Genomic DNA, 115,343 nt, shown 5'->3' with positions numbered 1-115,343 from the left:
ATAAAAGTTCTACCGTCAGAAGACTATGCAACAGCTGAACTTCCACTCAAAAACGGGCTTTCCATATTTATTGGTTTTATCAAAGTATATCCTGCGCTGGATAAATATATATCAGAACAGGGTAAAAAGAAGGGTTCGGTCACCGAGATTTATGATATTCCAAATAGAAAAATTATTTATAGGCAAGCCCTGTTGAAATGCGATCAATAAGTGATGGCAGACCACAGAAAAATCTTTGGCAGACCACCAAAGAATAGGAATATCTCTTCTCAAAATAATTAGATAGAAGTAGTTTTACTAAATCTGCTATTCATATTTGCAGAGAGCTGATATCTAAAGAGCTTGTTGAATGTCATCCGATTTATAGGCATACAGATAAAAACAATTATAAAATAACATTTTATCAAAGAATCCATTTTTAGTAATATGAAGAAATTACTCTGTCCCCAGTGCAAAATCGCTGGTATGTACGTAAAAAACAGCCAAGGAGAGCGGTTATTAGTATACATCACCCAAAATGGAACAGTAGTCCCCAAATATCCGGAAGCCTCAACTGAGGGATTCGACTTTACGGAAGTATATTGCTTGGGGTGTTCCTGGCATGGCTCACCCAAGCAATTAACAAAGATTTAAAAAAGCAACATTTACAGACAATGTCGCCACCTCCTTTCCGGGGAGATGGCGACCGACTGAAACACTTCACTTCTCATCTGAATAAGGTATATAAAGGCTACACATATCCGTATTGTAACAGAGATTTCGCATAACTGTTTCCGTATTAATTAGATGTTTCAATTGTCCCACTGCCCGAAATCAATCCAAACCATCTTCGACATTTTGAGATCCGTTTTAGCCGAATCGTGTCCATAGCGAATACCACAGTTATAATGCACATAAGTCTTTTGCAAATTGATAGCATCGGTAATGGCAACAGAAACAACTCCGGGTTGCGCATCAGCTTCCAGAGAATAAATACACTGCTGCCGATGGAGCTTCATACTATTGTTGATGTGAGCCAGATAATTCTGGCGAAGAGTCCAGCCCCCCCATGTTACATAATTGGGAGTCATTGCCTGCGCAGCATCAATCCACCGCAACCCCTCGCTCGTTTCGTAAACAAAGGCTTCTGCTCTATCATAAAACTCTCCGGGAATAAACTGCCAGAGTTTACTGTATAGCCCATTGCCATATTGTCCTTTACAAGAGTAATCCATCGACAATGTTTTATAAGATATTTCAGTAGACGATTCCTTGCCAAACGATACTTTGAAAGCCTTCCAAGGTTTTTCTTCCAGTTCAGCAGGTGATACGGATACAGATACTTTCCAAAAAGAATTCTCTGTATAGTTGGTTCCATGATTCACCGTTTGCGGCTGATAACTGATTTCCCGGAAAATACCCCCATCCGAATGGACAGTGATCTCACTGGAGGCTTCCCGCATCAGGTTCCAGATGTAAGCATAGACATTGGCTCCTTTGGGCGTTGTATAGTCTTTGATATTAGCAGTGAAACCATTTCCCGCGTCGTTCGTTATACTCAATATACAATTGTTGTTCTTACTGTATATCTGGAAGTTATAGGCATCTATCGCCCAGGAGTTATCTATAATCACATCGGGTGCTGCCCCCTCTTTCATCTTATAAGGAACCGCCTGCATGGAATAGTTCATATCCCCCTGAGCATAACCGTAGATACGGTTATAAATTTCTATCCGCTTCAAAGCCTCCTTATCTGCCATTTGTGCATTATATGCAGGATCCGGATCGGTACCTTTGGGCAAAATATCCGCAGAACGGGTCAACAGTTGCTGGTTGAAAGAGGCCGCTCCCTTACCAATCATATTGTTTTTGGCATATGGATCGGCAGAAGGAAAGATTCGGTAATGCTGCACATTATCATAATTAATGGCATAATAACCCGGCTCCATATAAACTCCTATTAATGAAAGCATTTCGTTCTTTTGTTCCGGAGTATCCTGAGTGGCAATAACATAGAAATCTCTCTTATAGAACTTCAGCATACGGAACAGAGAGACCGGATATTTACCGGAAACAACATCTTTGATATTCAGGATAACCGTCACATAGATATCCGGATTCTTGATATCGGCATCGAGTTCTGTCTCAGGATTTGTCATCTTATCATAGTCCACAATTGTCTTTTTCCCTATTTCCCAGGAAGTGGGAATGTTGTTGAACAAACGGGAAGTAATATCTTTCACTTCCGCATCATCAGTTCCCATGCGTACCAAGACTACATCTTTCTTATCGATCTCATTATCTTCATCAGGCACCGGAACATCATCGATAATATCCCTAACACATGCCCCTAAAAGAATGCTCGAGAACAGAAGTAGCATATATATCATTTTTGTTTTCATAATAATCTTTTTTTAATGGTTCGTTTTACCAGTTATTATAGTCAATCCACACCGTAGTTGTTTTATGCACATCTACTGTGGCATCATAAGCAGTGCCGGCACTACTTGGCAAAGGATGAATCACTGCGGCTCCCCAACTCGTGAACCAGGCTCCTCCACGCTGTAACACCATTCCGTCAGTTATTTCAATGGCTACAACACCTGCCGACGCACCGGTTGTACGGGCAGTAATAGCACACTCCTGATTGTAATTGAGCAAATTCTGGTTAAACTGCAAGTCATTGTTATAATCGCAAAAAACATTATCCGTGCCCGGAGTTCCCGCCACATGGTTGTAGAGAATATCATACCATGCGGGCGAAATCATGGCAACCCCATCGATCATACCATCTGCTTTCATTGCTTTATTCCCCTTGAAAAGGATTTCAGGATACCATTTCCAGCAATAATCCATCTCAGCATCGGTAATCGTACGGGTCACTTCACGGGTCATTTCCGCCAGCTGATAGATGATAGACTTTCCCCAACGATACTCACCCTTTAAAACAGGACTCGCTCCCAAATCAAACCCTACACTCTTTTCATACGCATGTTCAATGGTACTCTCGGTTTGCGGCAGTCCTGGTGCAAAATCAACCAATTTGAGATCTAATTGAGACTGTTCGTCGTCACGGATATTAATCTTTGTATAAGCATTATTCCGTAATCCCCATATCAGTGCCCAGAGTTCATACATGGGTGGATTATTCAAAGATACCAATGAATTATCGAGCCTGTTAGAAAATCCGTTGCCACCCGAACTGTAAACAGCAAGCATATTATCTCCATTGGTTGGCGCATAAATACGTAAATTATAAGCGTCAATAGTCCATTCTCTGTCAACCATCCCATCATACCTTTTATCTTCCCTTGGAGCATAATTCCTTGTTTCAGCAGTATAAGGTAACAGCGTTTCATATCCAGTCATATGATACTTGTAATCACTGGTATAAACATAGAACCGGTTACTGATATAAATTTTCTTCATAGCATGCAAAGCCCGTTCGGTAACTTCAGGGGCAGAAGGATCATCCGTTGGGCCGGGAGAAGAAAGCATACTACGGGTATGGGGGTTAAGACCATTCGTGCCACAGAGTTTCTTCAAAGCGTCCGGATCATTTGTGTCATAATAAGCATAACGCTGCTCGCGCGGGAAGCTAACTTTATAATACCCTTTATCTACATAAAGTCCGAAAAGTTTCAGCATCTGTTCCTTCAAATCTTCCTCCTTACCATCTTTGGCAATTAAAATCACTCCCTGACGATTGTGACGGATATCCTGTATCATTTCAAAATTATAAGTACCTGCTAAAAAGTCAGCGACATTGCCTACAATTGTCAGGTCGTTCAATGTATCTTTTGCCATAGATTCCAACGTTGCCAGCTTATCTGTACCGGGTAGATCATTAAAAGATATCATCTTGTCGTAATGGTTCACGGTTTGCAGTCGAACTGCAACTTTCTTTGTTTCCGCACTCGTTCCATTGAGCCAGATTAAGTAGTTTCCCGGACGGGAAGCTACATCGACATCATCCATATTCATAACGGTTGCAGCCGATAAATCCTCTGCACTGATCGGTTCGTCCGTATCGCAGGAGTAGAATGCAAGCAAAACAAATAGAAAAATGAATAAAGTTTTCATATCCATATGTGTTTAATAGTGAGACAATATGCCACATTTACCGGCTGAAATGTGACGGGTTCAATTACTTCGTCTATAAAAAGAGAACGTACAGCAAAAAGAATAGGTTCAAATCAACAGTAATTAAGGTTAATATACAGTCTATCAAAAAGAAGTAATCTATGCATGAAAGTACTGTAAATAGTACAATGTGGAAAGTTATTAGAACTTTCTAATTAGGTCATTTTAATTATTCCGGACAAGAAAAATATTCTATTTTAATAATGACAAGACATAAAACAGCATATAGAGTAATCAAAATCATCAGACAGAAGGGCACTCCATATTTAGTAAAGTTTTTTAGAATACAAACGCAGTATTTCCCGGTTAACGAAGTTTATCATCCCGGTAAGTAAACCAATACCTTCCCTCACGGGTTATACCACCAGTATTCACCCATTCACGATGTATCATGGATAAAAGTATTTTAATCAATAACGTTCAAATATTCGATGGCAGCCACGAGCAGACTATCCGGGGAAATGTACTGATAGAAAACAGCTGGATTAAAGCCATTTCAGAAACTCCGATCCCTACAGACGGAATTAGTAATCCCACTATCATAGACGGAAAGGGAAAATTCCTGATGCCCGGACTAATCGATGCACACTGGCATGCTTATATGTCATGCAATACAATGATGGATCTGCTGACTGCTGACACCGCTTATACACAATTCAAAGCCGGACAGGAAGCAGAGGCCACGCTACTACGCGGATTTACGACCATCAGGGATGCCGGTGGTCCGGTCTTCGGACTAAAACGGGCCATTGATGAAGGTATTCTTTCCGGACCACGTATCTATCCAAGCGGTTCCCTTATCTCTCAGACAGGAGGACATGGAGATTTCAGAGCGGTGTATGACGAACCGCGTCCATTCGATTGTTGCGGATTAACGCATACGGAAGAGATAGGTGCTGCCATTATTGCCGATGGAGTGGATGCCGTAACTGTTGCCGCACGCAACAATCTCCGCTTGGGAGCCAGCCAGATCAAGTTGATGACAGGCGGCGGAGTTGCTTCTCTATACGATCGGTTGGAAGACACACAGTTTTTTGAAGAAGAAATTCATGCTGCTGTCAAAGCGGCAGAAGATGCGGGAACCTATGTAATGGTGCATGTCTATGTGCCCAGAGCTATTCAACGAGCTATCCATGCGGGAGTAAAAAGTATTGAGCACGGACATCTGATTGATGAGGCGACTATGGAACTGATTGCGGAAAAAGAGATATGGCTCAGTATGCAGCCTTTCACTTTGGGAGATAATCAGTTCCCTACGAAAGAACAGCAGGAGAAACATGCTTTAGTAGTTCAGGGTACAGACCAGACATATCAACTGGCAAAGAAATATAAGATCAAGTTGGCATGGGGAACAGATTTACTATTCAATCCGGCCAATACGAAAAACCAGAACCAAGGTATCCTCAAATTACAGAAATGGTTCAGCAATTTTGAAATTCTTAAAATGGTGACACATGATAATGCGGAGTTACTGGCCTTATCCGGTGCAAGAAACCCCTATCCAGGAAAGTTAGGCAGTATAGAAGAAGGAGCCTGGGCCGATTTAATCCTGGTGGATGGAGATGTACTGAAAGACATTACACTACTGGGCGATCCGGAAAGAAATTTCGCAATGATTATGAAGGGAGGAACAATATACAAGAATAAAATTTAATCTCACGTAGAAAAGCCCGACTCCCCTCCAAATAAAATTCCGGTTAACGCAGAATCAGCGATAACCGGAATTATATCCATTTAAACGGAAAGAATTAAGAATCCGCATATTACACAGATCGTTTTTCTCCCGTTACTGTAATTGAGTAAATCCCGACATTTCCGGATTTATACTTTCGGATCGTGTCTTCATCCAGATGTTCATATAACACTTCATCAGGAATAAGAACCGTTTTAGTCCTCGCAATACGAATATCCACAAAGTCGGCCTTTTCTATCTCCTGCAAATAATCTTCCTTTTGAATAGCACTTGCGATGCACCCTGCATACATCGCCGCATTATCAGTAAACTTTTTGGGGAATGTTCCATTAAGTACAACATCGGATATACAGAAATGTCCGCCAGGCTTCAGCACACGATAAATCTCTTTGAAAATAATATTCTTTTCAGGAAGCAGATTAAGTACACAGTTGCTCACAACGACGTCTGCCGTATTATCCAGTAAAGGCATATTCTCTATATCACCTTCTAAGAACTCCACATTGGCATATCCCCGTTTAAGTGCGTTGTTACGTGCTTTTGTTATCATTTGAGGGGAAAAGTCAATACCAATGACCTTACCGCTTTCACCTACTTCCGCACGGGCAATAAAGCAATCATTCCCTGCTCCCGAACCTAAATCAACCACTGTATCACCTTCACTGATATTGGCATATTGTGTAGGTAATCCGCAGCCGACCCCTAAATCCGCATCAGGTTCATAACCTTTCAAATTTGTATAGTCCTCACTCATTATGGTAAATACTTTTTTTGAAGCAGCCAAGGGGTTTCTACCGCAACAGCAACCTTTCAGCTCTTCTGCATTCAGAGCGAGCTCACTATAACGTTGTTTCACTAACTCCTTTAAATCTTGATTGTTTTTTATCTGATTCTTTTCCATCTTGTTCTCATTTTTAATCATACTATAATCTTCCGTATCCGATACTCTTCATTAAAATCGTATTGCAAGAATATCTGTTCGTAAATACACGAACAGATTTCATAAAAAAAAATCCCTTTACCCACAACATGATGTCCCGGTACAGGTGCAATCGTTTAAAAACTCTACGAATAACAACCGGGCAAACTCCCAGTTCTCACGGTTGATGCAATACCGAACTTTAGGCGCTTCTATTTCTCCCTGAATCAATCCTGCATCTTTCAGTTCTTTTAAATGCTGTGAGACGGTTGCCTTGGCAATAGGCAACTCTTCATGGATATCCCCGAAATAACAACTATCCTGTTTCGCTAAGAAACTAAGGATAGCAATCCTCGCCGGATGTCCCATAGCCTTGGCAAAGCGGGCAAGCTGCTCCTGCTTTTCTGTGTACTGCTTTGTTTTCACTTTATCATTCTCCCATTATTTATTGTTCGCAAAACTACGAACAGATTCTGAATTGACAAAACGAAGCAAGTTCTTTTTAGGAATGATTAAGAATATCTTATACCGGTCTCCAAAAGCTAACTATATCTATTTCAATGAAAGATAACAATACACATAAAAAGAGCTCTGAAATAAAAACTTCCAGAGCCCCTACCTCTTAAATACCTGTTTGTTACTCAACCACCATGATGCGGTCATTTAATCCCACTTTCGTATTTTCTTCCACAAAAATCTCTTTCACCACCCCATCAGCCACCGAACGAATTTCATTCTCCATCTTCATGGCGACCAACACACATAGCGGATCACCCTTCTTCACTTCGTCTCCTTTCTTCACATAAGTTTTCAGGATAACACCCGGCATAGGAGCCACAACCACCTGACGTCCTACGACATCTGCTCCGTTACGGGCATTATGAATCTTTTCCAACTCCCCTTTCAGTTCAATCTGATAAAGTTCCCCCTTATTCATAATGGTATAGGAGGAATGGGAAGTCGGAGATATCTGTACTCCGTGCGAATGATGATTGATGATGATGGAATAGATAGAATCACCTCCTACATTATAGTCCACATCATATACTTTTCCGTTGACCGCCACTTTCTTCACAGGCCCGTCTTCCAGTATCTCCACTTTATATTCACTGTCGGGCACATCCTGTATCTTGGCATAATAGGTTGCTAATATTGTTGTCATAATCATTCTGAGTTTAATAGTTATTGGCAGTCATCTGCAACTTGCCGTAATATTTCCAAAGCGAATCTCCTACTACCGGAAGCGTAGTGGCGCGTGAAGCAGCCTCTTTTTCTTCTTCATAGTGCTTCAGCGCAGCAGCAATCACCGCTACAGTCGGATCGGTATTCTGCCTGCGCTTCAGGTCTTCCTTGTCGAAACGGGTGTCGATGAAAGTAGTATCGTATTCTCCTTTCAGGAAAGCCGCATTCTTCAACACACGCTGGTGGAAAGGAATCGTAGTCTTGATACCTAAAATCTTGTATTCTCGCAGTGCACGGGCCATATTCGAAATGGCAGAATCACGGTTACGCCCCCAACAACAAAGTTTGGCAATCATCGGGTCGTAATGTAGAGAAACCTCAAAGCCGGCGTAGGCAGCACTGTCCAAACGAACATTACGCCCTTCGGGAGCCTCACGGACAGTAATCACCCCGGGTGAAGGCATAAAGTTATTTTCAGGATCTTCGGCATAGATGCGGCATTCGATGGCAGCACCCCGAAATTCGACATCTTCCTGCCGGTAAGGGAGGCGGTTGCCCGCAGCCACCAAAATCATGTCTCGCACTAAATCCACTCCCGTACATTCTTCCGTCACCGGATGCTCTACCTGCAGACGGGTGTTCATCTCCAGAAAATAAAAGTTCTGGTCTTTGTCCATCATGAACTCCAGCGTACCGGCACTGTAATAGTTGATTCGTTTGCAAGCTTCCACTGCCACCTTCAGCATTTTGGCACGTGTTTCGGGCTTCACAAAAGGAGAAGGCGACTCTTCGATCACTTTCTGGTTACGCCGTTGAATGGAACATTCACGTTCGTACAGATGAATCACATTGCCATATTTATCGCCCAGTATCTGCACCTCAATATGATGCGGATTCTCGATATATTTTTCAATATAAACGGCATCGTTGCCAAATGAAGTTCCGGCTTCGGATTGCGAAAGGCGAAGTGCGGTTTCCATCTCCTCTTCACTGCGTACCAGACGCATACCTTTCCCACCACCTCCGGCAAGTGCTTTCAGCATGATGGGATAGCCTACTTCGGCAGCCACCTTTTTGGCTTCGGCAATGCCTTTCACCGGATCTTCCGTGCCCGGTACGATCGGTAAACCGGCTTCACGCATAATCCGGCGGGCCTCAGTCTTGATACCCATTCGGGCAATAATATCGGCACTCGGACCAATAAAGATAACCCCTTCTTCCTCACAACGACGGGCGAAGTCCGCATTCTCAGACAGAAAGCCATATCCCGGATGAATGGCAGCTCCCGTCTTTTTAGCAATCTGCAGAATCTTCTCCGGCTTCAGATAAGAGGTATCTTCCGGCGAATCGGAGATACAATAAGCCTCTTCGGCATAACGTACATGTAAGGCACCACGGTCTACGCGGGTATAAATAGCCACCGTAGCAATATTCATCACCCGACAGGTACGGAAAATACGCATGGCAATCTCGCCACGGTTCGCAACTAATATCTTTTTTATCATACGATGTTCTCCTCTGCTTTAAAGTGGAAGGTTTGAATGTTTCTTCGGTGGATTGGACTGCCGCTTATTAGCGAGCATCTCAAAACTGCGTATCAGGCGCATACGTGTAATGGCAGGGTCGATAACCTCGTCTACATAGCCCAATTCGGCAGCTCGGTACGGATTGGCAAATTTACTGCGATAATCATCCTGTAGCTCTTTTCTTTTCGCCTCGGCATCTGCAGCTTTGTCAATCTCTTTGCGGAACAGAATATTCACCGCACCGTCCGGCCCCATTACGGCAATCTCGGCAGTAGGGTATGCCAGATTCACATCTCCCCTGATATGCTTGGAACTCATTACGTCATAAGCACCGCCATAAGCTTTACGGGTAATGACAGTCACTTTAGGTACAGTGGCTTCGCAATAAGCATAGAGCAGTTTAGCACCGTTACGGATAATGCCGCCATACTCCTGATCCACACCCGGAAGGAACCCCGGCACATCGACCAGCGTGAGCAACGGAATATTGAACGCATCGCAGAAACGCACAAAGCGTGCCGCTTTGATAGAAGCATTGATATCGAGTGTTCCGGCCAGTGCCAACGGCTGATTGGCCACCACTCCTATCGTTTTCCCGTTCAGGCGGATATAGCCGATAACGATGTTACGGGCAAATTCTTCCTGCAATTCAAAGAAACTATTATCATCCGCCACGGCACGGATCATCTCTTTTATATCGTATGGCTGATTGGGGTTGGTAGGCACGAGTTCCGATAGTTCGGGCGTAAGCCGCGTCGGAGAATCGGTGGTAGCCACAAACGGAGGTTCCTCCATATTATTGCCGGGCAGATAAGAAATCAGTTCACGGATGTAATTGATACATTCAATATCATTTTCGGCAGAAAGATGCGCCACCCCCGACTTCATAGTATGGACATCCGCCCCTCCCAGATCTTCTTTGCTGACCTCCTCCTGCGTAACACTTTTTACCACATCGGGACCGGTAATAAACATATAACCGGAGTTTTTGACCATCAGGATAAAATCGGTCAATGCAGGCGAATAGACTGCCCCGCCCGCACACGGACCCATGATGGCACTGATCTGCGGAATGACACCCGAGGCTAAAGAATTGCGTAGGAATATCTCCGCATAACCGGCCAACGAACGGACTCCTTCCTGAATGCGGGCTCCTCCGGAATCGTTCAGTCCGATGATGGGTGCCCCCATCTGCATAGCCATATCCATCACTTTACAAATCTTCTTGGCATACGTTTCGGACAGTGCACCGCCAAAAACGGTAAAATCCTGGGCAAAAACATAGACAAGCCGTTTGCCGATCATTCCGTATCCGGTCACAACCCCGTCACCGGAAATCTTCTGTTTCTCCATACCGAAATCGGTACAACGGTGGGTTACCAGTTTATCGAGTTCAATAAATGACCCTTTCTCCAGAAGCAGGTCGATGCGTTCACGTGCCGTCAGTTTTCCGACAGAATGCTGTTTCTCGATACGGGCGTCTCCGCCACCTTTTTCAGCTTGCCTGTTCAGTTCTTCCAGGCGATTGATAAGCTCTTTCATAGGCTATTATTTTAAAGTATATGTAAAGTTAGCATGTAAAAAAGAGAATAGATGTAATCCAAATTACAATTGCTTGTTTATTTTCATCCTCTTTCCCGGAGAAAATGAAAAGTTTGGAATCCCAACTTTATTAGGATAACAATTATTTGCTTAAAAATGTTAGCGTGCATGTCCTATAACATTATTTTGAGTATGAGTCAACAAACTTCCCCTCTCAGACGTTTAATCTCGCAAATAGTTTATGTAAAAACCTAGACCAAAATGAAAATGAGAACAATCAAACTTTTTTTAGCAGCATGCTTCCTGCTTGTGTTTGCCACAGGCATACATGCACAAGAGCAGGGAACAAAAACTTATCTGCCCAAGTTTGCCATCAAAACCAACGCCCTCTACTGGGCTACCAGTACTCCGAACCTGGGATTTGAAGTGGCTTTGGCGAAAAAACTTACTCTTGACGTATCGGGCAACTACAACCCCTGGAAATTCTCCAAAAACAGACAAATCAAGCACTGGCTGGTACAACCCGAACTCCGTTACTGGCTTTGCGAACGTTTCAACGGTAGCTTTTTCGGCCTGCACGGCCATTACGCCGATGTCAACATGAGCAATCTCGACATCTTCGGATTGGGCAACTACCGCTATGACGGTAAGATATACGGTGCAGGTATCTCTTACGGTTACCACTGGATACTCAAGAATCGCTGGAGTATGGAAGCTACCATCGGTGCAGGATATGCCCGCCTGAACTACGATAAATATGCGTGTGGCAAATGTGGTGAGAAGCTGGGACATAACAACAAGAACTATTTCGGTCCGACGAAAATAGGACTCAGCATTATTTATACTATCAAGTAAATCCCCCCACACATTCTCCGGAACCAATTATAAAAAACTAAATCAATAGTAACAATGAAAAGAAAAATCATATATTTCCTCTTGGCCCTCGCAGTTGTTATGCCGGCCAGTGCCCAGAAATTCTTTAAAGATGCCATCAGTCTATCCGATGTTTCGCTGTGGCAACAAGGCAATTCGCTTTATGTAGACATGCAGGTCGATATGAAGAATCTAACGGTCAGTCCCGAACGTATGCTCACACTTACTCCGCTCCTGACAGACGGACAGCACAACGTAGCGCTGGAAGAGATCATCATTAACGGTAAACGCCGTCAGAAAGCTTACTTACGCGGATTAGCCATCAGCCGCGAACTGCCTGCCGGTATCGTGGTGCCTTATAATAAAAGAGAAGTACTCAATTATGCCCAAGTGATCCCTTATGAACCCTGGATGGCAAATGCCTCACTGAATCTGGTTGAAAACCTCTGCGGATGCGGCAATAACGAAGAGATGCTCGCACAGGAACTGATCACCAACGATGTCTCTACCGAAGCCAAACGCCTGAGCGCCATGGTACCGGTGGTTGCTTATATTCAGCCTACCGTAGAAGTTGTGAAAAACCGTAGCGAGCAATATGAGGCCCACCTCGATTTCCCTGTAAGCAAAGCTGTTATCCAGCCGGAATTCATGAATAACCACAAAGAACTGATGAACATTCATGCTATGTTCGACAAGATTCAGAATGACAAGAACCTGACAGTAACAGAAATCAGTATCGAAGGATTCGCTTCACCGGAGGGTCCGTTGAAATTCAACGAACAACTGTCGCAGAAACGTGCCGAAGCTCTGAAGAATTATCTGACTACCAACGAAAAAGTTCCCGGCAAACTTTACAAAGTAACTTTTGGTGGTGAAAACTGGGACGGATTGGTACAAGCATTGGAAAAATCGTCAATGAAGGATAAAGATAAATTTATCGGTATCATCAAGAATACGACTGACGATGCACGCCGCAAACAGGAAATCATGCGCGTGGACGGAGGCGTACCCTACCGTACGATGTTGAAAGAGATTTATCCCGGACTCCGCAAAGTGAACTGCAAGATAGACTACACCGTAGCCAACTTCGATGTAGAGCAAGGACGGGTGGTGATAAAAGTCAACCCGAAATACTTGAGTCTGAATGAGATGTATCAGGTGGCCAACAGCTATCCAAAAGGAAGCAACGACTTCGTGAATGTATTCGACATCGCTGTACGTATGTATCCGAACGATGAAGTAGCCAACCTGAATGCCGCCGCCGTATCACTGACCAAGAAAGATCTGGAAAACGCAATCAAGTATATGGATAAAGCCAACCATCAAACAGCAGAATTCATCAACAACGTAGGTGTATACAACTTCCTCAATGGAGATGTACAACGTGCTGTCGCTGCCTTCAACCAAGCTGCCCAGATGGGTAACGAGGCCGCTAAAGCCAACCTGCAGCAGCTGCAACAGATCTTGAATATGAAGAAAAAATAAATCCCCGGCATTGGGGTGTAGCCATCCGATGAAAAGGGTGTAGCTATCCGGACCAAAAGGTGTAGCCTTTCCATGCGGAGGGCTACACCTTTTTTTTATTTAACGTGAGTTCGATATAACTTAAAACATAGAAAACTATCTGTCTTTGAAAAAATTAACATCAACTGCAGACTTCTTTTTAAAGAAACAGTAAGCCGCAATGGCAGAGTGAATTAGCAATAAAGTTATTATCACCCCATGGAACATTTTCCACGTTCGGCATGCCCTCTAAAAGTTTCATGAATCAGTATGCGTTGATTACAACACACACGAAGTGGGGTGGAATCCACGAAACGCCTGCAAGATATACGGTTTTGGAAAAAATGTACCAGATGTTTGCAAACATATTCCTTGTAATAATGCCTAAAACAACGGAAACCTCCCGAGTGGAATAAGATAAGGATGACCGTGATTTCATCATCATTCATACGATTAGGTTTATTCCGGTTCATAAGTACCGGAATAAACCTAATCGTATATTTTTCTTGCTATAATGCAAATTTATGGAGGAAATCGCCAGCCAAACAATATATTTATGTAACTTTAGCCTCTGAAAATATAGCAGTAATTGTTTTTAATGTTATAATTTAGCACTATAAATTTAATACTTTTATCGCTACGTTACTATTATTCAGAGAAATAATTTAATACTTATATCGAACTCACGTCAAACTTAGGATAATGAAAAACACTTTGCTTGTATTATTATATCTTACATTGAGTTTAAATAATGTTTTTTCAAAAGAGATTCAACTCAAAGGTCAAACCGTAGATAGCTTAACGCTTGCTCCTGTTACGATGACGCTTGTAAGCGTTATCGACAACAACAATAAGATGCTGTTTACCGGTATGGTTGAATCGGAAGATGCCTCTTTTGCATTCGATAAGATCAAAATAGATAAAGGCGGTTGTCAGGTTGTAATAAGCAATAACGGATATTTTACTAAAAATATTGTTCTTGATGAACAAGCGATTGAACGGGAAATTGATTTGGGCGTCATCCCTCTGAAAGCGATAGAGCTCAGCATGGAGATGGATCAAGTAACCGTATTGGGTAATTACAGAACCCGGGTATCTGTAGACAAAACTTCCTATATTATCGACAGCCTCAGGTTAAAGAATGTATATACATCTACTGATCTTATGCGTAAGATACCGGAAATTGCTGTAGATGAACTAAGCCGGAAAATAAGAATTATGGGTAAAGAGAATACCCTTGTATTGCTTAATGGCGTGAATACCGGAACTTCGGTAGATATGCGCTCAATCAACTTCAGGGATGTGGAAAAAGTAGAGGTGATTACTTCGCCGTCAAGTGGCACGGAAGTGGAGTATGACGGTATTATTAATATCATACTCAAACCTAAGGCTCAAAAAGGCATTTCGGTTGATGTTGAAGAAACGCTGAAATTAGATTTACGCTCTAACGACACTTATGTGGGAGTAACGTGGGGATCGGACAAAGTGAGACTAAAAATGTCTTATGATAACTATTACCGTGCCAATCCATTCGATATCCAACAACAACGTACCGACCAATTAACGGACGAACTATATGGAAAAATTGGATATTCGGCTAAACCTTTTGAAATGACACATGACATCGGTCTTAATCTCGACTACCAAATAACCCCACGTGACTTTTTCAATATCACCACCAGCACTAAGCAGGTTCGTACTCGTAAAGAGATTGATTATTCAGCCTTCAATATCATTGACGGGAAGCAGTACGATCTTTCGCCGTTTAACACTCGTTTTGCCAATAGGTACTGGATGGGTAACTATACGTTATATTATCGCCATTCGATGAAAAATAAGGCGAAGGATTACTTTTCTATTAATGCCAATTTCGGCTTTATGGATGCGATTGAAGATGTTGATACTAAATATCAGGATGGAACTCAGCCTTTTATGAATCGTGAATTGGGAAATAAATTTTCGACTACGTTACGAGTAGAGTACAATAACGTTTTAAGTGACGTTTTTCATCTCAACACAGGCGTGCAAGGCTATTTTCAGGATTTTAAAGGTTCGCTCAACAATGAGCCGAACGAAAATAACCTGAAGAACTATCGTTGTAACCTATTTGCCGATCTAAACGCCTCTGTTGGCAAGTTTCAATTTAGAGTCGGTGCAAAAGGCGAAGTAAATGCAAACGAGTTTAAGGACAAAGCTTATGGCTCCAGTTCACAGTTTACACTTATGCCAATGGCTGCTGCTATAATGAAAATAAATAATGAAAACACTCTGAAAGCTGAATTCAAATACCTTACAAACTATCCATCAGCATGGATGATGGCACCGTATGAAATAAAAGATGACGAAAAGACCATATCACGAGGCAACCCCAATCTCAAACTCCAACAATACAAAGTGTTTGAACTAACATACACTTATAGAACGGATGCCATAACCATCAACACTATACCATACTATCATAAAAGTAATAATCTGATAGTAAACCAAATTTTACACGACAATGAGCTAAACACAATAAGCACATTTACAAATGGAGGTAAGCTTGAGAGAGCGGGTCTGAGAATCAATGGTTCACTCAACTTCCTTGGTGGAGCGATTAGCATTGACCCTGAGCTTAGTGCGGCTTATGAGACTATGGGCTACAATGGCGTTAAGCGAAGTAATTTTCTGTATAAACTCGGCGGAACTGTCATGCTTGCTTTTCCAATGGGATTCGGTTGTGGCACTTACGGATCATATAATAGTAAGACTCTTACTACTACAGGATATATAGCTCCACTTCGTTCAATTAACGCCATCTTCATAATGAAGAATTTTGACAAATTAAATCTCAACGTTTTTGCAGGCTATCAATCCATAGTGGAATCAGCAGAGGTGGTGCATACTATTAGTGATACTTATTCACAAAGAGACTATTTTAAGCGTAATTCAAAAGGTTTCATGCTCCGGATCAATTACTATTTCACGGCAGGTAAATCAAAACGGATGGAGAAGGTAAACACTTATTTCGATAATGATCGTAAATGAGTAAATGTAAAAAGTTTAAGTTTTATTCTCAATATAATGCGATGGATTGTGGCATAGCCTGCCTGGCTATGATCTCGTATTATTATGGCCATAATCTGACACGCGATAAAATTGCCGAATTATGGAATGGCGTATCTATGCTATCGCGCAATCTTTAATATAGTCGCAAGTCGACAATCCAAGAACTCACAGAAATTCAATTACTCCTTGCATTCTTCATTCAAATAAAAATCACTTTGTAATTCTTCAAAAATCACACAAAACGAAACAATAGATCTGAGTATCTATTTCACATAGCTGCCATTGCGGCTTACTGTTTCTTTGAAAAGAAGCCTGCCATTGATGTTAATATTATCAAGGACAGGCAGCTTGCCATGTTTTAGATTATATCGAACTCACGTTATTTACCGCTATACAGCAAAAAAATAATTATTTCATCCGTCAAAACAGGTTCCGGTTTTGTTATATCAATATCTTAACTTAAACATCAACTATTAAAAACAGACAATTATGACACTGATCCTTGCTATCGTTCCGGTATTGCTCTTGATTGTATTAATGGCATTTTTTAAAATGCCGGGTGACAAAAGTAGCGTCATCTCCCTCATAGTAACTATGCTGATAGCTCTTTTCGGATTCCATTATGCGGTAGACAACTTGGTATTTTCATTCGTATACGGTGCACTGAAAGCGGTTTCTCCCATCCTGATTATCATCCTGATGGCTATCTTCAGCTACAATGTATTGCTGAAAACAGAGAAGATGGAGATTATCAAACAACAATTCTCTTCCATCTCTACCGATAAAAGTATCCAGGTACTGCTCCTTACCTGGGGGTTCGGAGGGTTGCTTGAAGCTATGGCAGGTTTTGGTACAGCTGTTGCCATCCCCGCCGCTATCCTGATCAGTCTGGGATTCAAACCCATTTTTTCAGCTACTGTCAGCCTGATTGCCAATAGTGTGGCTACGGCTTTCGGCGCCATAGGTACACCGGTGCTGGTACTCGCCAAAGAAACCAATCTGGATGTACAGGTGCTGAGTACGAACGTCGTACTGCAACTTTCCGTACTAATGTTCCTGATACCGTTGGTACTGCTCTTCCTGACCGACCCGAAAATAAAATCATTACCCAAAAACCTATTTCTGGCACTGCTGGTAGGCGCTGTATCTTTAGGCAGCCAGTACGTTGCGGCCCGATATATGGGGGCCGAATCACCGGCTATCATCGGCAGCATCTTGTCTATCGTCGTTATCATTATTTATGGCAAACTGACCTCTCCGAAAAAAGAGAAAGAACAGAAAAGCATGTTGAAGGGTAAAGATATCCTAAACGCTTGGAGCATTTATCTGCTGATTTTGTTACTGATCATACTGACCAGTCCGCTTTTCCCGGGACTCCGAAGTACGCTTGAAAATAACTGGGTGACACGCATCAGCCTCCCCATCAATGACTCCAGCGTGAACTATACCATCGCCTGGCTGACACATGCCGGAGTTCTGCTTTTCGTAGGCACGTTTGTAGGCGGTCTGATACAGGGAGCTAAAGTGAAAGAACTGTTTGTCGTTTTATGGAACACGGTAAAACAATTAAAGAAAACGTTCGTCACCGTTATCTGCCTGGTGGGGTTATCTACCATTATGGATACGGCAGGCATGATTTCCGTGATTGCCACTGCACTCGCCACAGCCACCGGAAGCCTCTACCCTCTCTTTGCTCCGGTTATCGGCTGTCTGGGTACCTTCATCACCGGAAGTGATACATCCTCGAACATCCTTTTCGGAAAGCTGCAAGCCAGCGTAGCAGGACATATCAATGTCAGTCCGGACTGGTTATCAGCCGCCAATACGGTAGGTGCGACAGGAGGCAAGATCATCTCTCCTCAAAGTATCGCCATCGCTACATCGGCAGGAAACCAACAAGGGAAAGAAGGAGAAATCCTGAAAGCAGCCATTCCATATGCACTGGCTTATGTAGTCATTACGGGAATCATTGTGTATATATTCAGTTAACCATTAACGGTATTGATAAAAAAGGTGTGTCGCAACTCTTATTCACCGCAGAGTTATGACACACCTTTTATCTATTGTATTAATCTATCTGATTTTTCAGAAACAGGTCATATAAAATCAGTTGACTATGGTTTCTTATTTCAGATTCGTATTTGCATTCGTCTCTTTTTCAGGAATAGAATACAAATAATACTTACTATTGGGCACAAACTTCGTTCCATCGGGGAAGCTGGTGAACCAATGTCCTTCCGGATGATACTTCTTGAAAGTGCCGTTCTGCTGCCAACAATCGTACTCCTTAGCAGCTTCCACATCAGTCAGTGCGACACGTACCACAGGACGTTGCGTACGTAGAACATCAGTAATGCCAAATCCTTCACCCCAAAGTTCACGGCGACGTTCCATCAGAATTTCGTCAATCACCTGTTCCTGTGTTTTTCCGGTAAGATCATAGTCAGTCAGTCCGCGGGCATTCCTTAAAGTGTTAAGCGGTTTTACCGCTTCGCCCAATTGACCTTTACGTGCCAAAGCTTCGGCAGCTATCAAATACATTTCGGCAGAACGCATGATGACAATATCTCCCGTCTGGTCAGAACGGATACGGAACTTGCGGTATCCCAGATAACCTTCACGCATCCACTGGAACAATTCCAGACGGATATCACCTTCGGTAAAAGTATCCTTGAAATGCGGATCGGCCATAAAACTATTATATGAATCGGGTTCCACCACATCCAGATAATAGAAGTTATAGCTGGCATCGGACTGGCTGACAGATTGCGGATGTCCCCAGATCCACTCGGTATTCGATATATCGTTGAAACCCATATAGTTTTTGGCGTCCGTCATCAAAGTATAGCCTTTGGCTGCTTCAAGCGCGGCTTTAGCAGCTTCGTCCCACTGTCCGGTGAGCAGATAAGTACGGGCCAGGAGTCCGTTTACCACATCAGTGTTAGGTTTATATTTCGACTTGTCGTTCGGACGTACATAGCCGTCAAGAAGCCCTTTGGCACGGTTAAGGTCATTAATGATCTGTGTATAAATCTCTTCAAGAGTCGCCTTCCCCTTAGGTTTGGTATTCGGATTGGTGGGTTCGGTATACAACGGCACACAAAGAGCATTCTTATCTTTCAGATAGGTGAACTGATAATGCTGTGCCAAATGAAGATAACAGAAAGCACGTACGGCGAGTGCCTGTCCCTGGGCATGCCGGAATTCCGGTGTATCATCATCCCCGGTAGCTTGGATAGAAATGGCCGTATTACAGTTATCAATGGTCTTATACATCAGATACCAGGCAAAAGTGGTACGCCCGTCGGAAGGCATCACCACGTCGTTGAACTGATAAGAAGAATTAAACCCATACATGGGACGTGAAACTACGTCATCAGCCATCATGTCGTCCTGACACATCAAAGCACGATAGCCGATGTTGGCATAAGTGGTACCATATTCGAACAGATTGTACCACGCACCGTTAAAGATGCGTTCGGCATTCGAAGGCACGGGTACGAGACCGGAATCTACGGCATCTGTCGGCTTATTGTCTAAGAAGTCACTGCTGCAACTCCCCAGAAACAAAAGAAAGAAGAGAAGGAGAAAGGGAACCTTACCTTTAGGGATCTTATCTCCGGAGGCATTACTCACGGAAGTCTCTCTCCTACCCTCTTTCCGAAGAAAAAGAGAAGAGGAGATACGTCTGTTATTGTTAAATCGTATTGTTCTCATATCATCTATTATTTTATACTTTACTATATATGATTTATTCATGATTAAATCGAGCTGAAGCATACTATTGCAACAGCACCTTTTCTGAGGATTAAAACCTTAGAACGAAACATTGATTCCTCCTGAAATGGAACGCATAGCCGGATAACGGTAATATGTCAACCCACTGATATCCTGTTCGGGATCGAGTCCCTGATTCTTCGAAACGGTAAGCAGATTATCGGCCTGTACAAACAATTGTAGGCTGTTCAGGCTGATCTTCTTTATCATCGGTTGCGGGAAGTTATACGATAGTGTGATATTCTTCATCCGCAGGAACGAGTTATTAAACAGGTTACGTGTGGAATTTGCATTCCAACTGTTCGATACGGTTTTTAGTGCCGGTACATCAGTATATCGATTCTCCGGTGTCCAACGGTTCAGGATTTCTGTCGACCAGGCACGTCCGGTAGAACTTCCGTTATGCCATAGCATAGTTACGTCACGGTCCACGATATAATTTCCGATACTATAGGCAAAAATTGTCGATAGTTCAAAACCCTTATACGAGAAAGCGGTATTAAATCCCCCGTACACTTTGGGTAAGGATGATTTGCCGATATAGTAATAATCCGCCTGGGCATAGTCATTGGTAGTCGTACGCCCGGTGATCTTGTTATTGGCATCTTTCACATTTTTGTACCACAACGGATCCCCGTTTTCCGGATCAACTCCCGCCCATTTCTTCATGTAAAAATCATAAACAGAACGTCCCACTGCCAGTTTATGAACTCCGTTCACAGGCATATCTTTCAATGGAAGGTCAGTCACGACATTCTTATAATGTGTCAGGTTAAGCCCCAATCGCCACATAAAGTCCCGGGTATGGATTAAGGTACCTTTCAGATCGATTTCAACACCAGTATTCTTTAGTTCGCCTACATTCTCGTCTACTGAATTATAACCGAGCGAGGGAGCCAGCGGACGGGAATAGAGTAAATCTTTCGAACGCCGACGGAAGAAATCGAACGAACCGGAGAATCGGTTGTTGAACAACGAGAAGTCAATGCCGGCATTGAAATTCAAGTTGGTTTCCCACTTCAGTTTTGGTGTAGCCAGACGATCGGATACCAATGCATTCTCTCCGTTATTGCTCACCACCGAATAAAGTCCGCTGCTGGCATAATACGTTCCCAAATTATCGTTACCCTGCGCACCATAACTAACCTTCAATGTGAGAGCAGAAAGCCAGTCGCTCGTAGCCACCATGAAGTCTTCACGATCGATACGCCAGGAAGCACCGACGGACCAGAAATTACCCCAACGGGTCTCTGGAGCAAAACGGGAAGATCCGTCCCGCCGATAGGAACCTGAAAAGAAATATTTGCTTTGATAGTCATATTGGGCATTTAAAAAGTATCCTACCAACGAGTAATTAACGCGGTATCCTGTCCCTCCGGTTACCAGCGAACCGACAGCCAGTTCGGGAAAATCGGGCAATGCCATATTCGAACGGGATGCCCGCAACACATCGTAACGGTAAGAATAAGCCTCTTGTCCGGTCAACAGGTTGAAATGATGCTCTCCGAGGGTTTTGTCATAAGTCAGGATATTATTCCAGGTCCACGAAAAAGTACGGTCGTTTTCACGACTCGATGAACCTCCGGTATTAACAGCCGGACCTATTTTAGGGTTGGTATAGTCGAGTGAATTATAATTGATCAGGTCGAAGTTGAAACTGGTTTTAAACTTCAATCCTTCGATAAAGGTAACTTCAAGGAAAGTACGTCCCGAAAATTCATCTTTCATACGCTCCGACTTATCATTGGGTAATGTAGCCGGAAGGTTCCAGTTAGCCATCGAACCGGACGGACGGTAAGAACCGAAATCGTATATCCGCTGTCCCTCGGAATCCAGTTTATAGGTTCCGTCTTCGTTCATCTGATAGATGGGATAGAACCCGTTCATCAGACGGCCGGCATTGATGACGTTACTTGTTTTCGTATCCGATGATACAGGATAATTCTGCAAAGAGTGGGCAAAGCTCATGTTCACTCCTCCCCGAAGCCATTTGGTCATCTGGCTTGTCACGTTCGAACGGAGATTAAAGCGTTCATAGCCGGACTCCAAGGCAATACCTTTATCATTCAGATATCCGGCAGAGAAGTAATATTGATTGGTTTTGCCCCCTCCTGAGACATTCAATCCCAATTCCGTGCGAAGTGCCTGCTGCTCTATGGCATCCTGCCAGTCGAAGTTCCAGAGTGGAACGGCCCCGTCCACCAATTTTCCATCCGTGCCTACCGGCTGAGGGTATTTAGCCCCATAAGGATTGGGGCCACTCCCCATCAGTTTTCCTACCAAGTCTTTAGAAGCTTTGATAGCCGCCGTCTGAGGAGTATAATTCTTTGTATCCAGTGCATATTGGTTACGTAAAGCCTCCCAATAAAGTTCGAAGTACTGATCGGTGCCGATCCGGTCGTAATCGCGTACCGCACGATTGGAACCACCGAAGCTGGCTTTCACGTTCACCGTAGTCTTCGAATCGCTTTGTCCCTGCTTGGTGGTGATAATAATTACACCGTTGGCTCCACGCGAACCGTACAAAGCAGCCGAGGCCGCATCTTTCAGAACCGTCATCGATGCGATATCTTCGGGGTTGATAGAGTTCACACTGCCGTCATAGGGCACACCATCCACTACATAAAGAGGTGCGCTGGACGCATTGATGGATCCGATACCGCGGATACGTATGGTTGCATCGGTACCCGGCTGGCCGCTTGCAGCACTTGCCTGCAGACCGGCTACGGTTCCTTCAAGGGCACGTGATACACTCGAGGTTTGTAACTTTGCTATCTCGTCACCTTTAACGGTAGAGGCGGCACCGGTGAAACTATATTTTTTGGCAGTGGCATAGGCTACTACCATCACTTCTTCCAATTGTTTGCTGTCGGGCACCAGTTCGACATTGATCACTGAGCGTCCACCCACTTTATGTTCCACAGATTTCAGCCCGATAAAACTGAATACCAGCGTACCATCGGACGGTACATTAATGGAATACTTACCGTCGATACCCGTAATGGTGCCGACACTGGTTCCTTTCACTAATACCGATACACCGGGCAACGGGTCTCCTTCGGACACAACAGTGCCCGAAACACGTATGTCATTCATTGTCCCGGCATGTAATGCTGCAACCGAAACCACAAAGAGCAACGTAAATAATAGACGTAAATTGGTCTTCATACCTTAAGTTTAGTTATGTTTAAATTAGAATCTTTTGTTTAACACACAATCCGGCAGATTGTTGTTAAAAGCTTTAAAACTGTTGCTTTATTCTTGAAGGTGTGTCAAAAAGCCACCTACATTTTTTAATTAATTTTCACGGATCATTTCCTGCTGCAAAAGTAGAGTATAGTGGTTGTTCCCGAAATCCCTTTTATAGGGGATTCTTGTACCGCATTTATGGTAGGGAAGATATCCTTCATCTGTTCCTTGATTCCGGAGTCGGATAATAATAATCATTTACATTAAATATCATCTTCGATACCTGCCCGTACAATAGGCTTGTCCCTGCCCAACAGTCACCGTGTCTCCGCCCAACAGTCACCGTGTCTCTGCCCAACAGTGACCACGTCTCCGCCCAACAGTGCCCACGTTCGGGAATAATCTGCCCTACAAGTCTTCTGGGAGGTCATGACATCCGGGAAGCAACACGCACGGCAGTCCCGGAAAACATGCGAAGAATATCAACAAGCAGTAATCTTTCCAACAAATATCTACCCGCAAACCGATACGATCCCTTGGTCATTCCGCGGATTCTTTGTAGCTTTGCCCCGTCCGGTAACATGATATTCCCCATATAGCTTATGAAAAAAGAAAGGTATATATCGCATTCGTTCATCCGCTTCCGCCAGTGGAGCCGGAAAGCCTATGCCATATTCGCCACTTTGGGATTGTGTGTCACCATCGGACAATTGAGAAAGAATGTCACGGAATGTGCGTTGTGTAAGCAACAGACTCCACATGCGGAAGGAATTGACCCGCAACGTGAAACAGAAGATTCTGTCCCGGAAGAAGATTGGGAGAGTACCGTACTGTCTCCCACACCCTTACTCTTTCTTTTCATTCCATTTCAATCTTTGAAATATTCTTATTCAGGTGCCGCACAGCAGGCTGTTGCGACATCCGTTTTATACATTTTATATAAAGAGGTTGCCTCCCATCCAAATGGGACCGGCAACCTCTTTTTTAATTCCCCATCCTATGACCATTGAAGAAATCAAAAACCAAGTATTACAGGGAACGGCGATCAGCCGTGAGCAGGCCGAATGGCTGGCACAATTTCCCCGAAAAGAAGAGTTGTACGATGCAGCGCACGAAATCACCCGTTTCTGCGCTTCACAGGAGTTCGACATGTGTTCCATCATCAATGCCCGTTCGGGACGCTGCCCCGAAAACTGCAAATGGTGTGCACAGTCGTCCCACTACAAGACGAAGGCAGATGTATACGATCTGGTGAGTGCGGAAGAGTGTCTGCGTCAAGCCAAATACAACGAGGCGCAAGGAATCAATCGTTTTTCACTGGTGACCAGCGGCCGGAAACCTTCACCTAAAAACATGAAGGAACTTTGTGTAGCCGCACGACGGATGCGACGTCACTCGTCTATCCGGCTATGCGCCTCACTGGGACTATTGGACGAAGAAGAATTACAGGCACTGTACAATGCCGGAGTCACCCGGTATCACTGTAACCTTGAGACTGCTCCTTCACATTTCGACTCACTCTGCACCACACATACACAGGAGCAGAAACTGAAGACCCTGCATGCCGCACGACGGGTGGGAATGGACCTTTGTTGCGGAGGTATCATCGGTATGGGCGAAACCGTGGAACAACGAATAGAGTTTGCCTTCACGCTCCGCGAGCTCGACATCCAGTCCATCCCGATCAACTTGCTGCAACCCATACCGGGCACTCCGCTCGAACATCAGTCACCGCTCAGCGAAGAAGAGGTACTGACAACAGTCGCCCTTTTCCGTTTCATCAACCCTACAGCCTACCTGCGCTTTGCCGGGGGACGTTCGCAGCTCACGCCCGAAGCTGTCCGGAAATCGCTCTATATCGGCATTAACTCCGCCATTGTGGGAGATTTGCTGACTACCCTTGGCTCCAAAGTATCGGATGACAAGGAGATGATTCTCTCGGAAGGCTACCATTTTGCCGACTCACAGTTCGACCGCGAACACTTATGGCACCCGTATACTTCGACTTCCAATCCACTTCCGGTCTATAAAGTGAAACGGGCCGACGGCGTCACCATCACATTAGCAAGCGGACAGACACTGATCGAAGGTATGTCATCGTGGTGGTGTGCAGTCCACGGATACAATCATCCGGCATTGAACCGGGCAGTACAAGAGCAACTCAGCAAGATGTCTCACGTCATGTTCGGCGGCCTTACGCACGATCCGGCTATCGAACTGGGCAAACTGTTGCTGCCGCTGGTTCCGCCTTCCATGCAAAAGATATTCTATGCCGATTCAGGTTCGGTAGCAGTTGAAGTAGCTATGAAAATGGCCGTACAGTATTGGTATGCAGCCGGACAACCGGAAAAAAGTAATTTCGTCACCATCCGCAACGGTTACCACGGAGATACCTGGAATGCCATGTCGGTATGCGATCCGGTAACGGGAATGCACAGTATTTTCGGTTCGGCACTCCCCATCCGCCATTTCCTCCCCGCCCCTACTTCACGGTTCGGAGACGAATGGGATCCGGAAGACATCCGTCCGCTGGAGCAACTGCTGGAAAAGCAGTCCGGAAAACTGGCGGCTTTCATTCTCGAGCCAATTGTACAAGGTGCGGGAGGCATGCGGTTCTATCATCCGGAATACCTACGGCAAGCTGCACGCCTCTGCCGACAGCATGGGGTATTGTTGATCTTTGACGAAATAGCGACCGGATTCGGGCGTACCGGAAAATTCTTCGCCTGGGAACATGCCGGAGTAGAGCCGGACATCATGTGCATCGGAAAAGCCCTGACAGGAGGATACATGACCCTGTCGGCAGTACTGACCACCAACGAAGTAGCAGACTGCATCTCCAACCATTTCCCGGGTGCCTTCATGCACGGGCCTACGTTTATGGGAAATCCTCTGGCATGTGCCGTGGCGTGTGCATCGATACGGCTGCTTCTGGAATCCGGCTGGCAAGAAAATGTAAAACGGATCGAAGCACAACTAAACCGTGAACTGGCTCCGGCGCGTAAGCTTCCTCAAGTAGCGGACGTACGGGTATTGGGTGCCATCGGAGTGATCGAAATGAAAGAACCGGTGAACATGGCACATCTGCAACGCCGTTTTGTAGAAGAAGGGATCTGGCTGCGTCCGTTTGGTAAACTGGTATATGTAATGCCCCCGTTTATCATTACATCCGAACAGTTGACGAAACTGACGGAAGGAATGATAAAATGTATAACCGACGGCTCCACCTGTCTCTAAACTGATGATTCACCACAGAGGACACAGAGGACACAGAGAATATATTTCTCTTAAACATCCTAATAAACAAGAGATTAAAACTCTGTGTCCTCTGTGTCCTCTGTGGTGAAATAAACTCAAAAACATTACAATCATGAACTATAATCAAGAAACGGAAGGCTATGAATCCGTCCGTTTCTTTGAGGAGTTGAAACTTCTCAAAGAACAGAATAATTTCCGTATCCTCCCTACCCTGATTCATCAAGGCAAAGAGGTCATCATTAACGGGCAACGGATGCTAAACCTATCGTCCAACGATTACTTGGGACTGGCCAATGATACTGTCTTACTAAATGCTTTCTGGCAGACAGTAAAACCGGAAGAAGTCAAATTCTCTTCCTCTTCCTCCCGTCTGCTTACCGGTAATTTTGCCGCATACGGTGAACTGGAAGATCTCTTGTCTTCACTTTTCGGAACAGAAGCAGCATTGGTATTCAACTGCGGATATCATGCCAATACAGGTATTCTGCCAGCCATATGCAACACAAAGACACTGATTCTCGCGGACAAACTGGTACATGCCAGCCTGATAGACGGTATCCGATTATCGGAGGCCAAATATATCCGTTATCGGCACAATGAATACAGCCAGTTAGAAAAATTAGTTGAAACCCATCACAAACAATACGAACAGGTGATTATCGTTACCGAAAGCATCTTCAGTATGGATGGAGACGAAGCAGACCTGCCCCGGCTGATCAAGCTCAAACAAAAGTATCCGAACATACTGCTCTACGTGGACGAAGCCCATGCGGTAGGTATCCGGGGAGCAGGCGGACTGGGATGTGCCGAAGCTTACGGATGCATAGCGGATATCGACTTTCTGGTAGGTACTTTCGGAAAAGCGCTGGCTTCTGCCGGAGCCTACGTAGTATGCAGACAAGTAATACGGGATTATCTGATTAATAAGATGCGTCCTTTCATCTTCACCACCGGTCTTCCGCCCGTCACCCTGCAATGGACTTCATTCGTACTCCGCCATTTGGCGGAATATCAAGAAAAGAGAGAACATCTGGCAGCCATCAGTAAGTGTTTGCGAGTTGCGCTCCGGGAGAAAGGTTATTCTTCCACTTCAGTCAGTCAGATCGTGCCTATGGTAGCAGGTGAAAGTGTAACCGCCATACAAATAGCGAAAGAGTTACAACGCAAAGGATTCTACGCATTACCTGTCCGTCCGCCTACAGTACCGGAAGGTACTTCCCGCATCCGCTTTTCACTGACCGCAGACGTGACAGACGAGGAAGTGGAAAAACTCATATCAACAGTAAATGATAATCGATGAACTGTAAACGATGAATGATAAACTGTGAACGATAAACAATAAAGCTATGATACTTAAAAGACTATATCAAACAAAATATTCTCAGAACTCTCCTCTCCCCGGGAGAGAGACCGGGAGTGAAGTCATTCTCTTCTTTACCGGATGGGGAATGGACGAAACTCCCTTCATACATTATCTCCCACAACATAGAGACTTGATTATCTGCTATGATTACCGTTCCCTTGACTTTGACAAGACGTTGCTCTCCACATATACCCAAATACAGGTTGTAGCCTGGTCAATGGGAGTATGGGCTGCTTCACAAGTGCTGCAAGGCAGTAACCTTCCCATAACGCAAAGCATTGCCATCAACGGTACTCCTTTCCCCATCGATGACGCAAGAGGAATCCCTCCCGTCATTTTTGAGGGCACACTCAACAACCTCAGCGAAGCAACGCTACAGAAGTTTCGCAGACGGATGTGCGGTTCGGGAAGTGACTTTAAGGCTTTCTGCGAGATAGCTCCCCAAAGAACGGTTGAGGAACTGAAAGAGGAACTGGCCGCCATCCGCAAGCAATGCAACGAACTGCCCCCATCCGCCTTTGTCTGGAATAAAGCGATTATCGGAGAATCAGACCATATCTTTCCGTCCCGGAATCAGGAACAGGCGTGGGAAGGGCATTGCACTGAAATACAACGATATGAAGGAGCACATTATGACGATAAGATATTGAAAGAGAACCTCTCTCCCATTATTCCCTTTTCCAAACAGCTGATCGCCCAACGCTTCTCAAAAGCAATCGATACCTATCCTCACGAAGCCCGCGTGCAACAGCAGATTGCCCGGAAAATGTGTACCCTGTTACAGCAGCACCTCCCCCGGCAATCTTTCCGCCGCATCGTAGAGTTCGGTTGTGGCACGGGTACTTACTCGCGTCTGTTGCTCCGTTCGTTTCGTCCGGAACGCTTACTGCTGAATGATCTCTGTGAAGAGATGCGCCACAGTTGCGAAGATATCCTGAACGAACAGGTTTCTTTCCTGCCCGGAGATGCCGAAGCACTTGCCTTTCCCCACGGAACGGAACTGATCACCTCGTGTTCCGTCCTGCAATGGTTTGAGCATCCCGACGCTTTTTTCCGCAAATGCGAAAACATCCTGAATGCACAGGGATACATCGCCTTCAGTACATTCGGGAAAGAAAACATGAAGGAGATCCGTCAACTGACCGGACAGGGACTCACCTACCGTTCAAGAGAAGAACTGACTGCTTCGCTCTCGGCACTATACGACATCGTGCATACGGAAGAAGAAGTCATCTCACTGAATTTCAGCAATCCGATGGAAGTACTTTATCACCTGAAACAAACCGGAGTGACGGGTACCTGTAACAGAGCCTGGACCCGGAGCAAACTGAGCCTCTTCTGTCAGGAATATGAGCGTCTGTTCAGCCCTGGTAAAGGCTCTGTTTCACTGACCTATCATCCCATTTATATCATTGCAAAGAAAAGATAATAACGACCTGCGGGTCTCAAACATAAGAAGTATGAAAAAGAATGTGTATTTTATCAGCGGCATCGATACAGATGCAGGAAAGAGTTATGCCACAGGTTATCTGGCACGGGAATTGAACCGGAAAGGCCAACGTACCATTACCCAAAAGTTTATCCAGACCGGAAATACGGGTCATTCGGAAGATATCGACCTGCACCGCCGCATCATGGACATCGCCCTTACCGATGACGACCGGGAAGGATTGACCATGCCTGAAATCTTTTCTTATCCCTGTTCTCCACATCTCGCCTCACACATCGACGGACGGCCTATCGATTTCGACAAGATAGAACGTGCCACAGAAGAGTTGAGCCACCGTTATGACATCGTCCTGCTCGAAGGTGCCGGCGGACTGATGGTTCCACTCTCCGAAGAGTTCCTGACCATCGACTATGTAGCGCAAAAGGGTTATCCGTTACTTTTTGTCACTTCGGGCAAGCTGGGCAGCATCAACCATACTCTACTCAGCCTGGAAGCTATCAAAAGCCGGGGCATCGAACTGGATACGGTGTTATACAACCTCTATCCCACAGTCGAAGACCGAACCATACAAGAGGATACACAGCAATTTATCCAACGGTATCTGCAGAAGCATTTCCCGGAAACTAAATTCAGGACAGTACCGGAATTATAAACGCCACGATACACTATTGCAAAATCTCTTTCACCACAGATTAACGGATTACACAAACAGGCAATTCACGGATAAGCAACTCCGGCTGTTATATCTTTGTGTAATCTCTTAACCTGTGATGATAACAAGTATTTTAATTGCTGTTTACGGAAACTTTATACCGATGATAAATGTTTATTTCATGACATTAGTTTTTAGACACATCAGGTTAAATAGAAGTTTTCAGTATGAGTTTCAACATTGTAAAAAACGACAAGAAGCGTGTCATCATCGTAGGTGGTGGCTTCGGTGGTCTCAAGTTGGCCAACAAGCTAAAGAAATCTGGCTTTCAGGTTGTTTTAGTAGACAAGAACAATTATCATCAGTTTCCTCCCCTGATTTATCAGGTCGCATCCGCCGGACTTGAACCCAGCTCTATCTCCTTCCCTTTCCGGAAGATTTTTCAGAAGCGAAAAGACTTTTACTTCCGCATGGCAGAGGTACGGGCCATTTTCCCCGAGAAAAAGATGATCCAGACTTCCATCGGTAAAGCAGAATATGATTACCTGGTATTGGCAGCCGGCACTACTTCGAACTTCTTCGGCAACGAACACATCGAAGAAGAAGCCATGCCTATGAAAACCGTTTCGGAAGCCATGGGATTGAGAAATGCTCTACTGGCAAACTTTGAACGGTCAATCACCTGCGCCACAGAACGTGAGCGACAGGAGTTGCTTAATGTTGTCGTAGTGGGCGGGGGAGCCACCGGAGTGGAGATAGCCGGAGTACTTTCGGAAATGAAAAAGTTCGTACTCCCCAATGATTATCCGGATATGCCCAGCAGCCTGATGCACGTCTATCTGATTGAAGCAGGAGACAGACTGTTGGCCGGAATGTCCGAAGATTCATCGCGTCATGCCGAACAGTTCCTACGCGAAATGGGAGTCAACATCCTGCTGAACAAGCGGGTGACGGACTACAAAGATCATAAAGTGGTGTTGGAAGACGGGACAGAGATAGCCACACGCACCTTCATCTGGGTGAGTGGTGTGGCAGCCATCACCTTTGGCAATATCAGCGGAGAGTTACTGGGACGGGGAAGAAGAATCAAGGTAGACGAATTTAACCGTGTACAGGGAACTGAGCATATTTTCGCAATCGGCGACCAGTGTATCCAGACCACGGACAAGAACTATCCCAACGGACACCCGCAACTGGCACAAGTAGCCATCCAACAAGGAGAGCTGCTTGCCAAAAACCTGCAAAGACTGGAAAAGGGAAAACCGATGCAACCGTTCCATTACCGCAACCTGGGATCGATGGCAACCGTAGGACGCAACCGTGCCGTAGCAGAGTTCAGCAGTTTCAAAACCGCCGGATGGCTGGCCTGGGTGATGTGGTTGGTTGTTCACTTACGTTCCATCCTGGGAGTGCGAAACAAAGCAAACGTATTGCTCAACTGGATATGGAATTACTTCACTTACGACCAGTCTCTGCGAATGATTGTTTATGCAAAGAAAGCAAAAGAGGTGCGTGACCGTGAAGAACTGGAAGCAAAAACGCATTGGGGTGAAGAGAACCATACACAGCCATAAAGGAATTATCGCTCCGCTCAGGAATCGGAGAAATTAAACCAACTGATTTTGCAATGACTTTTAATCCACTACAGAGTACACAGAGTTTTTAATCTCTGTGTACTCCGTGTACTCTGCGGTGAATTGTATTCGTATCTATTCCGTCAGGTTACTCATATCGTAATGACCGTGCCGGTTTTCCCACTATGATCTTCACTGTCTGGCAGGCTACTGTCACAAACGAAATCAGCAGCATCAACACTACCGGAATTATAAAGAACCATGCTTTCAGGTCCGTGCGGAAAGCATAATGACTCAACCAGGCATTCATGCTGAACCAGGCGACGGGCAGCGCAATGACTACTGCTACCAGGATCAATTGGAAGAAGCCTTTACCCAGTTGATAGAACAGATTCCAACGGGTAGCCCCCAATACTTTCCGGATCCCCATCTCCTTGGTACGCGTCGAGCACGAAAACATTACCAGTACCCACAATCCCAGACAAGAGATGAAAATAGCCAGACCTGTAAAACAGCCGATCATGACACCGAACACCTCGTCCTGCCGATACTGATGATCGAAGAACTGGTCGAGGAAGAAGAAGTCGTAACTGGAATCTTCGAAATAACGATGCCAGATCTCCTCAACCTGTGACACCAGCTCTTTCGGATCGCCGGACTTCATCACAACAGAGATATACCGCTGCGGCAACCAGTCGATTTTATCTTTATGAATCAACATAATCGGCGTATAGTTTTTATTGAGTGCCTGCTGGTGATAATCCTTCACCACGCCGATGATCTGCATCGGAGCATCGGTACACTCCACCTCTATCTCTTCGCCGAGAGCCTCTTCGTTAGAAGCAAGTCCTAAGTTACGGACAGCAGACTCGTTGACCACCAACTTATTCACGTCGTCTCCATAATCCTCGGAGAACCCGCGTCCAGCCACAAGCTGAAGTCCGTAAGCATCGATGTAGTCCGGGTCACACACCAGCATTTCATAGAGCCGGTTTTGCTTCAAAGCGTCGCTTTTCCGGCGATTGGATAAGAAGGTAGCCACCTCTTCACCCGGAACCGCACCGGAAAAAGTGACTTTATCCACCAAAGGCAGACGGGCAATAGCTTTCTTCATGGCTTCGAGTTTGGTATTCATCCCTTCGGTCCGTCCGGGGAATTTCACCACCAGGGTCTGGTCCGTCTTCACTCCCAACGACTGACTGCGCATGAAGTTCAACTGCGCAAACACAATCAATGTACCGCACAACAGAATCATGGAAGCTGTATACTGAACAACCACGAGCACTTTGCGAGTGCCTTCTCCCGACTTACTGTTGAGGAACTTTCCCTTCAGCAACGTAATCGGTTTACGATTCAGCAGTGCCAGCGCAGGATAGTAACCGGAAAGGAAAATACCGCCAACTAACACGAACAACAGTAACAGCCACCAATATCCGGTCAACCAGACAGAGAAGGTAACCGTACGGCTTACCAACTGATTGAAATACGGGAGAACCAGTTCAATCAGCCCCACAGCCAGCACAAAAGCAACCAAGTTCATCACCAAAGCCTCAAATAAGAACTGTGAAATAAGCTGTTTGCGGAAAGCTCCTATCACCCGGCGTACCCCTACTTCCTTGGCACGTTCCATCGAACGGGCTACGGTCAGGTTGATATAATTGATCCAGGCAATTGCCAGAATGGCTATGGCAGCAAAGATCAGGGCAATCATCGCCGTGCGGTTTCCTTTGATCTCGGCCTCGTATCCCACTTGGGGTTTGAGATGGATATCGGCCAATGGAGTCAGTGAAACGCCCCAGATTTTGTTCTTCAAAGCCTCGTCCGTCTTATATTTCTCCGCCATTGCCGGAAACGCTTCTTCTATTTCTGCCTTCCTTTCGGGAGAATCGAGTAATACGTAAGTATAAACCTCGTGCTTATACCAATAATCATGCAAATACTGTCCGAGCGATTTATAGGAAATCAGGAAATTGTAATGGGCATGTGAATTGGAAGGCATCTCTTTCATAACACCGGTCACTTCGCAAACCACCTTGTCATAAGGTCCAGTAAAGATAAGTATCTTACCGATGGGATCTTCATCCTGAAAATATTTACGGGCAATCCGTTCGGTGATGACCACCTGCCGGGGCATGGAGAGGCAAGTGGCCTTATCTCCCTTCACCAACTCAAAGTCGAACAAACGGAAGAAGCCGGGATCGGCATAAGCAATCTGGTTTTCACGTAAAGTAAGTTCACCATACTTCACAATCTGTTCCGGCTGATACAAGGAGACCACCCGCGTATAGTCTTCAATTCCGGCCAGATTCTCTTTCATGGCCGAACCATAACCAAACGAACTGCTGGCCCAATAGTCGGTCTGTACTTCGCCTTCATAGAAAGTGCTTTCCACACGGAAAATGCGTTCGTACTTCTCGTGCATCTTGTCGAAACTGAACTCAAAAGTGACATAAGTCAATATCAGCAAGGCAGATGCCATGCCGACTGCCAATCCGAAAACATTGATGAAACTGAATCCCTTCCGTTTCATCAGGTTACGATAGGCACTATTCCAATAATTCCCTATCATACGCTCTCTGTATTAGTCCCGGAAGTTTCGGCCAGCGGACGGTTGATATTCTCGGCTACGATCTTCCCATCGAGCAGGCGGATAATCCGGTGGGCATAAGTCGCATCACGCTGCGAGTGAGTAACGATGATGATGGTAGTCCCCTGACGGTTCAGTTCCCGTAGTAGCTCCATCACTTCCACACCGTTTACCGAGTCGAGGTTTCCGGTCGGTTCATCGGCAAGCAACAATTTACAGTCCGTCACCACGGCACGGGCTATGGCGACGCGCTGTTGTTGTCCACCGGAAAGCTGTTGTGGAAAATGATTGGCACGGTGCAACAAATTTACTTTCTCAAGTACCTGTTTCACCTTTTCTTTCCGTACGGCAGGTTTCATGCCCAGATATACCAGAGGAAGCTCCACATTCTCGTATACGGTCAGTTCGTCAATCAGGTTGAAACTCTGGAAAATAAATCCCAGATTTCCCTTACGCAGGGCCGTCAGTTGGTTCTCGTTCATCTTGTCCACCTGTTTGCCTTCGAAGAAGTAAGAACCGGAAGTGGGTGAATCGAGTGTACCCAGGATATTCAGCAGAGTAGACTTGCCACACCCGGAAGGACCCATGATAGCTACAAATTCTCCCCGCTCCACTTGCATGGTCACTTCATTCAACGCTTTGGTCTGCACCTCCTCGGTGGTGAAGAGCATAGACAGTTTTTCTGTTTTAATCATAATCGTTATATATTATATTAGTTATTCATATTTTAAAATGCGCATAGGTTTCTGGCGGATGGTACGCCATACCTGTTGGAACACAGTGAGAAAGGCTATCAGTATCAGCAGTACAAAAGTGGCTGCATATATCCACCAGGACAGCGAAATGTGGAAAGCGTACGTTTCCAGCCAAGCATTCATCAGCACTGCCGATACAGGAATACCGATTGCAGATGCCCATACGGTAAGCAACAACAGTTCTTTGGTCAGGACAAAGAACAGGCTGGTTTTATTTGCGCCGAGCACTTTGCGGATACCCACCTCCTTCAAACGTGACAAGGTGGAAAACAGTGTTACAATCCACAATCCAAGGCAAGCAACAAATACAGCAAGCAATGAGGCACTGGCAAATATCCAGCCAAAATTACGATCGGATTTGTATAGGAATTCATTAAAATCATTCAAAAAGAAATAAGAAAATAAAGAAGTCGGGAAGTATTCACGATACATCTGTTCAATTTCCGTCAAGACACCGGCATCCCCCTTTCCTTTCAAACAGACAGAAATATAAGGCGTTGCAATAAAAGGAACACGCTCTTTCAAAAAGAAAATGATAGGCTTGTAAGCCACGGCAAGCGATTGCTGGTGGTAGTTCTCCACCACTCCTATTATCTCAAGCGGGTCACTAACCACTTCCATTTTAAGTTGTTGCCCCAACGCCGCTTCTGCCGATTCGTAGCCCAACAGCCTGACAGCTTCTTCGTTAAGCACCACCCGGTTAAGATCGCCACCATAATCTTCGGAAAAACTTCGTCCGCAAACCATACGGGGCATATAAGCAGACAAATAGTCGTAATCGACAGAAAACATCTGTATCAATTTTACTTGTGAGGGATCGCTTCCATACGGCCGATTGGTAAAATAGTTGGCAACTTCCACACCGGGAACAGCTCCCGAAACTGTCACGTGACTTACATCCGCCCGTTGCTTCAAACGTTTGGTGAAGCTCTCCATGCGCAGCGACAGTCCCTCAGTGAACGAAGGATATTTAATGACCAGAATGCGGGTATTCAGATCCGATTCGGCCTCACGCTGCATGTAACGGACCTGTTGAAACACAGTAAACGTGCCTGCAATCAGAACAAAAGAAGCCAGGAACTGAACAACAATCAACGCCTTTCTGATCCGGTTGCCTCTCTTTCCGTGCAACAGTTTACCGCGCATAATCTCCGACGGACGGATAGTGACCATCAGCCAGGAAGGATAAAGCCCTACAACCAACGTACCGATGATAACCACTCCGGCTACAATCCCCCAAAAAGCGGGTTGCATAAGTATGTCTGTCCCGAAGTTTTGCCCTGCCCAGCGATAGACAAGGGGTAAGAGGAGTTCCAGCCAGCCGAAAGCTATCAACGTAGCCAGCAAGTTCATGAAACCGGACTCAAGAAGTCCCTGGATAATAATCTGACGGCGCGAAGCACCAAAAGCTTTACGGAGCCCGAACTCCCGTCCACGCTCCAAAAAGCGGGCTACGGTCAGGTTCAAGGCATTTGCCCAACCTATCAGCAGCAGAATGGCGGACATTACGAACAAAATAAGAACCGCCGTCCGGCTTCCTTTCACCTCTTTCTCGTATGCTTTTTGAGGAGTAAGGTGAATGTCTTTCAACGGGATCAGTTCTACAGCCCAGGTTTTATGTTTCAGTGCATCAGTCTTGTACTTGTCGGATATGTCACGGAAAGCCTGTTCAATTTCTCCCGGAGTCTTTCCGGGCATCAAGCGGACGTAAGTATATACACCGTGAATGTACCAGATGTCCTGCCGTTCCTTGGGAATCGTATTGTAGGAAAGCAGGAAATCGTAGCGCAGGTGCGAACGGACAGGCATATCGGCAATAATGCCCGTTACTTCAAAGTTTTGCTGTGATGAAGAGGTACTGAAGGTCAGTATCTTGCCTATCGGGTCTTCTTCACCAAAATAGCGGCTTGCAGCGCTTTCAGTCAGTACCACCGTATTAGGGCGTACCAGTTGCCCGGTCTTTTCTCCTTTAACTATGGGGAAGTTGAATATTTCGAAAAAGGCAGGCTCGGTATAGCAGTAATGTTCCTCGGCAAATCTCCTGTCGAAGTAATTCACCACCTGCTCGCGATCCTGAGCCGTAACACGGACGTACTTCTCAATTCCCGCTATTTCCCTGTTCATGGCAGGAGCATGCCCATAAGCCGTAGTAGCCCAATTATCCGTCAGCATCTCGCCCTCATACAGTCTGCTTTCAACACGATACACACGGTCGGTATCATGAAATGAATCATAACTTAACTCCGACCAGACATAAAGCATAATAAGAAGTGCCGCCGCAATGCAGACCGACAACCCTGTTATGTTTATCAGCGTCAGAGACTTTTTAACCCGCTGGCTTCGTATCACTTGCGAAATGTAGTTCATAGTATTCGGTTCTTATTTCAATATAAGTTTCTCGTTATCCCCAAACAATTCATATCCGGATACAATCACCCGGTCACCCGGTTTCAATCCCTCGGTCACTTCATAATATTGCGGGTTCTGCCGTCCGATCCGGATGGGACGGCGCGTGGCAAATTTACCACTTTCGTCAACAACATACATCCAGCGGCCCCCGGTTATTTGAAAGAATCCGCCACGAGGAACAAGAATGGCCTGGGCAGGATCTCCCAACTGAAGATTGATGTGATAAGTCTGTCCGGCACGGATGTTCTCGGGACGTCCGGAAGTAAATTGAAGGTCGGTACGGAACTGGCCCTCCTTTACCTCGGGATAGGGTTTGGTCACCTCGAGTTTATAGTTTCCTCCGTCACGGGTAAAATCAGCCGGAAGTCCGGGAACCACCCGTTCCACATAATGCTCATCGATCTGTGCCTGCACTTTCAAATCGGGTGTAATGATCTGTCCGATATGCTCGCCGGCAGCAATGGACTGGCCGATCTGAGCATCGAGGTTCCCCACCTGTCCGTCTATGGGAGCTTTTACTTTCAGGTTTTCCACCCGTTCACGTACCAGGGCAAGACTGCGCTTCATATTACGGATGTTTTCATCGAGACTATGAACCTGACTCTCCCTGAAAATATTGTCCTGACGGATACGTTCGTCCACAACATCCAGTTGTGCCCGTGCCGCCTCATACTCTTCACGTGCCAGCCGGAAGTCTTCCTGTGCTATCAGTTGCTCTTTGATAAGACGGCTGTACTGGTCGTAACGACGCTTCTTCACAGCCAGTTCCTTACTCAGCCCGATGCGCTCCTGCTTCAGCCGCAAGCGCTCCTGTTCCATACTGATGCGGGTGTTGCGCAACTCGTTTTCCTGATAGGCGAGATCGGCTTCGCTCTGCATGATCCCGATGTTCAGGAGCGGATTGCTGAGACGTAGAATGACGTCGCCTGCTTTGACGATGGCCCCCTCTTCTTTCAGGCGCTCCTCGACACGGCCTCCCTCTACCGCATCCATATAGATGATGCGGTTGGGTATCACTTGTCCGATGACCCGGATGTAATCACTGAACTCTCCGCGGGTAACAGTAGCAATGGTCAGCCGGTCTTTTTCTACACTCATAGAAGAGGAAGTGTCCCTGAAAATAAAATAAAAGATAAGTCCCACCAGTGCCACGGCTCCGGCAATAGCATAATAATGTTTTCGCTTCATTCCGGGCTTCCGTTCGATCATTGTATCCATAGATAGTTATTGTTTTATGTATGATTCACGTTTGTTTATAAGGTTATGCCGTCAGGTCGTAAAGGAACGATGCACCGGTCACATACCCCGTATATCACTTCTCACCGGGCAACGTACAAAAGCTTCCCGTCCGATAATAAGTTTCCATCTTCCGGGTCATATCCACCTGTAAGCGCACCCGGGTCAACTCGGCCTTGGCAGAGATAAAGCGATTGCGGGCTTCCATCAGCTGGAATACGGAGATAAGCCCCTCTTCCCATTTCCGTTCGGATTCTTTCAGTACCAGTTCTTCGGCCCTGAACTGCTGCAATACCTGCCGGAATTCATCATATCCGGAACGAAGAGAAAGAACCGTTTGCTCCACCTCTGTATAGAGTTGTTGTTTTTGAAGTTCTTCCTCGTTCCGGAGACGGAATATATTCAACTTGTGTTTGCGCAGGGTGGTCAGTCGTTCCAACCCGCTCAATAAAGGGATGGAAATGCCGACACCGATATACTTTCCTAAATTGTCGTTCAGCTGTTTGGTAGAAAAACCGTCGAGATAACGGGAGGCCATTGAGAAACGGGCAAAAACCGTCGGCGAGAACTTACCGCCCGCCATGGCATACTCTTTACGGGCGGCCCGCTGCCTGAGTTCCATCATCCGCATCGAAGGCATTGCTACCAGAGATTGCATATAGAGCTCATCTGTCTGGGGCAGCGAACAAGGCGGAAGAGATTCGTAGTTGATTGTATCCTGAAGTACCAACGTATCCCCGGCATGCAGGTTCAACAATTGTTTCAGTTGGAGCAATGCCAGGCGGCAACCGTTCTCACGCACCTGGTAACGGTAAATATCACCCTCGCGACGGGCTTTGACTTCCTGTAAGTCGGAAACCGACTTCAAACCCAGTTCTACAAAAGCTTCGGTTTGTTTGAGATAACGTTCGCTTAGCCGGCTCTGCTCAAAAGCCAGATCGAGCATCCGCTCTTCAAGCAGGAGTTTATAATAGGCATCCGTCACCCGGCAGGCAAGTTCGTTGCGCCGTTCCTTCAAAGCCCATTCACTCCGGCTGCGGTTCATCTTCTCAAAACGTACCCGGTTGATGCGGGTGAAACCTTCGAAAAGGGAAAGCGTCATGTCCAACCCCACGGTTCCTTCATCGAACGTATTATTGGTGTATCCGTTGGTGCTCGGATCGATGGAATGTCCGAAGTTTCGTCCGGCTTCGGCCGATACACTGACGCGGGGAAGGAAACTCCCCACGGCAGAGATATAGTTCATCCGGTTTTCCTTGATATCTATCTCGCTATTCCGCAAAGACGGATTCTGTTTCCATGCGATACGAATACATTCGTCGAGCGATCTCTCTGTCTGTGCAGACAAAAGAGCGGAAAAAAGAAATAAAGTACAAAGTGATATAAGATGTTTCATATAAACCATCTGGGCAAAGAGTGTGCCAAAAAGAATAAACAACTAAAATTCAACCACATAGACTTATCAATAAAAAGATACCGTCCAATATTTGGACGCTACTGCGTACAGATATTGGACGGTTGACGTCAACATTCCCCGGATTTGTCCCCACATCCCCTTCCCATATAAATTCTCAATTCGAAAACGTCTAATTATTGGACACTCTCTTGCAGGGAGTTACAAAAACAAATATCTTTACCACGAACTTAAAAACAGGAAGCGAATCAAAAGGAGATATCATGAACACGGGAACTATTCTGATTGTAGACGATAACAAAGGGGTGTTGGCTTCACTCGAACTTTTGCTTGAAAACTACTTCTGCAAGATACTGACGGCTTCGAACCCGAATCAGATCACTGCCCTGCTGACGACCCACCGCATCGACGTGGTCATCCTGGATATGAACTTCTCGGCAGGCATCAATAATGGCAACGAAGGGCTGTATTGGCTGGGACATATCCGGAAGATGGCTCCTACTCTGCCCGTAGTGATGCTGACTGCTTACGGAGACGTGGAACTTGCCGTAAAAGCACTCAAAAACGGAGCTGCCGACTTCCTCCTGAAGCCATGGGATAATCAGGCCCTGATCGATAAAGTGACGGAAGCCTACCGCAATAACATGAAACCTTCGGAACGGCAGACAAAGGAAAACAAAAAAGAAGGGTTCGAAATGCTGGTTGGACATTCGCCTGCCATGCTGCAACTGATGAAAGTAGTATCTAAAGTGGCACGGACAGATGCCAACATCCTGATAACAGGAGAAAACGGAACCGGTAAAGAGATATTGGCACGGGAGATTCACCGCCTTTCACCTCGCGGTGCACGCCCGATGCTGAACGTAGACATGGGAGCGATCAGCGAATCACTGTTCGAGAGTGAACTGTTCGGGCACGAACGGGGGGCTTTCACCGATGCTTACGAAAGCCGCCGGGGAAAGTTTGAGGCCGCCGACGGAAGTTCACTGTTTATGGACGAAATAGGCAACCTGCCCCTGTCGCTCCAGGCCAAGTTGCTCACGGTACTCCAAAGCCGCAATGTGATGCGGTTGGGAAGCAACAAAGTGATCCCGGTGGATATCCGCCTGATTTCGGCAACAAACAAGGACATACCCGCAATGGTAAAAGAGGGGATGTTTCGTGAAGACTTGTTCTACCGCATCAACACCATCCACCTGGAACTGCCTCCCTTGCGTGAGCGGGGAGACGACATTTTGCTCTTTATCGACGGTTTCTTACGTAAATTCGCTTCCAAATATCAACGTCAGGAAATACGGATGCACGAACAGACTGTTGAAAAACTGCGCGGGTATCACTGGCCGGGCAATATCCGGGAGTTGCAGCATACCATCGAGAAAGCGGTCATCTTGTGTGAGGGCAGCGTGATCCGCCCTAAAGATATCTTGGTGAAACAGACCTGGCAGCCACAGGCAGCAGTCACCGTTCCCAATCTGGAAGAGGTGGAACGGCAAGCCATCGAAACTGCCATCCTGCAAAACAACGGTAACCTGACTGCCGCTGCCGAGCAACTGGGCGTGAGCCGGCAAACGTTGTATAACAAGCTCAAACGATTCAAACTCTGACCCCGATGATATTCAGCCGACGCATCTATTTCATTATACTGCTCCACATCGTACTGATACTCGCTACGGCAGGTGCCGGACTATGGCTGATCTTATCCGGCACCGGATACATCATCGGCAGTATATTGTTGCTATGTTCTCTTTTTCAGATCGGTGCACTGACCCGGCGGCTAAATACATTCAACCGAAAAATCAAATTGTTCTTCGATGCAGTGCAGGATAAAGACAATATGCTCTACTTTCCGGAAGTGAATGTCAGCAAAGAACAGGAACAACTGAACCGTTCGCTCAACCGGCTCAATGACCTGCTTGCCCGTACCAAAGGCGAAAACCAGAAACAGGAGCACTTCTACCGGTCGTTACTTGAAGAAGTGCCCAGCGGCGTGCTTGCCTGGGATGCTTCGGGCCGAATCATCACTGCCAACAGTGCTGCCTTCTCTCTGCTGAAGTGCAACCGTCTTTACACCGAAATGCAACTGGCACAACTGCTGAATGCAACCGGCATTCGCGACAGCCTCAGCATATCCCGAAAAGAGATGATCCTGGAAGGTGAAACCATAACCATCTTATCCATCAAAGATATCGGTGACGAGCTGAGTGATAAGGAGAGTGAATCGTGGAGCAAACTGACACATGTGCTGACCCATGAAATCATGAACACGATTGCACCGATCATTTCACTCTCACAAACCTTATCCGCATATCCGGATATCAACGAAAAGTCAGCCCGCGGACTACGGATTATCCAAACGCAAAGCGAACGGCTGATGGAATTCACGGAATCATTCCGGCATCTGTCCTACCTCCCTCACCCGGAAAAGAAACGTTTCTCACTGACCGATATGTTGCGCAACCTGGAAGAACTGTTGCAAAGTGATTTCCGCGAACGTGGCATTCACTTCGTGTTACAATCCACACCGGATTCGATAGAAACCGACGGCGACGCAAACCAGCTGTCACAAGTATTCCTCAACTTACTGAAGAATGCGATGCAGGCTCTCGAAGGACAGACGGAAGGCAGAATCATCCTCCGCCTGCAACAGGCAGACCGTCTGCTGATAGAAATAGAAGACAATGGTCCCGGCATCCCGGAAGAGATACGTGAGCAGATCTTCATTCCTTTCTTTACCACAAAAGCGGAAGGAAGCGGAATAGGACTCAGTCTCTGCAAGCAGATCATCCGACAACATGACGGACACTTATCGATCCGTAAGAGTCGTCCGGGACAAACAATTTTCAGTATCGACCTGCCTCAGGACTGAAACATTTTAGTAGGTGTAATGTTATAAATAGAGAGGAATCTCTACTCTCCTTTTTATTTATTATGAAAGAAAAATATTGGAAATATTCTTTAATTATCATCATCATCGGACTGGGCATCATCTTGTTCCGGCAAATTACCCCTTTTCTCGGCGGATTATTGGGAGCACTCACCATCTATATCCTGGTCCGGCGACAAATGATGTATCTCGGTGCACGAATGAAACGAAGTTTCGCAGCCCTGCTGATTACAGGTGAAGCCATCCTGTGCTTCCTGGTACCTATTTCTCTGATTGTATGGATGCTGGTCAACAAGTTGCAGGACATCAATCTGGACCCACAGGCCATTATTGCCCCTGTTGAAGAATTGGCAGGGATCATCAAGGCGAAAACAGGATATGACGTACTGGGCAGTGACACACTTTCGTTCATCGTTTCTCTGCTCCCCAAAATAGGACAGGCAGTCATGGGAGGTATCAGCAGCTTTGCAATCAACCTGTTTGTTCTGGTCTTTGTACTTTATTTCATGCTGATAGGAGGAACCAAAATGGAGTCCTACATTGACGACATCCTACCTTTCAATGAGAAAAACACCCGGGAGGTAACACACAATATCAACATGATTGTCCGCTCCAATGCCATCGGCATTCCCTTACTTGCCGTTATTCAGGGAGGAGTCGCACTGATCGGCTACTTTATCTTCGGAGCACCGAATGCCTGGTTAGTGGGTGTTCTGACTTGTTTTGCTACAATCATCCCGATGGTGGGGACTGCTCTCGTCTGGTTTCCGGTGGCTGCCTACCTTGCACTGACCGGTGAATGGGCAAACGCCATCGGACTGGCAGCTTACGGAGGAATTGTCGTTTCGCAATGTGACAACCTGATACGCTTTATCTTACAGAAGAAAATGGCAGACACCCATCCGCTTATTACAATCTTCGGTGTAGTCATCGGATTACCGTTGTTCGGATTCATGGGAGTCATCTTCGGACCGCTTATATTATCGCTGTTCTTGTTATTTGTCGATATGTTCAAAAAGGAATATCTGGACAATAAGAAATAAGAAAGAAACAAATCACCTAATCTCTGAAAAATTATGTACTTTTGTGACGTAAACATCTTGTAAGATTCAATGGAAGCATTCACATTCAATACGGCCGAACTGATACTGCTATCAGCCGCAGGCGTTCTTTTGATCGTTCAACTTATCTACTATCTCGGACTGTATAACCGGATACACACCCACAACCTTGCTGTTGGAAAAGATGAAGTACACTTCGGACGGGAACTTCCCCCGCTGTCTGTAGTCATCTGTGCACGCAACGAATCGGAAAACCTGCGCCGAAACCTACCCGCTATCCTGAAACAGGATTATCCGGACTTTGAAGTAATCGTCATCAACGATGGTTCTACGGACGAAAGCGAAGATCTCCTGTCAGAGCTGGAAGAAGAATACCCGAACCTGTATCACAGTTTCACACCGGACAGCGCGCGGTACATCAGCCGGAAGAAACTGGCACTGACGCTGGGCATTAAAGCCAGTAAATATGACTGGCTGGTATTCACCGAGGCCGACTGCACTCCGGTCAGTGACAAGTGGCTTCGACGGATAGCACGCAATTTCACGCCGAGTACAGACATCGTACTGGGATATAGCGGTTACGAACGGGGAAAAGGATGGCTGCACAAACGGGTATCTTTCGACTCGCTTTTCACCTCGCTTCGCTATCTGGGTTTTGCCCTGGCGGGTAAACCGTACATGGGCATCGGGCGCAACCTGGCCTACCGCAAGGAATTGTTCTTCAAAGTCAAAGGATTTTCTACCCACTTGAACATGCAGCGGGGAGAAGATGACCTGTTTATCAACCAAATTGCCAATGAAAACAATACCCGGGTGGAAACCTCACCGGATTCAGTGATACGGATGCAACCTGTGGAACGCTATAAGGACTGGAAAGAAGAAAAGGTAAGCTATATGGCAACCGCACGCTTCTATAAAGGTTCACAACGCTGGTTACTGGGGTTGGAAACCGCCACGAGGCTATTGTTTTATGTCGCCTGCCTATCGGGAATCGTATTCGGTATCCTCTCTTTTCACTGGCTGGCTGCGGGACTGGCTCTATTGTTATGGATCGTACGTTATTCGGCGCAAGCCTACGTCATCAACAAAACAGCCAATGAGATGGGAGACAACCGCTCTTACTACTTTACACTACCGGTTTTCGACATCATCCGTCCGCTACAATCCCTGAAGTTCAGACTCTACCGTCTCTATCGCAGAAAGGGTGATTTTATGCGAAGATAACTTGACTACTCGTACCGCATAGAACTGGCTGGATTGATCTTGGTAATCAAATAAGAGGGACCGACCAACATTAATACAGAAGCCAATAAGGTGCCGGCATTGATCAGAAGGAAAAGCCAGATGTTCATGGAAACCGGCACCATACTTACATAGTAAGTTTCGGGATCGAGTTTAAAAAGTCCCAACTGTGACTGCAAAACACAGAAAGTAATCCCAATTGCATTTCCCCACAACATCCCTTTCCCAATCAGAAAAACAGAGAACCACAGAAATACTTTACGGATAGTGAAATCATTGGCTCCCAAAGCCTTCAGGATACCAATCATCTGTGTGCGTTCAAGGATGATAATCAATAATCCGGAAATCATCGTGAAGCCGGCTACCCCAATCATCAGGATAAGAATGACCCATACATTCAGGTCGAGCAGATCGAGCCAGGCAAATATCTGAGGATTCATTTGTTCGATGCTCTGTACGTAATAAGTCCCCCCGTAAACATCTTGCTTATTGTCCGTATCAACGGCTATACCATAGGTTATATCTTCCAGTTTGTCATAGTCACGTACCTGCAACTCTGCTCCGCTCACTTGTCCGGGGGCCCAGTTATTCAAACGGTTCACCAAATACAAGTCAGTCAGCAGAAAGAGATTATCATATTCAGAAAAGTTCGTTTGGTAAATACCTTTCACCGTCAATCGGCGGGCACGCACATCTTTCTGGATAAAATAGGCATATATTTTATCTCCCAGTTTCAGTTTCAGCCGGTCAGCTATCGCTTTCGATATGACCACCTGATTGGTGGAAGCCGTATCACTGAAGACCGGTATCTCTCCTTCTACCAGATGGTCGCGGAAAAAGGCAGGATCAAACTCCGGACCGACACCTTTGAGCACCATGCCCTGAAAAGCGTCATCTGTCTTTATCATCCCCGGTTTGGTGGAATATCGCTGCACATGTTTCACTTCCGGACGGGCGGAAAGAGCGATCATCATACTGTCATCCACCACAACCGGATGAGTTTCGTAGGACCCTACCGCATCAAAATTACTGATTTGGATATGGGAGCCGAAGCCGATCACTTTATTACGTACCTCACTCTTAAAACCAATCACTACAGATACGGCAATGATCATCACCGCCAAGCCGATAGCAATGCCAATCATGGCAATCAGGACAGCAGGACGGGAAACTTGTTTCCCCCCGTCCGTATCACGATAAATCCGACGGGCAAGAAAATAGGAAAGCCTCACCTTGCCCTTCTCTTTGGAAAAGGGAACGGAGTTGCTTTGACTATGTGAATGAATGGATGACATCAGGTCTTATTCTGTTCTTCCCGGATAAGCCTCCAATGCTTTTTGCAGAACAAAGAGCGCACGGGTTAAATCTTCCTTTTTCAATACGTAAGCAATACGGACTTCATTCTTTCCGGAGCCCGGAGTAGTATAGAAACCGGAAGCCGGAGCCATAAACACTGTCTGTCCTTCATACTCAAACTCAGACAGACACCAGGCACAGAATTTATCCGAATCATCGACCGGTAACTTGGCTACTGTATAAAAAGCTCCCATCGGAATGGGGGAATAAACACCCGGTATACGGTTCAGACCGTCAATCAGACATTTACGGCGCTCAACGTATTCGTCATAAGTTTCGCGTGAGTACTCTTCGGGAGCATCCAGTGAGGCTTCGGCAGCAATCTGTCCGATCAGCGGAGGACTCAAACGTGCCTGACAGAACTTCATCACTGCATCACGCACTTCTTTATTCTTGGTTATCAAGGCACCGATGCGGATACCACATTCCGAATAACGCTTGGAAACAGAGTCAATCAGTACCACGTTATTCTCAATTCCTTCCAGATGGCAAGCCGAAATATAAGGGGAACCGGTATAGATAAACTCACGGTACACTTCGTCGGAGAAAAGGAAAAGATCATACTTCTTCACCAAGTCACGGATCTGGTTCATCTCACGTCGGGTATACAGATAGCCGGTCGGATTATTCGGATTACAGATCAAGATACCCTTGGTACGTTCGTTGATCAACTCTTCAAATTTCTCTACTTTCGGAAGAGAGAACCCCTCCTCAATTGTCGTAGCAATGGTGCGTATTTTAGCTCCGGCCGAAATGGCAAAAGCCATATAGTTGGCGTAAGCAGGTTCGGGAACAATGATCTCGTCTCCCGGATTAAGGCACGACATGAATGAGAAAAGTACAGCTTCGGAACCTCCGGTAGTAATGATTATATCATCTGCTGTCAGGTTGATATTGAATTTCTCGTAATATCCTACTAATTTCTCGCGATAGCTACGATAACCGGCACTGGGACTATATTCAAGCACCTTGCGGTCGATGTTGCGTATCGCGTCAATCGCGGCCTGAGGAGTGGGCAGGTCCGGCTGTCCGATGTTCAGGTGAAATACATGGATTCCCCGCTGTTTGGCAGCATCTGCCAGGGGAGCCAGCTTTCTGATAGGAGATGCAGGCATCTCTGTTCCGCGAATCGATATGGTTGGCATAATCTTGAATTATAAATGGTCAATTAATAAATATGAGCGGCAAATGTACACAATAAATCGGACACAAAGACATAAAAACTTTAAAAACCTTATCAAGGGTAAAAACGTTGTGGTAATATCAACGGAAAACGATACATTTGTATAACTACAAACCTAAAACGATAACATAATGACCATAAACCTGATCACATTTGCATCGATTCTGCATAAGCAAGCCACTGTACGTAGTTCGCACGAAGCGATTCTCAGTGAACTGGAAAAATATTTCACCGTAAATTTTATTGATTACCGGGACATCAGCCAGTTGCCAAAAGATGAATTCAGCATCATTTTCATTGCTACCGGAGGGGTAGAAAGACTGGTAATGCAATACTTCGAATCGCTCCCCCGCCCTGCCATTATACTGGCCGACGGAATGCAAAACTCCCTGGCTGCAGCACTGGAAATTTCCTCTTGGTTACGTGGGCGGGGTATGAAAAGTGAAATCCTCCATGGAGACTTTATGAGTATCGTTCAACGAATCCAGGTACTTTATACCAATTTCAAGGCACAACGTTCATTAGTAGGGCTTCGCATCGGAGTGATCGGCACCCCTTCTTCATGGCTGATTGCAAGTAATGTGGATTATCTGCTCGCAAAGCGGCGTTGGGGAATTGAGTATCTGGACATTCCGTTGGAACGGATTTATGACGTATACGACCGTATTACAGACAACGAAGTCGGTGCCTCATGCGCCGCGGTTGCTTCGCAAGCTCTGGCATGCCGTGAAGGGACTCCCGAAGATATGATTAAGGCAATGCGCCTTTACCGGGCCGTCAAGCGAATCTGTAAAGAAGAAAAACTAAGCGCCGTCACCCTGAGTTGTTTCAAACTGATAGAGCGCACCGGTACTACCGGTTGCCTGGCTCTTGCCATGCTGAACGACGAAGGGATCATTGCCGGATGTGAAGGGGATCTGCAATCTGTATTTACATTACTCGCCGCCAAAGCACTGACCGGGAAAGTAGGTTTCATGGCAAATCCTTCAATGATTAACGCCCGGAGCAACGAAATAATACTGGCACATTGCACAATCGGAATGAAGCAAACCGAACGTTACATCATCCGCAGCCATTTTGAAACGGAAAGCGGTATCGGTATTCAGGGACTGCTGCCGACCGGAGATGTCACTATCGTGAAATGTGGTGGAGAATGTCTGGACGAATATTACCTTTCTACGGGAACTCTGACCGAAAACACCAATTACATCAATATGTGCCGTACACAAGTACGTATAAAAATGAATGCACCGGCTGATTATTTCTTGAAGAATCCACTCGGGAACCATCACATTTTGTTACAAGGTAATTATGAAGATGCACTGAACGAATTCTTACAGGCAAACTCCTGTAAACGTACGGAGTAAATGCACTCAGGGCTTAACGGAGGTAAATTCAGAACTCACCACAGAGAATACAGAGTGACACGGAGAGAATCTCAGATCATTGGTTACCAACACAGATAATCTGTGTTACCCCGTATTCTCCGTAGTGGAAAGAGTATTGACACATTCCTCCCGTCAAGGCCTAATTTAATACATGCAATGAAAGACACACGATATATGAAAAGAATCTTCCTATCAGTACTGTTTATCTGTACTTTCCTTTCTCATCTTACTGCACAAACAGGCAAAGAAAGCGAACTTATCAAGCAGAATTATATCCGGTCGGTTATCGGACAGGACGAGAGCAAACAAGCTTTCTTACAACTATTATCTAAAATTCCTCCCGAAAAAGAGGTATCCGACCAGAACGTTATCGAACTTCAACAACTTTACCCTATTCGCCGGGAAGAGATACACCGACTGATCAGTACGATACGGGGAGACGGTTCATGGCCGGACATCAATTATGCCGATACCAAACGTTCGGGATGGGAACCGAAACAACACACAGAGCGGATACTGAAACTAACCAAATATTATGCCCGCGAAAAAGAGAATGCTTCCGCACAGGAGATTTCAGCCGTAACCAGCATTATTCACCAAGCCATGAATTACTGGTTCACCGAAAAACTGGTCTGCAAAAACTGGTGGTACAATCAAATAGGTATTCCCCGCACCTTGGGACCGGCTTTCCTCCTTTTCGAAGCAGAAATAACGGAAAAAGAAAAGCAGGAAGCCGTGCGGGTGATGGAACAATCCCATTTTGGCATGACAGGACAGAACAAAGTATGGCTGGCAGGCAATGTACTGATCCGGGGCTTGCTCTTGAATGACTCCCAACTGGTAAAAGAGGCACGGGAAAACATTGGCTCGGAAATCGTACTGGGACAGAAAGAGGGTATTCAGCCGGACTGGAGCTTCCATCAGCATGGTCCCCAACAACAGTTCGGCAATTACGGACTTTCTTTCCTCTGCAACATGAGTTTTTATTCCGAACTGTTTGCCGACACCCCTCTTGCATTCAGCCAGGAACAACAGGATATCCTTGTATCCCTTCTTCTGAAAGGGTATCAGTGGATTGTATGGAAAGGTCATTGGGACGTAAACGGATTGAACCGGCAACTCTTCCACAGCGCCGATCTTCACAAATCATTCAACCTGCTCTTCGCAGCCTGCTCACTGATGAAGGGAAGCAATGAACAGCAGACACAGGAAATAAAGGCATTTATAGCCCGCAACTTTCTACATCCGGATGCAAAAAACGATTTCACAGGAAATAAGTTCTTCAAAGATTCCGACTTGACCATTCACCGTACCTCTGACTGGATGGCATCTTTACGCATGGCATCCAGTCGGGTGATCGGTACGGAACTGGTAAATGAGGATAACCTGAAGGGATATTACATGGCAGACGGAGCTGTCTATACGTATATTCGGGGAGATGAATACCACAATATTTTCCCTTTCTGGAACTGGCGTCGGATACCCGGTATCACAACCTATGAAAGCAATGCTCCCATCCCGACAGATAACGGACCGAATTCACGCAACAAAACCAATTTCACAGGTGGAGTAACAAACGGAAAACAGGGAATCACCGCCATGCACTTGAACCGTAACGGGCTATCCGCGAACAAAGTATGGATATTCACCAATGAATTTATCCTGTGCCTGGGAAGCGATATCCATGCAGACAGCACTGCCACACTTATCACCTCCATCGATCAACGATTCAAAAATGGTGAAATATGGACGGAAGGAAACCGCCGTTATTTCCACGACAACACCGGATATATCCTTCTGCAAGACGAACTTTGCCTGGCACTGGCAGAAAAGAAGAAAGGACAGTGGCACGACTTCATGGGAATGTACGCTCCCCGGATGTTGGAAGATGAAATTTTCTCTATTTACATCAAACATCCGTCAGGTGTCCCTGCCACTTACCGGTATTTGGTGCTCCCGGCTTCCACTCAGGAGAAGACGGCTGCATTCAATATTTCAAAAGTACAGGTATTGCAAAATGACAAAAAGGCACAGGTGGCATTTATCGACAAAATGTACTACGTTGCTGTTTGGCAGGCAACGACTCTCAAGCTGTATAACGGAAAAAAGATACCTATAAAAAAACCGGGAGCCTATCTGTATCGTGCAGACGGTACCCCGGTTTCCCAAGCTGTTTTTCCCAAAGGAGAGATTTAAGAATCTACCTTCCGGCTATCTCATATTTTCAGGTAATTCGTAATATCTCACCCAGTCGACCTCCATCTGTACGGGAAGCTCCGCATCGTCTATCTCTCCGGCCCATCCTCCAAGTATCTGGTTGAGCAGCAGGAAGAACGGAACATCGAAAGGCCACTGCACAGAACCCTCCTCTTTGATGCGGGGATAACTGAAAGTGAGCGAATCATTGATGAACATATCAATCTTATCCGGTGTCCATTCCATCCCAAACACATTAAATTCATGCGGATTGTAGGATGCGGTGGTATAATAGTCCGGATCTGTTTTATGTCCTAACACTTTGATATATTCGGTATGCATGGTATGATAGACGAATGTATCTTTGTTCAATTGTTCCATTATATCGATCTCTCCACATTTGGGCCACACACCATACGTTGTAGAATCAGTCGGCTTGAGCCAGATAGCAGGCCAGGAACCTTTAGCGCTGCCCAGTTTGGCACACACCTCAAAGCGTCCGTACAAGAAATCTTTTTTACCCAAAGTCTCAACACAACCGGCCATGTAGCGGATCGTATCATTCGGATCGCTATTGGGCAAAGCACGCAAAATCAACTTACCGTCTTTTACGAATGTAACAAAGTTATTGTCCCGGCAAAAGGGATGCCAAGGAGAGAACACCCACTTTTCCGGATCGGGTGTACCGTCTTTCTCGAACTCATCTTGCCAAGTGAGCCTCCAGTCTATATCACTTTTATAAAGCTTACGGACAGGAGTATCTTTGCAGGATGACAATGATATGCCGGCAAATGTCCAAAAGACAAACGGCAAGGTTAACAATAAGTTTTTGTGTTTCATGATATATTGGTTTAAAGTGAGACCTCCACCCATTTTCCACCATGCCATTCGGTCACTGTCTCAAACCCGGCCTTCCGTAAAGCATCCAATGCTTCGGGACGTCCGCTGTTGATACGCTCGGGATAATGCGAATCACTGTTCACCTGTATGCGGACACCCAACTCCTTCAACAACGGGAAATAGCGTTCGTTCGGAAAGAAGGTACCCAAGTGATGCAAAGCCTTGGTATTGATCTCTACGATATACCCTTTGGCCGCAACAGCTGAGAAATAATCGTGCATCAAGTCATCATACCAAGGTTCGTCCAACAGGCCGGGACGGTAACAGGCTGCATTGTGATGCATCTTGTCGGCATGTCCTAAGATATCAAACCCTCCCAATTCCACCATCCGCAACAGACGTTCGTAATACAGACGTACCACACGATCGAGATCACCACCGAAATGCTGATCGACAATATCCCTGAATACCTCCGCACACACATCAATATCAACCACTTCTTCCCGGTCGTTATAGAGCAAATGTACCGAGCCGATACGATAATCGAGCGGCAATTCGCGGAAACGCGGCACAGCCGGATTGCTGTCTTCATTCAGGTAGTCTATCTCCAGGCCGATAGCCAGTTCAATCTCCGAAGCATACTTCTCCTTCATCCGGGCAAACTCAGTCAAATAGTCGTCCATACGATCCCACTCCATCGTCCAATGGGTAGGGAACGGTAGCGGAGCATGCGAAGAAATACCATAGGATGTAAATCCCTGGCTGATGGCAAAACGGATAAAATCCTCCATGCCGGCCCGGCCGTCACAATAGAGGGTATGGCTATGATAATTGGTCAGATTCATGATTCTATTTCACTAAGTTCAAGCCAGCGCATGGTTTTCTCGTCTATCAAATCGTTTACCTCCGGCAGCCGCTTTGATTTATCGGTCAGTTCATCCACCGAAAGTGTACCGCTGCAAAGCAGTTCCTCTATCTGTGCTTTCTCGGCTTCCAGCCCGGCTATTTCTTTCTCCAGTTGTTCGAACTCCCGTTTCTCTTTGAAACTCATCTTACGCTTATCGTTCAGACGGACACGGGCTGTCTTTTCCTCCTGCGGTTTCTCAGCTTCCTTCTCCTTTTGGGACTTCGCTTCTTTCCAGTCCCGGTAATCGCTATAGTTACCGGGAAAGTCACGGATATCTCCCTGTCCATTGAATACCAGCAAGTGATCGACCACCTTATCCATAAAATAGCGGTCATGGGAAACGACAATCACGCATCCCTTGAAGTTCTGCAAATACTCTTCCAGCACATTCAGGGTAATGATGTCGAGATCGTTTGTCGGTTCATCAAGTACCAGAAAGTTCGGATTACGCATCAGCACGGTACAGAGATAAAGACGACGGCGCTCTCCACCGCTCAGCTTATAAACATAGCTGTGTTGAGTTTCGGGAGTAAACAGGAAATGTTGCAGGAACTGAGAGGCTGTCAGCTTCTTGCCGTTACCCAGCTCAATCACTTCGGCGATATCCTGCACAACGTCAATCACCTTCATTTGCTCGTCAAACTGCAATCCGTCCTGCGAGTAATATCCGAAACGTACGGTCTCCCCGATATCCAGCGTACCGCTATCGGGCTGCACCTGTCCCATCAATATCTTTATAAAAGTAGACTTACCCGTACCGTTGTTCCCAACAATCCCCATCTTCTCGTAACGGGCAAAGATGTAAGAGAAATCTTCCAATATCTTCAGGTCACCGAAACTCTTATAGAGATGATCGGCTTCAAATATCTTACTGCCAATGTAGGAAGCCTTCACCTCCAGTTTCACATTATCGTTGTTAAACCGTTGTTTGGCTACTTTCTCCAGTTCGTAGAAAGCATCTTCACGATACCGGGCTTTATGTCCGCGGGCTTGCGGCATACGGCGCATCCAATCCAGCTCGGTACGATATAAATTATTGGCACGCTCTATCTCTACCGTCTTCGCCTCAATCCGTTCCTGGCGTTTCTCCAGATAATAGCTGTAATTCCCTTTATACTGATAAACCTGACAGTTGTCTATCTCGATGATTTCAGAACAGACCCGGTCGAGGAAGTAACGGTCATGCGTTACCATCAACAGACTAAGGTTCGTACGACGAAGGTACTCTTCCAGCCATTCGGTCATATCAAGATCGAGGTGGTTGGTGGGCTCATCCAGAATCAGCAAGTCCGGTTCGGTAATCAGGGCATTGGCTAAAGCCACCCGTTTGAGTTGGCCTCCGGAAAGATGTTTCACCTGTTGCTCAAAATTCCGTATCTTGAGTTGAGAAAGAATCTGTTTGGCTTTCTGTTCGTACTCCCAGGCTTTTTCATGGTCCATACGCACCAACAGGTCATCCAGTCCCGGATGTCCTTCGGTTTCCATACAGCGTTCGTATTCCTTAATAAGCTCCACCGTACTGTTGCCATGATGAAAACAGGCTTCCAATACAGTCAGTTCTTCGGGATATTGCGGATCCTGTTCCAGATAGTCTACACGAAGGTCACGGCGGAACACAATATTTCCACTGTCATATCCTTCCTTACCGGAAAGTATATTCAACAGGGTGGTTTTACCTGTACCGTTTTTAGCTATCAAGCCGATACGCTGGCCTTCGGCAATACCGAAGGAAATATTTTCGAAAAGTACCAGATCCCCAAAGGATTTGGTAAGGTTATCTACTTGCAAATAAGGGGTCATAATAATCGTATATGATAAAATGTGGTTAGTGTGCCAGTGCTTTCTTATATGCCTCTGCCACCTCGCATCTTTCTCCGGCTTTCACCCGGCTCCACAACAGTTTCATCGGATCAATCAGATGTTCCGCATCTTTATACCGAAGCACCGGTACTTCCCGGTTACCGTCAACCAGCGTCATCCATTCCATGCCTTCCACTTCATTAGCCAGAATCGTGCAGATGGCAATACCGAATGCCAGCCAGGGCTCTTTCTTTTTGGGCGAAAGGACACCGCTGCCAATCACTTCCTGTATCTTTTCGAGGTCTTCCTCCACACCCTGAAAGTCCTTCTTCAACTGTGTCTTCACCGTATCTGTCACCCACTCATAAGCCTCGTTCACCTGATAGATTTCAGAAAGGCGAATGGGAATTACTTCTGCGGGATACTTCTGTCCGTCTTTACGAATTTCAAGGCTGGATATGATCTTTTCCGCCTCCTCCACACGCTCTCCTTTCGGTACGGTGAACGAACATTCAAAGGCCACATTGTCAATGCCTGTCACCCAAAGATGGCTGGTGTAATAGGTACCTTCTTCCTCAAACATCTCTTTACTATAGGCACACTCCAGTTGCCCCACCTTCACCAAGGAGGCCGAAGGATTTTCCTTGAGTTCCTGACGGATGGAGTCCTTTCCATAATTCATGCCACCTTGAGCAGCAGCATCCGCTTTATAGGCCGAGATACGGAAGTTACCCGTCCAAAGTTCGGGATTATAAAAGAGGAAGGAGCCTTCGCCGTCTTCAAATTCGCTCCAATCTGACGGATATATCATTGAGAACCATGTTCCCGGAGAGATAAATTTCTTACCTTGTATCATATTGCTTACTGAATGTTGATAACCTCACAAAAGTAACAATCCCAACGCTGATATGCAAAAAATAGAATAAAAAAACAGCCGATTCTCACGAACCGGCTGTTCCAATCATCATCTATGAATGAAGACAGCTTTTAGCGTCCTCAATATTTTCTTAACTCCAGACGGGCATAGTCCGACCGGAGAATCAATTTGTTACTGTTCAGTTTCTCTACGGCAAAATCCTGCACCCGGGCATCCATGCCGAAAGTTTTCATCTGTTCCGCCGTAGCGTCAAGTATCTGTATATGCATAGAATCGTTCTCGTAGGTATATGTCCCATAGAACTCACCATACCCCAACTTCTTCAGATTGATAATGTCCATCTGGAAACTGAAATAAGTGTCCAGCGGAGTTTCCGCATTACCATCTTTATATTCTATACGCTGCATCTGCCACATCCCATCCAGATAGCGATGCCCGAACTTCTCTCCACAAGACGTAAAAGCCATCAGGGCGACGAACAATAATAGGATTCCTTTTTTCATTTCTTCTTACCAATTAAACCTGTTTTACGAATGGTGAGCATACCGCCCCAGCTCTCTCCCAACATATTACCTCCATCCACTGCACCGGCCAGTGTGAAGCTCCATCCCGGAATCTGTTCGGGTTTATAAGTCACCTCCAACAATCCGTTCTGGTTTCTCCTGATAGTCCGGTAAGGACTTCCGTAAGTTCCCCAATGCTTAGCTACACTTACCAGAATCCGGTAATCTATCTCCGGAGTCGGACTGCCGTTCAGCCCGATATGGAATCCTTTAACACGGTTACTTTCAAAAGCCAGATTTCCATCCTTATTATATATAGGCGAGGTAACCAGCGGATTGCCGATCCCCTGTCCCCAATGTTCCCAACCGGCATACTGCGAGTTATTGTAATAATTATCAGCCCCGGTAAATGAATGATCAATAGCCGGAGTAGCAAAATAATGGAAAGCGCCTGACTGGTGCTTCGTATACAAAAACTCTCCGACAACCGTCTTCACAAAAGGATTCTCCGGTAAGGTCACCTCCAATCCGGTCAGACAATCACGCCACATACCGTAAGTCAGCGTCATCCCCGAACGGTCTTCGAAAAAGTGTTCCCAATATGCTTTTACTTTCCAGGTCGGGAAATGATACCCCACAGCAGCACTGTAACTGCCTACGTGGTTTCCCAGAATATTGATCTGGTCACTCTCCGATGCGCCACTGTCTCCATTACTCGGAAAGAAAATACGGAAAAAGTCCTTCCAACTGTCCGGTGTGCGCAACACCGTTCCGTCCGGATAATAGCAATCGCCTCCGAACTGGGCCGCCATTTCAATACCCAACTCCACCGAAACCGGTGATTTCTCCAGGTTCTCGACTTTCAGGAAAGCCGCTTTCGAGTGAAACAACGTCTCTTTCGTATATTTAGAACGTCCATCCGTGAAACGCTCCTGAAACTTTTCATCCGTAAACATTCCATAAGCCACGTGTCCCTTTATATGCAACCAATGTTTGGTCCATGGAAAAGGTATATATTCGGGAATTGAAATCCGAACCTGCGGGATGGGACGGGCATTAGTAGAAAAAGTCATGCTACCGGAACTCAACTGGTCATTTTTCATTTCGTTGCCACGCTCCTTACTGCCGACACTGATTTCCATCCCCCGATAACGCAAGTCTACATAGGCCTGTTGAATGAAGAACTTAGACGTGAAGCGACTCGCACCGACCATTTCCAATCCAAAAGCATAAGAGAACTTTTTATCCTTCTCCAAATCCCGAAAGATTCCTGCATCCAAGTAAGCATTGTTTTTACGAATAGACGACAGCCCGTGCTTATTTGCCACGAGCCAGAAAGGCGTATTGTGTCCACCACTTACAGTTGCACTGGTTTCAATCTTATAGTTTAGGCCTTTGTCAAACTGCGCCTGCACAGTGGCAGGGGCTATCAGCATCAAGCAGCTGATAATGAAATAGTTTCTTCGTTTCATTCTAACGTGTGTTTGGAATATATCCAAATATTGAACGGCAAAAATACAACAAAGAGGCGAAACTCATCGATATATCAGAGTTTTATTAGGATTATTTAGCTACGAACCAGACAACGGGAATAGTGATTCACTTCCCTATCGGCTGTATTCTCCTGCGTACATCTTTCGATATTTCAAGGAACATATAGTTCAGTTTACCGGAATGGATACCCTTTTCATTCTCTTTATACTTCTTATTGGCATATTGCTTCGACTTCTCGAAAGTGAGCAGGGACATCTGATTCTGTGATTTGCCTACCATGGTGGAATCTAACTGCTCGTCCGGGAAGAAGTCGTCCAGATCGACATCGCCTATCATGGTTGTTTCCAGGAAATTCATATCCTTATGCGAATTGTCGGTATAATATCCCACGAACATATGGCCGGGAGTACGCACCAGAATCGGTTCGATATTAATGGCACGGAGCAAAGAGGCAAACAAGACACTGCCATCCACACAGTTGATCTGTGACGACTCCAGTGCATCATCAAATGTACGCACACGCTGCGAATAGACCACATTGCTGGAAAGGCTGGTGTTCGACACCGAACTATAGCGGAATTTACGTTTCTGCAAAACGTTCCATAACGCATATACCTGCTTATCCACAGCTCCGGGAGCCGGATTCTGATAGCCCAGAAAGCGGTTGACGATACGGGTATTCAATGCTTCGCGCAGCAGCTGGTCGATCATCGGATTTTCTTCGTTGACATAAGCGGCAAAGAAAATACCCGTATCATGGAATTTCGTACCATTCGTCACATACCCCAGCAGGCACTCGTTGACACTGCGTACAGAGAAGGTACGCACTCGCTGTCCCAGATCTTCCCCATTCATCTCTACCGTAACGGCTACGCTGATGGGTTCTGCCTGGTTGTTATTCTTTAGCGCTTCATAGTTCCAGATGATATCGGGATAAATCGTATACTCGGTACGGGGCTTGTTGAGTACAAACTCCGACACGGAACGGGAAAAGAAAGGGGTTTCGGCTACGTCAATCCGCACACGGCTATAGGCGGAACGGGACTTCACCTTGATGGCAATGCATGATTTGGGATTGCCCAAGTATACGGAGTCACCCGGCTGAATGACCTGGGCATCAGTCGTTGCCACCGAAAGGATGGCCGAAGGAAAAATGTTCCCTCCCAGTTCATCGGTTATCTCAAAACCGGAAGTAGCAGAAGAGAACTTAAACACGGACACGCCTATTGCTATAAAGAACAAAGCGACAACCGTCCAAAGCACTTCACGTTTGCGTTGCCTGAAATCTATCTTAATCATTGTGGCATTTCAATTTATTGACATAACAAAGATACGACTTTTTTGTTGATAAAGTATCTCCGAACCTGCGGATTGTTGGTTTAAAACCAAGATGCCGTTAGTTTAAAACCAAGAGAACTTTGGTTTAAAAGGTAGGCACTGTCGGGTTTAAAACCAACCGCATCAGCCTATAGAGGCTCTCAGACGGGATAAAATGTAATCAAATCGTAATACGTGTTTCACCCCCTCGTAACAAAAAGCCTCCATCTTTGCAAAAGAAAAAGGAATAAAGTTTAACTTTGTAGCATTACATTAACAAAGAATACAATGAACGATTACCGTATTTTAGTGGTCGACGACGAAGAAGACCTCTGTGAGATTCTGAAGTTCAATCTTGAGAACGAAGGGTATGAAGTAGATACAGCCAATTCTGCCGAAGAAGCTCTGAAAATGAATATCAGCAGTTATCACCTGCTGCTATTGGACGTGATGATGGGAGAAATCTCCGGATTCAAGATGGCTAATATCCTGAAGAAAGATAAAAAGACAGCCCAGGTTCCCATCATATTCATTACTGCCAAAGATACGGAAAACGATACTGTCACCGGATTCAATCTGGGGGCAGACGACTATATATCGAAACCTTTCTCACTGCGTGAGGTCATTGCCCGCGTGAAAGCCGTGTTACGTCGTACCGCCACTTCGGATATGGAAAAGGTACCGGAACAGCTCAGTTATCAGTCACTGGTAATCGATATCACTAAAAAGAAAGTAAGCATCGATGGTGAAGAAGTGCCGCTGACCAAAAAGGAATTCGAAATCCTCTTCCTGCTGCTACAGAACAAAGGACGTGTTTTCTCTCGCGAAGACATCCTGAGCCGTATCTGGAGCGACGAAGTCTACGTACTGGACCGCACCATCGACGTCAACATCACCCGACTGAGAAAAAAGATCGGCATTTATGGTAAACGTATCGTCACCCGGTTGGGATACGGTTATTGTTTCGAAACGGAATAGAAATGAATACGATTCACCACAGAGTACACGGAGGACACAGAGTTTTAATCTCTTGTTTATTAAGATGTTTAAGAGAAAGATATTCTCTGTGTCCTCTGTGTCCTCCGTGGTGAATTAAACTCAAAAACAAATGAATAAAGAATCATCTGTTCTTTTGTTCTTATGTCTAAAAAAAACTCCGTGTCCTCTGTGTTACTCTGTGGTGAATCCAACTTAAAAAACAAATTTGTATGAACCTACCTGTCACCCAAAAGCATTTTCTCTCTTTCAGCCGGAAGTTATTTCTTTCGGTCATCTCCCTGTTTCTGGTCTTCGCGGCTTGCTTCATGGCCTATCAGTATCAGCGGGAGAAAGAGTATAAAGTAGAGTTACTGAACATACAATTGCAGGACTGCAACAACCTGCTGTACGAAAAGCTATACGACCACCCTCAGGATATGACTCCAATAATCACCGATTACCTGCGTCATAACGTACTGAAAGACTTACGCATCACCGTAGTCAATCTTGAAGGAAAAGTTCTTTTCGATAGCCAGGAGCAGAACACGGGACAGTTAGGCAACCACATCGGACGCGAAGAGATACAGAAAGCCCTGCATAACGGCATCGGTTTCGATGTTCGCCGTACCTCCGAAACCACCGGAGTCCCCTATTTCTACTCCGCTACCTTATATAAAGATTATATCATCCGCTCGGCTCTGCCCTACAGCGTCAGCCTGATCAATAACCTGAAAGCAGACCCACACTACATCTGGTTCACCGCTATCGTCACTCTGTTGCTAATGGTCATCTTCTATAAGTTCACCAACAAACTGGGCACTTCCATCAATCAACTCCGGGAGTTCGCCATGCGCGCCGACCGTAACGAGCCTATCGAAATGGCGATGCAGTCCGCCTTCCCCCACAACGAACTGGGAGAGATCTCGCAACATATCATCCAGATATACAAACGCCTCCACGAAACGAAGGAAGCACTCTACATAGAAAGAGAGAAGCTGATCACACACCTCCAGATTTCGCACGAGGGACTGGGGGTATTCAGCAAAGACAAGAAAGAGATTCTGGTAAACAACCTGTTTACGCAATACAGCAACCTGATATCGGACTCAAACCTTGAAACGGCAGAAGAGGTATTCAACATCAGCGAACTGAAAGAGATAACGGACTTCATCAACAAAGCTCCCAAACGCCCCGTCGGCAAAGAAGAGAAACGGATGTCCATCACGATCAACAAGAACGGAAAGACCTTCATTGTGGAGTGCATCATCTTCCAGGATATGAGTTTTGAAATCAGTATCAACGATGTCACTCAGGAAGAGGAGCAAATCCGTCTGAAACGGCAACTGACACAAAACATCGCCCACGAGCTGAAGACCCCGGTCAGCAGCATCCAGGGTTATCTGGAAACCATCGTCAACAACGAAAATATCCCAAGGGAAAAGATCAACGTCTTCCTTGAACGCTGCTATGCACAAAGTAACCGCCTGAGCCGGTTGCTGCGCGACATCTCCGTGCTGACCCGCATGGACGAAGCCGCCAACATGATCGACATGGAAAAGGTGGACATCAGCGTACTGGTGACCAACATCGTGAACGAAGTGTCATTGGAGCTGGAAGAGAAGCATATCACGGTTGTCAACTCACTGAAAAAGGAGATTCAGATGCGGGGCAACTACTCATTGCTCTACTCCATCTTCCGCAACCTGATGGACAATGCCATCGCTTATGCCGGAAACAATATCCACATCCACATCAATTGTTTCCGCGAAGACGAGAACTTCTACTACTTCAGCTTTGCCGACACAGGCATAGGCGTATCGCCCGAACATCTGAACCGTCTTTTCGAACGCTTCTACCGGGTGGACAAAGGACGCTCACGCAAGTTGGGAGGTACAGGGCTTGGCCTGGCCATTGTCAAGAATGCGGTCATCATCCACGGTGGAAGCATTTCGGCCAAAAACAGCCAAGGCGGCGGACTGGAGTTTGTATTTACTTTGGCTAAAGAAAAGTAAATCCTGTCACCACACTCTGTCTTTAAACCATTTAGTGTCCAGATTCTCCAATCCGGAGTTTCCGGACAAGTTGTCTATAGCTACCTGCACAGCCTCTTTTTCGGTGGAATGGCGTCCGGACAGAGAATCACTGCTTATCCAGAAAGCCTTGAGGAAGCGGAGCCGTTCAGTCACCTCCTTCTTCCGGGCTTTTCCCGTAAACGGGGCAAGCGGATAGGCACGCACCCAATCTTTGTTCCGGTTATCCATCACCAAGCCTTCCAATTGCTCTACCGTATACTTCCCGACAAGCGCATCGGTGTATTTCCGAAGTCTGCTATATACCCCGGCCGAATCCGTAATGGCCTTGGATGCCGCAAAAACCTTTTCGTAACGTTCGCGCCCCAGCGTATTGTATACCGACCAGAACCATGCCGTATCCAGCACACCCATAGAAATCTCCAAGGCCGAAAGGGTGGTGTAAGGCGTAAATCTCGACTCTTCCATATCCCGATGGTACTCCCTGGTATAAGCATAGAAGAAGTCGGCCGCAGCGGTCAGCCCTTCCCAACCGATAGCCCCTTCCGTCATCCTGAGCCAACGGGGGGAATATACAGCCATCTCGACCATGCGCTTCGGAGTAATGCCGGCACGTTCGGCAAGCATCTTCAACCATTCCGGTGTGTCCGTAGGCAGAGGGGCACAATGAAGCATCAGGTTGCAGAACATGCCGATACGGCTTTCGCTGGTATCATAGTACCACTTGTCCAGTCGTATGAACTTCTCCTTCCTCATCAGGCTCAGCAGGCGGATCATCACTTCGGCACCGAACACCCCGTCCAGTTTCTGGGCCAGCGAAGTAACATCGGTACGGACTTTCCCCCGTTCCAGTTCGATGTCCAGAATGCGTACAGTCACCTTTTCCAGCACTTTCTTAAATCCGCTGAAATCATAATCCCGGCAGTCGGTATATATCCGTCCGTCCTTTCCCTTTTTCTGATAAAAAAAGCCCGCAGCCTCCTCTATCAGCGTAGGCGAAAGCGGGCGATCCATCAGTTCGGTGATCAAGGCATCTTCGGACAGAAGTCCCATCTGGTAGGCCCTGCCGAAATCGACGGCACGAATGGGAAACTCAACCGGATAAGGCTCTACCTTATAAGAAAGGAAATTACACAAGCGGTACAACTCGTAGCGGATCTTGAAATCGGTTATAAACTCATTATCCGTCAGCAAACGTTTCGGATGTTTCAGCCAGCAATCTATCCAATAGCAATGAACCAGTACGACACGATAATCGTGGGAGGAACCATACCATTCGCGGACGCTGTACAGAAAGGTGATATTCCGGGGAGTAAGCATCGGAAGCAAATGAAGCAGGACGTAGTGTGAATACTTCAGATACACCTCCTGGTCGCGGTAATCCCACTCCAATGCCCAGAGAATCTCACTCAGTGCATAGGGATGTTCAAGGCGCTCCAATGCCTGTTCGTATGGCGCCAGAGGGATTTCTCCGTATAATTTATCAAGTAACGTACCGAAACCTTTGCGCCAGACACAAGTCCGCGAATGTGACGCCATAAGGCACATTTCCAACAGAAGTGAGTAATCACGCACTTCTTCTTCATAAAACCGTATCCATACATCGGCAAACGGATAGCACCCTATCGCTGTTGGTGAATCCGAATCATGCTTCGCACTTTCAAACTGTTCTTTGAACAAATGCACCTCCCCCCAGGGATCGCTATAGGTCAATTCACCATGAATTACGATCTGATATTGCAGTTTGTCAAAAAGATCAAATACTTCTCCTGACTGTATTCCTTTAAAGATTGCCTCTGTAGTTGGTTGTCCTTTTTTATTCTTCATGTCTGACTTGTTTGTTGTGTGTATAACGTTTTCATCACTGAGTACAAATATAGAATAAAAATACTATCTTTGTCCCATATCAAAACAAAAGATTATGATAAGCAATGTAAAATACCTTTCATTTGTACTGTTATTGGTGCTTACTGCCTGTAAAAGCGGCCCCGCGGCCAGCCAGGAGCAGAACGGAAAGCAAGATACGGTTAAAGTTTTCAATTTACCCGACATACCCGTAGTGCTGAACACGGTGTCGCAACGGGCAGATTATATGGTAAAGCACTATTGGGATCGCTTTGACTTTACAGACACCACCTACGTCAGTCAGATCGACGTTGCCGAACAGGCTTGGGTGGATTATTGCGATTTGTTGGAACATGTGCCCTTGTCCGACGCGCAAACTGCCATAAAAGAGACGATCGGCCGGGCCGGGAAAAACAAAAAGATGCTGGACTTCTTTGCGGAACTGGCCGATAAATATCTCTACGACCCTAACTCGCCTATGCGTAACGAGGAGCTTTACATCCCCGTGCTGGAAGCTCTGACAGCCTCCCCCATGCTGAATGAAACGGAAAAGATACGTCCGCAGGCGCGGCTGGAACTGGCACAAAAGAACCGGTTGGGCACAAAAGCCCTCAACTTCACCTATACACTGGATTCGGGTGCAAAGGGTACGCTTTATCAGTTCCCGGCGGAATACACGTTACTGTTTATCAACAATCCCGGCTGCCACGCCTGCTCTGAGATGATAGAAGGGCTAAAGAGTTCTCCGGTCATCAACGGGTTCATAGCCGACAAGAAGCTGAAGGTGCTGTCTCTCTATCCGGATGAAGAACTGGATGAATGGAAAAAGCACCGGAGCGATTTCGCGAAAGAATGGACCAACGGATACGATAAGGAGCTGGTCATCAAAAACAAAAACCTGTATGACCTGAGGGCTATTCCCACCCTCTACTTACTGGACAAGAACAAAACCGTATTGTTGAAAGACGCCACCCTGCAAAAGGTAGAGCAATATCTGGCAGAGCGCGGTTAAGAAAAACATACCGGAACGGAGCATTTGCCCCAAAGATGCGAAGAAGGTCGGATTATCATTTTGACAGAATGATAATCCGGCCTCTCTATTTTCCATTCTTTCGGCCCGACGCACGATACGCCTCTCAAAAACGTCTCCAATTCGATTTACCGGTTATCTCTTTGCCCGTAATTTTCCACTTTTGTTTACCGAAAGAAAGAGACGGGAAAGTGTTCCGTCCATAAAGCAGGTTTTAACCTTGAAACCATCTCTTTCCGACACTTCCGGAACGATCATATCGGGTGAGCAACCGGAGCAAAATCCGGAGCTATAAGCCCCGGTTTTCATAACAATATATGTAATGGAGCATAACATATAGAGATATTTGAAAAAGAAGTAAGCATTTTCGGAAAATGCTTACTTCTTTCGGGGTAAATGTAACCGTCTTTTGGAGTGAATGCATACTGCTTTTCCGCAAAACCCCGGCTCTAATCCACCCAAAGCCCGGCTTTCGGAACAGAAAAGGCCGGCTTTCCCCTTGTTTTCCCTCCGGTTCATCCGTTTTAAAGAAAGAGTGTGTCAGTCAAAAGGCTGATTAACCATCATTCTGCCATCATAACCCTCCGGAATCAAGATAAATGGCATCGCCTATCCAAGTCATTCCGATGTGCCGTCTGACACTATCCGGACGACCTGTCCGATGTTGCTCCGTCCGTTCCGCAATGCATAACGAATAATCACAAATTATTATGCTATTTCTAATATTCTTTTTATCTTTGCAGTGCATTGGTTTGTATTCTCCGTGTACCGGGGATGCAATTAAAAGGGAATCAGGTGCAAATCCTGAACAGTCCCGCTGCTGTAAGTTTCACATCAAATTGTTGTAAGCAACCACCACTTGCCACTGGGAAACGTTTTCCTGGGAAGGCGCTTATCAACAGAAACGAGTCAGAAGACCTGCCTGTGCATCTATTTCATTGCTTTCGAGGAAAAAGCGTTGAGTCTAATGAGCCGGAATTATTCCATCCGTCATTTCATTCATCACTCTGATTCAGAGAAAGTAAGTTATGATAATAAACTCTGCCAAGTTTATTTAGTATGTCCGGCCGAAGTGACTTCGTCCGGACATTTTAACAGTAAAAAAACGAAGATGAATATATTTAGATTGCCTAAGCTACTACACGCCTGTGTTGCTTTCTGTTGCTGCCAGGGGCTTACCGTTTCACTTTTCGCCCAACAGCAGAAAGTAGATACCGCCCGTATTTATTCAATCCCCGAAGTAACCGTTGCCGAAGCTTACCACACCCGCGAAGTAAGAGCGATGGCTCCCACCCAAGTGTTCTCTAAAGAAGAACTCAAAAGCCTCAACGTATTGCAAGTATCGGATGCCGTGAAGCACTTTGCCGGAGTTACGGTGAAAGACTACGGCGGCATTGGCGGACTGAAAACCGTTTCATTGCGAAGCCTCGGAGCCGAGCATACCGCCGTGGGATATGACGGAATAACAATCAGTGACTGCCAGACGGGGCAGATCGACATCGGACGCTTCTCACTGGACAATGTAGACCGTCTCTCGCTCAGCAACGGACAGAGTGATAATATCTTTCAGCCCGCAAGGTTTTTCGCTTCCGCCGGGATACTGAACATACAGACGCTGACACCGCAATTCAAAGACAACCGGCGTACCAACCTGAGCGCCTCGTTCAAAACGGGTTCGTGGGGACTGGTCAATCCGTCTCTCCTGATCGAACAGAAACTGAACCGGAAATGGGTACTCTCCGCCAACGGCGAGTGGATGTCGGCTGACGGGCACTACCCTTTCACATTGCATTATGGCGAAAACAATGACCTGAGCTCGCGCGAGAAACGGAAAAACACGGAAGTGAAAAACCTCCGTGCCGAAGCGGGATTGTTCGGCAACTTTTCGGATACGGAACAATGGCGGCTGAAAGCCTACTATTATCAGTCGTCCCGCGGACTGCCCAATGCCACCACTTATTATTACGACTACTCTTCACAGCACCTCTGGGACAAGAATGTCTTCGTGCAAAGCCAATATAAGAAGGAGTTCAACCGCCAATGGGTTTTCCAGACTTCGGCTAAGTGGAACTGGAGCTATCAACGTTACCTCGATCCTGATTATAAAGGTTCGGAAGGCAAAACGGAAAACAGTTATTATCAACAAGAGTATTACCTCTCGGCTTCGGCGCTCTACCGGGTGCTCAGCAACCTCTCATTTTCACTCTCGACGGACGGGAGCATCAACCGGCTGAACGCGAACCTGAAAGATTTCGCGTATCCTACCCGCTATTCGTGGTTGACGGCCTTTGCCGGAAAATACGTCAACGACTGGTTGACCGCTTCGGCCTCGGTACTGGCAACGGTCATCAACGAGGAGGTGCGCCAAGGCAGCGCCGCAGCCAACCGACGGAAACTCTCTCCGTACGTCAGCGCGTCGTTCAAGCCCTTTGCCAGCGAAGAGTTCCGCATCCGCCTGTTCTATAAAGACATCTTCCGGTTGCCCAGCTTCAACGACCTGTACTACGGACAGGTGGGCAACACGAACCTGAAACCGGAAAGCACGACACAATACAACTTAGGACTGACATACAGCCGGTCGATCAATGAACTGATCCCCTATGTATCCGTCACGGCAGATGCTTATTATAATAAGGTGAAAGACAAAATCATAGCCATACCCACCAAGAACCTCTTTATATGGAGTATGGTGAACCTCGGCAAAGTGGACATCAAAGGAATCGACGTTGCCGGAAACATCAGTCTGCAACCCTGGGAGAAACTACGGGTGAACCTTTCGGGGAACTACACTTACCAGCGCGCATTGGATATGACCGAACCGGGAGGAAAAACCTACAAGCAACAAATCGCCTATACTCCCCGTGTATCCGGATCGGGACAAGCCGGTATCGAGACTCCGTGGGTGAACCTCTCCTACTCGTTCCTCTTTTCGGGCAAGCGCTATATGCTGGGGCAGAACCTCCGCGAAAACCGGCTGGACAGTTACAGCGACCATAGTATATCCGTCAGCCGCGATCAGCGCATCCGTAATGTAAACACATCCCTGACAGTGGAAGTGCTGAACCTACTGGACAAGAATTACGAGATAGTAAAAAACTTCCCCATGCCGGGACGCTCAGTGAGAGTGACGATGAAAGTAAGATACTAAAGATACTTCAGACATTGAATCAGTAATTATCAAAAGAAACAGCAATATGAAAATGAACCCATTTAATAACAGCAGAAGCAATACTTCTCCTCGCTTCCGGAGAGGAGCTGGAGGCGGGAGCTTCCTTTTCCTCCTCTTCCTGCTTCTCTTCGCTTCGTGTGACGACCTGGAAGACACGGATACTCCTTCGGGCGGTGGCGACGGTATGCCTGTCGAAACCGGAACAGCCGAACTCTACATTCTCAGCGAAGGGCTCTTCAACCTGAACAACAGTTCGCTCGCTTTGTATTCCTTCAAGAACAATCAGCTGAATACCGACTACTTCCGCAGCATCAACCGACGCGGCCTGGGAGATACCGCCAACGATATGGCCATCTATGGCAGCAAACTCTATATCGTAGTCAATGTATCGAGCCAGATAGAAGTAGTCGACTTGCAAAGCGGAAAGTCTGTCAAACAGATACCGATGTTATCGGAGAACGGCAGTTCCCGGCAACCCCGTAACATCGCCTTCGAGGGAGGAAAAGCATACGTATGCTCCTTTGACGGAACCGTTGCGCGGATAGATACCGCTTCCCTCTCTATTGATGCACTGACCCGGGCAGGCAGGAATCCCGACGGCATTTGTGTGCAGAACGGGAAGTTGTATGTCTCCAACTCCGGAGGCCTGGACTGGGAAGGCATCGGGGTAGACCGTACGGTATCTGTGATCGACATCCCTTCTTTTACCGAAATCAAGAAGATAGAAGTAGGTCCCAATCCGGGAAAGATACAGGCCGGACCGGACGGAAACATCTATGTAGCCACGCACGGCGAGAATATCGAAGCGGGGAACTATCACTTCGTGCAAATAAACGGTCATACCGATCAAGTGGTACGGACCTTCGACGAAAAGGTGTTGAGTTTCACCATCCACGACAACATGGCCTATTTATACAATTATGATTACCGGACTCAGGACTCGCAAATCAAAGTGTTCAACCTGAAAACCGGAAAGACGGAACGGGAAAACTTCATCACGGACGGCACCGCGATACGTACTCCTTACAGCATCAGTGTCAACCCTTACAGCGGAAACATCTACATCACCGACGCTTACGACTACAAGGTGAAAGGCGATGTGCTCTGCTTCAGCCCGCAGGGACAACTTATATTTAAGTTGCCCAATGTGGGAATCAACTCCAATACCGTCCTGTTCCGGAACAAAGCCTCGCAAGGCAATCCCGACGAAAATCCCGCAGACCCGGAAGCAGGTGCCTTCGCTAATAAAGTATTGGAGTACAATCCGGCGCCATCACAATATATGAATACCTCTTATACAGCTTACGAAGAGGGATTCACCGACGTTCAAGTATTGGCACGCGCCACCGAACTGCTACAGGATCGTACCACCTGCCTCTTCACTCTCGGAGGATTCGGGGGCAACATTACCGTGGGATTCGACCATACCATCCCCAACGTCCCCGGTGAATATGACTTCAAGATATACGGCAACGCCTATTATGATATGTATGGCACGCTGCTGGATAAACCCGGAGGAAACTCCGAACCGGGAATCGTACTCGTATCCAAAGACACGAATGGCAACGGACAGCCGGATGATGAGTGGTACGAATTGGCAGGAAGCGAATATAACTCGCCTGCCACCATCCGCAACTATGAAATCACTTACTACCGTCCCACTCCGACAGACGGGGATGTGAAGTGGAAAGACAATCAAGGCAAAGAGGGATATATCTACCGGAACACGTATCACACCCAGGGTTCTTATTATCCGGCATGGATGCCGGACCAAATCACATTCCGGGGAAGCCGCCTGGCGGACAACTCCATCAACGAGCCGCGTCCGGGCATGCCCGAGCACTGGGTAGGCTACTGTTATGCCTGGGGATATGCCGACAACCATCCGAACAATACGGAGTATTCTCAATTCAAGATAGACTGGGCGGTAGATAAAGACGGCAAGCCGGTTCATCTGGACGGTATCGACTTCGTGAAGATTTATACAGCCGTCAACCAGAACTGCGGCTGGCTGGGTGAAGCCTCTACGGAGATACAGGCGGTGGAAGATTTACACTACAAGAAATAAAACCAAGTGGAAAAGAGATAAGAAATGAACATTTACCAATTACTTAATTTAATGACTCAAAAAATGAAAATGAAAAAGTATCTATTGCTATTTGTGACAGCATTAGCGTTAGGATTTGCTTCTTGCTCGGATGACGAAACCATCCCTAATCTGACGGGTATCGCCATCGAAAGTGAAGGCGGAGTGACCGAAGTTATCCAAGGTGGAACACTCGCACTGACCGCCAACTATACAAGCAACGTGAACCCCGAAGTAAGATGGGAAGTCAACGGAGAGGTGAAGTCAACTGATAAGGAGTTCAGCTTTACTGAAGCCGAACCGGGAAAATACTATGTAACTCTGGTGGTATCTACGGAAGTAGGAGAGAAAAGAGTAAACCTTCCGGTCACCGTATACGGCAAATACAAATATGGAACCTTTGTTCTGAATGAAGGCAACTTCGGCAATCCTCCCAGCTCTCTCATCTTCATTTCTCCGGAAAATGAAATGACGGAAGAAGCATACTTCGAAGCAAACGGTACACACTTGGGAGTTGTATCACAAGACCTGTTCATTGCAAACAATAAGATGTATATCATTTCTCAGAATGGCGGCGAAGACGGTATGCTTGTAATTGCCAATGCCGAAACATTGAAAAAAGAGAAAGGATTCAGCAAGGATCAACTGGCCGACCTCAATTGGCCTACCCACGTAGCCGCTCTGGATGATTCACACGTATACATCCGCGACAATAACGGCGTGCACTTGTTCGATCCGACAACAACCTCCCTGAGTTTAATAGAGGGAACAGACGGAGCGATAAAAAACAGAATGGCGGTAACAGCCCAGAAAGTATTTGCAGGAGCCAACAACAGTCTACTGGTGATTAAAGATAACAAAGTGATAAAAACCATCGCTTTGGAAGGCACACCGACAGGAGTTGTAAAAGCTTCGGACGGTAATGTATGGGTTTCTGTCAACAGCACTCCGGCAAAGATTATGAAGGTATCATCTAAGGACTACTCAATCTTGAAAACGAATAAATTAGGAAGTTTCCAGGTATCAGCCGGCTGGGGAGCTACTCCGGCAATCAGCGCCAAAGGTGACAGCATTTATTTTGGTAACAACAGCACTACTATCTATCTCCATGATTTCGCGAAGAATCAGACCAAAGAGCTGACTAAAATCGGTGATTACATACAAAATGCCACAATGACTTACAATAACCTTGCAGTAAATCCGAAAAACAGTGATGTATACGTCACTACAATCAAAGGTTACGGTAACGATTACCTGACCAACAGCATCGGCGTATTTAACTTCACAAGCGGTACTACTAAATTGGTGCAGGATTACAAAAATGCGACTCGCTTCCCCGCGGGAGTATTCTTCACTTACGACTTTGAATAAAAGTAAAAAGGTGTAGTCCCCGGCATACCAGGATATAACCATATTAAAAAGGGGATGTGTCATCATTCACCACAGAGTAACACAGAGTTCCATAGAGCGAACTTAATCTATTGATTTATCTGTGTAGTCTGTGGTGAATACGAATTTCGACACACCCCCTTTTTATTTTTTAATACTGCACCGGTGGTGTACTCCAGCTACCGGACAGCGTCAGGTTATCGGTTCCAAGCAAAGGAAGATTCACCGGAACGGTAACCGTTATATTGCCAATCAATAATTTAACGGTTCCATTCAACACGGGACCGAGTAAGGGGATTCCTCCCAATATACCATCCAGGTTAGCAATATTCTTCAACTGTACAGAGAGTGTCAGCGAATGGTTTCCGTCGTTCTGCTGTGCATACGATTTCAGCCCCAGGCTGACAAACGAATAGTTCGAACGATACCTGTAATTCGTATTGACTGTTGCCTGTATCGGATCTGTGATATTCACAAATACTCCATTCAGCAACAACGGACCGTCAATCACATCGTCCACCAACAATCCGGAGATCAGTCCGGGTTTGGCAACATGAATCTCCCGTACGTCATAAAGGCCATGAAAACCTCTGATCAGAATATCCTTCTCACTATTCGTCGTACCGGGTGTAGGTGTGAATCCATACCGGAAACGATGATTACCCGTATAGAAATCCTTCACATTCAGGTCTAAGTCCACAGTCTTAGGGAAATTGTTTATGGTCACTAAAGCATAAGCAGCATCACTGCCCCTCCAGGGATTCAGTAAATCGCCCAATGCTCCCAATGCACCATTCTGCGTAGCATTACCGGAGAGAGTCAGCCCTATCTGATTGACCAACCCTTGCAAAAGTTGTGCATACAGTACATCCACGACCGGTTCGACCAATGCTGCCACCACCAGATTGACTGCGGCATCGAGTCCGCCAACAACATTATAGACAGCATTACCAACCACTCCCAAGTCCATTGCCGTTTTCAGTAACCCTGGCAAAATGCCTTGTACCGTCGTCCGGATTATATTCCTATATCCTATTTGCGTCACAATATTGTTGGTCAAAGAATTCAAAGCGGTTTGTGCATCCACAAACACTCTTCGCAAATTCAGCATACTGATAATGCGTTGCAACAGTACATAAGGCTGAGCAGAGGTATCCGAGAAAGATACATTGGCCAGATAAAATTCCGAAGTGTCGGTAAACTCCGCACCGGGTAACACGATCCGGGCATTCGCACGTGTTGTCTGGTAATTCGTCAACACATCCGCATAGTTGGTTCCACCGCCCGAAACGGGAATCGGGAACTGTGTTTTCTCTACATTGGCCAGAAATACAGCTGTATACTGTCCTTTCGGAAGCGTATCTTTCAAGGCAGCCATCGGCCAGGAAGGAGCAGCATCCGTAGTCTTCAGCACCACCTTTTCTTTCACAAACTCACCTGTCGACTTATAAATGACGTAACGCAGGTGACGAACCCGTGAATCGGTCCCCGTGACGGGCGTACGGGTATCCGCTCCTCCGTATCCGGCAGAGAAGGTTACTTCAAAATATCCGTCGGGCAAGTCCGAAGGCTTACCTTCCGGAGGAAGTTGCCCGGAGTCTTCACCGGGCACTTCGACCAGCTCTTTCTCACATCCCGTCAGGAAGAGAGAAAGAAAAAGGCTTATCATTATTATCACTTTCGTTTTCATCTCCGGTTCTTTTTGCTTTCAGTTTCTATTGAAGGCCATCCCAGGCATTGTCATCCAAGTTGATGTTTCCTGCCAAAGTGAAACCTATATTGATATTCGCATAACTTCCAGTCACTTTCACCCAATGATTAGGAGTAAAAATAATCCGGTTTCCCGAAACCACACCGGGAGTATCCGGCAGTTTCACCGTATAACGTTCGGTGAAGATTCCATAAGACACATCCAGATAAAACAAGGTCTTTCTACTATCCGGAATAGCCAGTAGAAACTGGTTGAAACTGACTTTCCCCGAGACCGGTGCCTGAGTAGCCAACGTCTTCGTACCGCTGTCACCGGCTGTTTGCCATGTCAGTGCCGCCCCATCCGTTGCACGGGTAGCCGTCACAAGTTGCTCGGCTATCAATGTCATAGAGTTGACATATGCGGGAATATTGGTCACTTCGAGCGTTAAACCACTAACCAGCCTTTTCAGTGTACCTGTCACATAATTGATTTGCGAAGGTTTAAAAACAGGGCCAACCAACGTTGTACCCTGGTAACCGTTTCCGAAACACGAAAAGAACTCCGGAACTACCGTCGAATTGACCGGTTGCAAATACAAATTAGCCAACGTAGCCGGATTACCAGTCGAACCGATATTAAACCGCTTCGTTGCACCTCCGCCACTGGCAAAATCATAATCACTCCGATTATATCCGATCACCAACAACTGATAGGTAGAGGCTGCTGAAAGATTAAGCATCGTGACTACTGCCGGAAACGAATTGACATCCAATTGTCGGGCTGCGCTATATTCCGGAACGAAATTAGCTGCATCGTTTGGCAATGCTTCATCCGTTTTCCGAAACGGCAGAATCAGTATCCTGTTGACAGAGAGAGCTGCATCTCCCGGCGCACGACTCATGACCCCGTCCCGCTTTATTTCAAAACGGACCGGAACCCCTTCTTCCAAGGGGAGTTCGGCAACATCATCTGTTGAGCAGCTGCCCAACAAGAGCGTTGCCAGAAATCCCGTCAGAAGGATAGTTATATAGCCTGCCTTTCTCATAGCCATACCATGATTCTGTTTTTGAGTTACTTTTACTGAATTACCAGGTTATGTATCAATTCCCATGCCGGACTGATAGTGATCACAATATTCTGATCGGTCAGCAAATCTACCGGAGCATCATCATCACCCGGGTTACCCGGTGTTCCGCCATCCACACTACCCGTAGCACCTTTCACACCTAATGCATAAAAATGATTTGCCATCAGATTAAACTGTGTTGCTCCCGAACTATTAGTGTCGCTCACGGTCCACTCTTTTATAGCGGTACCACTCGCATCATAAAGTCCTAAAGTCATGCTCACGCCACTAACCGGCATATAGAACGAACCTCCCAATTGTGAATTAGGCACTTTCACCACTCCCTGTCCGGACAAATCGTTGCCCACATACACGCCGTTGGAAACAGCCTGGCCGGAAAGATCCATATCTATTATATTATAAGGAGTAGCGGCAGTATTGATACCTACACCATTAGTCAGATTCACCTGCTGATTGGAATTGCTGACTTTCAGACGCAAATACTTCACAGTGGTTCCGTTAAGCACTTGAGGAACATTCTTGAAGTATCCCAGTACACCGGCCACCTTACGGGTCATCTCAATGCTGACACGAGTTCCGCCCTGAGCCATTACTTCCGCATCGGCCGAACCTGCAAAGATTTCCGATTCATCGCCCGAATTCATAATAGTAGCAAGCATATCCGTATAATTGGTATTACCGGAAGTCGGCGTAGTCACAGAGAAGCGATCACTTGCGTCACGGCCTACAGCCAAAAACTTATATACCCCTACAGGAAGCTTGTCAGCATCGGGAACGGCAAAACGTTTAAAAGTAGTACCATCGGTCCAGCCGGTGATATCATAGGTCTTTTGATGCAGATAAGTCGAACCGTTCTGCATAAAAGCATAAACACTGACACGAGTGACATGCTGTGTAGCCTCCTGGCTATACACCGGCATTCGGGTTCCAATCCCATCTGTCAGACCATTAACCGCGGACAGTTCAAATGTAATCCCATTATTTTCAGGATTCACTTCAGACGAAGGATCATCTTCGCTGGAACAAGCAGCAAATACAAAGAGGCTTGCTGCCACCAGAAACATTAATTTTTTCATAATAGCAAAGTTTAGTTTAAATAAATAGATAAGGAAAAAGAGATCAGTAGATATCCAGGCGATGTATCGTGAGCCATTCCCCACGGATAAACATTTTGATTTCCCAGATTCCTTCTGATGTATTGTAGTCTATAGAGACAGCGGTTATTTCATTGCGCCGCATGTCCACTTCCATTTCGGGCAATTTCAAATAAGGAGATTCAGAAGCTCTTGTATCGGTGGCATAGAAAGTTAAAGCTAACTTTGAATGTCCATCTACCGAAGAGGGTGCAAGCACTGTCTCCAACATATTGGTAAATGGCACACTTTTGTCAACCTGCGTGCTTCCGCTATAATTGAGATCGGCATCCACCGACTGATAAACGTGGTTTACATGTTGTTCTATCCGACTTATTTCAGCCGGGAAATTGGAACAGAGTAACAACAGCTTTCCCTTGGTACGTTCCAATGTCAATTCTTCTGTCTGATATTCGGGAGAGAAATGCAAGACACGGGTCGCCACATAAATATCCGTATGCTCCTTCCCGTCCTGATGCAAAATGCCGGCGGGGTAATCAGTAGTCAGGTTCCCCCAAACAGCCAATTTATAATCACCATCGGGTATTCCGGCGAAAGAAATAGTATACTCCTTATCTTCACCATTGATTTGAACAATCTCCGACTCTTTTTTCAATGCTCCGGTAGAAGCATCGTACAGAGCATAATAAATAGTTCCCGTATAGGTGCGGAAAGGCTGGTTCTCGTCTACGCTGCCCAGTTGCGGAAACTGCGATATATTCAAATAGTTCTTGTCCTTAACAGATACCCGAACCGAGTAAGGTTGTTCTACCGGACATTCGTCTCCGCAAGAGGAAGCAAGTACTATGCCAACTACCATGCAGAAGATCTGTATTACTCTTCCATTCATAATCTCTAAAGTTTAAATATAAAACAATTCGTTCATTCACTCAGAAATCAGTATCCCAAATCAAGATACTCCCATATGGTAGTTTTGCAGGCGGAGCGCTGTTGCCCCGCATTTGTCCAATATCAACAGAAAGAGTATGCATTTGTTTTGCCACGAATCATTATTATCTGTTAAAATTATGACCGGTATACAATTGTTTAAACGATTCATAAACAGGCAATCGGAGGGAACAAAATATCACCTTCAAATGTTGTAGAATCAAACAATTTTTAAAAGAAAAATGATTATGGCTGAAAATTATGAACTGATAGACAATGAAGAAAAACATCAATATGAATTCCATATTGAAAGTTATACTCCCCGAATAGAATACATCAAATCCTCGAATGGTGAAATCTACCTCACGCACACCGAAGTCCCTGCCGCTTTAGGGGGGCACGGAATAGGTTCTCAGCTCGCAGAAAAAGTCCTTACCGACATTGAGCGGCAAGGTCTGCGCTTGGTTCCTCTTTGTCCGTTCGTTGCGGGATACATACATAAGCATCCGGAATGGAAACGCATTGTACTTCGTGGTGTTCACATTCAATAATATAAAAAACAGTTATGGGAAAACAAATAGAATACAGCAATGGCGAACTGACCATTGTATGGCAGCCGGAGCTTTGCCGGCATCTGCGTGAAGACATTGCCCAATGTGTATCACCCTAAAGAACGTCCGTGGATAAAGATGGAAAATGCTACTACCGAAGAACTGATTGCTCAAATCAAGAAGTGTCCATCGGGGGCTCTAAGTTATAAACTAAAGAAATAAAAAAATCTCCGGGAGCCTTGTTTAAAAGATGTTCCCGGAGATTCTTTTGTTTTTATCCGTAGTCATAGATGATTTACAAAACTTAATTAGCTTTTCTAATCACTCTGAATTCGCATTTATCACTCCCTAAAAGACCTGTTCCATCCACTCCCTCCGCCATGCCAATGAAACCTGTATTGATATCCGAACAATAAAATGAAACGGTGGCTTCTCCTTTCTCATCCGTCACAACCATAGGCGAGCAAAACAATGTATTGCGGGCATCCGGTATAGGCAACTGCATGTCCACTTCATCCGGTTGATAGAATTCGCGAAGAGCATAATATCCTTTCGTACGCCAAAGGTTATTCATGCGGAGCAGTTCTTTTTCAGAATATATGGGGCCGTGATATGTCACAGTCTGCCGGTCTATAACACTGAAGGCATTGCCTCCCAAATGCTTGAACTTCACAATTTCATACTGTTTTCCTTCCACCGGTTTAGTCCTTTTATCAGACGGTTCACCACAAGGTTTCCACCAAGGATGGGCATCATATCCGGGTTTATAATTTTGCAGATAGCTACATCCGCAAACATAAACATTTTCCATGCTCATCTGTGTCATGCTGTCTAACCGCCCCATAAACTTATCTCTAAATGGTCTGCGTGCCTTACGGCTGACTACGACTTCATCCAGCAGGATTATACTGTCACTGCTTACAACCGGCATATCAACGAACTCTTCTTTCACCGCCTGTGTCCGGACTGTAACCGAATGACCGGGATATTTCTTTCTTCTCACACTGTCAATCACCGGAAAGTAATCTACGATCTCCAGTTCAGGCTTAAACTCTTTCGACAACATTGGTTTCAGATAAATATATCCACCACGAAGCTCTTTCATCCGATTCGTATCAATCGTGAAGTGTCCTACCGAGTCTGTCCACAAGAACGCAGAATTACCTTCAGCACCCGTAACCTGAACAAGTTGCTTATCCCCCTGTTTTTCTCGGCTCTTTTTCCTGCCTCCTGTAACCTGAACTCCTGATATATCATCGCTTAAAAACGCTTCTCCCTGATAAACCGGGCCATTAAACTCCCAGATATATCGTCTCCACCCCTGTGTCAATAGCAACAAATCCATTGCCTGCACACGATCTTTGTTCCTTTCATCAAAATAATAAGACGGACGATGAACTGCACCGCGTATCTGCGACGACAGATAGCAATGGGTCAGAATATTCACAGGATCAACCGGATTACTATATGCTTTATCAAAAACGCTAATTCCCAGATTGACTTTTACAGGCCGGTTCTTATCATCCGTAACCTTAATATGTAAGGCCGCTTTTTCACGAAGAGCGTAGCTTTCCTTCTCCGGTACGATACGAATATGCAGTTTCTTTTCGGGATGTACATACACCAGCCTCTCGGCAACCGGCTTCATTGCATTGTCAAAGAGGGTAAACTCGACTATCCCCTGATAAGGAAACTCGGCCAGAGGCATCTTTATCTTCAAACGGTCTTTAAGCATTCCCTTTGCAACACAACACACCATCCCCCGCATCTGACCCACCAAACAGACTTCCTGATCAGGCAAATCTTGTGTTTGAGAGATGATAAACTCCAATTGTTCCTGATCCTGTTTCAATAATCGCAGTGCTACTCCTTGTTTATACACCTCAGGCAAAAGGTAACTATGTCCATCCTTCAGCTCTATCCGGTATTCTTTATCGGCAAACGGAGTAAAAAGTAACTTTCCCATTCCGTCATGGCTGCTTTTGAATGGCATAAGAGGAAGTCCGCCTTCACACAGCACCCCTTCCACATCGACCGGATACCCTTTCGTGTCAGTAGCTTTGAACGCCAGGCAAAACGGCAAACCCGAAACCAGATTTCCGCCTTCGGGGAAGAGTTCGAATCTTAAATCACCTGTCTCCTCTCCCTCTTTTGCCGGAGTATTATAGCTGATGTTCTTTAATACTTTGATTTTACGTACCGGAGATATTCCGACCGTATCTTTATAATAGGAATGACGGGTATAGGCTTCCAACCGATAACTCCCTTCCGGCAGTTTCGTATCCACATATATGTGGCCGTCTGCAATACCGTTTTCTATGGGATACTTCTCTTGCCAGACTACACTGTCTTTATCACTCAACATTTGCAGATAAAGTGTCTTGCTCTGGGTTGACAAACCGAATGATTTCGCATCAAGCTGATATGCTTTAAACCAAAGATCTTCTCCCGTTTCATAAATCTCCTTACTGGTCTGCAAATACACCAGTTCAGAAGGATAACCCGAAAAGCGTTGGCTAACAGATGTAAATAAGGAATCGACACGATTCTGAGCAGCAACTCCCATACTGTAGCCAATGACAAGCACCAGCAATAAGATACGATTTATCATTTTGTTTACTTCATTGAAAATCAATCATTTTTTCCAAACGAAGACCCCACCTGCCAGGTCATCACAAAATCCGGATGCAGCAAATATCGGATATGGAATTTCATCCGGCGTTCCGTACGATATTCCTCGGCAAAAAATTCTCCGCATTCACATACCTGAAACGGTACTATACGGAGATGCTCCCGGAAATCGACCTCATCCGCATCCATACACTTAAACATCACTTCTTTGGCGGACCAATGTAAAAGCAGCGACCAGGTATCGTCTCCCTGATAAACGGACATCGTTTCATCCTCACGCATATATTTATGTGCAACCTTGTGTACCCGTTGTCCATATTGCTCAATGTCAATACCGACTTCGGATACGGCGCTTAAGATAACCGCCACATATCCGCGGGTATGGGAAATACTAATAAAAAAAGAGGAATCCGCCAAACGGGGTTTACCACTGGGAGCATATTCTATTGACTTTTCTTCCCCCAGCAACCGATAAAGCAATACACGCACAGAAAGCCACTCCAACCGGCGGTGGGGTGAAGAGAAACGCTTTAGCTGCCGTTCGTATTTCTCAGGACCAGGGAGCAAAGCCAAAAGTTCTTCGAGAGATTCATCTGTTTTCCAGATACCCCAACGATAACAGTCCGCCTTATGTTCCGACAACAATGCCATAATGAAATCAGGAAGCAACTTCCGTTGTGGAAGGCTCGTTTATGGTAAACTTCACTTTCAGGATGCGGCGGCTGTCCATCGCCAGAACTTCAAATTCATAATGATGATAAAGTACTTTCTCATGCAGCGCGGGAAACTCCCCTTTGATCTCAAGCAACAGTCCGGCCAGCGTATCGGCATCACCGTCCACCTTCTCAAAATCGTCCTCATTTACCTTAGTAATCTTGTAGAAGTCTGTCAGCTGGGTCTTTGCTTCAAAAACCCAGGTATGATCGTTGATCACTGTATAGGTACGCTCTTCATCATCATACTCATCATGGATTTCTCCAACAATTTCTTCTATAATGTCTTCCATTGTCACTATTCCCGATGTACCTCCGAATTCATCAACGACAATGGCAATATGAATTTTATTTGCCTGGAAGTCACGCAGAAGATCGTCGATCATTTTAGTCTCAGGCACAAAATAGGCGGGACGAATCAATGATTGCCAACGAAAATTATCCCCCTTATTCAGATGGGGCAGCAAGTCCTTGATATAAAGCACTCCTTTGATATTATCGCGTGTACCGGAATAAATAGGGATACGGGAGTAGGCATTATCAATTATGCACTGAAGCACGTCTTTAAACGAAGTACGTATATCAAGATCCACTACATCCAAACGGGAAGTCATAACCTCTTTGGCCGTCTCCCCGCCAAAACGGATAATTCCTTCAAGAATATTGTTTTCTTCCGAAAGTTCGGCTTTATCTGTCAGTTCAAGGGCATGGGAAAGTTCATCAACAGATATATTATGATTTTTCTTGGCGAAGTGTTTATTTAAAAAAGCGGTAGAATGTACCAGTACGGCAGATATCGGTGCAAATACCTTGCGCAGGACGTAGATGACCGGAGCGGAAAAACGGCAGAAAGCCAACGTCTTTTGTGCCGAATAGATCTTAGGCATTATCTCTCCGAAAAGCAACAACAGAAAAGTGAGGATGACTGTCAGTATCAAAAACTCTGCGAGAACCGAATGAAAAACAAAAACATTCATAAAAAAGAAGTTACAGAGCATGATGATGGTCACATTCACAAAATTGTTTGTGATAAGAATGGTTGCCAGCAAACGTTCGGAATCTGCAAGCAGATTGCTGATCTTTCCATCAGAAGGGTGATTACCCTCCTCTATATCATTCAGATCGGAAGGTGAGAGTGAGAAGAAAGCAATTTCGGATGCCGAAGCAAAGCCCGAAGCGAGCAGGAGCAAACCGGCCAGTACTATGGCTATTATTGCTGATAATGATGGTGTGTGTACGGATATTCCGTTAAAAATTTCTGCCAACTGGCATAAATAAGCGTCTGGGTCCAAAATATTGGTTTTAAGTTAATAATAAGCAGCCGCGAGTTAAACTCTGGCTACAAGTTGTTAGTCAAGAGTTATGAACTACAAGTTAAGGTAACAGCCGGATGACAACTATCATCCTTAACTTGTAGTCCGCAACCATTAAAACGGCAGATCGTCTGCCGGATTATCTTGTGAAGATGCCGATTGCTGCGGTTGTTGCGGTTGAGGCCGTACGGGAGCAGCAGCCTGCTGCTGTGACGGAGCATACGATCCGGCACCGGCACCTTTCGGAGTCAGCATTTCCATATTATCTACAAATATCTCGGTAACATAGCGTTTTGCCCCACTCTGGTCATCATAAGAACGAGTTCTTATCTTACCTTCCACATAGAGCTTATCACCTTTATGTACATATTTCTCGGCAGTTTCTGCCAGTCCTCGCCAAAGTACAAGATTGTGCCATTCAGTTCGCTCAGGCACTTGTGTACCATTAGACAAAGTATATGCACGGTCGGTTGTAGCCAAAGGAAAACTGGCCACAGCAATACCCGTATCCAAATATCTCACTTCAGGGTCTTTACCGACATTTCCTATCAATATCACTTTATTTACTGACATATTCTCAGAGTTTTATGTTTCTAAATACCGATTTTTGTTGCCAAAATTAAGTAGAATAACAATAGAATGCAAGAATTGTTACAACTTTTATAAAGCTCTATAAGTTTTATTGCGCACTTTCCTTAAAATCGTTTGCAGTTCAAAGAGCTTTGCCGGGTTCTTCTCTGCAAGGTTTTCTTGTTCATAGACTTTAGTCATGTCATACAATTGAGGGATACTCGAATTGCCGGTTTCGATTTTCGGTCCCCACGTAATCATTTTCGGTCCGTCGTTGGGTTCAATGTATTTCCAGTCCTTGGTACGTACCGACAACGTATGGTTAGAAGCCTGTTCAATCACCCAGGGACGGTCAGTAGAATCTGTTCCGATCCAGTTGCCCAAGCGGTTGAAGCTATCTGGAGCAGCCCCTTTAGGCAGACGCGCATTTACGAGAGAAGCCAGAGAAGCCAACCAGTCGATTTGTGAAACCAATACATCCGAAACCTGCGGCTGTCCGATTTGTTTAGGCCAGCGAACAATTGCCGGTATCCGGGTTCCTCCTTCGAAAGCGCTATATTTATTACCACGAAGCGGGCCGGCAGGACTATGACCGTTTAGCAGCTCTTCGGCACGATCCTGATACCCATCGTCTACAACAGGACCATTGTCACTGGAAAGAATAATCAACGTATTCTCAGAAAGACCGAGTTTGTCAAGTGTTTCCAGGATTTGTCCGACACTCCAGTCAAACTGAACAATGGCGTCCCCCCGGAGTCCCATAGGATTCTTACCACGGAAACGTTCGTGAGGGAAACGGGGAACATGTACATCATTGGTAGCAAAATACATAAAGAAAGGCTCATCTTTATGATCACGAATAAAATCGATAGCATGGCTGGTGATGGAGTCAGCTATGTTTTCATCTTTCCACAGAGCTTTACCTCCCCCTTTCATATAGCCAATACGGCCAATACCATTGACGATAGCCATATCATGACCATGACTGTGCTTCTGGTTATACAACAATTCGGGATGATCTTTTCCCAGAGGTTCACCTTCGAAAGGTTTCCGATAACTAACCTCGATAGGAGCACTCGGATCGTAATTCGCAACCTTTCCGTTCTCGATAAAGACACAAGGTACACGGTCGGCAGTAGCAGCCATGATATAAGAATAATCAAATCCCAGATCGCCCAATGCAGCCGGAAGAGGGGCATTCCAATCCTGTTCGCCGGCTTTGTCTCCCAATCCCAGATGCCATTTTCCAATGGCAGCGGTAGCATATCCGGCATTCTTAAACATATCCGCCATGGTATAATCTTCCGGACGAATAATCATTCCGGCATTTCCCGCGGCAACATCAGTACCGGGACGACGCCAGGCATATTCGCCTGTGAGCATAGAGTAACGTGAGGGAGTACTGGTAGCGGCTGTAGCATGTGCATTGGTGAAGCGGATACCTTCGGAAGCCAAGCGGTTCACATTGGGGGTCTGTACATTTTTGGCACCATAGCATTCAAGGTCGCCATAGCCCAAATCGTCGGCATAAATAAACACAACATTGGGCAATTGCCGTTCGTTTACCTTTTGTTTACTCTTGCCTCCTTTTTGTCCGTTTGCAGCCATTATACAGGCTACCGGAGAAAGACAGGCCAATAATAAATAGGATCGTCTCATAATTTTAGATATTTAATTAGTTTAACACAGTGATAATTTTCAATTAGTTAATGTATTTCTCGATAAAGGCATGTACCAGCCTCGACACCGCATACTGCTCCAATTCATCGGCTTTTATTTTCTGATAAGAAGTAAAAGACTGACTGTTCTCCGGAAGATCAACCATATAGAAATTGGCATAAATCACCCGGTGTGAAAGTACATGTTTCACATCCCTGCAAACCAAACGGACTATAGGGGTCTCTCCCTCCGCAAACATGGCTCTGAATTCAGACAGCGCCGGAAATTCCTCTTCCGAGACAGCTTCGGGAGTTTCAATCAGAGGAAACTCAAACAGATTTTTCCAGATGTCATTGCCCGTTCTTTTATTAATCAAAGTATACGCACCCATACGTACATATATATAATTGAAGTAGCGATTGGTCGTTTTCGTTTTGTGCTGTTTTACCGGAAGTTGTGCCACCATTCCCCCGGCTAATGCCGAGCAGCCGCTTGCCAACGGACAAAACATGCAGTTAGGAGACTGAGGCGAACATTGGATAGCTCCAAAATCCATGATAGCCTGATTATAAAGGGCAGGATTCTTTTTATCCAGCAGTTCATCGGCTACGGCAGCAAAGAGTTTTTTCCCTTCAGTAGAATCTATCGGAGTATCAATGCCCAGATAGCGGGAAAGTACCCGGTACACATTCCCATCGACTACCGCATAAGGCATGTTATAGGCAAAAGAACAGATGGCAGCGGCAGTATAGTCACCTACCCCCTTCAAAGCCCTCACTTCCGAATAGGTTTTAGGAAACACCCCGTTCATACTTTTAGCGGCTGCATGCAAATTGCGTGCACGGGAGTAATAGCCCAGCCCCTGCCAATACTTCATCACTTCGTCTTCATCCGCTTGGGCCAATGTAGCGACATCCGGAAACCGTTTCATAAACCGCATGAAGTAGTCATACCCCTGCACGACACGGGTCTGTTGCAGAATGATCTCCGAAATCCATATCACATAAGGATCCGCGGACTCCCTCCATGGAAGTTCCCTTTTATATTCCTGATACCACTTTTCTATTGTATTGCTGAAGTTAGGATTCATATATTTAGCCAGATTCTACTTTTTGTTAACTTTATCCTTGCACAAAAGTAGTTCTTTTCATCTAATTACGAACTAAGAAAGCTTAATGAAGCGACTTTTTTAGAAAATTGTTCGGGATATATTTTTTTGGGAGACTAAAAAGCTATATATTTGCAGTCCAAAAAATTAGAAAGAACATAGTAATAATATTTTTTTTAAGGAAAAATGACTAAAGCAGATATTGTAAACGAAATTGCAAAGAACACTGGTGTTGACAAAGTAACAGTACTTACAACAGTTGAGGCATTTATGGATGCAGTGAAAGATTCTTTGTCTAAGGACGAGAATGTTTACCTCCGTGGATTTGGTAGCTTCGTCGTAAAGAAAAGAGCTCAAAAAACCGCTCGTAATATTTCTAAGAATACGACTATCATCATTCCGGAACACAACATTCCGGCGTTCAAACCAGCTAAGACATTCACCCTTTCGGTAAAGAAATAATAAACAAGAGTATTAACCCATAAAATTTTGAAGCTATGCCAAGCGGAAAGAAGAAAAAAAGACATAAAATGTCTACGCACAAGCGTAAAAAAAGACTAAGAAAGAACAGACATAAAAGCAAAAAGTAATTTTTAGTCTGAATCTGGACAGAAATAAAGAACAAACTTGTGAAGCAAATGTCTTTCGAGTTTGTTCTTTGTTTAAATGCCCGACTGAATGAACAAACGCATAAAGTTATTCGTTCATTTTTTTATAAAATTAAATAATTAGGAAACAGACGTGACAAGCGAATTAGTAGTAGACGTACAGCCCAAAGAAGTCTCCATCGCCTTACTTGAGGACAAGAGTTTGGTGGAACTTCAAAGCGAAGGAAGAAATATCTCCTTTTCGGTGGGCAATATGTATTTGGGCCGCGTCAAGAAATTGATGCCCGGACTGAATGCTTGCTTCGTGGATGTCGGTTACGAGAAAGATGCTTTCCTTCATTATTTAGACCTGGGTCCTCAATTTAACTCACTCGAAAAGTACGTAAAGCAGACTTTAAGCGACAAAAAAAAGCTTAATCCCATTTCGAAAGCAACCCTGCTTCCCGACCTGGACAAGGATGGCACAGTAGCCAATACATTAAAGGTAGGACAAGAAGTAGTGGTGCAAATTGTAAAAGAGCCTATCTCAACCAAGGGACCGCGCCTGACTTCCGAAATCTCGTTTGCAGGAAGATATCTGGTGCTGATTCCTTTCAACGACAAGGTCTCTGTCTCTCAAAAAATTAAATCGAGCGAAGAACGTGCACGCCTGAAACAACTGCTGATGAGCATCAAGCCGAAAAACTTCGGAGTGATTGTACGCACAGTGGCAGAAGGCAAACGTGTTGCCGAACTCGATGGAGAGCTTAAAGTATTGCTGAAGCACTGGGAAGAAAGTATCACCAAAGTACAAAAGGCCACAAAGTTTCCGACACTTATCTACGAGGAAACAAGCCGTGCCGTAGCTTTGCTGCGTGATCTCTTCAATCCTTCTTTCGAGAACATCCATGTGAACAACGAAGCGGTGTTCAACGAAATCAAGGATTATGTGACGCTGATTGCTCCCGAACGGGCAGGCATCGTCAAGTTGTATAAAGGTCAACTTCCCATTTATGACAATTTCGGTATCACCAAACAGATTAAATCGTCTTTTGGTAAAACAGTATCCTACAAGAGTGGTGCCTACTTGATTATTGAGCACACTGAGGCGCTTCACGTAGTAGACGTGAACAGCGGAAACCGCACCAAGAATGCCAACGGGCAGGAAGGTAACGCACTCGAAGTAAACCTGGGGGCTGCCGACGAACTGGCACGCCAACTGAGGCTAAGGGATATGGGTGGTATCATTGTGGTAGATTTCATTGACATGAATGAAGCCGAAAACCGTCAGAAGCTTTACGAACGTATGTGTGCCAACATGCAAAAAGACAGGGCGCGTCACAACATTCTGCCCTTAAGCAAATTCGGACTGATGCAAATTACGCGTCAACGGGTTCGCCCGGCCATGGACGTGAACACTACAGAAACCTGTCCGACTTGCTTTGGTAAAGGCACCATCAAATCGTCCATCCTCTTTACGGACACACTGGAGAGTAAAATTGATTATCTGGTCAATAAACTGAAGATAAAGAAATTCTCGCTACACATCCACCCGTATGTGGCTGCTTATTTGAATCAGGGACTTATGTCGCTGAAACGCAAATGGCAGATGAAATACGGATTTGGTATTAAAATTATTCCGAGTCAGAAACTCGCTTTTCTTGAATACGTATTCTACGATTCACATGGAGAAGAGATCGATATGAAGGAAGAATTTGAGATTAAATAAAAAGAAAGGCGGCTTGAGAAAAAGTCGCCTTTCTTTTTATTGAGCTATCACTTAATCCTTTTCCAATTTTCATGTATAAGCTCCTTATACCTTTCTTTGGTTGTTTCTTGTATAAAAGAAACATCTATAAACTCTTCCCATTTAGACTGAAGGTGATCAAACTTATTAAAAACATTTTCAATAATCTTATCTTCCAAGCCGGTCGAGTTCATTGCAACAACAAAGTCCGACTTCTTTATTTTCTTCTTCTTCCCATTAAGTGTTAATGCCAATTCCTCAGAATCGGCAGGAAGGACTAACTTCGTTGACAGTAAGTCATAAGCGGGTGTCAGAACATAACTAATAGGTTTCGTACTATATAAAGAAAAGTTCTTCAAATGCATATCAGAATTCCCCGTAATCCAAGAGAAGAGTACTATCTCCTATGCAATCCTTACAACAAGCCAGCAGCAAAGCCATTCTATCCCGACTACTTATCTTCCAACTTTGTTCCGCAATATCAAGCAACCATCCTTCAGGAATTAATCCATTAAAAAAAGGAAACAGCACAGAGCTTGTATAAGGGACATGAGTTATCGGAAGCGTCAGACTAACAGGTCGTCGGTTTCCCTTTGAAATATATTCGTCTGTATAAGTGAAAGAAAAGCCATTTTCATCTTCAATCAAAATACCGGCTAACTGATTGCTAACATAAATTTCAGCCTTTTTCATAACTCTTCTTTTCTAATTGACACTACTCCTACCTGACTACCAAATAAGCTAAGTACCTGATTTACTTTATCCAGCCGGAGAGATTCTTTTCCCTGCTCCAGCTCCCGTACAAAACGCAACCCGACACCTGCCTTCTCTGATAAATCCACTTGCGTAAGCCCTGTTTCCCTACGCATCCGCTTCACATACTCTGCTATTGTTTGATTTCCCATATTATACCCGTTTGGGTACAAATATAATAAAAGACTCCCACTTTTATACCATATCGGGTATAAAAGTGGGAGCAAAGCAGGAATCTATACCCGTTAGGGTATATTTTCACTCATTCTATCTGATTACATCTATGACTTTCCTGATATTTTCATTAGAACCTGCTTTCTCCTATCTATTACATTTCTATTCCTTCGTAAACTTCCGATAAGCCTCTTCCAGTTTTTTATCGTACTGATCTTGGGCATATCCGGGGCCATTATACCTCCTGGCAAACCCGGCCCAGTCTTTCTGCTCCAGACAGGACTGTAGCTTAGCAAATTTCACAAACCTCGCAAAAGCTTCCAGTTGCTTATCTTTTCCGACACACATATCTTTCACCATTTCCTCCACACTGCCATACCCGCACATCGCATAGTTAAAGCCCATCACTTGGAACATTCCCCATGAAGTGGAAGCGTCAGCAGCTTCTTTATGTATTTCCCGGGCCTTTTCCAGACGTTCATACTCTCTTATCCCGCCATAATAATGCCCCTTCTCCCATTTAGGATAAAGAATATTTTCATTGCCCGCAATATGCCTCTCCGGATTAAGTCCCCGCTTCTTGAGTTCACGCCAAAAGATGTGACCTTCGAATAAGATCACCGGTCGTCCCGGAGCCACAAAGCCCCCACGCCCACCGGTCTCAACTGCCTGTATGGCTTTTACCACTGCCACTTCAACGCCAAGCAGATCCGCCACACGCTGAAAATCATTCTCTATTAAGTTTCCCATGATTAATTAGATTTATGCAAATAAAAAAATCTCTTCATAAACAGGAGGTACAGCAGGCTCAACACCAATATGCTCCCTGATAAATACCCATATCTATATTCCCGCAATGCCAAATACCCTGCCACAACTACAGCTTGTACCAACATATAGGTCAGTGACACTACCACGTGTGGTATCTTCAGTTCATTAGCCATTATCTGATACAAATGTTTCCGGTGAGGCAAACCAATATTTTCATGCAACATCAATCGATGGACAATAGTCAGCACACTATCTACTCCATATACTGCCAGAAGCACAATCCAACTAAAATCTTCCGTATCGATTATCAGCTTACCGATTAAAAACAGAATAATAAAAGCAATACTGACCGCCCCCACATCACCGGCAAAGCATTTTGCCCTCTTACGGAAATTAAAGAAATTAAAGACCAGCACCGCACACAGCATGGTATAAATCAAACCCGGTTCAACGAACGAAACAACCCAATGATTGATAAACGCCAAAGCTCCAAGTACAACCAGCGAATATCCCCCCGTGATTCCATTAATTCCATCCATAAAATTATAGGCATTGATAATCCCTGTACATACGATCAAAGCCACAACTACAGTCCACCAGGGAAGAGCAAACAACTCCCACTGATAGAACATTAAGCCCATCGCCGTAAAATGAAAAACAAGACGAAGTCCTTGTGACATGGAGCGGATATCATCTACAAAACTGATCACCGTCACCAGAGTGAGAGCCAACATAAACCAAGGATACTCAAACTGATTTGTCAGAAAATAAGCCAATGCACCAAAGTAGAAAATAATTCCTCCACCTCTCAGCGTGATCCGGGTATGCGAACTCCGTTCGTTCGGTTTGTCGATAATATTATATTTATCGGCAATATGGAAATAAAAAAGTTCTACTAAGAATAGCAGAACTAATATTATCAGATAATACATAAGTTATTCGTTCTTTTTAATGAAATAAAACAAGAATTGAAGTCCTAAAAAGGCAAAAAAAATCCCTATTAAAATTCCTATAATCCAAAGAAAAATTTCCATTTAGAGCACCTCCTTATTCTATCCGAAAATTTTTCAGAACATTCATAGGCTTCCATCCAAGCTCCCGCATTGCCTTTTCATTACTAAAAGTCAAAGAGTGCGTGATCTTACGAAGTTTTAAACTGTTTATTGGAGCCTTTTCCCCGAGACAATCACCAAAAACGGCCATACTCTTAGCAAACCAATAAGGAATAGACAAAGGTAACTTCTTATTCAATTGTTTGCATATCACCATCTCCAGTTCACGAAAACTCGGCTGATAACTGTCACAAACATTATATATCCCTCCCTTTTCAATCAATAGAGGAACAAGGTTAGCTATATCCTGAACCATCAGAACACTTTTCCGGGCCTTTCCTCCGGCAATACTCAAATACTTACCACTCTTAATCCCATGGATCATTGCTCCTAAATTTCCCGGAGGGTTAGGACCGGCAATTAAAGAAGGACGAAGTATACTCAATTTCACATTATACATGGCACACCATCCTTCCAAATATTTCTCCGCCTCAATCTTACTCAGAGCATAAGGAGTTGTTCCATTCAAAGGATATTCTTCCGTGATATTCTCACCCGAATCACAACCATAAACAGCAACAGTACTAATAAAAATGAATGACTTCGGAATGCCACTTTGTTCCAAAGCAGTACACAAATTCTTAGTACCTTGAAAGTTCACATCAAAAAAAAGTCGTTTCTCTGCTTCTGTCTTAGACAAAGAGTGTGCTTTTCCTGCAACATGCAATATAACATCATATTTTCCGGTCAACTTAGGAATCTCTGCTGCTAAATTCACTATATAATCATCCTGAGAAGTTAGTCCTATAGTTTCTACTGAATACTTTTTCTTCAATAATGGAAGTACATTATGCCCCAAGAAGCCAGAAGCACCTGTAAAAAGAAGATTCATTCTATCTATCATTGCTTTCTAATATATTGTTGCTTCACTGTTATATTTATTATACTTCTTTCTTTATCAAAGAACCAGCCCCATTTGTTTAAATAATAAATGGCAGCTTTTACATGTATCCACAATAAACGTAAACTTTTATGAGATCCTTTCTCAAAATGATGAGTTATAGTTATTTGAGGATAATACATCGTTTTGTATTTCCGATAAATACGCCTATTCAAATCTGTATCTTCTCCATACATAAAAATACCTTCATCAAACACGCCAATTTCTTCTATCACAGACTTCCGAAGAAACATAAAACAGCCTGATAAATAAGGAATATTCATTTCTCTATCATAATCCGCAAACTTCATTTCAAAATTATAGTCAATTCTGTTTTTGATGCTTTTAATAGGAAGAAACATACGAACTATCCAATCTTTTGGCGTAGGAAGAAGTTTACATAAATATTGCAATTCCCCATTAGGATAAATAATCTTAGGCATTACATTTCCCACATCCGGCTTACCCTCCATGTAATCATATAACTTCTCCAAAGTCCCTTCCTCAAATGATATATCCGGGTTTAGTATTAAATGATATTTTCCCATCTTTTCAGGATCTCTCAATATAACATTGTGTCCGGCTCCAAAGCCATTATTCGAATTCATAAAAATATACTCTACCCGAGGATCATGAGAAATATCCTTTAAATAATTTGTGGGAGAGTTATCAATAATATATAACCGTACTTCTATCTTTGTATTCAAAAAGCTATTGATAGCTTTCAATAAAATAGAATCAGGATTCTTATATGTAACAATAGTAGCTGTAATCTTATCTAGCATATCAATAAAACACTAAGAATTGAGTGAGTGAATATAAAGTTCCAAATATTTATCAGTCATTGAATTAACTGTCAGATTTTTTATATAATAATCATAAATACGATTTGCTAATTCTTCTCTATTTCGGGTAGCAACATGAATAGCAGACACTAATGAATCGATGTTATCTAATTTATAAAAAAGAACTTCCCGTTCAGTCATAATCGATTTAAAAATTGAAATATCAGATAAAATAGATGGAACTCCATATCCAGCAGCTTCAATTAGGGCCAACGGAAAACCCTCAGAGCGAGAACACATCACAAACAAATCAAACAAAGATTGATAAGATGTTGCATCTTCACGATACCCTACCCAATAGCAGCGTTCTGAAACAGATAGTTCTTTCGCCAATATTTTAATGTTTTCAAGTTCACTGCCATCTCCAACCACAACAAATGCATAATTCGGTAACAAAACTAACGCACGTATCATCTGCTCGATCCCTTTCCGTTTTATTATTCGAGATACAGTTCCCACAATAATATACTTTTGCTTCAGTTTCCTTATTTCTTCCAAATCCTTTTCATTAGAGACAGCACTAGGAATTATATCTCTTCCATTATGAATTATATGTAAATGTTCTTTAGAAACTTTAGATAACTGTTGATATGTATCTTCATTCAAAACTACCAATTCATTAAAAGCCCTCAGTGCAAACTTCCATAAAAAAGAACCAATTAGAGAATGGACAAGAGGATAGTCTATTTTTAATGCTCGATATGAAATCGGATTATGCAAAGTCGATATGAAACGAGTTCGATGTTTTTTCCTGGAAAATAACGTATGAAGCCTAATATATAAATCTGGACGAAACATGTGACTATGTATAATATCCCAATTAGAAAAATCAAATCTTTTCATATTTGTAATTCTCTCTATAGAACAAGGCATATCCAATTCAACAATATCATCAAAATAAAAAACTTGGCAAACATGTCCCTTACGAACTAATCCGGTACATAAATCTTTTGCTACAATATTGGGTCCCGTATTCGATAAATTCGGGAGAAACATGGCTATTTTCATTAAAAATAAAATTGATATGGTGATATTTTATCAGGACTAATATTCAACGACAACATGGTATATGTCACAACTATAAGTATTGAAACAAAAAACCATTTCGTTCTTTTAGAAAGTAGTATGGTCAGATAAGAGACTAAAACCGGTTCAACGCAAAGTAACACTCCAGACATACGCCCGCCTATAATAGCAAAATCATTAAAAAGCATCAACCAGCAGACTCCAAGTATATAAGCATACAATAAAGGGGAAAAATAGGGACTAATATTTTTCATTTTATCATGGAAATATAAAAGTATTATACCAACTATTAAGCTTTTAATAGCATTTATATTAGTAAAAATACCTAAAGCGGCAGCATACTCACTATCCCCATAAGCTATATATGCACCAAGACGCGCATCAACACCTACAGCCAATAATTTTATAAATTGTCCTAATGGACAAATAAGACCCACTGCAAAGCATATAAACAAAGTCCGTTTTAATGTTTTCAACGATGGTTGATACTTATACACAAGCCCAACAAGCGCCCAAACAATCACAGAAAAATGTATGGAAAGAGCTAACAACCAAAATAACCAAAAAGACTTATACTTTCGATTAAATAAAAAGCGAATGCTATACAAACAAATTGCACTTGCCAAACCTCCTCTTATCTGTATCATCTCTTTAAGAACATACAGATGAACAAAATAGTAGAGCACACAAATTAAAAAAAATGGCGAATATTTTTTAAAGGAGTTCAGGTTAAATGCGACAGACGTACCTGCTACTACTACGAACATCAATATAGGGCTTTTACTAAAAATGGAAAGAAAAAGACAAATTAAATTAAAGCCAATATCAGCAGAACCTTCTCCGGAACCATTTGCAATATTTTTATAAAAATCAAAATAGGAATTCCAATCCGCATTATTATATCTCAATCCTGCAAATAATGTCAAAAGCAGCCATACACCTGATAATAACAAGCTCCTCTGTTTACGCTTTACAGATTGTGATTCGACCAATGACAAAAAAGCCAAAAAAGTAAATATAGCATAATATGGCAGCATCCAGCTAATATTTTCTATAAATCTTATTATACATTTTGTAAACAAAAGGAACTTTTGCTATCAGCAAGTAAACATAGCGTTTCAATCGAGATGTATTACTCATCCAACTTCCTGCATAATGATGTATAGAATATGTATTGGATGTTATCTTAAGCTTCCCGGTTTCTAACGATTTAGGCGAAAAGAAATCAATTGGATATACTATAAAATCATGGATATTTTGCAATTCACCATTCAGGACTAATCCTTCTGAAACCAATTCTTCTGTCATATAACTGACTACAGTTTTTTCATTTAACAACCCATTTTGATTAATGAAATGACGTTCATGATAACTATTCATCAATTTTTTCATCAAAGAGCATCCTTTTTCCGCTCCCAAAATAAGCCCCGGAGCAACCCTATCCTTTGATTCAAAACCTGAAAAAGAATGATGTTTTAAAAAAGGATTCAATGATTTCAATATTTCTACATCTGTGTCAAGGTAAATTCCTCCATTATGATATAATATATAGAACCGAGCATAATCGCTAACAAATGCCCATTTTCCCTTATCAGCTGCTTCCTTTGTATATGGAATAGAGTTTACTGGAAAATTAGATTCATTCCATTCTATTATTTCATAATCCGGAAGATATTTATTCCATGATTCTAAACATTTAATAGCAAGTGGTGGCAAAGGTTTACCACCAAACCAACAATAATGAATTGTTTTAGGTATCATAACAAGACGAAAAAACTATTTTCTTACAAATCGAACAATAACAATAAATATGTATTGGAAAATATAAGGAGTAAAAGAAATCAACCAATACAAAAAGTTTTCTATTCTTTTTCTTGGCATTTTAAATATTTGTTTTATACTTACAGGATATGACATAAAATGCTGAATGGCATTCCGCGAAGAACCATTTTTACACCTCATAAAGAATTTAGAAAGTATATTCATATCTGCTCCAGGAACATTTAAACAACACACTTCATAAGCATATCTAAAGCTTTCACGCATTACTATACATAATAATGAGGAATGTATATCATCAAAAGCATATTGATTAAGTAAACTTTTCTTCATTTTATCAATCTCAATATACTGTGAAGTTTTCCTTTTTTTTCTTCCGTATAAAAATAAAAGTCAGTAATAGAATTTTCTATTTTATAGTAGTAGTATGTGATTTTAGATACAGAAATACACTTTTGGGTGACTAACATTATTTGAAAAAAAAACCATGCGTCTTCATTTAAATGATTAGGCACACATTTTATTTCATTTTTTCGTAAGAAATCAACTCTATACAATTTATTCCAAGTAGTTATCGGTACAAAATGACCTTTCAACATGCTATCAACCAAACAATACCGTCCATCATACTGATGATCCATACACGAAAAATCAACAGATTCCAATGCTCGTGTCGATACTGCAGAATAAGATCCCACTACCCAATCTACATCTTTATCTAATATTGCATTATATAAAGTTTGTATGCAATGGTCTATTATCTCATCATCACTATCCATAAAAAAAACATACTCTCCTCTTGCTTCTTTAATAGCTGTATTTCTAGTTGCCCCTAAGCCTTGATTTACGCCATGATCTATTATACGTACATATTCTCCCCGCGGATGATTTGCTATTATATTGCTAATAATATCTATGCTTTTATCCGTTCCCTTATCATCTATTACCAGATACTCAATACTCTCAAAAGTCTGATTTAGTGCTGATAACAAAGCCCTCTCTATATACTTTTCAACATTGTAAACAGGCATAGCCAATGTTACTTTACATGGAAAATTCATTCGCCAATCAATCTAATTATTCTATTTTTTATTCTATAGCCTAAATCTGATGTGAAACAAGAAATAGGATTAATCTCTATATCTTCTTTTAATGTATAATTCTGTCTATCACACTGCTTGATATATTGCAATATCACAAAAAAGATATTATACTTATCAAGCACCATTCGTTTTGCTTCTTTTAATATCGGTTTAACTCGATTATACCGATCATTCATTATTGCCTCTTTTATTGCCTTAACAGCATATTCAAGATTATCAAAAGATAGTTCCTCTAAACTACTATCTGGAAAGTATGTTTTTATATTAGGGCATCCAATATAAAAAGGAAAACAATTACTTAAATAACAGTCCGCAATTTTTTCTGTCCAATAATCTGGATAATTTGAATTTTCTATTATTAAAGCATATTTATATTTTGAATAAATCTCATATTTATCTTTTATTGGGATAAAGCCAGTTCCATAAATATCCACTAAATCGGAAAGAAGCTCTTTCAGCTTATATATAAAATCAAGTCTTCTTTGATGTCCTTTTGTAGTTACTTTATTCGATGTAACAACAGCTAATTTATTAATACTATTATTTCCCGTTTCCAGACAGAAATAATTATAATCCAAATAGTTATTTTCATCCCAGACCCAAGGGTTACGACTTAGCATTTGAGCTCCTACAAACCACGGAGACGCTGGTATTGATTTTAATGTTTTTTTCTTTTTCAACAATGACTGTTGACAAGTAAGTACACATCCAAACTGTTTTAGATATTTGGAAGGATACCTAAAAACTGACTCTGGTTCACCCGTTACCAGCACTACATTTTCAGAAGGACATTTAGCAAGTTCTGGCCTTTCCACTCCATGGAGCACAAAGAAGAAGTCACAATCCCGTTCGTTTGTATTTATTAAAAACTCACAATTACCCAATATGGTACTTTTATCTGGTAATTGACGAAGTAAAGGAGGCATATCATGTAAACATGATATTTTCACTTTTATCTTTCTATCGTTCATTGTTCTATTTTACTTAGGACATACATAGCTGTTGCCTTTTCACTCATTACATTCTCATACCACCGTAAAGATTCTTCCGACTTTTTCATTAATAGAGATTCATCTTGTAACAAGTCATTAACTATTTTTCTTATTCCATTCCAATTATCTAATTGAATGATAGGTGAATTATTATACAAATAAGAATCTGACAGTTTTTCTGAAATAACAATGCAACCTTGTTTAAGAGCTTCATAATGTCTGAAACATTCTGTAGAGTGAAATCCTTTGGGACATAAAACTATTTTAGATTGTGATAACATCCAAAGGTATTCTGATATAGGAAATCCTCCCTTAAATCCTTTTGTAAAACGAATCTTGGAGTTTCTAAAACAATCATCCTTATTCGTAAAATAACTTGTCGGCAATTTCAGTAATCCTTTTTTATATAGCCAATAAAAAAGATACTTATTAGTAATCCACCCTCTCGCATTAGTTATATTACGATAAAAATTTACGCGATTCAAATTAAAATTTCCTGAAAAGAAGACATTATAGCATCGATCTTTAATTGGTATATATTCAAGTGAAACATCGTTATTTACATACCCTAAAGGAAATGGGTATATATTATCATAATCTTTTCTGATATATGGTTTAAAAATGCATTTATATCTCTGTTTCAAATGCAAAGGCAACTCTCCCGTTTCATCACTCAAAAAAAGAAGAATATCTTTTCCCGTATTGGGTAAATCAAAACTATTGGGAGGCAAAGTGGGATTTTGGGTTGAATAAATATAAAAGTTGTAACTATTAAAGTTGGTACATTTCAAACGCAATTCTTTAAAAAAGTTAATTAAGAATTGGCATTCATTCAAATCTTCAAAATTCGAGTCTGAATTACGCTCATAATAAATATTATCTACTTCTCTTATATCTAAAAAATACCGCATATCATAGTTTTTTTTTTTTAAATTTGATCCAAGAATCAGGTATGCTCTGAGGATTTAAAAAACAATCAGAAGCTACTACTATTTTATTTTTATTAGTAGCTAACCATGCTCCCCACCAATAGAAAGAACTATTTGAAACAATATGATGTTTACACAAACTGATTAAGTACATATCATTTAAAGCTGAATAATTTCCTTCTTTCGGACTAATCATTATAAAATTAGACTTTTGTCCCAAGTTATTTTTCACCCATTCCTGATCTTCAGAAAATATAAAAAAAGTAGGGTTATCCACCTTCGATTCAATATAATTAATCGCCTTCTGATAAAAGTCCAAATCTGTAACTTTTGTGTTTTGATGAGAATTTAGTTCTTGATATCTTCTTACCCCAATTGCCACAGGAGTTATACTTTTTTTTATAATTTCAGCTTCACTCAATGTTTGCAAATCATTAACCTGACAAAATTGAAAATCTTTCTTTATAATAGAAGCATAGTCTTTAAAATAAGCTTCATTTTGCCAATACCCATCCAAGTATACAGATAGAATATGTTTTTTTAGTAATCCATCGACAAAATCATAAGAAGTGTTTTCGGAAATATATTTCATAAAGGGTATTACAGAAAAATGGATTTTTCTACCAAGAGATTTTACTTTCTCTCCTAAATAGTAATCATATTTCTGAAAACAATTTGCTTTCCGATAAGAGATACAAAAAGAATCAAGTAAAAAATTTCGTTTAAAAAGATCATTTTTATATCCACTCTGAGTATCAAGTATTAAATCAGCATCAATTCTTAAAGCTAAAGCTCTTGCTGTGGCATAAATAAACATTTGATTACCTAACCCACCAATAATTCTTGCTACAACTTGCATATACTATTATTTATAGACACATAACTATTTTTTAGAACTCCAATAGCACACAGTAGCTTTCTTACTATTCTCTTAAAAAAAATAGAGATATTAAAATCATGATTTATCCCCAGCATTCTTGCGTACTGCAAATAATCTTTTTTAAACGGATGATCTACAATTGTATACTTCCACGGTTTATCAGGGCCCGTGTAATGTACAACTGCAGGATCTGAGATGGCAGAATTATATTCTTCAGTATATATTTTAGGAAAATCTTGTCCTTCAACATATTGCTTACATAGAAAAATTGTTGTCAGATTATATTTTAAATCCAAACGCTTCCACAATCTCCCGTACAGTATTCCATTCAAAGCATCTTGATCCCAAGATTTTATTCTCTCAGGAAAACGTTTCATATAATCTATTGCTTTCTCTGCAACACTATTTTTACGCCAAAAAGATAAATTTATCAACATAAAACCAGAGTTAAAATACCCTAATGTAACATCATAATTATGTCGTATACAATTTGCTTTTATTGTCTCATCTACTGCAGCCACTGCGTAATTTTCAATATCCATTTTCCATAATTCTTCTAAGGATTTACGAACAACAATATCTCCATCAATATAAAGAACCTTTGAACAATTACAAGGTAATACTTGAGTGGAGAAAAGTCTCAAATAAGCAGCTAAAGAGACATAATCAGTCTCCTTTCTCACAAATCCTGACAACATTGCTTCATTCACTTGATACAAATAAAAATTAGAATGATATTTATTTACTACTTCTCTTAAATAAGCCACATTACCATCATTTAATTGCATAGTTATCACATAAATATTATGATGTTCAAAATCGTTATTTATAAAAAACGAAGTTAACATAACACTGGTGTGCTGAACATAATTATCATCTAAACAACAAAGGATATTCATCTTACTATTTTTTACTTATTATATTTGTAATGGAGCGTAATTCTGGAATATTAAATAGGATCGAAATCAATACATAAAAGACAATTCCACTTAAAATCCCAATAACTAATTGTAACAATGAAGAAGAAAACAATGATGCCACCAAGTAAACCCCTCCTCCCATTAATAAAGCAGCTACAAATGTTGGCAAAATTGAAGTAGCTTGAGTAGTATAACCTACTGAAATAACACGCCTAACAAAATAAATTACTATTATAATATCTATAATACTATATAAAACCAATCCCCAACACATAATTTTTAATCCCCATGGCATGGTAGAAAACAAAATAATAAAAGCAACTGTTTTTTTTATTATTTCTGATTTCAAAGACAAGTCACTTCTTCCTTTTACATTTAATATTTGCCAATTAATATTCATCACAGGGTACCACATATAAGACAGACACAAAATTGACAGTAAAGGAGCTGCACTTTTCCATGTTTCGGTCAAAATAAGATTAATAAAAGGCGTAGATAATACCGAAAGTCCTATCATCAAAGGAAAAATAATATATGACATCATTCGTAAATACTGGAGAAAAGCTATACGTAATTTGTCACTATCATCCTGGATTTCACACATTAAAGGATAAATGGGGCGACTAGAAATATCTGTAATATTTATAGCTGGAAAAGTGGAAAAGGTTTGCGCGCGATTAAAAAGTCCAACCTCAGCAGATGTGAACTTTCTTCCTATAACCATTGTATACAAATTTGTATATATAACATGTAATAATCCTCCTATAAGCAATTTTGATCCAAACGAAAAAAGAATTTTAAACGAAGAAAAAGAAAAGCTCCAAGAAGGATGCCAACGTACAAAAAAAAATAAAAATACTGTATTGAAAGTTGCATTCATGAAAGATTGGACTGCTAATGCCCACACGCCATAACCTTTTATAGCCATAAATATTCCTATTGCTCCACTTATTACTACAGATGTAAGAGAGACTCGGGCTAAAAGTTTAAAATTAAGAGATATACTAATTTTAGTCCGTTGAATGATAGAAATATTAGAAATAATTAGCCCCAACCCAATGAATCTAAGCAACTTTACTAATAATGGTTCATGATAAAATAAGGCTATAAAAGGAGCTAAAAGATATAATAACCCATATACTATTATTGAAATGACAGAACTAAAATAGAATACTGTATTAAAATCAATATCTGTTCTATCATTCTTCTGAATCAATGCATTTGAAAAACCTGAGTCTATGAATATCTGTGCTATAGCAAGAAAAATTCCAAGCATAGCTATCAATCCATATTCGGAAGGAGCAACTAAGCGAGCAATAATAATACTTAATACAAACTGTATACCTTGCACAGAGAAACGCTCTACAGCACTCCATACAACACCTTTTATAGCTTGATGTTTTAAAGATTCAACCACGAATAATTTTATTGGATATTAGAAACTACTGCAAATATTATTTAATCTCAAACGTCTTTAATGCGAAACAAATTTTCGCATTAAAATTAAGGAACAAGAATAATCTTGCTCGCAAATAATCCCCAAAAGTACATGTTAGATAAATAAGAATAAATTAAATATACTCCAAATATATAAGGAGTTAACCGGACAATAAACCGATACAATATGTTATTTTTAAAGAAATAATGCTTTGCTCATAGAAATAACAAAATGGAAGAGAAAAACGTATATCCATTATAAGCAGGAGAACTTCGATAAGAGATATTCATACAAGAAATAACAGATCAACAAAATGAAGCAGAATACTAAATAATATTTTCCATATTTAATCTTCCATTGTGCAAATGGATTAAACAGTCGTATGTATGCAGCAATATAAAATAGAAATATAAACTATGATATATTAACAGGAGAAGAATAAATATCTCCATAAGAAAATCCAAAATTCAAACTTACATTTATAATAAACAGAACCAATAGTAACAACTGATTTTTTTTAGTTAGAGATAATGCTAATTTTGATAAAAACGGGCTTAAAAATAATAGGGCTGTATACTGTATGACAAACCAATAAGTATTGTTTCTTATTATTAACATAGACAGGACAAAGCCTTTTATATCAAGAATTAATAATTCCTACACAAGTGAGAATGACATAAATTCCAATTGAATAAAAAAGCTTTTGAAACCATATCTTCACCACTTTATGCAATTTAAATTCAGACTTTACTAAAAAATAACCGCTTATTAAAACGTAACAATTAACTCCAACAGCAGTAAGATAAATGATATATTCAATAATTATCCAGTTAGTAATAGATTGAAGTAAATTCATTTAACAAATTAAAAAATCTCGGAAGTTAATACATGCATAATACCATGTATCATAAAATGCCAAGATACAATAAAAAACATAGCCGGCACTCTTAGCATCTCAAAATTAGATTCCCTCTTCATATCATTCAAAACTTTTTCAAACAATACTAGCGAAATATTCAATTGTTTTCTTCAGTCCTTCTTCAAGCTTTATTCGCGGTTCCCACCCTGCCAGCTTTTCTTTTGCCAGACCTATATCCGGTTTGCGCTGTTTAGGATCATCACTTGGCAACGGACAAAAAACAATTTTAGATTTTGAATTAGTTAAATCTATTACTTTTTGAGCTAATTCAAGCATCGTAAATTCACCTGGATTACCTGTATTGACCGGACCGATAAAACTATCATCCGTAGCCATCATCCGGGTCATTGCTTCAATCAAATCATCCACATATTGAAAACTACGGGTCTGACTACCATTACCGTAAATTGTTATATCCTGATTCCTTAAAGCCTGAACAATAAAGTTAGACACCACACGCCCGTCATTCGGGTTCATTCGAGGACCATAGGTATTAAAAATACGAATAATCTTTATACGTACCCCATTCTGACGATGATAATCCATGAATAAGGTTTCCGAAGCACGTTTACCTTCATCATAGCAAGAGCGGATACCGATAGGATTCACATTTCCCCAATAAGCCTCAACCTGAGGATGAATGGAAGGATCGCCATAAACTTCACTTGTAGAAGCTTGAAGAATCTTAGCCCTCGTACGTTTAGCCAATCCTAACATATTCATGGCACCATAAATAGAAGTCTTCATGGTCTTAATCGGGTTATATTGATAGTGGGGAGGAGAAGCCGGACAAGCCAAATTATAAATTTCATCCACTTCCGCATAATAAGGAGTAGTCACGTCATGGCGGACTAACTCAAAATTATGATTATCCAGAAGATGACGAATATTGTCTTTACTCCCTGTAAAATAATTATCTAAACAGATAACATCATTACCCTCATTGAGCAAACGCTCACAAAGATGGGAACCTATGAATCCGGCACCACCCGTTACTAAAATTCGTTTCATCAAAGTTTTTTATTTTTGTCCGATACGAGAATATGTAAAACCTAACTCTTTCAACTCTTCACCATCATAAATGTTACGACCATCCACTACAACAAAATTCTTCATCGCTTTACGGATGATTGCCCAACTTGGCATGCGGAACTGTTTCCACTCCGTCATCAAGGCAATGGCATCAGCATCTATCACAGCCTCATACATGTCTTTGCAATAAATTACCTGCTTGCCGATACGGCGTTCCGTTTCTTCCATTGCAACCGGATCAAAAACTTTCACGATAGCACCAGCCTGCAACAGTTTTTCAATAACAACTAACGCTGGGGCCTCACGCATATCATCAGTTTCAGGCTTAAACGACAATCCCCACATAGCAACAGTTTTGTCCTGCAGGTTTCCTCCAAAAGCATTCAGCAATTTATCAAAGACAATGCTTTTTTGCTTTTCATTCACTGCCTCAACCGCTTCAATCACCTGCATATGGTAACCATTCTGAATACCAGTATGAACCAATGCTTTTACGTCTTTCGGAAAGCAAGATCCCCCATAGCCGCATCCGGCATAGAGGAAACGACTTCCAATACGGGAATCCGCCCCCATGCCCTTGCGAACATTGTCAACATTAGCGCCAACACGTTCACAAAGGTTAGCTATATCATTCATGAAACTGATACGTGTGGCAAGCATAGCATTGGCAGCATATTTTGTCATTTCAGCAGAAGCAACATCCATCATCAAGATAGGATAACCGTTCAAGGTAAACGGACGGTAAAGTCTCTCCATTATTTTTTTTGCCTTTGCACTTTCAACACCGACTACTACCCGATCGGGCGCCATAAAATCTTTAATGGCAGCTCCTTCTTTCAAAAATTCGGGATTGGATGCCACGTCAAATTCGATGTTCACACCCCGCCTGTCAAGCTCCTCCTGAATAACCCCACGAACTTTCTTTGCCGTACCTACAGGAACAGTACTCTTTGTAACCAAAACAACATGTTTTGTTATATTGCGCCCTACTGTACGGGCCACTTCCAAAACATACTTCAAATCGGCACTGCCATCTTCATCCGGCGGAGTACCTACCGCACTGAAAATAATTTCCACTTCATCCAGGCAAGTAGTTAAATCGGTGGTAAAATGGAGCCGTCCGGCTTTGACATTGCGCTCCACCAATTCATCCAACCCCGGTTCATAGATAGGCATAACACCATCCTGAAGTTTCTGGATTTTTTTTTCATCTACATCCACGCAAGTAACATTGATACCCATTTCGGAAAAGCAAGTTCCTGATACAAGCCCAACATAGCCTGTACCTACTATTGCAATATTCATAAGCTATAATAAATAATGATTATTCGGTTATTTTAAAAAGTTTGCGAAGGCTGTATTGTAATGCTTCATTCACCAAATAAACAGCTTCACATTTCATATTGGTTGCACCTTCATCTGAAACAACAGCCGTATACATAGGATAAGAATTACCTTTACTCTGATTGTTCTGCCAATGAAAAGCACGAATATTTAACGGATTATCCCACAGTTCCTCCGGTACATTCTGCAACTTTAGACGCGAAACAGGATAAATATGATCCAATTCCCATCCAAAGAGGCTATTGCGATTATTAAAATCAGCATAGGCAATCCAAGCTCCACAGGCATCTTTACGAATGCGAGCAGGATTATACTCTTCCACAATCTGAGCAGACTGCCAAGCTATGTCTTTTAACTCATTTAAAAACATATTAATTGTCAATGTCCGCCTTAGAGCATATCTTGTTTATCATAATAATCAAATAACCAGGCGGCATCTTTTAAGGCTGAATGACAAGAATCCTTCTCTGACAAAATGACTTCCTCCATTGGTATTTTCCAATCAATACCTAAATCAGGATCGTTCCAAGCAATAGCTCCTTCACACTGAGGAGCATAAAAATTATCGCATTTATATTGAAAAACCACTTCTTCACTTAAAACAGAAAAGCCATGAGCAAAGCCACGGGGAATAAAAAACTGACGATGATTATCCTCTGTCAATTCAACCGAAATATGTTTTCCAAATGTGGGAGAGCCTTTGCGGATATCGACAGCTACATCAAGAACAGCGCCTTTCACAACCCGGACCAACTTACTTTGTGCAAAAGGTGGTTTCTGAAAATGCAGACCACGAATCACTCCATAACTTGACTGAGACTCATTATCCTGAACAAACATCGTTTTACAAACTTTCTCTATAAACACATTTTGATTAAAAGATTCAAAGAAATAACCACGTTCATCACGAAACAAACGAGGTTCAATAATCACAACACCCTTTATATCAGTTTCTATTATATTCATTATTGGTCTGCAGCTAATTCATCAATTACTTTCAAAAGGTACTGCCCATATTGGTTTTTCAACATAGGCTGAGCCAATTTCTTCATTTTATCAGAATTAATCCACCCCTGACGAAGTGCAATGCCTTCCAGACATGCTATTTTCAACCCTTGACGTTTCTCAATCACTTCGATAAAGGTACTTGCTTCACTCAGAGAGTCGTGAGTACCTGTGTCCAACCAAGCAAAGCCACGCCCCAAAGTCTGTACTTTCAATTGTTCTTTTTCCAGGAAATACTGATTCACAGTTGTAATTTCCAACTCACCACGGGCAGAAGGTTTTATGTTCTTAGCAACTTCCACAACCTTATTAGGATAAAAATAAAGTCCAACAACGGCATAATTGCTTTTAGGTACTTTCGGCTTTTCTTCAATGGAAAGACAATTACCTCTTTTATCAAACTCAGCTACACCATAACGTTCGGGATCGTTTACCCAATAGCCAAAAACAGTTGCTTTGTTCTCTGATTCGACTGTATGAGCTGCTTCACGCAACATAAGGGTAAAACCCTGCCCATAAAAAATATTATCACCCAAGACTAAACATACAGAATCATCACCTATAAATTTCTCACCAATAATAAACGCCTGTGCCAAGCCGTCAGGAGAAGGTTGCTCGGCGTACTCAAAACGTACTCCAAAGTCAGAACCGTCACCCAGCAAACGTTGAAAGCCGGGTAAATCGTATGGAGTGGAGATAATCAATATTTCACGAATCCCTGCCAACATGAGTACAGAGATAGGATAATAGATCATCGGCTTATCAAATATCGGAAGTAGCTGCTTACTGACACCTTTGGTGATCGGATATAAGCGAGTGCCCGAACCACCGGCCAAGACAATACCTTTCATCAATATAATTATCAAAATTAAATTACTAGATCGAAATCATTCCACCTCACTCCAAGGATACGGATTCTCTTGCACATCCTTCAGGCGTTCCATCACCTCACGCTCCTCTTCCAACAACTCCCTGTCCTGCCATGTATCAATGATGACCTGAGCTTCCCGAGCCAATTCCTCGTCGAAAACTTCTCCGTAACAATAAACTAACAGTTGGACTTTCAACAGGGAGGCAGGCAGATGTTCCAGTACATCCCAGCAACGATCCAGAATATGCTGAATACGTTCCTCCTTGTCACCGTTATTATAGAGAGTCGCATTATATCCCATCAGGAGCGACAGGCACAACCGGGCCTCTTCTTCATGACTATTGCCATGCTTGTCGTACAAAGCATTAGCCTGAGAAAAAACATCACGATTCAGACGGGTGAATTGATCACTGTAGATCGGCCGACCGTCCATGCCTAAGTAGCAAAGTTCATGGGCAGAAGCATAAAGGGCGGAGATTTCGGATTCTAAATAGTTCATATCTTTTTATGTTATTTTTCGGTAACAGGTTCGACCAATGAAGGATGGACAAAGGTAGTAGCAACAGCCATAACTCCTTCGATGGTGACTACGACACGACGGTCATTGCGGACACGGACAAACTCGCCCTCCACCCCCTCGAAAAGCCCCCCGGTGATACGCACACGGGTACCCTTGCGGATGTTCAACTCGGAAGGTTCGAAATAAAGCAGGGATTCATCATAATTCGAAGAGACCGCCATGAAATTACGCATTTGAGAATCAGGAACGATGATGGGACGATGGTATTCACGGTCCATAATGTAACGGATAGGAAGCGTGGTGCCCTTGCTCTCTTTGATGGCATCGATACAACTGCGCGAGGAACGGACAAAAACCAGATTATGAACTGCGGGAACAAGCTTACGAACCCGACGCTCGTTTTTAATGGTATATTCGTAGTGCATGGGGATGAAATTCTCTATCCCCTCCGAATTGAGGTACTCCTGCAAGGCCAGTTCACGCCCGTAAGTGATACGCAAGGCATACCAGTGCAAAGCGGAAGAAGACAGGAGGGATCGAGAACGCTCCATCGAAGATTCGATAGATGCGGATGTTGTCATGTCGTTCACGTCAGGATGTTCTTTGGGGACACCGGAGTAGCGAAGCATACCTCCCGGTCAAGTTATGTAATGCGGATTTTAATGAAAAATTCAGTGCATCCATGTTATTTAATGACCCTCCACTATCACAGAAGGAGAGGCAGAAAATAGTTATTTATTATAATAGCCTTTAAACGAGGGCATTGAAAACAAAAAGTGTTTCAATAGACGTTCGTTTAAAAACACATGATTTTTGTATATAAATCAGAAGAGAACAGAAAACAAAATCAGACAGATAATAAACTGTTTTTTGTTAATTCATAAATACCTGTGGTTTAAGATATTGGGATAACAATCAAAAGAGGAAAATCATTTTTTTTATTAAACATTTTGTAGTTCTAAAAATACCCTCTATCTTTGCGTTCAATTAAACGAACGTCTATTGAAACACTCGCTTTTTCAATTAATATCATACTATATACCAAATAGTTATCTAATCAGAAGCGTTCATTTTCTCTTTAATTCCATCTTTACTTGCCTACCGATAGTTTCCTTTCTACCTTTGCCACAAATTAACAACATTTAGTTATTAACAAAATAAAAGAAATTATGGACAAAGAAAAAGGATTATTTCAGATTGTGGACAAAAGTGTAAAAAAACGCTATTAGCAAAACGCAATCATCTATTACAGAATCAGTTAAAGAAACAAGAGGCAGAAAGAAAGGAATACCGATACGTGGAATAATTTCGCATAAAGGAGAACTTATCAAAGCGTTGATAGAATCCTACATAGAAGATGCGAACATACAAAATATAAATACATGTCAGGCTTCACTCGCACGCTACATCAATGAAAAAAGACTAATCGGAAATATTAAAAACGGAGTATTTAAACCATTATCCATCAGTTCAATATTAGTCTATATCAGCAGCATTTGGGAAGAAGTAGAAAAGAATAGACAGCACAAACCCGCCATCCACAAAAATACGCACAATGAATTATCATAATCCGCCTTACATGAAACGCCCCCTATCTTCGTGGCGATAACATTTTATCAACTTAAAAAATATACGTATGAAACGGAAAAAAAGACCGGCATCACAAAGTGAAGCCATGAAACTGAGATGGAAGAGACGGATTGTCTTTGAGAAAGGATATACCGAACAATGTGCCGAATGGATGGCAGAGCGCCTGGAAGCATTAACAGACCACCTGCAATACGGGCACGCAGCCATCGCTTATCAGAAGCAGAACGGAGACTTCAGGTTGGTGAAAGCGACACTGATCTACTATGAAGCAGAATTCCACAAGAAGTATGATCCCACAAAAATAGAAGGCGCAGTAGTGTACTGGAATGTGGATGAACAACGGTGGACGACATTCCAGGTGGAGAACTTCATGGAGTGGAGACCGATCGTATAGGGCGCCACCACAGATTACACGGATTTTCACAGATGAATGATTTCTATTTTGAGGAATCAAGTGAAAACGTCTTTGGGAATCCGGGGTAATTTGTGGTGAATGTATTAATGTATTATTGAAAGTACAAACAACTAATCTAAAAAAAACAAATATGGCAACAATATATGACGGGATCAACTATTTCCCGGTGGGCGTAAACTTCATGGAAGAGAACGCAATGGAAGTGATAGAAGCTAAATACGGAATAAAGGGCCCAGCAATCGTACTGAAACTGCTGTGTAAAATATACAAGGAGGGATACTTCATCCGTTGGGATGAAGAGCAGTGCCTGATCTTTGCCAACAAGGCAGGAAGGGAGGTACAGATCGCTGAGGTGCAGGGGATCATTGAGATCCTCTTTATCAAAGGGATAATGGACAAAAACAATTATCTGGAGAACGGAATACTGACCTCGGAAAACATACAGAAGGTATGGATGGAGGCGACAAAGCGGAGAAAGAGAGAGTTGTCGGAACTCCCCTACCTGATGGTGAAAACGGAAAAGGAAAACGATAAACCGGAAAAGGAAAGCGGCAAACCGGACAATGCATCCACACAACAGGAAATTGAACGACCCAAGCCGCTTAAAGAAGGAAAAGTAGCTGTCGGCACAGGAGATGTAGCCGTTAGCCCGGGAAATGTAGTACACGATGTAGCCGTTAACGCAAAAAATGCATGCAATTCCGGACAAAGTAAAGTAAAGAAAAGTAGAGCAAAGGAAAATAAAGAATTACCCCCCTCAGCTCCCCCCGAGGGGAAGGAGGAAGAAAGGAAGGAGGATTCTGCTTCTCTCCCGATACCGGGATACGCTTTCAATACGATGACGCACAATTATCCGGGACTGACGGATACGCTCCAAAGATTGGGGATCAACGAGGTAAGCGAGGTAAATGCCATTCTCAGGCTGTCGGACTATGTAAGAAAGGGAACGACGGTGTGGCGGCTGATTGCCAACACTTGCTGGAGTGACATAGGGGCAAAAGGAAGGTATCTGATAGCGGCGCTAAATAAGGCAAAAAGGAAATAAACGGATAGTGCAAATCCCCCGTGTATAGTTGACAAAAAAGCAAGTATACAGGCTTTTACCTAGGAAGGGATTCGGTGAAACAAAGAAGTAAAGAGTGTGCTTAACGAACTAAAACACAGTGTTTTTAAAGCACAAAATTTCTCTCGCCCAAAGCTTTGTTTTAACACTATGTTAAAGTTTGTTCTTTAAATGCAAATAGCAAGTGTTTTAAATACAAAAGGCTTGTTATTTGCACACAAGAATAAAATAACGGAGAAATGGCGTTAACAATGTTAATTGTTACGATATTATTCTCAGAGCAACACGCTACATAAATCCAGTCTTTTCATTTGCATGTATCATAACCCTCAACTTAAAAACCCAACATTGCAGCGGGAGGAATATTCAATACCCCGACAAAGCAAACGGGCTATTTTTAAAGTCAGTAGATTAGTTGATACCAAATCGCCTAATCTACTGATTTCAATTTACCAAGTGATAACCTTGTCAATGATAGCCTGTTGTTCGGAACTGCTCCTTCGCAGATAGATACGGGTGGTTTCTATACTTTCATGTCCCATCAGGTCAGCAAGCAGAGAAATATCGTTGAACTTCTCCAAAAAGTTTTTGGCAAACCGATGCCTGAACGAGTGGGGATAAATGACTTTTTCATTCATACCGTACTTGTTAGCATAGTTTTTAAGTTGTTGCGATATACCACGAGTAGTGATTCTTTCGCCATATCTATTCAGAAAGAGATAACCGGAGGTTCGTTTGTGCTCTTCCAACCAAACAATGGTTTCTTCTTTAAGTAACTTAGGGATATAAATTCGTCTAATTTTACCTCCTTTCGCATAAATATCGTAGTAGCCTAAATAAATGTGCTCTACTTTTAGCTGGATAAGTTCACTTACTCTCGCTCCAGTAGCAGCTAAGAAGCGGACAACGAAATACCACGTCAGGTTATCTTCCTTTTTCAACTTTTTCTTTAGAAAGATATAATCCGCATTAGTGATTACATTTTCCAAGTAAGAACGCTGTTGCACCTTAACGGATTTAAGGCGAAGTTTCTGCTTACCCATATATTCAAGGTACTTGTTGATTGCCTGAATCCTGAGATTAACAGTCTTGGGCTTGTAAGTCTCAATTAGATACGTTTTATAAATCAAGAGGTTGCGTTTGTTCAATTCTTTATGCCTCTTGCTATACTCCTTTACGGCATACAGATATGCTGCAACCGTATTTTTCGCCATATTCGCTTGGACGAGTAGCGTTTCAAATGTTTCTTCTGTCATATAGTAATTATATTTAGAGGGAACGACATTGTCCCATTAATAACTTACTATAAATTCATTGAATTCCTATTATGAGCAGACTGCTTCAGAAACGACCTGTATTGACGGAGAAATACCATTTGATATTCCATCTACATGGATGTGGGTGAGATTAGACGAAGTTTGTGTTTATATACAGCGCGGTAAGTCTCCTAAATATAGTCTTGTGAAACAATATCCAGTAATAGCCCAAAAATGTAATCAGTGGAGTGGCTTTTCTATAGAGAAAGCCCAGTTTATTGAACCTTCAACAATAACCTCATATGGACAAGAGCGCATCCTTCAAGATAATGATTTGATGTGGAACTCAACAGGGTTAGGTACACTTGGTCGAATGGCGATATACAAAGAAGTATTAAACCCTTATATATTAGCTGTTACTGATAGTCATGTTACTGTTATTAGGCCTATGAAACAATTCGTTAGGTCTGAATATCTTTACTTCTATTTTGCAAGTAATACAGTCCAGTCTGTGATAGAAGATAAATCAGATGGAAGCACTAAACAAAAAGAATTGTCCACTACTACAGTAAAAAACTATCTTGTTCCATTGCCTCCGACAATGGAACAGGATAGAATTATTGCGCAAGTAAACTTATTATTGCAACGTATCAAGTAGTTCCTTAATACGAGCTACAATCCTCTTCTGCTCATCTTTGGGCGGAAGAGGAATTAATTTGTTTGGCGTATAATCGACCGTAACTCTTTGCTGACCAGCTGTACCCTTCATTTTTACTTCATCAATGAAGTAGGACGATTTGCAGAACCAGAGCAGGTATTCGGGGGCTATTGTTTCGCTATAGGGGCGTAATACGTTTAATTCCGTTGTCCCAGCTGCATATCCGTTAATAACTGACTTGATTATCATAGATTTCCTGTTTTGAAAACAAGGGGTAATCTTTGCAAAAGCTACATCACCGTCTGCTAAATGAGTGAATCCAGCTTTTACTTCTTTCCATTTTTTGCGAGAATACTCAAAGTGGCTCAGATAACCAGCCTTTATATAGGTCATTGGAATAAACCCAACTTCAAATTCATCATCCAAGCAATTGCGTGGGTTCAATGCAACAACATTCTTTAGTCTACTCCATATCCATGTTGAAGGTATTTCGAAAGAAATCTCATCAGATATATCAACTTCAGATTTGCCTATCCTCTCATAATACTTGTTATCATCACCTTTGAAGATAATGGAATCAGTGAGCGCAGATTTCTTTAGCTTACCTTCTTTTACAAGGCGTTCTTTCTCCTTGTGAATTTCGGCAAGTAACTCTTCGGCAGTTCCTTCTTCTGCTATTTGGGGCACAAGTTTGCCCTGAATAGCATCCTGAAGAATACTCTTTTTAAGAATCGAATATATGTTATTATTAAGTTCTCTCAAACACGTTTCTTGTTTTTGATACTGTTTAACCTTTGTGTCGAGTATCGTCATTCTATCAACAATTCTATTCTGTTCACAAAGTGGAGGCAGTGGAATTAGCAAGTTGTTCATTGCCATTAGAGATACATTTTTTATGGTGGTTCCAGTTGCTGCTTTAAGCGTATACTCCATAAAGAATGGCGATTGAAGTAATATATAGACGTATTCCTTTAGATCCTCTACTATTAAATTAAAATAACAAGCACTCTTTCCAAGCATAATGGGTTCATCATTATAAAAACCGATATTACCTAAAGTTCCATTTATAGAGACGAGTACTGTATGCTTATTCAGATTTTTCTTGTATTTGAGATATTCTTCCCTACTTACTTTTTTTGTATCTGGTTTTATAACTATTTTCTTATCTTGAAGATTATTACCATTAACAAAGTAGTATTCGCCATTTGGGTCATATTCAGGTGTTCCATGAATACCGTCTCCTAATAACGAAGTAATCTGACGTAATCTACACCATTCCCATCCATTCGGAATCTCAAACGGGATCTCCTCATCAATGCACTTAACCTCACCTGTAGCAATAAACTTCTCATAATAGGAATTATCGTCACCACGGTAAATGATTGATTCGTTCTTATCTTTCTTGATTTTTTTCTCCTTAACCAGCTTAGCTTTCTCTTCTCTAATATGTTCCAAAAGCACCGATGCCGGTTCGTCATTAGGGTCCTGCTGTACAAGTTTTCCCTGTATCGCCCATTGGAGTATGCTGTTCTTTAATTGCTTTCCGTTCATTGTTCGTAATCCTCTTCTTGTATTCCTTATTCACCCTTGCTCATGGCATTGGCTATATCTATTTTTAATTCCTCGTCATAGTCTTTACTCATCATAAAGCTATTAACGATGCGTAGCAGCAAATCTTGGTCAATATTGGATGCTGCCACATGATAAATGATAGACTCCAATGTACGCATACAAATGCAAGCTTGCCAGTAGTAGTTATTCTTATGTAAGAAATATGCACCCAAAGTCAGTGCAATACGCTTATTCCCATCGTTGAAGAAGTGCCCCGAACAGAATCTATACATCAGATAGGTTAGCTTGTCGGCAAAGGTTGGATAGTATAAATCATTCTGCACAAAATCAAGCGCAGCACGTATCCCACCTTCATCACGCACTCCTTCAAAGCCACCATCGCTGGCATCAATCATTTTGCCATAGATGTTTAAAGCTTCATCGTAGTCTATGTAAATAATCTCCTTACTCATCTTCCGCCTGCTTCAAGCGTTTAAGCACATCTTTGTTGTCAGCTAAGATATGGTCAAAATCAATAGACTGATCACCAATGAACCGTTCAAACTCTTCGGGTGTGACAGCTTGCAGGTATTCCGCTATATTGCCGTGATATGCTTCTCGAAAACTGAAATCTCTTGATGTCATTTTTGTTCTGGCATCATTCAGATAAGGCTTTTGCATGGGATGCTCGGCAAGCTCTTCTACAATATGCTCAACTTCATATATGGTAAGCATTCTACCGCCATTCTCCTTAAAGCGTTCACTGATGGCTGCACCCACGCCATTCTCGAATGAAGAGATAACCAATAGTACCTCTGCATATAAAGTGTGCCGGACATTGTCTTTTAAATCGAGCTTCAATATCTCCCTGTATTCCTTTGCATTTTCTTTAAAAACAGCTTTGTAGATAAAATCTGTAATCTGAGAATACTTGTATGTGGGGTGTCCATCCACATATTGATTGATGGCGGAAGTGAGGTTTTTACGATAATTCTCTTCTGTTATTGCAGCAGGAAGATAGTTTATATCCCTACGGTTAATGTATTTTGTTCCACCACCCGTTTTTTCATTGATAGTGACAATTACAAAATCCAAAATAAGGCTGCGGACTTTCTTGGCTTGCTCACTTTCTGTAAGCAGCATACCCATATTTAAGAATGAGCGGAAATTAAATAATCCGAGCTGAGTCGTTTTGCTCCCGACATTTATGACGGGAGCAAATTGTAATTTCAACTCTTTCAAATGTTTACCCTTACATAAAACATAACCATTAGCCGATAATTCATCTGAATATTTTTCTAAATAACGTTCTATTGTCCGCTCTTCTACTTCATAAAAATCTGCAACCATTTTTTTTGTAAAGCGGTATTCCCCCTCAAAGAGTATTCCTTCAATATCAAGATGCTTCTGCACTTTACTAACCGCAAAACGGTTGTTAAGCACATTCTGTCTTTCAATATTCGAAATTGTTAAATCTTTCATATCACTCTACAATTATCAGTTACACGATTTTATATCTATGCCGAGAATCTTTTGAATCTCAGAAAGTGTTTTGTCTATTTCATAGTCAAGTGCGGCACGTTTCTCAAAATATTGTTTGAGCAATTCTGCCGGAGGCAATATCTCTTCTTCTTCCTTCGGAAATTTGCATTGGTCAAAATTGCAATTCAAATCAAGCAACTGTTGAGCAGTAAACACACGGCTCTTTTCTCCTGTTTCACTACTGACAATCTCTTTCCTGTCATTCCACCATTCCTGAATGGGCAGAGTGTGCTCAACCTTCATCGGCTTGTTTTTTGAGAAGTGCTTGTACCCCTCCGGCATATCAAGACGATAGAACCATGTTTCTTTGGTCTTGAATCCTTCTTCACAACCCTCTGCTTCTTCATTGTTAAAGAAGAGGATATTGGTAGCAATAGATGTATATGGAGAGAATATAGAACCCGGCAAACGAATGATGGTATGCAAATTGAACTTGCGTAGAAGATTCTCTTTAAGCGCAAGTTTTGCTCCGTCCGTACCAAACAAAAAACCGTCAGGAATAATCACACCACATCTGCCACCTGCTTTAAGACGGTACATGATAAGTGCGATAAACAAATCAGCAGTTTCACTTGAACGGTAGCGCAATGGAAAGTTGTTCTTTACGCTATCTTCCGTACTGCCTCCGTATGGAGGATTCATACCGAT

95 protein-coding genes, 3 pseudogenes and 1 riboswitch (2 of these 99 cut by a window edge) are annotated in these 115,343 nt (G+C 43.4%); of the genes and pseudogenes, 34 read left to right on the top strand and 64 right to left on the bottom strand.

Annotated features, from left to right (window positions below; all coding sequences use genetic code 11):
• Both DBK98_RS11750 and DBK98_RS11745 read left to right on the top strand, forming a co-directional pair.
• On the top strand, window positions 1–210 hold the 3' portion of the coding sequence (locus tag DBK98_RS11750; RefSeq protein ID WP_005809102.1) for a hypothetical protein. It extends 339 nt beyond the left edge of the window; the window shows 210 of its 549 coding nt (coding positions 340–549); its start codon lies off the left edge, out of view; it ends in the stop codon at window positions 208–210.
• 216 nt (window positions 211–426) lie between these two features.
• Complete coding sequence (locus DBK98_RS11745) at window positions 427–633, top strand: hypothetical protein (RefSeq protein WP_005809105.1); 207 nt, start codon at window positions 427–429, stop codon at window positions 631–633.
• A 158-nt stretch (window positions 634–791) separates the two neighbouring features.
• Here the strand turns inward: DBK98_RS11745 and DBK98_RS11740 are convergent, their stop codons facing one another.
• The gene (locus DBK98_RS11740) at window positions 792–2,381 is read right to left on the bottom strand and encodes a hypothetical protein (RefSeq protein ID WP_005809107.1); all 1,590 of its coding nucleotides are present in this window, start codon (window positions 2,379–2,381) and stop codon (window positions 792–794) included.
• Window positions 2,382–2,406: 25 nt separating this feature from the next.
• Window positions 2,407–4,062: a hypothetical protein gene (locus DBK98_RS11735; protein ID WP_005809109.1), complete on the bottom strand. Its 1,656-nt coding sequence runs from the start codon at window positions 4,060–4,062 to the stop codon at window positions 2,407–2,409.
• A 451-nt stretch (window positions 4,063–4,513) separates the two neighbouring features.
• On the opposite strand from DBK98_RS11735, the gene DBK98_RS11730 reads away from it, so the two are divergent.
• Entirely contained in the window at window positions 4,514–5,776 is a 1,263-nt protein-coding gene (locus tag DBK98_RS11730; RefSeq protein ID WP_005809111.1) for an amidohydrolase family protein, read from the top strand.
• A 109-nt stretch (window positions 5,777–5,885) separates the two neighbouring features.
• On the opposite strand, the gene arsM is transcribed toward DBK98_RS11730, so the two are convergent.
• From arsM to DBK98_RS11705, 5 genes are all read right to left on the bottom strand, one after another.
• A complete protein-coding gene (gene arsM / locus DBK98_RS11725) occupies window positions 5,886–6,716 on the bottom strand; it encodes an arsenite methyltransferase (protein ID WP_005809113.1) in 831 nt (276 codons plus the stop codon).
• A gap of 117 nt (window positions 6,717–6,833) precedes the next feature.
• Window positions 6,834–7,160: a helix-turn-helix transcriptional regulator gene (locus tag DBK98_RS11720; protein ID WP_005776397.1), complete on the bottom strand. Its 327-nt coding sequence runs from the start codon at window positions 7,158–7,160 to the stop codon at window positions 6,834–6,836.
• 211 nt (window positions 7,161–7,371) lie between these two features.
• Window positions 7,372–7,896 carry a biotin/lipoyl-containing protein gene (locus tag DBK98_RS11715; RefSeq protein ID WP_005809115.1) on the bottom strand — a complete coding sequence of 175 codons (525 nt, stop codon included), beginning with the start codon at window positions 7,894–7,896 and terminating at the stop codon, window positions 7,372–7,374.
• 13 nt (window positions 7,897–7,909) lie between these two features.
• Window positions 7,910–9,421, bottom strand: coding sequence for an acetyl-CoA carboxylase biotin carboxylase subunit (gene accC, locus DBK98_RS11710; RefSeq protein ID WP_005786450.1), 1,512 nt, complete (start codon window positions 9,419–9,421; stop codon window positions 7,910–7,912).
• Between the two features lie 18 nt (window positions 9,422–9,439).
• Entirely contained in the window at window positions 9,440–10,984 is a 1,545-nt protein-coding gene (locus DBK98_RS11705; RefSeq protein WP_005776394.1) for an acyl-CoA carboxylase subunit beta, read from the bottom strand.
• A gap of 267 nt (window positions 10,985–11,251) precedes the next feature.
• On the opposite strand from DBK98_RS11705, the gene DBK98_RS11700 reads away from it, so the two are divergent.
• Both DBK98_RS11700 and DBK98_RS11695 read left to right on the top strand, forming a co-directional pair.
• Window positions 11,252–11,839, top strand: a complete 588-nt coding sequence (locus DBK98_RS11700) for a DUF3575 domain-containing protein (RefSeq protein ID WP_032531925.1) — start codon at window positions 11,252–11,254, stop codon at window positions 11,837–11,839.
• 54 nt (window positions 11,840–11,893) lie between these two features.
• Entirely contained in the window at window positions 11,894–13,342 is a 1,449-nt protein-coding gene (locus tag DBK98_RS11695; RefSeq protein ID WP_032536319.1) for a DUF3868 domain-containing protein, read from the top strand.
• A gap of 233 nt (window positions 13,343–13,575) precedes the next feature.
• Here the strand turns inward: DBK98_RS11695 and DBK98_RS11690 are convergent.
• A pseudogene (locus DBK98_RS11690) lies at window positions 13,576–13,914 on the bottom strand (transposase); the annotation flags it as partial.
• A 148-nt stretch (window positions 13,915–14,062) separates the two neighbouring features.
• Between DBK98_RS11690 and DBK98_RS11685 the strand changes: the two are divergent.
• The 4 genes and pseudogenes from DBK98_RS11685 (at window position 14,063) to DBK98_RS11675 (ending at window position 18,397) form a co-directional block, all read left to right on the top strand.
• Window positions 14,063–16,387, top strand: a complete 2,325-nt coding sequence (locus DBK98_RS11685) for a TonB-dependent siderophore receptor (protein ID WP_032536320.1) — start codon at window positions 14,063–14,065, stop codon at window positions 16,385–16,387.
• Window positions 16,384–16,545: a cysteine peptidase family C39 domain-containing protein gene (locus DBK98_RS11680; protein ID WP_022013039.1), complete on the top strand. Its 162-nt coding sequence runs from the start codon at window positions 16,384–16,386 to the stop codon at window positions 16,543–16,545. Before DBK98_RS11685 ends, DBK98_RS11680 begins: the two co-directional genes overlap by 4 nt.
• Before the next feature lie 138 nt (window positions 16,546–16,683).
• Window positions 16,684–16,770 (top strand): annotated as a pseudogene (locus DBK98_RS23620) (IS982 family transposase); the annotation flags it as partial.
• Between the two features lie 127 nt (window positions 16,771–16,897).
• Window positions 16,898–18,397: an L-lactate permease gene (locus tag DBK98_RS11675; protein ID WP_032536321.1), complete on the top strand. Its 1,500-nt coding sequence runs from the start codon at window positions 16,898–16,900 to the stop codon at window positions 18,395–18,397.
• Between the two features lie 135 nt (window positions 18,398–18,532).
• Here DBK98_RS11675 and DBK98_RS11670 read toward each other — a convergent pair whose 3' ends face one another.
• Together DBK98_RS11670 and DBK98_RS11665 are read right to left on the bottom strand one after the other, a co-directional pair.
• Window positions 18,533–20,125, bottom strand: a complete 1,593-nt coding sequence (locus DBK98_RS11670; protein ID WP_032536353.1) for a RagB/SusD family nutrient uptake outer membrane protein — start codon at window positions 20,123–20,125, stop codon at window positions 18,533–18,535.
• A gap of 99 nt (window positions 20,126–20,224) precedes the next feature.
• Window positions 20,225–23,353 (bottom strand): TonB-dependent receptor, encoded by a 3,129-nt coding sequence (locus DBK98_RS11665; protein ID WP_032536322.1) that lies wholly within the window; start codon window positions 23,351–23,353, stop codon window positions 20,225–20,227.
• 623 nt (window positions 23,354–23,976) lie between these two features.
• On the opposite strand from DBK98_RS11665, the gene DBK98_RS11660 reads away from it, so the two are divergent.
• The 6 genes from DBK98_RS11660 (at window position 23,977) to DBK98_RS11635 (ending at window position 31,671) form a co-directional block, all read left to right on the top strand.
• A complete protein-coding gene (locus DBK98_RS11660; RefSeq protein WP_005809130.1) occupies window positions 23,977–24,384 on the top strand; it encodes a hypothetical protein in 408 nt (135 codons plus the stop codon).
• Entirely contained in the window at window positions 24,374–26,611 is a 2,238-nt protein-coding gene (gene bioA / locus DBK98_RS11655) for an adenosylmethionine--8-amino-7-oxononanoate transaminase (protein ID WP_005809132.1), read from the top strand. Before DBK98_RS11660 ends, bioA begins: the two co-directional genes overlap by 11 nt.
• A 133-nt stretch (window positions 26,612–26,744) precedes the next feature.
• Entirely contained in the window at window positions 26,745–27,932 is a 1,188-nt protein-coding gene (locus DBK98_RS11650) for an 8-amino-7-oxononanoate synthase (RefSeq protein WP_005809134.1), read from the top strand.
• Between the two features lie 46 nt (window positions 27,933–27,978).
• The gene (bioC, locus tag DBK98_RS11645) at window positions 27,979–29,424 is read left to right on the top strand and encodes a malonyl-ACP O-methyltransferase BioC (protein WP_032536323.1); all 1,446 of its coding nucleotides are present in this window, start codon (window positions 27,979–27,981) and stop codon (window positions 29,422–29,424) included.
• A gap of 31 nt (window positions 29,425–29,455) precedes the next feature.
• Window positions 29,456–30,097: a dethiobiotin synthase gene (bioD, locus tag DBK98_RS11640; protein ID WP_032536324.1), complete on the top strand. Its 642-nt coding sequence runs from the start codon at window positions 29,456–29,458 to the stop codon at window positions 30,095–30,097.
• Between the two features lie 227 nt (window positions 30,098–30,324).
• Complete coding sequence (locus DBK98_RS11635) at window positions 30,325–31,671, top strand: NAD(P)/FAD-dependent oxidoreductase (protein ID WP_005776382.1); 1,347 nt, start codon at window positions 30,325–30,327, stop codon at window positions 31,669–31,671.
• A gap of 148 nt (window positions 31,672–31,819) precedes the next feature.
• On the opposite strand, the gene DBK98_RS11630 is transcribed toward DBK98_RS11635, so the two are convergent.
• The 5 genes from DBK98_RS11630 to DBK98_RS11610 all read right to left on the bottom strand — a co-directional run bounded on the left by DBK98_RS11630 (window position 31,820) and on the right by DBK98_RS11610 (window position 40,054).
• The gene (locus tag DBK98_RS11630; RefSeq protein WP_032536325.1) at window positions 31,820–34,240 is read right to left on the bottom strand and encodes an ABC transporter permease; all 2,421 of its coding nucleotides are present in this window, start codon (window positions 34,238–34,240) and stop codon (window positions 31,820–31,822) included.
• Window positions 34,237–34,953: an ABC transporter ATP-binding protein gene (locus DBK98_RS11625; RefSeq protein WP_032536326.1), complete on the bottom strand. Its 717-nt coding sequence runs from the start codon at window positions 34,951–34,953 to the stop codon at window positions 34,237–34,239. Before DBK98_RS11625 ends, DBK98_RS11630 begins: the two co-directional genes overlap by 4 nt.
• 21 nt (window positions 34,954–34,974) lie before the next feature.
• The gene (locus DBK98_RS11620) at window positions 34,975–37,380 is read right to left on the bottom strand and encodes an ABC transporter permease (protein WP_032536327.1); all 2,406 of its coding nucleotides are present in this window, start codon (window positions 37,378–37,380) and stop codon (window positions 34,975–34,977) included.
• Between the two features lie 12 nt (window positions 37,381–37,392).
• Window positions 37,393–38,640 (bottom strand): efflux RND transporter periplasmic adaptor subunit, encoded by a 1,248-nt coding sequence (locus DBK98_RS11615; protein ID WP_032536328.1) that lies wholly within the window; start codon window positions 38,638–38,640, stop codon window positions 37,393–37,395.
• A 94-nt stretch (window positions 38,641–38,734) separates the two neighbouring features.
• Window positions 38,735–40,054, bottom strand: coding sequence for a TolC family protein (locus DBK98_RS11610; protein ID WP_032536354.1), 1,320 nt, complete (start codon window positions 40,052–40,054; stop codon window positions 38,735–38,737).
• Window positions 40,055–40,335: 281 nt separating this feature from the next.
• Between DBK98_RS11610 and DBK98_RS11605 the strand changes: the two genes are divergently transcribed.
• From DBK98_RS11605 to DBK98_RS11590, 4 genes are all read left to right on the top strand, one after another.
• Window positions 40,336–41,676, top strand: coding sequence for a sigma-54 dependent transcriptional regulator (locus DBK98_RS11605; RefSeq protein WP_032531853.1), 1,341 nt, complete (start codon window positions 40,336–40,338; stop codon window positions 41,674–41,676).
• 5 nt (window positions 41,677–41,681) lie between these two features.
• Window positions 41,682–42,938 carry a PAS domain-containing sensor histidine kinase gene (locus tag DBK98_RS11600; protein WP_005809155.1) on the top strand — a complete coding sequence of 419 codons (1,257 nt, stop codon included), beginning with the start codon at window positions 41,682–41,684 and terminating at the stop codon, window positions 42,936–42,938.
• Between the two features lie 62 nt (window positions 42,939–43,000).
• On the top strand, window positions 43,001–43,999 hold the full coding sequence (locus tag DBK98_RS11595) for an AI-2E family transporter (protein ID WP_005809158.1): 999 nt from the start codon (window positions 43,001–43,003) through the stop codon (window positions 43,997–43,999).
• Window positions 44,000–44,068: 69 nt separating this feature from the next.
• Window positions 44,069–45,241, top strand: a complete 1,173-nt coding sequence (locus tag DBK98_RS11590; RefSeq protein WP_005809282.1) for a glycosyltransferase — start codon at window positions 44,069–44,071, stop codon at window positions 45,239–45,241.
• Window positions 45,242–45,246: 5 nt separating this feature from the next.
• Here DBK98_RS11590 and DBK98_RS11585 read toward each other — a convergent pair whose 3' ends face one another.
• Entirely contained in the window at window positions 45,247–46,491 is a 1,245-nt protein-coding gene (locus DBK98_RS11585; RefSeq protein WP_032531923.1) for an ABC transporter permease, read from the bottom strand.
• Between the two features lie 69 nt (window positions 46,492–46,560).
• Entirely contained in the window at window positions 46,561–47,760 is a 1,200-nt protein-coding gene (locus DBK98_RS11580; RefSeq protein ID WP_005776370.1) for a pyridoxal phosphate-dependent aminotransferase, read from the bottom strand.
• A 169-nt stretch (window positions 47,761–47,929) separates the two neighbouring features.
• On the opposite strand from DBK98_RS11580, the gene DBK98_RS11575 reads away from it, so the two are divergent.
• Both DBK98_RS11575 and DBK98_RS11570 read left to right on the top strand, forming a co-directional pair.
• Window positions 47,930–49,165 carry a fucose isomerase gene (locus tag DBK98_RS11575; RefSeq protein WP_032536329.1) on the top strand — a complete coding sequence of 412 codons (1,236 nt, stop codon included), beginning with the start codon at window positions 47,930–47,932 and terminating at the stop codon, window positions 49,163–49,165.
• Between the two features lie 195 nt (window positions 49,166–49,360).
• Window positions 49,361–51,382 carry a polysaccharide lyase 8 family protein gene (locus tag DBK98_RS11570; protein WP_032536330.1) on the top strand — a complete coding sequence of 674 codons (2,022 nt, stop codon included), beginning with the start codon at window positions 49,361–49,363 and terminating at the stop codon, window positions 51,380–51,382.
• Window positions 51,383–51,397: 15 nt separating this feature from the next.
• On the opposite strand, the gene DBK98_RS11565 is transcribed toward DBK98_RS11570, so the two are convergent.
• The 7 genes from DBK98_RS11565 to DBK98_RS11535 form a co-directional block, all read right to left on the bottom strand.
• Window positions 51,398–52,222, bottom strand: coding sequence for a glycoside hydrolase family 16 protein (locus DBK98_RS11565; RefSeq protein WP_005809291.1), 825 nt, complete (start codon window positions 52,220–52,222; stop codon window positions 51,398–51,400).
• 11 nt (window positions 52,223–52,233) lie between these two features.
• Window positions 52,234–53,067 carry a histidinol-phosphatase gene (locus DBK98_RS11560; protein ID WP_032536331.1) on the bottom strand — a complete coding sequence of 278 codons (834 nt, stop codon included), beginning with the start codon at window positions 53,065–53,067 and terminating at the stop codon, window positions 52,234–52,236.
• On the bottom strand, window positions 53,064–54,929 hold the full coding sequence (locus DBK98_RS11555) for an ABC-F family ATP-binding cassette domain-containing protein (RefSeq protein ID WP_005776365.1): 1,866 nt from the start codon (window positions 54,927–54,929) through the stop codon (window positions 53,064–53,066). The genes DBK98_RS11560 and DBK98_RS11555 overlap by 4 nt, the downstream gene beginning before the upstream one ends.
• A 25-nt stretch (window positions 54,930–54,954) precedes the next feature.
• A complete protein-coding gene (locus tag DBK98_RS11550) occupies window positions 54,955–55,785 on the bottom strand; it encodes a DUF3805 domain-containing protein (protein WP_032536332.1) in 831 nt (276 codons plus the stop codon).
• Window positions 55,786–55,925: 140 nt separating this feature from the next.
• Complete coding sequence (locus tag DBK98_RS11545; protein WP_005776362.1) at window positions 55,926–56,309, bottom strand: lipocalin-like domain-containing protein; 384 nt, start codon at window positions 56,307–56,309, stop codon at window positions 55,926–55,928.
• Window positions 56,306–57,781 carry a capsule assembly Wzi family protein gene (locus DBK98_RS11540; RefSeq protein ID WP_005809301.1) on the bottom strand — a complete coding sequence of 492 codons (1,476 nt, stop codon included), beginning with the start codon at window positions 57,779–57,781 and terminating at the stop codon, window positions 56,306–56,308. The genes DBK98_RS11545 and DBK98_RS11540 overlap by 4 nt, the downstream gene beginning before the upstream one ends.
• A 127-nt stretch (window positions 57,782–57,908) precedes the next feature.
• Entirely contained in the window at window positions 57,909–59,102 is a 1,194-nt protein-coding gene (locus DBK98_RS11535) for a hypothetical protein (RefSeq protein WP_005809303.1), read from the bottom strand.
• 306 nt (window positions 59,103–59,408) lie between these two features.
• Here DBK98_RS11535 and DBK98_RS11530 point away from each other — a divergent pair, with 306 nt between their 5' ends.
• The gene (locus DBK98_RS11530) at window positions 59,409–60,098 is read left to right on the top strand and encodes a response regulator transcription factor (protein ID WP_005776359.1); all 690 of its coding nucleotides are present in this window, start codon (window positions 59,409–59,411) and stop codon (window positions 60,096–60,098) included.
• Window positions 60,099–60,328: 230 nt separating this feature from the next.
• A complete protein-coding gene (locus DBK98_RS11525; protein WP_005776358.1) occupies window positions 60,329–62,110 on the top strand; it encodes a cell wall metabolism sensor histidine kinase WalK in 1,782 nt (593 codons plus the stop codon).
• 6 nt (window positions 62,111–62,116) lie between these two features.
• Here the strand turns inward: DBK98_RS11525 and DBK98_RS11520 are convergent, their stop codons facing one another.
• Window positions 62,117–63,955, bottom strand: a complete 1,839-nt coding sequence (locus DBK98_RS11520) for a DUF5724 domain-containing protein (RefSeq protein WP_032536333.1) — start codon at window positions 63,953–63,955, stop codon at window positions 62,117–62,119.
• A gap of 94 nt (window positions 63,956–64,049) precedes the next feature.
• Between DBK98_RS11520 and DBK98_RS11515 the strand changes: the two genes are divergently transcribed.
• The 4 genes from DBK98_RS11515 (at window position 64,050) to DBK98_RS11500 (ending at window position 71,629) form a co-directional block, all read left to right on the top strand.
• Window positions 64,050–64,985, top strand: a complete 936-nt coding sequence (locus DBK98_RS11515) for a DUF5106 domain-containing protein (protein WP_005809307.1) — start codon at window positions 64,050–64,052, stop codon at window positions 64,983–64,985.
• Between the two features lie 749 nt (window positions 64,986–65,734).
• A riboswitch (cobalamin riboswitch) is annotated at window positions 65,735–65,944 on the top strand.
• Between the two features lie 170 nt (window positions 65,945–66,114).
• The gene (locus DBK98_RS11510) at window positions 66,115–68,151 is read left to right on the top strand and encodes a TonB-dependent siderophore receptor (protein WP_033572636.1); all 2,037 of its coding nucleotides are present in this window, start codon (window positions 66,115–66,117) and stop codon (window positions 68,149–68,151) included.
• A 46-nt stretch (window positions 68,152–68,197) separates the two neighbouring features.
• Window positions 68,198–70,240, top strand: coding sequence for a DUF5074 domain-containing protein (locus DBK98_RS11505; RefSeq protein WP_032536335.1), 2,043 nt, complete (start codon window positions 68,198–68,200; stop codon window positions 70,238–70,240).
• A 69-nt stretch (window positions 70,241–70,309) separates the two neighbouring features.
• Window positions 70,310–71,629, top strand: coding sequence for a DUF5074 domain-containing protein (locus tag DBK98_RS11500; protein WP_234072635.1), 1,320 nt, complete (start codon window positions 70,310–70,312; stop codon window positions 71,627–71,629).
• 169 nt (window positions 71,630–71,798) lie between these two features.
• Here DBK98_RS11500 and DBK98_RS11495 read toward each other — a convergent pair whose 3' ends face one another.
• The 4 genes from DBK98_RS11495 to DBK98_RS11480 are packed head-to-tail and all read right to left on the bottom strand — an operon-like array spanning window position 71,799 to window position 76,410.
• Window positions 71,799–73,337 carry a FimB/Mfa2 family fimbrial subunit gene (locus DBK98_RS11495; RefSeq protein WP_032536336.1) on the bottom strand — a complete coding sequence of 513 codons (1,539 nt, stop codon included), beginning with the start codon at window positions 73,335–73,337 and terminating at the stop codon, window positions 71,799–71,801.
• Window positions 73,338–73,362: 25 nt separating this feature from the next.
• Window positions 73,363–74,391 (bottom strand): hypothetical protein, encoded by a 1,029-nt coding sequence (locus DBK98_RS11490; RefSeq protein WP_032536337.1) that lies wholly within the window; start codon window positions 74,389–74,391, stop codon window positions 73,363–73,365.
• 26 nt (window positions 74,392–74,417) lie between these two features.
• Entirely contained in the window at window positions 74,418–75,503 is a 1,086-nt protein-coding gene (locus DBK98_RS11485; protein WP_032536338.1) for a FimB/Mfa2 family fimbrial subunit, read from the bottom strand.
• A gap of 43 nt (window positions 75,504–75,546) precedes the next feature.
• The gene (locus DBK98_RS11480; RefSeq protein WP_032536339.1) at window positions 75,547–76,410 is read right to left on the bottom strand and encodes a FimB/Mfa2 family fimbrial subunit; all 864 of its coding nucleotides are present in this window, start codon (window positions 76,408–76,410) and stop codon (window positions 75,547–75,549) included.
• 286 nt (window positions 76,411–76,696) lie between these two features.
• Between DBK98_RS11480 and DBK98_RS11475 the strand changes: the two genes are divergently transcribed.
• Window positions 76,697–76,999: a GNAT family N-acetyltransferase gene (locus tag DBK98_RS11475; protein WP_005776345.1), complete on the top strand. Its 303-nt coding sequence runs from the start codon at window positions 76,697–76,699 to the stop codon at window positions 76,997–76,999.
• Window positions 77,000–77,013: 14 nt separating this feature from the next.
• Window positions 77,014–77,221, top strand: a pseudogene (locus DBK98_RS11470) ((4Fe-4S)-binding protein).
• Window positions 77,222–77,303: 82 nt separating this feature from the next.
• Here DBK98_RS11470 and DBK98_RS11465 read toward each other — a convergent pair.
• The 6 genes from DBK98_RS11465 to mutY all read right to left on the bottom strand — a co-directional run bounded on the left by DBK98_RS11465 (window position 77,304) and on the right by mutY (window position 84,975).
• Window positions 77,304–79,610 (bottom strand): hypothetical protein, encoded by a 2,307-nt coding sequence (locus tag DBK98_RS11465; RefSeq protein ID WP_032536357.1) that lies wholly within the window; start codon window positions 79,608–79,610, stop codon window positions 77,304–77,306.
• Window positions 79,611–79,630: 20 nt separating this feature from the next.
• Complete coding sequence (locus DBK98_RS11460) at window positions 79,631–80,281, bottom strand: 4'-phosphopantetheinyl transferase superfamily protein (protein ID WP_032536358.1); 651 nt, start codon at window positions 80,279–80,281, stop codon at window positions 79,631–79,633.
• Between the two features lie 7 nt (window positions 80,282–80,288).
• Window positions 80,289–81,635, bottom strand: a complete 1,347-nt coding sequence (locus DBK98_RS11455; RefSeq protein ID WP_022013013.1) for a gliding motility-associated protein GldE — start codon at window positions 81,633–81,635, stop codon at window positions 80,289–80,291.
• Window positions 81,636–81,770: 135 nt separating this feature from the next.
• Window positions 81,771–82,229 (bottom strand): single-stranded DNA-binding protein, encoded by a 459-nt coding sequence (locus DBK98_RS11450; RefSeq protein WP_005776338.1) that lies wholly within the window; start codon window positions 82,227–82,229, stop codon window positions 81,771–81,773.
• 87 nt (window positions 82,230–82,316) lie between these two features.
• Window positions 82,317–83,885, bottom strand: a complete 1,569-nt coding sequence (locus DBK98_RS11445; protein WP_022013012.1) for an arylsulfatase — start codon at window positions 83,883–83,885, stop codon at window positions 82,317–82,319.
• Between the two features lie 43 nt (window positions 83,886–83,928).
• Window positions 83,929–84,975, bottom strand: coding sequence for an A/G-specific adenine glycosylase (gene mutY / locus DBK98_RS11440; protein ID WP_032536340.1), 1,047 nt, complete (start codon window positions 84,973–84,975; stop codon window positions 83,929–83,931).
• Between the two features lie 204 nt (window positions 84,976–85,179).
• Here mutY and DBK98_RS11435 point away from each other — a divergent pair, with 204 nt between their 5' ends.
• Both DBK98_RS11435 and DBK98_RS11430 read left to right on the top strand, forming a co-directional pair.
• The gene (locus DBK98_RS11435; RefSeq protein ID WP_005776335.1) at window positions 85,180–85,455 is read left to right on the top strand and encodes an HU family DNA-binding protein; all 276 of its coding nucleotides are present in this window, start codon (window positions 85,180–85,182) and stop codon (window positions 85,453–85,455) included.
• A 279-nt stretch (window positions 85,456–85,734) separates the two neighbouring features.
• Window positions 85,735–87,309 (top strand): Rne/Rng family ribonuclease, encoded by a 1,575-nt coding sequence (locus tag DBK98_RS11430; RefSeq protein ID WP_032531836.1) that lies wholly within the window; start codon window positions 85,735–85,737, stop codon window positions 87,307–87,309.
• A 47-nt stretch (window positions 87,310–87,356) separates the two neighbouring features.
• On the opposite strand, the gene DBK98_RS11425 is transcribed toward DBK98_RS11430, so the two are convergent.
• The 24 genes from DBK98_RS11425 to upfY all read right to left on the bottom strand — a co-directional run bounded on the left by DBK98_RS11425 (window position 87,357) and on the right by upfY (window position 107,171).
• A complete protein-coding gene (locus tag DBK98_RS11425) occupies window positions 87,357–87,692 on the bottom strand; it encodes a HipA domain-containing protein (RefSeq protein WP_032536341.1) in 336 nt (111 codons plus the stop codon).
• A 1-nt stretch (window position 87,693) separates the two neighbouring features.
• Window positions 87,694–88,020 (bottom strand): HipA N-terminal domain-containing protein, encoded by a 327-nt coding sequence (locus DBK98_RS11420; RefSeq protein ID WP_032536342.1) that lies wholly within the window; start codon window positions 88,018–88,020, stop codon window positions 87,694–87,696.
• Window positions 88,017–88,232, bottom strand: a complete 216-nt coding sequence (locus DBK98_RS11415) for a helix-turn-helix transcriptional regulator (RefSeq protein WP_032536343.1) — start codon at window positions 88,230–88,232, stop codon at window positions 88,017–88,019. Before DBK98_RS11415 ends, DBK98_RS11420 begins: the two co-directional genes overlap by 4 nt.
• A 184-nt stretch (window positions 88,233–88,416) precedes the next feature.
• Window positions 88,417–89,004, bottom strand: coding sequence for an N-acetylmuramidase family protein (locus tag DBK98_RS11410; RefSeq protein WP_032536344.1), 588 nt, complete (start codon window positions 89,002–89,004; stop codon window positions 88,417–88,419).
• 2 nt (window positions 89,005–89,006) lie between these two features.
• Window positions 89,007–89,957, bottom strand: coding sequence for a glycosyltransferase family 4 protein (locus DBK98_RS11405; RefSeq protein WP_032536345.1), 951 nt, complete (start codon window positions 89,955–89,957; stop codon window positions 89,007–89,009).
• 115 nt (window positions 89,958–90,072) lie between these two features.
• Window positions 90,073–90,969, bottom strand: coding sequence for an NAD(P)-dependent oxidoreductase (locus DBK98_RS11400; protein ID WP_032536359.1), 897 nt, complete (start codon window positions 90,967–90,969; stop codon window positions 90,073–90,075).
• A gap of 8 nt (window positions 90,970–90,977) precedes the next feature.
• On the bottom strand, window positions 90,978–91,802 hold the full coding sequence (locus DBK98_RS11395; RefSeq protein ID WP_022011505.1) for a glycosyltransferase family 2 protein: 825 nt from the start codon (window positions 91,800–91,802) through the stop codon (window positions 90,978–90,980).
• Between the two features lie 12 nt (window positions 91,803–91,814).
• A complete protein-coding gene (locus tag DBK98_RS11390) occupies window positions 91,815–92,870 on the bottom strand; it encodes a glycosyltransferase family 4 protein (protein ID WP_234072636.1) in 1,056 nt (351 codons plus the stop codon).
• Window positions 92,870–93,925, bottom strand: a complete 1,056-nt coding sequence (locus tag DBK98_RS11385) for an EpsG family protein (protein WP_022011503.1) — start codon at window positions 93,923–93,925, stop codon at window positions 92,870–92,872. Before DBK98_RS11385 ends, DBK98_RS11390 begins: the two co-directional genes overlap by 1 nt.
• Before the next feature lie 4 nt (window positions 93,926–93,929).
• Window positions 93,930–94,649, bottom strand: a complete 720-nt coding sequence (locus DBK98_RS11380; RefSeq protein ID WP_022011502.1) for a glycosyltransferase family 32 protein — start codon at window positions 94,647–94,649, stop codon at window positions 93,930–93,932.
• Window positions 94,650–94,664: 15 nt separating this feature from the next.
• Complete coding sequence (locus DBK98_RS23235; RefSeq protein ID WP_255504358.1) at window positions 94,665–95,000, bottom strand: hypothetical protein; 336 nt, start codon at window positions 94,998–95,000, stop codon at window positions 94,665–94,667.
• A complete protein-coding gene (locus DBK98_RS11375) occupies window positions 94,997–95,698 on the bottom strand; it encodes a glycosyltransferase (RefSeq protein WP_255504357.1) in 702 nt (233 codons plus the stop codon). Before DBK98_RS11375 ends, DBK98_RS23235 begins: the two co-directional genes overlap by 4 nt.
• A gap of 26 nt (window positions 95,699–95,724) precedes the next feature.
• The gene (locus DBK98_RS11370; RefSeq protein ID WP_032536603.1) at window positions 95,725–96,741 is read right to left on the bottom strand and encodes a glycosyltransferase family 10 domain-containing protein; all 1,017 of its coding nucleotides are present in this window, start codon (window positions 96,739–96,741) and stop codon (window positions 95,725–95,727) included.
• Window positions 96,738–97,673, bottom strand: a complete 936-nt coding sequence (locus DBK98_RS11365; protein WP_022011499.1) for a hypothetical protein — start codon at window positions 97,671–97,673, stop codon at window positions 96,738–96,740. The genes DBK98_RS11370 and DBK98_RS11365 overlap by 4 nt, the downstream gene beginning before the upstream one ends.
• A 1-nt stretch (window position 97,674) precedes the next feature.
• Window positions 97,675–98,550 carry an alpha-1,2-fucosyltransferase gene (locus DBK98_RS11360; protein ID WP_128900051.1) on the bottom strand — a complete coding sequence of 292 codons (876 nt, stop codon included), beginning with the start codon at window positions 98,548–98,550 and terminating at the stop codon, window positions 97,675–97,677.
• The gene (locus DBK98_RS11355) at window positions 98,538–99,470 is read right to left on the bottom strand and encodes a glycosyltransferase family 8 protein (protein ID WP_022011497.1); all 933 of its coding nucleotides are present in this window, start codon (window positions 99,468–99,470) and stop codon (window positions 98,538–98,540) included. The genes DBK98_RS11360 and DBK98_RS11355 overlap by 13 nt, the downstream gene beginning before the upstream one ends.
• A gap of 4 nt (window positions 99,471–99,474) precedes the next feature.
• Window positions 99,475–100,908, bottom strand: coding sequence for a lipopolysaccharide biosynthesis protein (locus tag DBK98_RS11350; protein ID WP_022011496.1), 1,434 nt, complete (start codon window positions 100,906–100,908; stop codon window positions 99,475–99,477).
• Window positions 100,909–101,923: 1,015 nt separating this feature from the next.
• A complete protein-coding gene (locus DBK98_RS11345; RefSeq protein ID WP_022011493.1) occupies window positions 101,924–102,859 on the bottom strand; it encodes a UDP-glucuronic acid decarboxylase family protein in 936 nt (311 codons plus the stop codon).
• Between the two features lie 9 nt (window positions 102,860–102,868).
• Window positions 102,869–104,185, bottom strand: coding sequence for a UDP-glucose/GDP-mannose dehydrogenase family protein (locus tag DBK98_RS11340; RefSeq protein WP_022011492.1), 1,317 nt, complete (start codon window positions 104,183–104,185; stop codon window positions 102,869–102,871).
• 19 nt (window positions 104,186–104,204) lie between these two features.
• Window positions 104,205–104,594, bottom strand: a complete 390-nt coding sequence (locus DBK98_RS11335) for a hypothetical protein (RefSeq protein WP_008659260.1) — start codon at window positions 104,592–104,594, stop codon at window positions 104,205–104,207.
• 20 nt (window positions 104,595–104,614) lie between these two features.
• Entirely contained in the window at window positions 104,615–105,190 is a 576-nt protein-coding gene (gene rfbC, locus DBK98_RS11330) for a dTDP-4-dehydrorhamnose 3,5-epimerase (protein ID WP_022011491.1), read from the bottom strand.
• Complete coding sequence (gene rfbA / locus DBK98_RS11325; RefSeq protein WP_032536889.1) at window positions 105,190–106,080, bottom strand: glucose-1-phosphate thymidylyltransferase RfbA; 891 nt, start codon at window positions 106,078–106,080, stop codon at window positions 105,190–105,192. The genes rfbC and rfbA overlap by 1 nt, the downstream gene beginning before the upstream one ends.
• Before the next feature lie 36 nt (window positions 106,081–106,116).
• A complete protein-coding gene (locus DBK98_RS11320) occupies window positions 106,117–106,599 on the bottom strand; it encodes a UpxZ family transcription anti-terminator antagonist (protein ID WP_032536868.1) in 483 nt (160 codons plus the stop codon).
• An 11-nt stretch (window positions 106,600–106,610) separates the two neighbouring features.
• Window positions 106,611–107,171, bottom strand: a complete 561-nt coding sequence (gene upfY, locus DBK98_RS11315) for a capsular polysaccharide transcription antiterminator UpfY (protein ID WP_080714591.1) — start codon at window positions 107,169–107,171, stop codon at window positions 106,611–106,613.
• A 1,085-nt stretch (window positions 107,172–108,256) separates the two neighbouring features.
• On the opposite strand from upfY, the gene DBK98_RS11310 reads away from it, so the two are divergent.
• Entirely contained in the window at window positions 108,257–108,604 is a 348-nt protein-coding gene (locus DBK98_RS11310) for an SH3 beta-barrel fold-containing protein (RefSeq protein WP_032531282.1), read from the top strand.
• 151 nt (window positions 108,605–108,755) lie between these two features.
• A complete protein-coding gene (locus DBK98_RS11305) occupies window positions 108,756–109,670 on the top strand; it encodes a DUF4373 domain-containing protein (RefSeq protein ID WP_032536870.1) in 915 nt (304 codons plus the stop codon).
• A gap of 467 nt (window positions 109,671–110,137) precedes the next feature.
• Here the strand turns inward: DBK98_RS11305 and DBK98_RS11300 are convergent, their stop codons facing one another.
• Window positions 110,138–110,944, bottom strand: coding sequence for a tyrosine-type recombinase/integrase (locus DBK98_RS11300; protein WP_032536871.1), 807 nt, complete (start codon window positions 110,942–110,944; stop codon window positions 110,138–110,140).
• A 58-nt stretch (window positions 110,945–111,002) separates the two neighbouring features.
• Here DBK98_RS11300 and DBK98_RS11295 point away from each other — a divergent pair, with 58 nt between their 5' ends.
• Window positions 111,003–111,602, top strand: coding sequence for a restriction endonuclease subunit S (locus DBK98_RS11295; RefSeq protein ID WP_316932209.1), 600 nt, complete (start codon window positions 111,003–111,005; stop codon window positions 111,600–111,602).
• Here DBK98_RS11295 and DBK98_RS11290 read toward each other — a convergent pair.
• The 4 genes in view from DBK98_RS11290 to DBK98_RS11275 are tightly spaced (at most 26 nt apart) and all read right to left on the bottom strand, a layout consistent with a single transcriptional unit that may run on beyond the window.
• The gene (locus DBK98_RS11290; RefSeq protein WP_032536872.1) at window positions 111,582–113,153 is read right to left on the bottom strand and encodes a restriction endonuclease subunit S; all 1,572 of its coding nucleotides are present in this window, start codon (window positions 113,151–113,153) and stop codon (window positions 111,582–111,584) included. The two genes, DBK98_RS11295 and DBK98_RS11290, sit on opposite strands and share 21 nt — an antisense overlap.
• Window positions 113,154–113,179: 26 nt before the next feature.
• Window positions 113,180–113,626 (bottom strand): Fic family protein, encoded by a 447-nt coding sequence (locus tag DBK98_RS11285; RefSeq protein ID WP_010992489.1) that lies wholly within the window; start codon window positions 113,624–113,626, stop codon window positions 113,180–113,182.
• On the bottom strand, window positions 113,619–114,635 hold the full coding sequence (locus DBK98_RS11280) for a hypothetical protein (protein WP_010992488.1): 1,017 nt from the start codon (window positions 114,633–114,635) through the stop codon (window positions 113,619–113,621). The genes DBK98_RS11285 and DBK98_RS11280 overlap by 8 nt, the downstream gene beginning before the upstream one ends.
• Before the next feature lie 15 nt (window positions 114,636–114,650).
• Window positions 114,651–115,343, bottom strand: partial view of a class I SAM-dependent DNA methyltransferase gene (locus DBK98_RS11275; protein WP_010992487.1) — the 3' end only. The gene runs 828 nt beyond the window's last position; the window shows 693 of its 1,521 coding nt (coding positions 829–1,521); its start codon lies off the right edge, out of view; it ends in the stop codon at window positions 114,651–114,653.

The organism is Bacteroides sp. PHL 2737 (genome assembly GCF_004115325.2).
GTDB lineage: Bacteria > Bacteroidota > Bacteroidia > Bacteroidales > Bacteroidaceae > Bacteroides > Bacteroides hominis.
The sequence above is the reverse complement of the archived record's forward strand: the minus strand, read 5'-3'. Positions and strand labels throughout refer to the sequence as shown.

Bases quoted from the DNA above. Each gene is read 5' to 3' on its own strand.
- DBK98_RS11745 (WP_005809105.1), top strand. From the start codon at position 427: ATGAAGAAATTACTCTGTCCCCAGTGCAAAATCGCTGGTATGTACGTA.
- DBK98_RS11740 (WP_005809107.1), bottom strand. From the start codon at position 2,381: ATGAAAACAAAAATGATATATATGCTACTTCTGTTCTCGAGCATTCTT.
- DBK98_RS11735 (WP_005809109.1), bottom strand. From the start codon at position 4,062: ATGAAAACTTTATTCATTTTTCTATTTGTTTTGCTTGCATTCTACTCC.
- DBK98_RS11730 (WP_005809111.1), top strand. From the start codon at position 4,514: ATGGATAAAAGTATTTTAATCAATAACGTTCAAATATTCGATGGCAGC.
- arsM (WP_005809113.1), bottom strand. From the start codon at position 6,716: ATGGAAAAGAATCAGATAAAAAACAATCAAGATTTAAAGGAGTTAGTG.
- DBK98_RS11715 (WP_005809115.1), bottom strand. From the start codon at position 7,896: ATGACAACAATATTAGCAACCTATTATGCCAAGATACAGGATGTGCCC.
- accC (WP_005786450.1), bottom strand. From the start codon at position 9,421: ATGATAAAAAAGATATTAGTTGCGAACCGTGGCGAGATTGCCATGCGT.
- DBK98_RS11705 (WP_005776394.1), bottom strand. From the start codon at position 10,984: ATGAAAGAGCTTATCAATCGCCTGGAAGAACTGAACAGGCAAGCTGAA.
- DBK98_RS11700 (WP_032531925.1), top strand. From the start codon at position 11,252: ATGAGAACAATCAAACTTTTTTTAGCAGCATGCTTCCTGCTTGTGTTT.
- DBK98_RS11695 (WP_032536319.1), top strand. From the start codon at position 11,894: ATGAAAAGAAAAATCATATATTTCCTCTTGGCCCTCGCAGTTGTTATG.
- DBK98_RS11685 (WP_032536320.1), top strand. From the start codon at position 14,063: ATGAAAAACACTTTGCTTGTATTATTATATCTTACATTGAGTTTAAAT.
- DBK98_RS11680 (WP_022013039.1), top strand. From the start codon at position 16,384: ATGAGTAAATGTAAAAAGTTTAAGTTTTATTCTCAATATAATGCGATG.
- DBK98_RS11675 (WP_032536321.1), top strand. From the start codon at position 16,898: ATGACACTGATCCTTGCTATCGTTCCGGTATTGCTCTTGATTGTATTA.
- DBK98_RS11670 (WP_032536353.1), bottom strand. From the start codon at position 20,125: ATGAGAACAATACGATTTAACAATAACAGACGTATCTCCTCTTCTCTT.
- DBK98_RS11665 (WP_032536322.1), bottom strand. From the start codon at position 23,353: ATGAAGACCAATTTACGTCTATTATTTACGTTGCTCTTTGTGGTTTCG.
- DBK98_RS11660 (WP_005809130.1), top strand. From the start codon at position 23,977: ATGAAAAAAGAAAGGTATATATCGCATTCGTTCATCCGCTTCCGCCAG.
- bioA (WP_005809132.1), top strand. From the start codon at position 24,374: ATGACCATTGAAGAAATCAAAAACCAAGTATTACAGGGAACGGCGATC.
- DBK98_RS11650 (WP_005809134.1), top strand. From the start codon at position 26,745: ATGAACTATAATCAAGAAACGGAAGGCTATGAATCCGTCCGTTTCTTT.
- bioC (WP_032536323.1), top strand. From the start codon at position 27,979: ATGATACTTAAAAGACTATATCAAACAAAATATTCTCAGAACTCTCCT.
- bioD (WP_032536324.1), top strand. From the start codon at position 29,456: ATGAAAAAGAATGTGTATTTTATCAGCGGCATCGATACAGATGCAGGA.
- DBK98_RS11635 (WP_005776382.1), top strand. From the start codon at position 30,325: ATGAGTTTCAACATTGTAAAAAACGACAAGAAGCGTGTCATCATCGTA.
- DBK98_RS11630 (WP_032536325.1), bottom strand. From the start codon at position 34,240: ATGATAGGGAATTATTGGAATAGTGCCTATCGTAACCTGATGAAACGG.
- DBK98_RS11625 (WP_032536326.1), bottom strand. From the start codon at position 34,953: ATGATTAAAACAGAAAAACTGTCTATGCTCTTCACCACCGAGGAGGTG.
- DBK98_RS11620 (WP_032536327.1), bottom strand. From the start codon at position 37,380: ATGAACTACATTTCGCAAGTGATACGAAGCCAGCGGGTTAAAAAGTCT.
- DBK98_RS11615 (WP_032536328.1), bottom strand. From the start codon at position 38,640: ATGGATACAATGATCGAACGGAAGCCCGGAATGAAGCGAAAACATTAT.
- DBK98_RS11610 (WP_032536354.1), bottom strand. From the start codon at position 40,054: ATGAAACATCTTATATCACTTTGTACTTTATTTCTTTTTTCCGCTCTT.
- DBK98_RS11605 (WP_032531853.1), top strand. From the start codon at position 40,336: ATGAACACGGGAACTATTCTGATTGTAGACGATAACAAAGGGGTGTTG.
- DBK98_RS11600 (WP_005809155.1), top strand. From the start codon at position 41,682: ATGATATTCAGCCGACGCATCTATTTCATTATACTGCTCCACATCGTA.
- DBK98_RS11595 (WP_005809158.1), top strand. From the start codon at position 43,001: ATGAAAGAAAAATATTGGAAATATTCTTTAATTATCATCATCATCGGA.
- DBK98_RS11590 (WP_005809282.1), top strand. From the start codon at position 44,069: ATGGAAGCATTCACATTCAATACGGCCGAACTGATACTGCTATCAGCC.
- DBK98_RS11580 (WP_005776370.1), bottom strand. From the start codon at position 47,760: ATGCCAACCATATCGATTCGCGGAACAGAGATGCCTGCATCTCCTATC.
- DBK98_RS11575 (WP_032536329.1), top strand. From the start codon at position 47,930: ATGACCATAAACCTGATCACATTTGCATCGATTCTGCATAAGCAAGCC.
- DBK98_RS11570 (WP_032536330.1), top strand. From the start codon at position 49,361: ATGAAAAGAATCTTCCTATCAGTACTGTTTATCTGTACTTTCCTTTCT.
- DBK98_RS11565 (WP_005809291.1), bottom strand. From the start codon at position 52,222: ATGAAACACAAAAACTTATTGTTAACCTTGCCGTTTGTCTTTTGGACA.
- DBK98_RS11560 (WP_032536331.1), bottom strand. From the start codon at position 53,067: ATGAATCTGACCAATTATCATAGCCATACCCTCTATTGTGACGGCCGG.
- DBK98_RS11555 (WP_005776365.1), bottom strand. From the start codon at position 54,929: ATGACCCCTTATTTGCAAGTAGATAACCTTACCAAATCCTTTGGGGAT.
- DBK98_RS11550 (WP_032536332.1), bottom strand. From the start codon at position 55,785: ATGATACAAGGTAAGAAATTTATCTCTCCGGGAACATGGTTCTCAATG.
- DBK98_RS11545 (WP_005776362.1), bottom strand. From the start codon at position 56,309: ATGAAAAAAGGAATCCTATTATTGTTCGTCGCCCTGATGGCTTTTACG.
- DBK98_RS11540 (WP_005809301.1), bottom strand. From the start codon at position 57,781: ATGAAACGAAGAAACTATTTCATTATCAGCTGCTTGATGCTGATAGCC.
- DBK98_RS11535 (WP_005809303.1), bottom strand. From the start codon at position 59,102: ATGATTAAGATAGATTTCAGGCAACGCAAACGTGAAGTGCTTTGGACG.
- DBK98_RS11530 (WP_005776359.1), top strand. From the start codon at position 59,409: ATGAACGATTACCGTATTTTAGTGGTCGACGACGAAGAAGACCTCTGT.
- DBK98_RS11525 (WP_005776358.1), top strand. From the start codon at position 60,329: ATGAACCTACCTGTCACCCAAAAGCATTTTCTCTCTTTCAGCCGGAAG.
- DBK98_RS11520 (WP_032536333.1), bottom strand. From the start codon at position 63,955: ATGAAGAATAAAAAAGGACAACCAACTACAGAGGCAATCTTTAAAGGA.
- DBK98_RS11515 (WP_005809307.1), top strand. From the start codon at position 64,050: ATGATAAGCAATGTAAAATACCTTTCATTTGTACTGTTATTGGTGCTT.
- DBK98_RS11510 (WP_033572636.1), top strand. From the start codon at position 66,115: ATGAATATATTTAGATTGCCTAAGCTACTACACGCCTGTGTTGCTTTC.
- DBK98_RS11505 (WP_032536335.1), top strand. From the start codon at position 68,198: ATGAAAATGAACCCATTTAATAACAGCAGAAGCAATACTTCTCCTCGC.
- DBK98_RS11500 (WP_234072635.1), top strand. From the start codon at position 70,310: ATGAAAAAGTATCTATTGCTATTTGTGACAGCATTAGCGTTAGGATTT.
- DBK98_RS11495 (WP_032536336.1), bottom strand. From the start codon at position 73,337: ATGAAAACGAAAGTGATAATAATGATAAGCCTTTTTCTTTCTCTCTTC.
- DBK98_RS11490 (WP_032536337.1), bottom strand. From the start codon at position 74,391: ATGGCTATGAGAAAGGCAGGCTATATAACTATCCTTCTGACGGGATTT.
- DBK98_RS11485 (WP_032536338.1), bottom strand. From the start codon at position 75,503: ATGAAAAAATTAATGTTTCTGGTGGCAGCAAGCCTCTTTGTATTTGCT.
- DBK98_RS11480 (WP_032536339.1), bottom strand. From the start codon at position 76,410: ATGAATGGAAGAGTAATACAGATCTTCTGCATGGTAGTTGGCATAGTA.
- DBK98_RS11475 (WP_005776345.1), top strand. From the start codon at position 76,697: ATGGCTGAAAATTATGAACTGATAGACAATGAAGAAAAACATCAATAT.
- DBK98_RS11465 (WP_032536357.1), bottom strand. From the start codon at position 79,610: ATGATAAATCGTATCTTATTGCTGGTGCTTGTCATTGGCTACAGTATG.
- DBK98_RS11460 (WP_032536358.1), bottom strand. From the start codon at position 80,281: ATGGCATTGTTGTCGGAACATAAGGCGGACTGTTATCGTTGGGGTATC.
- DBK98_RS11450 (WP_005776338.1), bottom strand. From the start codon at position 82,229: ATGTCAGTAAATAAAGTGATATTGATAGGAAATGTCGGTAAAGACCCT.
- DBK98_RS11445 (WP_022013012.1), bottom strand. From the start codon at position 83,885: ATGAGACGATCCTATTTATTATTGGCCTGTCTTTCTCCGGTAGCCTGT.
- mutY (WP_032536340.1), bottom strand. From the start codon at position 84,975: ATGAATCCTAACTTCAGCAATACAATAGAAAAGTGGTATCAGGAATAT.
- DBK98_RS11435 (WP_005776335.1), top strand. From the start codon at position 85,180: ATGACTAAAGCAGATATTGTAAACGAAATTGCAAAGAACACTGGTGTT.
- DBK98_RS11425 (WP_032536341.1), bottom strand. From the start codon at position 87,692: ATGCATTTGAAGAACTTTTCTTTATATAGTACGAAACCTATTAGTTAT.
- DBK98_RS11420 (WP_032536342.1), bottom strand. From the start codon at position 88,020: ATGAAAAAGGCTGAAATTTATGTTAGCAATCAGTTAGCCGGTATTTTG.
- DBK98_RS11415 (WP_032536343.1), bottom strand. From the start codon at position 88,232: ATGGGAAATCAAACAATAGCAGAGTATGTGAAGCGGATGCGTAGGGAA.
- DBK98_RS11410 (WP_032536344.1), bottom strand. From the start codon at position 89,004: ATGGGAAACTTAATAGAGAATGATTTTCAGCGTGTGGCGGATCTGCTT.
- DBK98_RS11405 (WP_032536345.1), bottom strand. From the start codon at position 89,957: ATGTATTATCTGATAATATTAGTTCTGCTATTCTTAGTAGAACTTTTT.
- DBK98_RS11400 (WP_032536359.1), bottom strand. From the start codon at position 90,969: ATGAATCTTCTTTTTACAGGTGCTTCTGGCTTCTTGGGGCATAATGTA.
- DBK98_RS11395 (WP_022011505.1), bottom strand. From the start codon at position 91,802: ATGCTAGATAAGATTACAGCTACTATTGTTACATATAAGAATCCTGAT.
- DBK98_RS11390 (WP_234072636.1), bottom strand. From the start codon at position 92,870: ATGAAAATAGCCATGTTTCTCCCGAATTTATCGAATACGGGACCCAAT.
- DBK98_RS11385 (WP_022011503.1), bottom strand. From the start codon at position 93,925: ATGCTGCCATATTATGCTATATTTACTTTTTTGGCTTTTTTGTCATTG.
- DBK98_RS11380 (WP_022011502.1), bottom strand. From the start codon at position 94,649: ATGATACCTAAAACAATTCATTATTGTTGGTTTGGTGGTAAACCTTTG.
- DBK98_RS23235 (WP_255504358.1), bottom strand. From the start codon at position 95,000: ATGAAGAAAAGTTTACTTAATCAATATGCTTTTGATGATATACATTCC.
- DBK98_RS11375 (WP_255504357.1), bottom strand. From the start codon at position 95,698: ATGCCTGTTTACAATGTTGAAAAGTATATAGAGAGGGCTTTGTTATCA.
- DBK98_RS11370 (WP_032536603.1), bottom strand. From the start codon at position 96,741: ATGAACGATAGAAAGATAAAAGTGAAAATATCATGTTTACATGATATG.
- DBK98_RS11365 (WP_022011499.1), bottom strand. From the start codon at position 97,673: ATGCGGTATTTTTTAGATATAAGAGAAGTAGATAATATTTATTATGAG.
- DBK98_RS11360 (WP_128900051.1), bottom strand. From the start codon at position 98,550: ATGCAAGTTGTAGCAAGAATTATTGGTGGGTTAGGTAATCAAATGTTT.
- DBK98_RS11355 (WP_022011497.1), bottom strand. From the start codon at position 99,470: ATGAATATCCTTTGTTGTTTAGATGATAATTATGTTCAGCACACCAGT.
- DBK98_RS11345 (WP_022011493.1), bottom strand. From the start codon at position 102,859: ATGAAACGAATTTTAGTAACGGGTGGTGCCGGATTCATAGGTTCCCAT.
- DBK98_RS11340 (WP_022011492.1), bottom strand. From the start codon at position 104,185: ATGAATATTGCAATAGTAGGTACAGGCTATGTTGGGCTTGTATCAGGA.
- DBK98_RS11335 (WP_008659260.1), bottom strand. From the start codon at position 104,594: ATGTTTTTAAATGAGTTAAAAGACATAGCTTGGCAGTCTGCTCAGATT.
- rfbC (WP_022011491.1), bottom strand. From the start codon at position 105,190: ATGAATATAATAGAAACTGATATAAAGGGTGTTGTGATTATTGAACCT.
- rfbA (WP_032536889.1), bottom strand. From the start codon at position 106,080: ATGAAAGGTATTGTCTTGGCCGGTGGTTCGGGCACTCGCTTATATCCG.
- DBK98_RS11320 (WP_032536868.1), bottom strand. From the start codon at position 106,599: ATGAACTATTTAGAATCCGAAATCTCCGCCCTTTATGCTTCTGCCCAT.
- upfY (WP_080714591.1), bottom strand. From the start codon at position 107,171: ATGGAGCGTTCTCGATCCCTCCTGTCTTCTTCCGCTTTGCACTGGTAT.
- DBK98_RS11310 (WP_032531282.1), top strand. From the start codon at position 108,257: ATGAAACGGAAAAAAAGACCGGCATCACAAAGTGAAGCCATGAAACTG.
- DBK98_RS11305 (WP_032536870.1), top strand. From the start codon at position 108,756: ATGGCAACAATATATGACGGGATCAACTATTTCCCGGTGGGCGTAAAC.
- DBK98_RS11300 (WP_032536871.1), bottom strand. From the start codon at position 110,944: ATGACAGAAGAAACATTTGAAACGCTACTCGTCCAAGCGAATATGGCG.
- DBK98_RS11290 (WP_032536872.1), bottom strand. From the start codon at position 113,153: ATGAACGGAAAGCAATTAAAGAACAGCATACTCCAATGGGCGATACAG.
- DBK98_RS11285 (WP_010992489.1), bottom strand. From the start codon at position 113,626: ATGAGTAAGGAGATTATTTACATAGACTACGATGAAGCTTTAAACATC.
- DBK98_RS11280 (WP_010992488.1), bottom strand. From the start codon at position 114,635: ATGAAAGATTTAACAATTTCGAATATTGAAAGACAGAATGTGCTTAAC.